General features: G+C 59.0%; 71 protein-coding genes and 1 tRNA gene (1 of these 72 cut by a window edge). 25 read left to right on the forward strand and 47 right to left on the reverse strand.

From position 1 onward, the window contains the following. Window positions 1-691: the 5' portion of a TolB family protein gene (locus tag BUA15_RS03135; RefSeq protein WP_072714478.1), read on the reverse strand. The gene continues 449 nt to the left of window position 1, outside the view; the window shows 691 of its 1140 coding nt (coding positions 1-691); the start codon lies at window positions 689-691; its stop codon lies off the left edge, out of view. A gap of 80 nt (window positions 692-771) precedes the next feature. On the opposite strand from BUA15_RS03135, the gene trxA reads away from it, so the two are divergent. Continuing rightward, entirely contained in the window at window positions 772-1605 is an 834-nt protein-coding gene (gene trxA / locus BUA15_RS03140) for a thioredoxin (RefSeq protein ID WP_072714479.1), read from the forward strand. A 6-nt stretch (window positions 1606-1611) separates the two neighbouring features. Here trxA and BUA15_RS03145 read toward each other — a convergent pair whose 3' ends face one another. The 3 genes from BUA15_RS03145 to BUA15_RS13910 all read right to left on the reverse strand — a co-directional run bounded on the left by BUA15_RS03145 (window position 1612) and on the right by BUA15_RS13910 (window position 4772). Further along, window positions 1612-3096 carry a M20 family peptidase gene (locus BUA15_RS03145; protein ID WP_072714480.1) on the reverse strand — a complete coding sequence of 495 codons (1485 nt, stop codon included), beginning with the start codon at window positions 3094-3096 and terminating at the stop codon, window positions 1612-1614. A 111-nt stretch (window positions 3097-3207) separates the two neighbouring features. Next, entirely contained in the window at window positions 3208-4383 is a 1176-nt protein-coding gene (locus BUA15_RS03150; RefSeq protein ID WP_072714481.1) for an LA_2272 family surface repeat-containing protein, read from the reverse strand. A 257-nt stretch (window positions 4384-4640) separates the two neighbouring features. After that, a complete protein-coding gene (locus BUA15_RS13910; RefSeq protein WP_262501649.1) occupies window positions 4641-4772 on the reverse strand; it encodes a hypothetical protein in 132 nt (43 codons plus the stop codon). A gap of 161 nt (window positions 4773-4933) precedes the next feature. Between BUA15_RS13910 and BUA15_RS03155 the strand changes: the two genes are divergently transcribed. Then, window positions 4934-5929, forward strand: a complete 996-nt coding sequence (locus BUA15_RS03155; RefSeq protein ID WP_072714482.1) for a hypothetical protein — start codon at window positions 4934-4936, stop codon at window positions 5927-5929. A gap of 1508 nt (window positions 5930-7437) precedes the next feature. On the opposite strand, the gene aroC is transcribed toward BUA15_RS03155, so the two are convergent. From aroC to BUA15_RS03185, 4 genes are read right to left on the reverse strand one after another with little or no spacing between them, the layout of a single operon-like run. Next, a complete protein-coding gene (gene aroC, locus BUA15_RS03170; RefSeq protein ID WP_072714485.1) occupies window positions 7438-8652 on the reverse strand; it encodes a chorismate synthase in 1215 nt (404 codons plus the stop codon). Between the two features lie 21 nt (window positions 8653-8673). Next, window positions 8674-10287, reverse strand: coding sequence for a Do family serine endopeptidase (locus BUA15_RS03175; RefSeq protein WP_072714486.1), 1614 nt, complete (start codon window positions 10285-10287; stop codon window positions 8674-8676). Between the two features lie 44 nt (window positions 10288-10331). Beyond that, entirely contained in the window at window positions 10332-11198 is an 867-nt protein-coding gene (locus BUA15_RS03180; protein WP_245771899.1) for a lysophospholipid acyltransferase family protein, read from the reverse strand. A 2-nt stretch (window positions 11199-11200) separates the two neighbouring features. Then, window positions 11201-14449: a sensor histidine kinase gene (locus BUA15_RS03185; protein WP_072714487.1), complete on the reverse strand. Its 3249-nt coding sequence runs from the start codon at window positions 14447-14449 to the stop codon at window positions 11201-11203. A 277-nt stretch (window positions 14450-14726) separates the two neighbouring features. On the opposite strand from BUA15_RS03185, the gene BUA15_RS03190 reads away from it, so the two are divergent. From BUA15_RS03190 to BUA15_RS03200, 3 genes are all read left to right on the forward strand, one after another. Then, entirely contained in the window at window positions 14727-14954 is a 228-nt protein-coding gene (locus tag BUA15_RS03190; RefSeq protein ID WP_072714488.1) for a hypothetical protein, read from the forward strand. 115 nt (window positions 14955-15069) lie between these two features. Further along, the gene (locus BUA15_RS03195) at window positions 15070-16227 is read left to right on the forward strand and encodes a glycosyltransferase (protein ID WP_072714489.1); all 1158 of its coding nucleotides are present in this window, start codon (window positions 15070-15072) and stop codon (window positions 16225-16227) included. Beyond that, on the forward strand, window positions 16197-16715 hold the full coding sequence (locus BUA15_RS03200) for a thioredoxin family protein (RefSeq protein ID WP_072714490.1): 519 nt from the start codon (window positions 16197-16199) through the stop codon (window positions 16713-16715). Before BUA15_RS03195 ends, BUA15_RS03200 begins: the two co-directional genes overlap by 31 nt. A 56-nt stretch (window positions 16716-16771) precedes the next feature. Here BUA15_RS03200 and BUA15_RS03205 read toward each other — a convergent pair whose 3' ends face one another. From BUA15_RS03205 to BUA15_RS03225, 5 genes are all read right to left on the reverse strand, one after another. Beyond that, window positions 16772-18508 (reverse strand): bifunctional sulfate adenylyltransferase/adenylylsulfate kinase, encoded by a 1737-nt coding sequence (locus BUA15_RS03205; protein WP_072714491.1) that lies wholly within the window; start codon window positions 18506-18508, stop codon window positions 16772-16774. Between the two features lie 39 nt (window positions 18509-18547). Continuing rightward, the gene (locus BUA15_RS03210) at window positions 18548-20323 is read right to left on the reverse strand and encodes an SLC13 family permease (RefSeq protein ID WP_072714492.1); all 1776 of its coding nucleotides are present in this window, start codon (window positions 20321-20323) and stop codon (window positions 18548-18550) included. A 25-nt stretch (window positions 20324-20348) separates the two neighbouring features. Then, window positions 20349-21314 carry a UDP-glucuronic acid decarboxylase family protein gene (locus tag BUA15_RS03215; protein WP_072714493.1) on the reverse strand — a complete coding sequence of 322 codons (966 nt, stop codon included), beginning with the start codon at window positions 21312-21314 and terminating at the stop codon, window positions 20349-20351. After that, window positions 21311-22705: a UDP-glucose dehydrogenase family protein gene (locus BUA15_RS03220; protein WP_072714494.1), complete on the reverse strand. Its 1395-nt coding sequence runs from the start codon at window positions 22703-22705 to the stop codon at window positions 21311-21313. The genes BUA15_RS03215 and BUA15_RS03220 overlap by 4 nt, the downstream gene beginning before the upstream one ends. A 223-nt stretch (window positions 22706-22928) precedes the next feature. Then, complete coding sequence (locus tag BUA15_RS03225) at window positions 22929-23384, reverse strand: tetratricopeptide repeat protein (protein WP_072714495.1); 456 nt, start codon at window positions 23382-23384, stop codon at window positions 22929-22931. A 163-nt stretch (window positions 23385-23547) separates the two neighbouring features. Here BUA15_RS03225 and BUA15_RS03230 point away from each other — a divergent pair, with 163 nt between their 5' ends. From BUA15_RS03230 to BUA15_RS03250, 5 genes are all read left to right on the forward strand, one after another. After that, a complete protein-coding gene (locus BUA15_RS03230; RefSeq protein WP_072714496.1) occupies window positions 23548-24624 on the forward strand; it encodes a mannose-1-phosphate guanylyltransferase in 1077 nt (358 codons plus the stop codon). A gap of 254 nt (window positions 24625-24878) precedes the next feature. Then, entirely contained in the window at window positions 24879-25547 is a 669-nt protein-coding gene (locus tag BUA15_RS03235) for a TetR/AcrR family transcriptional regulator (protein WP_072714497.1), read from the forward strand. Beyond that, the gene (locus BUA15_RS03240; RefSeq protein WP_072714498.1) at window positions 25544-27160 is read left to right on the forward strand and encodes a TolC family protein; all 1617 of its coding nucleotides are present in this window, start codon (window positions 25544-25546) and stop codon (window positions 27158-27160) included. Before BUA15_RS03235 ends, BUA15_RS03240 begins: the two co-directional genes overlap by 4 nt. Window positions 27161-27181: 21 nt before the next feature. Next, window positions 27182-28372: an efflux RND transporter periplasmic adaptor subunit gene (locus BUA15_RS03245; RefSeq protein ID WP_072714499.1), complete on the forward strand. Its 1191-nt coding sequence runs from the start codon at window positions 27182-27184 to the stop codon at window positions 28370-28372. A gap of 18 nt (window positions 28373-28390) precedes the next feature. Then, window positions 28391-32263, forward strand: a complete 3873-nt coding sequence (locus BUA15_RS03250) for an efflux RND transporter permease subunit (protein WP_072714500.1) — start codon at window positions 28391-28393, stop codon at window positions 32261-32263. Window positions 32264-32708: 445 nt separating this feature from the next. Here the strand turns inward: BUA15_RS03250 and BUA15_RS03255 are convergent, their stop codons facing one another. Together BUA15_RS03255 and dapF are read right to left on the reverse strand one after the other, a co-directional pair. Continuing rightward, window positions 32709-33956, reverse strand: coding sequence for a 6-bladed beta-propeller (locus BUA15_RS03255; protein ID WP_072714501.1), 1248 nt, complete (start codon window positions 33954-33956; stop codon window positions 32709-32711). Window positions 33957-34676: 720 nt separating this feature from the next. Further along, entirely contained in the window at window positions 34677-35549 is an 873-nt protein-coding gene (gene dapF / locus BUA15_RS03260; RefSeq protein WP_072714502.1) for a diaminopimelate epimerase, read from the reverse strand. A gap of 109 nt (window positions 35550-35658) precedes the next feature. Between dapF and BUA15_RS03265 the strand changes: the two genes are divergently transcribed. Further along, entirely contained in the window at window positions 35659-36654 is a 996-nt protein-coding gene (locus tag BUA15_RS03265) for a PhoH family protein (protein WP_072714503.1), read from the forward strand. Between the two features lie 172 nt (window positions 36655-36826). Here the strand turns inward: BUA15_RS03265 and BUA15_RS03270 are convergent, their stop codons facing one another. The 4 genes from BUA15_RS03270 to panC form a co-directional block, all read right to left on the reverse strand. Then, window positions 36827-37687 (reverse strand): 3-hydroxybutyryl-CoA dehydrogenase, encoded by an 861-nt coding sequence (locus BUA15_RS03270; RefSeq protein WP_072714504.1) that lies wholly within the window; start codon window positions 37685-37687, stop codon window positions 36827-36829. 69 nt (window positions 37688-37756) lie between these two features. Continuing rightward, complete coding sequence (locus BUA15_RS03275; RefSeq protein ID WP_245771900.1) at window positions 37757-38749, reverse strand: WG repeat-containing protein; 993 nt, start codon at window positions 38747-38749, stop codon at window positions 37757-37759. 32 nt (window positions 38750-38781) lie between these two features. Continuing rightward, window positions 38782-39189, reverse strand: coding sequence for an aspartate 1-decarboxylase (panD, locus tag BUA15_RS03280; RefSeq protein ID WP_072714506.1), 408 nt, complete (start codon window positions 39187-39189; stop codon window positions 38782-38784). Window positions 39190-39202: 13 nt separating this feature from the next. Continuing rightward, window positions 39203-40072 (reverse strand): pantoate--beta-alanine ligase, encoded by an 870-nt coding sequence (gene panC, locus BUA15_RS03285; RefSeq protein WP_072714507.1) that lies wholly within the window; start codon window positions 40070-40072, stop codon window positions 39203-39205. Between the two features lie 150 nt (window positions 40073-40222). On the opposite strand from panC, the gene BUA15_RS03290 reads away from it, so the two are divergent. Next, a complete protein-coding gene (locus tag BUA15_RS03290; protein ID WP_072714508.1) occupies window positions 40223-41626 on the forward strand; it encodes a class II fumarate hydratase in 1404 nt (467 codons plus the stop codon). A gap of 211 nt (window positions 41627-41837) precedes the next feature. Then, window positions 41838-43370 (forward strand): Do family serine endopeptidase, encoded by a 1533-nt coding sequence (locus tag BUA15_RS03295; protein ID WP_072714509.1) that lies wholly within the window; start codon window positions 41838-41840, stop codon window positions 43368-43370. Window positions 43371-43612: 242 nt separating this feature from the next. On the opposite strand, the gene BUA15_RS13915 is transcribed toward BUA15_RS03295, so the two are convergent. Continuing rightward, the gene (locus BUA15_RS13915) at window positions 43613-43744 is read right to left on the reverse strand and encodes a hypothetical protein (RefSeq protein ID WP_262501650.1); all 132 of its coding nucleotides are present in this window, start codon (window positions 43742-43744) and stop codon (window positions 43613-43615) included. 107 nt (window positions 43745-43851) lie between these two features. Here BUA15_RS13915 and BUA15_RS03300 point away from each other — a divergent pair, with 107 nt between their 5' ends. Next, the gene (locus tag BUA15_RS03300; protein WP_072714510.1) at window positions 43852-45018 is read left to right on the forward strand and encodes a DegT/DnrJ/EryC1/StrS family aminotransferase; all 1167 of its coding nucleotides are present in this window, start codon (window positions 43852-43854) and stop codon (window positions 45016-45018) included. 3 nt (window positions 45019-45021) lie between these two features. Here the strand turns inward: BUA15_RS03300 and BUA15_RS03305 are convergent, their stop codons facing one another. Both BUA15_RS03305 and BUA15_RS03310 read right to left on the reverse strand, forming a co-directional pair. Further along, a complete protein-coding gene (locus BUA15_RS03305) occupies window positions 45022-45981 on the reverse strand; it encodes an aspartate carbamoyltransferase catalytic subunit (protein WP_072714511.1) in 960 nt (319 codons plus the stop codon). A gap of 20 nt (window positions 45982-46001) precedes the next feature. Next, on the reverse strand, window positions 46002-48689 hold the full coding sequence (locus BUA15_RS03310; RefSeq protein ID WP_072714512.1) for a valine--tRNA ligase: 2688 nt from the start codon (window positions 48687-48689) through the stop codon (window positions 46002-46004). A gap of 281 nt (window positions 48690-48970) precedes the next feature. Here BUA15_RS03310 and BUA15_RS03315 point away from each other — a divergent pair, with 281 nt between their 5' ends. After that, on the forward strand, window positions 48971-51190 hold the full coding sequence (locus BUA15_RS03315) for a DUF5666 domain-containing protein (protein WP_072714513.1): 2220 nt from the start codon (window positions 48971-48973) through the stop codon (window positions 51188-51190). A gap of 554 nt (window positions 51191-51744) precedes the next feature. Here BUA15_RS03315 and BUA15_RS03320 read toward each other — a convergent pair. After that, window positions 51745-51820 (reverse strand) — tRNA-Glu (locus tag BUA15_RS03320). A 152-nt stretch (window positions 51821-51972) separates the two neighbouring features. Between BUA15_RS03320 and BUA15_RS03325 the strand changes: the two genes are divergently transcribed. Beyond that, window positions 51973-53022: a peptidylprolyl isomerase gene (locus BUA15_RS03325; RefSeq protein ID WP_072714514.1), complete on the forward strand. Its 1050-nt coding sequence runs from the start codon at window positions 51973-51975 to the stop codon at window positions 53020-53022. A 39-nt stretch (window positions 53023-53061) separates the two neighbouring features. Here the strand turns inward: BUA15_RS03325 and BUA15_RS03330 are convergent, their stop codons facing one another. Further along, window positions 53062-53535, reverse strand: coding sequence for a GNAT family N-acetyltransferase (locus BUA15_RS03330; RefSeq protein WP_072714515.1), 474 nt, complete (start codon window positions 53533-53535; stop codon window positions 53062-53064). Then, entirely contained in the window at window positions 53532-54605 is a 1074-nt protein-coding gene (locus BUA15_RS03335) for an alpha/beta hydrolase family protein (RefSeq protein WP_143149552.1), read from the reverse strand. Before BUA15_RS03335 ends, BUA15_RS03330 begins: the two co-directional genes overlap by 4 nt. 122 nt (window positions 54606-54727) lie before the next feature. On the opposite strand from BUA15_RS03335, the gene BUA15_RS03340 reads away from it, so the two are divergent. Then, window positions 54728-55891 (forward strand): cysteine desulfurase family protein, encoded by a 1164-nt coding sequence (locus tag BUA15_RS03340; protein ID WP_072714517.1) that lies wholly within the window; start codon window positions 54728-54730, stop codon window positions 55889-55891. Window positions 55892-55903: 12 nt separating this feature from the next. Then, a complete protein-coding gene (locus BUA15_RS03345) occupies window positions 55904-56476 on the forward strand; it encodes a DUF2480 family protein (protein ID WP_072714602.1) in 573 nt (190 codons plus the stop codon). Here BUA15_RS03345 and BUA15_RS03350 read toward each other — a convergent pair. The 17 genes from BUA15_RS03350 to BUA15_RS13815 form a co-directional block, all read right to left on the reverse strand. Further along, window positions 56469-57041 (reverse strand): hypothetical protein, encoded by a 573-nt coding sequence (locus BUA15_RS03350; protein WP_072714518.1) that lies wholly within the window; start codon window positions 57039-57041, stop codon window positions 56469-56471. The genes BUA15_RS03345 and BUA15_RS03350 overlap by 8 nt on opposite strands. Beyond that, window positions 57019-57759 carry a class I SAM-dependent methyltransferase gene (locus tag BUA15_RS03355; protein ID WP_072714519.1) on the reverse strand — a complete coding sequence of 247 codons (741 nt, stop codon included), beginning with the start codon at window positions 57757-57759 and terminating at the stop codon, window positions 57019-57021. The genes BUA15_RS03350 and BUA15_RS03355 overlap by 23 nt, the downstream gene beginning before the upstream one ends. A 6-nt stretch (window positions 57760-57765) precedes the next feature. Continuing rightward, the gene (locus BUA15_RS03360; protein ID WP_072714520.1) at window positions 57766-59001 is read right to left on the reverse strand and encodes a 4-hydroxy-3-methylbut-2-enyl diphosphate reductase; all 1236 of its coding nucleotides are present in this window, start codon (window positions 58999-59001) and stop codon (window positions 57766-57768) included. A 66-nt stretch (window positions 59002-59067) separates the two neighbouring features. Next, a complete protein-coding gene (gene tgt / locus BUA15_RS03365; protein WP_072714521.1) occupies window positions 59068-60198 on the reverse strand; it encodes a tRNA guanosine(34) transglycosylase Tgt in 1131 nt (376 codons plus the stop codon). A gap of 108 nt (window positions 60199-60306) precedes the next feature. Then, window positions 60307-60603 (reverse strand): RNase P modulator RnpM, encoded by a 297-nt coding sequence (gene rnpM, locus BUA15_RS03370; RefSeq protein WP_072714522.1) that lies wholly within the window; start codon window positions 60601-60603, stop codon window positions 60307-60309. Between the two features lie 5 nt (window positions 60604-60608). Next, window positions 60609-61877, reverse strand: coding sequence for an AI-2E family transporter (locus BUA15_RS03375; RefSeq protein WP_072714523.1), 1269 nt, complete (start codon window positions 61875-61877; stop codon window positions 60609-60611). 11 nt (window positions 61878-61888) lie between these two features. Continuing rightward, window positions 61889-62977 (reverse strand): MlaD family protein, encoded by a 1089-nt coding sequence (locus tag BUA15_RS03380; protein WP_072714524.1) that lies wholly within the window; start codon window positions 62975-62977, stop codon window positions 61889-61891. Window positions 62978-63037: 60 nt separating this feature from the next. After that, window positions 63038-63775: an ABC transporter ATP-binding protein gene (locus BUA15_RS03385; RefSeq protein ID WP_072714525.1), complete on the reverse strand. Its 738-nt coding sequence runs from the start codon at window positions 63773-63775 to the stop codon at window positions 63038-63040. A 172-nt stretch (window positions 63776-63947) separates the two neighbouring features. Beyond that, a complete protein-coding gene (locus tag BUA15_RS03390) occupies window positions 63948-64301 on the reverse strand; it encodes an ArsR/SmtB family transcription factor (RefSeq protein ID WP_072714526.1) in 354 nt (117 codons plus the stop codon). 77 nt (window positions 64302-64378) lie between these two features. Beyond that, complete coding sequence (locus tag BUA15_RS03395; RefSeq protein WP_072714527.1) at window positions 64379-66181, reverse strand: ABC transporter ATP-binding protein; 1803 nt, start codon at window positions 66179-66181, stop codon at window positions 64379-64381. Then, a complete protein-coding gene (locus BUA15_RS03400) occupies window positions 66171-67151 on the reverse strand; it encodes a ribonuclease Z (protein ID WP_072714528.1) in 981 nt (326 codons plus the stop codon). Before BUA15_RS03400 ends, BUA15_RS03395 begins: the two co-directional genes overlap by 11 nt. Before the next feature lie 9 nt (window positions 67152-67160). Then, window positions 67161-68963 carry an ABC transporter ATP-binding protein gene (locus BUA15_RS03405; RefSeq protein ID WP_072714529.1) on the reverse strand — a complete coding sequence of 601 codons (1803 nt, stop codon included), beginning with the start codon at window positions 68961-68963 and terminating at the stop codon, window positions 67161-67163. A gap of 66 nt (window positions 68964-69029) precedes the next feature. After that, window positions 69030-69242, reverse strand: a complete 213-nt coding sequence (locus BUA15_RS03410) for a hypothetical protein (RefSeq protein WP_072714530.1) — start codon at window positions 69240-69242, stop codon at window positions 69030-69032. After that, entirely contained in the window at window positions 69239-69970 is a 732-nt protein-coding gene (locus BUA15_RS03415; protein WP_072714531.1) for a NapC/NirT family cytochrome c, read from the reverse strand. Before BUA15_RS03415 ends, BUA15_RS03410 begins: the two co-directional genes overlap by 4 nt. 16 nt (window positions 69971-69986) lie before the next feature. After that, window positions 69987-72257: a molybdopterin oxidoreductase family protein gene (locus BUA15_RS03420; RefSeq protein ID WP_072714532.1), complete on the reverse strand. Its 2271-nt coding sequence runs from the start codon at window positions 72255-72257 to the stop codon at window positions 69987-69989. A 92-nt stretch (window positions 72258-72349) separates the two neighbouring features. Beyond that, complete coding sequence (locus BUA15_RS03425) at window positions 72350-72817, reverse strand: NUDIX hydrolase (protein ID WP_072714533.1); 468 nt, start codon at window positions 72815-72817, stop codon at window positions 72350-72352. Between the two features lie 455 nt (window positions 72818-73272). Then, window positions 73273-73581: a hypothetical protein gene (locus tag BUA15_RS13815; protein ID WP_072714534.1), complete on the reverse strand. Its 309-nt coding sequence runs from the start codon at window positions 73579-73581 to the stop codon at window positions 73273-73275. A 359-nt stretch (window positions 73582-73940) separates the two neighbouring features. On the opposite strand from BUA15_RS13815, the gene BUA15_RS03435 reads away from it, so the two are divergent. Then, window positions 73941-74150, forward strand: a complete 210-nt coding sequence (locus BUA15_RS03435; protein WP_072714535.1) for a hypothetical protein — start codon at window positions 73941-73943, stop codon at window positions 74148-74150. Here the strand turns inward: BUA15_RS03435 and BUA15_RS03440 are convergent. After that, window positions 74137-74532, reverse strand: a complete 396-nt coding sequence (locus BUA15_RS03440; protein ID WP_072714536.1) for a ComEA family DNA-binding protein — start codon at window positions 74530-74532, stop codon at window positions 74137-74139. The two genes, BUA15_RS03435 and BUA15_RS03440, sit on opposite strands and share 14 nt — an antisense overlap. Before the next feature lie 147 nt (window positions 74533-74679). On the opposite strand from BUA15_RS03440, the gene recO reads away from it, so the two are divergent. Continuing rightward, window positions 74680-75444: a DNA repair protein RecO gene (gene recO / locus BUA15_RS03445; protein WP_072714537.1), complete on the forward strand. Its 765-nt coding sequence runs from the start codon at window positions 74680-74682 to the stop codon at window positions 75442-75444. A 57-nt stretch (window positions 75445-75501) separates the two neighbouring features. After that, window positions 75502-76143, forward strand: a complete 642-nt coding sequence (locus tag BUA15_RS03450) for a class I SAM-dependent methyltransferase (RefSeq protein WP_072714538.1) — start codon at window positions 75502-75504, stop codon at window positions 76141-76143. Here BUA15_RS03450 and BUA15_RS03455 read toward each other — a convergent pair. Beyond that, entirely contained in the window at window positions 76140-77102 is a 963-nt protein-coding gene (locus tag BUA15_RS03455; RefSeq protein ID WP_072714539.1) for a tyrosine-type recombinase/integrase, read from the reverse strand. The genes BUA15_RS03450 and BUA15_RS03455 overlap by 4 nt on opposite strands. A 77-nt stretch (window positions 77103-77179) precedes the next feature. After that, window positions 77180-78256, reverse strand: coding sequence for a tRNA dihydrouridine synthase DusB (gene dusB / locus BUA15_RS03460; protein WP_072714540.1), 1077 nt, complete (start codon window positions 78254-78256; stop codon window positions 77180-77182). Between the two features lie 175 nt (window positions 78257-78431). Here dusB and BUA15_RS03465 point away from each other — a divergent pair, with 175 nt between their 5' ends. Next, window positions 78432-78689 (forward strand): PLD nuclease N-terminal domain-containing protein, encoded by a 258-nt coding sequence (locus BUA15_RS03465; protein WP_072714541.1) that lies wholly within the window; start codon window positions 78432-78434, stop codon window positions 78687-78689. A 412-nt stretch (window positions 78690-79101) separates the two neighbouring features. Continuing rightward, a complete protein-coding gene (locus tag BUA15_RS03470) occupies window positions 79102-79542 on the forward strand; it encodes a hypothetical protein (RefSeq protein WP_072714542.1) in 441 nt (146 codons plus the stop codon). 16 nt (window positions 79543-79558) lie between these two features. Here BUA15_RS03470 and BUA15_RS03475 read toward each other — a convergent pair whose 3' ends face one another. Then, window positions 79559-81850, reverse strand: a complete 2292-nt coding sequence (locus tag BUA15_RS03475; protein ID WP_072714543.1) for an ATP-dependent helicase — start codon at window positions 81848-81850, stop codon at window positions 79559-79561. Window positions 81851-81940: 90 nt separating this feature from the next. Next, window positions 81941-82774 carry an oxygenase MpaB family protein gene (locus tag BUA15_RS03480; protein WP_072714544.1) on the reverse strand — a complete coding sequence of 278 codons (834 nt, stop codon included), beginning with the start codon at window positions 82772-82774 and terminating at the stop codon, window positions 81941-81943. 521 nt (window positions 82775-83295) lie between these two features. Between BUA15_RS03480 and wrbA the strand changes: the two genes are divergently transcribed. Further along, window positions 83296-83928, forward strand: a complete 633-nt coding sequence (wrbA, locus tag BUA15_RS03485) for an NAD(P)H:quinone oxidoreductase (RefSeq protein ID WP_072714603.1) — start codon at window positions 83296-83298, stop codon at window positions 83926-83928. An 803-nt stretch (window positions 83929-84731) separates the two neighbouring features. After that, a partial coding sequence (locus tag BUA15_RS03490) for a hypothetical protein (protein WP_143149553.1) occupies window positions 84732-85180 on the forward strand: 449 nt, incomplete at its 3' end.

Genomic DNA, 85180 nt, shown 5'->3' on the forward strand with positions numbered 1-85180 from the left:
TCTTGCTGCCATCCGGCGAAAAGAACGCGCCGCCATCATAGCCCAGCTCATGCGTGAGCTGCAGCAGCTCACCTGTGTGTAAATCATAGCGCCACAGCTCCAGATCGCCTGATCGACTGGAGGTAAAGACCACGTAGCGGCCGTCCGGCGAGACGGTCGCTTCAGCATCATAACCAGGTCCGCCAATAAGCAGCTTGGGCTCAGCGCCTGTGGTGTCGGTGATGTAAATGTCGTAGGTGTCATAAACAGGCCAGACGTAGCGGCCTTCCGCGGTGCGCTGCACGGGCGGGCATTCGGGCCCGGCTGCATGCGTCGAGGCATAGATAACACGCCCGTCGGGCAGGAAGTAGGCGCAGGTGGTCCGTCCACGACCTGTTGAAAGCAGCCGGTAGCGCTGCCCGTCTGCCAGCGGTTGTCCGTCGGCCCGCATCAGAAAAATCTGATCACACCCCTGCGAATTGATCGCCGCCCAGTCGCTCTGGAAGACCAGGTAGCGATCGTCATAGCTCCAGTAAGCTTCCGCATTATTGCCGCCGAAGGTAAGGGGCCGAATGTTGCGCAGGTGCACTTCGCCCGGAAAGCGCAGCGAATCGGTTGCTGGATCGTAGGCGTCCGCTGGCTGGAATGAATTCGGTGTGCAGGCCGGAACGATCAGCAGACTGATCAGAAAAATGTCACGCACTGACAGCATGGCATACTTCAACCGATGGTCTGAATCTTGTCGGCATCTGACGCCGGTTGTTTTCAGCGCAAAACCAACCGGGAATTATTATGCAAGGTACGAACGCCGCCGTTTATGAAGTCGTGGATTTTCAGCGAGACGTCCTGGAGGCCAGCTACCGGATACCCGTGCTGGTGGACTTCTGGGCGCCCTGGTGCGGTCCGTGCCAGATTCTGGGGCCTGTGCTAGAACGTCTGGCCCAAAAATACGCCGGCAAATGGAAACTGGTGAAGGTCAATACCGACGAGCATCCCGAGCTGGCCATGCAGTACGGCGTGCGGGGCATTCCGGCGGTTAAGCTGTTTGTAAAGGGAGAAGTGGTTGGCGAGTTCGTCGGGGCCCTGCCCGAATATGCCATCGAGCAGTGGTTGGCGGAGGTGCTCCCGGATGAAAACCGTGCGCGCCTGGAACAAATCGAACAGTTGTTAGAAGAGGGCAAGCTGACCGAAGCTGAACCCCTCCTCCGAAAGCTGCTGACGGCTGATCCGGGCAACAACAAGGCGCGCGTACTGCTGGCTCGCATTCGCGTGTTTGACGATCCCGACGAGGCGGAACGGTTGCTGCAAAACCTGGATCTGGCCGAAGCGGCTTACCTGCAACAGATCGAAAGCATTCGCACGCTGATTCGACTGCTTCGCCGGAAGGATCAGGCGGAAACCCTCCCCGAAGGCCCCGGACGGGAACCGTACCGGCAGGCTATCGAGGCGCTGGCCCGCAAGGATTTTGATACCGCGGTGGAGCGGCTGATCGACGTGCTGCGCAAGGATCGCTACTATGACGATGACGGCGCCCGCAAGGCCGGCGTAGCCCTTTTTACCGTGCTGGGCGCGCGTCATCCTGTCACGCAGCGCTGGCGCCGAACGTTCGACATGTGGCTCTACTGACAGACGTCAGGGAGCGCTCAGCCTGCGCAGCAGCGCATAATAGGTGCGTACCGCCAGGACGTACTCTTGCACCGGAATGCGTTCGTCTACGCCATGCAGCGTGGCCAATAGTTCGGACGTGATCTGGGCTCCGATAAAGCGGTACACGTTCGGACTGAGCGTCGTAAAGTACCGAGCGTCTGTGGCTCCCGGCACCAGATAAGGGGCCACAATGGGTGGTGTCTCCGCCCGGGCCTTTCGAATGGCGGCTGCCAGGCGGCGGAATGCTTCCCCCTCAAAGTCGGAAACGGGCGACGGATCGGTCCCGGTGCCTTCAAGGCGATTCACCTGCACGGGCAATCCCTGAAGCAATGCCCGAACGCGTTGCTCTACGCTTGCTACTGTTTCGCCCGGAAAGATCCGGAAGTTTACCACCGCCCGGGCGTGCGTCGGCAGCACGTTTTCTTTAACCCCTGCCTCAAAAATTGTCGGTGCCATCGTGGTGCGCAGGCTTGCATTACCGGCCGGCGACCGAGCAAGCGCTTGCTTCATGAGCGGACCGAAAAGCCACAGGTTGGCTAGCACGATGCGCGGCCCAAACGAAGCATAGGGTGCCAGCCGCTCCAGCAGCCCCCGGGTGGGCCCTTCAAGCCGCGCTGGAAAAGGATTTTCCACAAGCGTGACAATGGCCTGGCTGAGCGTTCCGATGGCCGTCTGCCGGGGCGGTGTGGAAGAGTGTCCACCCGATGCCCTCGCCCGCAGCTCCAGGCTGACATACCCCTTCTCGGCTACGCCCACCAGGGCAACAGGCCGCGTTATTCCCGGAATGACGCCCGCTACCACAAATCCTCCCTCATCCACCACCGCAATCAACGACACCTTACGCGCTTTCAGAATTTCAGCTATCCTTCGCGCCCCATAGCGCCCCCCTACCTCTTCGTCATGCCCGAACGCCAGGTAAACCGTTCGCACCGGCTGGAACCCTTCCGCCAGGAGTTGCTCAACCGCTTCCAACACGCCCAGCACGCTAACTTTATCATCCAGCGCCCCACGGCCCCAGATAAACCCATCCGCTATGACACCGCCAAAAGGTGGGTGCGTCCAGGCCTCCGGCGTAGCAATCGGCACGACATCCTGATGGCCCATAAAAAGCACCGCCGGCAATGTTGTATCCTGGCCAGGCCAGGTGTAGAGCAGGCTTAATCCACTGATGACCTCTTGTCGCAGATGGGTATGCACGCGGGGAAATTGCGCTTTCAGATATGCATGGAGTGCCCGAAAGGCTCCACTGTCAATCTGAGCAGGATCCTGGTATGAAATTGTAGGGAACCGCAGCGCGCCGGCCAGCCGCTGCGCTAACGCTTCCGCCTCCAGCGTAACGGTCAGCGGTTCCACATTCTCCAGGACGCCGGCCTGCTGACCTGCCTGCCAGGCCCGCCCGAATACCACGAGCACCAGCGCAAGCAGCAGCACCAGGACACTGATCCATGTCAGACGAAATAGCTTTCGCATAACCTTCACCGACCAATTTTTTGCGAAAATAACTGTCCAGGAAAGTCGGTGCAACGCGCCTGCTTTCGAATTCCTGAAATAGCTGTCAGCCAGCGCAGCACTGTTCAGAGATTATCGATGGAAGTTCAGCAGCGGCAGCCAGCGAAGAGCAGGGGGCTGGTTGCCTGCGTAGTTCAGCAGACCGAGCTGCAGACCATGCAACCGATGGGCATAGTTGATCAGTCCGATGGTCAGGCCGCGCTGGGTCCCACGAATATGATTAAACGCACTGATTGCTATGCCTCGGAAGTGTCCGTCTGGAGCGATCTGAAAATACGCTCCCGCTACCGTCAGTCCAGTCATCTCCAGGGCCTCTGCCCAGAGTCCAGTCAGCAATATGCCGCGCACCATCGGAGCCTTAGCTCCTACCCCGCCAACCACAACGCCACCCAGAGCCTCACCGGCCCCGACCCCTAACCCGCCAATCAGCACACCGGTGGCCCTTTTCCCGGCTCCTACCCCGAGTCCGCCTATCAGCAATCCTGCTACATTTTTTCCAGCGCCAACCCCGAAGCCCCCTACCGCAATCCCTCTGACTGAGCCCCTGGCCGCACCCCCCAGGCCGCCGATCAGCAAACCGGTCACCGTTCCTCCAACACCCACCCCCAATCCACCGATCAGTACTCCGGTAGCGTTTTTGTCTATCCCAACCCCCAGACCGCCTACCGCAATCCCTCTAAGCCCCCCTCTGGCACCGACTCCGAGTCCCCCTACCATAATTCCCTGCAGGGAACCTCCAGCCCCCACGCCCATCCCGCCAATCAGTAATCCTTTTGCATCCCCACCGGCTCCGACCCCGACTCCGCCGACAAACACGCCGCGCATCTCCTTACCCGCTCCCATGCCAATACCGGCCACCCCGATGCCACTCAGCGTTTCACCGGCACCAAGGCCCATGCCTGCCAGGGCCACTCCGGTAAACCGCTCCTCAACACTGACGCCAAACAATCCAATACCTATCCCCAGAACACGCCGGGCTCCCGTAAGCGGCAGTCCAAGCGCCACCCCGTGCACAACTCCCTGCACCGGCCGATAGGGTTCCCAGATCGTTGCGTTCAGACCGTCCACATGCTCCAGCCGACGATCCCGAAAGTTCAGGCGTAGGCCGATCACACGCGGAGCATCTCCGATTCGGATCCCCACCCGACGCACGGTCAGGTCCAGCACCTGCGCCTGCAATTCAGCAGGGACTACCAGCATCAGCGCGGAGCAGAGCGACAGCAAAACCAGGCGTCTGTGTAGTACCATGATGATACCTCGCTGCCTACCTTCTGGAAAGACCGGCCCGGTTTACGAACAGGCGACCCGTCCAGGTTGCAGCCACGCTCCGTAAAAGCTCCCCGCTTCGTAGCGGCCACGCACCTTCTACTGAGGTCATTCCAACAGGGCCAGCGCAGAACCGGCGCCTCCAGGCACGTGCGTCGCATCCGACGTCAGGCAAGCCATGAGAAAAGGCAAACAGATGAGCCTGTTTGATTCGGAACAGCCGGCACGCGGACCACTGCTCAGGAGTCGCTACGCGGACAGTGCGTCGATGCGGACATAGCGGTCGTGATTTCCCAGAAACCCAGGGGCCCCAGCAGCGCGCGCTCCTGCCGCAACGCTTCCCGGATGGCACGCAACACCTTTTGCATCATACCTGGCCCAACAGGGCCTCCGCAGCCAGAAACGCTACGGGGTTTGCTCGCCTCGCACAAGGGCAAACAGGATTTTCTCAGCGCAAAAGCACCCCTGCGAGGCAAAGCCCCTTCCTCACCCGGAACCAGAACCGAAAGAAATTTCTGAAGCGATTAGTACCATGAAGCAGACCCGTTGCCTTTCAAGTCCCTGGTTTGCTGCTCTGGAACTGTTCGCACAGCCGGTGAGCCTGTCGGGGTGCGAAGGCTGGACGCCAGCCCCGAACGAAGAACCCTCCTCGGACCCTTCGCGTTTTCGCCGGGCGCTGGTCGAAGAGCAGGAACGCCTGACGCGCTTCGTGGCGCGTTATGTGCGGCGCCAGGAAGCGTTTCGGGCGGGCAAGCGGCTGGACCGTCAGGCGGTGAGTCGGTTGCTGGAGGAGGCGCTGGCAGCTTATGAGCGGACGCATGGGGTGACGGGTGTGCTGAGGGGGTATCGTCGGGCGCAGTTGGTGTTGGCGCAGGCTCGCTCGGGGGATCGTCAGACGGCCTGGTGGGACAGTCTGGGGTTGGACGCGGAGCAGCAGGTGTGGATGGGGCGGTTGTGGGAGGTGTTTCGGACGTCGCACACGGTGGCGGAGCTGGACGCGCGGCTGGGTCGGTATGAGGCGACGGTGGTGGCGGCGTTGGGGGCGGAGCGTTCGGGGGTGTTGTATAGTGTTGCGGTGTTCGTGTTTGGTCGGGAGGCGTGGGTGGAGGCGTTCTGGTCGGTGGTTCGGGAGTTGTTGAAGAAGTCAGGTAGTGGAGGTATGGCGAGGTGGGGTGTTCTAGGTGGTAGGGGATGGATTCGGCTGGCGGCACAAAGCCTTTGCGAGCCGGTCACGATGCCTCAATTTGGGGACTATTGGACGGGAGTGGAGTTGGGGGCGGTTATGGTGGGGGCCTGCATAGGGGGAGACCTTGTGGCCTTTATCAGGCGGCTTACCAATCCATGGGTGCTTTTGGGTACCTGTGTTGTAGGCGCCATTGTTGGCGGTTCTTTATATATGGCGGAGGCCTATACTGACTATCGTACGGATCTGGCCAAGTGGTGCAGAGAGAATTATATTAGTTGTAAAGATAATGAATTTTACAGGGATGTCTATGCAGATTTTATAAAGCCAGAAACAACGGAATAACAAGCTATGCAGCGTATATCAAAATATTCAGTTATGAGGTTATTTATAGGATGGCTGTTAATGGCTGTTATATTGGGAATATCTCGTAGCATTAGCTTAAATACGAACTTGTTAAATTTGGAGAATATTATGACAAGCATGTCTTTTTCAGCTTATGTTTTGGCAATGTTATCAATAATATTATTTATGGGATTATTATGCATAAGAAATTCAAAACCAATTTCATTATCATCTTTATATATATCTATATTTACTACTTTTGGTACTCAGTTACCTTTGGTACGTCGATATCTTTCTGCTGATGAAGATTTTGTAGTAACTAGTGATTACCTAAGATTTCTATTTTATATTTTTGCGAGCATATATATTGTCGCTTTATTGACTTTGTATATTTTAAAAAAGAAAAGGGCATCGTTGCCGAAGTGCGCATGAGTCACCAGGGAATGGTCGAGGGATCTTATTCTGGGCGTTTGGGGCGTGGCTGTGATCGTTGTTGCATAAGACAGATGGCGTTGGATAGCCTTTGGTCGGGCGCAGCAGAATGCGACGTGTGAGCTCAACCACATGCTGCAGATTGGAGATTATCGGACCGTGGAGGGGCGCTCACGGCGATACTTACAGGAGCATGGGAAGGCTGTGTGTGGATCAGGAGCAGGGTTTTTAAGCGGCCTGATAGGTTCTATCATAATCGGTGCGGAAGCCGGCTTACTGACCGGACTCTTTGTGGGGTCTTTTGCCTGGAAACAGAGATTGGAGGCCGCATCCATCGCCTGGTGTGAACGCAATCGTGATGTCTGTGAAGGGGTGGAAGCATATCACGCGTTCTGTGACGAAATAACCCAACCCCACTAATTGGCCATGCGTCCTATAACAATCTCGAACAAAAAGATCTGGAAGCAACCCGCAAGTATCATAGTCATTATTTTGATATGGTCAATGTACAATATTATTCAATATAATGTGGACACATTTATTATAATTAGATCTTTATCATTTGCCGGGATACTATCGGCCTTTCTTTTTATCCTTACCCTAATCATTGCTGCCTTTTTCAAAAGCATCGAAATTTCCATTCATTCGTTTAAAGAGGTCATCTTCTGGTCACTGATATTATCTTATTATGCATGGAGTTTTTCATTTCTGGCATATGACCATGCGCTGAAAGGATGGTTTGACATGAACGAATGGAATATGGCATGGATACTATTTGTCCTCTGGTTCTTTCCCTTTCTTGGAATGTTTTACCTGCTGCACCGGAAAATCAGAACGCAATGATTCCGCTACCTGCCGGTTGTGTAGGCGTTTGGAAACCCGGTTACGCCTCTCCTGAATGACGCACGCTCGTCAGATCGGCGCGCCCCTGTCTGCTTCCCGTTCCTTGTGGGAGCCGTATGCGTGTGCCCGAAAGGTCGCAGCGGCTCGATCCCTGCGTTCGTCGGATGGCGATGCCTTTGCCGCAGGTCTGACCAACCGGCCCGGTCCCAGCAGGCGGGCGCAAGCTTTCCCGCTTATGGTCCGCTTGCCTTCATGGGGGACAGAGCGCCCACCTCTGCCTCATAACGACGGCGGATTTCTTCCAGGCTGTCGCCCCCGAACTTTTCCAGAAAGGCGTTGGCAATGACAAAGGCCACTGTGGCCTCGGCCACAACAGAGGCAGCCGGCACGCTGGTCACGTCGCTGCGTTCGTAACGCGTAGGTTGCGCCTCGCCGGTGGCGATGTCGACGGTCTCCAGCGGTTTGATCAGCGTGGGAATCGGCTTCATATAGCCGCGCACGACAAGGGGCATGCCGGTCGTGACGCCGCCTTCCAGACCGCCGGCATGGTTCGAACGGCGCCGGAAGACACCGTTTTCTCTGATGATCGGATCGTGCACCTGCGAGCCCGGCAGCGAGGCAGCCGCAATCCCGTCGCCGATCTCGACGGCCTTCTGTCCCTGAATCGATAGAATAGCCTGCGCCAGCTGGCCGTCCAGTCGCCGATCCCAGTGCACATAGGAACCCAGTCCGGGCGGCACCCCCGTCACAATGACTTCATAGACACCCCCCAGCGAATCGCCCTGTTTTTTGGTTTCCTGAATATGCGCGATGGCTTGCTCGGTCAGCTCCGGGTCGAGCATCCGCACCGGGCTCTGATCGGCTGCCCGGGCCAGCGCGTCGGCGCCTTCGGCCATCAATGCCGCTGCCCGCTCTTGCCAGTCTTCGGGCCGCTTGTAGCCGACCCGACCGATCCGCAGCACATGGCTACCGATCTGAATACCGAACTGACGCAAAAGCTGCCGGGCGATGGTACAGCAGGCCACCCGCATGGCCGTCTCGCGCGCGCTGGCCCGGTCGATCACTGGCCGCAGGTCATCGAATCCGTACTTCTGCGCCCCTACCAGGTCAGCATGGCCCGGTCGGGGGAGCGTGATCTTTTCGATCCCCTCGCCCGTCCCTTCAATGGCCATCACCTCGGGCCAGTGCGCGCGATCCCGATGGTAAGCCGCATTGTCGAGGCGCAGCGCGATCGGGCTGCCGATCGTCTTTGAAAAGCGAACGCCTGAATAAATGTGCACCCGGTCCTGCTCGATCTTGGCGCGTCCCCCCCGACCATAGCCCTGCCACCGCCGGGCCAGTTGCTCATTGATCACCTCGGCCGTCAGCGGTACCCCGGCCGGCATGCCTTCGACAATCCCGATCAGAGCTTCTCCGTGCGACTCGCCAGCGGTCAGGTAGCGCAACATCGTCAGGATTTCTCAACCGTTTTATTGCTCCGATAGTACCGGAACAGGCACCTCGTAGAAGGCCACCGTACCATCCCGCTTTTTCACGCGAAAGAGCACTGTTTCCGCGCCGGCTAACTCCTCTAGCAACAGAAGCGCATCCTCAAGCGCCGTCACGTCGATCCCCTCGATCTGCACAATGACCACATCCCGCGGTAATCCGGCCCTGTCGGCCACGCTACCGCGCGCTACATAGGCCACGTAAACACCATGGTCTACATCGAAGGCGGTACGTTCTGAGGCCGTCAATTCCCGCAGCCCTACTCCCCAGTTCTCTAACTTGAACACCCCGTCTGGCGGCGTCTCTGGAGTCAGCTCCGGCATGCGAGGCGGCGCCTCTTCGGTCAGCTCGCTGAACCATTCCTGGTAAGCCGGCGCATCCCGCCCCATCAGTTCCACCTGCAGGTGCAACCGTTGCCCTTGGCGCCAGATCTCCAGTTCTAATCGATCACCCGGCCGGTAGCGGGCCACCACGCTCTGCAATTCGTTCGGAGCGTTTACGGCGCGACCGTTCACCGCCAGCACCACATCCCCTTCCCGCACCCCGGCCTGGTCAGCCGCACCGCCTCTCCGCACCTCGGCGATCAGTACGCCCTGCACACCTGGCAGCCCCAGCTCGCGGGCCTGCTGTGCATTAACCTCTTGAATCGACACGCCCAGATACCCCCGCTGCACTTCGCCATAAGCGATCAGGTCCTCCACCACCCGGGCCACCAGATTCACCGGAACTGCAAAACCATAGCCTTCATAGGCTCCACTCTCAGTTGCGATGGCTGTATTGATCCCTACTAGCTCACCCCGCAGATTCACCAGGGCTCCCCCTGAATTGCCGGGATTAATCGCAGCGTCTGTCTGAATAAAATCCTCCACTCGGAAAAAGTCGTCAATGATGTTCACCTGCCGCCCCAGCGCACTGACGATACCGGCCGTCACGGTCGATGTCAGCCGGAATGGATTCCCGACCGCCAGCACCCATTCACCCACAGTGAGCTCGTCCGAGTTCCCAAACGCAATGACGGGCAACGTTTCACCTTCTGGCGGATCGATTTTAATGACGGCCAGATCTGTTGAGCGGTCAAACCCAATCAGCCGCGCTTCGAACTGTCGTTTGTCAGCCAATGTAACCCGCATCTCGCGGGCATCCTCTACGACATGATAGTTGGTTACAATGTAGCCGTCCGGGCTGATAATCACCCCACTGCCCACGCTCTGGCGGGGCATGAACTCTCGGAAGAAGCGTTCCTGGTCGGGATCAAACCGGTGAAAGAAATCACCCGAGAAAGACCCTGAGCGCCCTACCGTTACCTCAATGTATACCACCGCAGGCGTCACTCGCCGGGCCACTTCGCGAAAGACCTGATTCAACACGACCGGGTCCAGTGCCAGCTTCTGGCCATCCTCTGCCGAAAGCGTAACCGTCCCTACCGTCTCACCGCCTCCGAGCTGAACCCGCTCTACAATGCGGACCGGCGGGGTTGCCAGTTGCGCCTTCTGAAAGCGCCATTCCATCAGCAGAATCCCGGCGAGTAATCCAATCAGCAGCAGCCCGATGCCGCCAGCCAGGAGGAGTACCCGCGAACGCCCCTTTTCCGCCATGTTCGCTTTACCGGAAATGCGTGTTGGATGCCTGGGGATTATTTTCAGAGACCGTGCCCGGCCCGCTTTGTTTCATGGACGTTAGTAGAAAAGATACGATCATCATCGGCCATTGCCATCCTCTCGGTCAACATTTTATGATACAGGGCACGCACCTGCTCAAAAGCCTGCTGTGCCAATTGCTTCCGATGCTGCCCGGTAGTTGGGATAGGCGTGCCCACCTGCACCTTCAGGTGCAGGTGCTTTGTTCCCAGCCAGCGCAGCAGGTGCCGCAAAAACGACAGGCCTTCTGTCCAGGCATACCAGCGCCGCACTTCAGGCGTAGCTAAGCGGCCATTCACGCGCTGCAAGCAAAGACTGACGGGCAGTACCCAACCTTCTTCCAAACCCGCCACCGCCTCAAAAGCCCCCGTCTTGAACGGTCGGACGGTCTCGCCCGTCCCCGTTGTCCCTTCTGGAAAGACCATTACAGGCACGCCCGCAGCAAGCCACGTGCGCATTTGCTGAATAATGGCAACCGAACGGGTTCGTCGCTCCCGCTCAACAAACAACACGCCGTAGGTTCGGCACAGCCAGCCAATCAACGGCCAGCGAGCCAGCTCCGCTTTCCCTACAAAAGCCACCGGCCAGCACGTAGCCAGCACAATCGGATCCAGGGCGCTGAAATGATTGGCCACCAGCAGTCCCGGCTGTCCGGCAGGCAGTGGAGGGCAGTCTGGCGCGTCCACGACAATTCCCATAAGCCGGCACAGGATCCGGCAGCCTTCTTGAAGCCGCTGCGCCCGATACATAGGACGCTGCACCGATGGTAGCCGGCGCACCTTCCACGCAGTCCAGGCCGTGTACCACAATGTAGTGCCCAACAACCGTGGCAACCGCTTTAACACGCGCCACCAGGACGGCCTCAACATCTCTACGTTTCCGATAGTTGCCAGTGTGGGTACATCCCTGAGGGGGTTCCATGCTCCGGCGCGCGTGGGAGCACCACGGTAAAGGTGCTTCCTTCCCCTTTCTTACTGGCGACTTCAATGGTGCCTCCCATAAGCTTTACCAGCCGCGCTGCTATAGCCAGGCCCAGCCCACTCCCCTCATAAGCCCGGTCGGTACCGGACGACTCCTGACGAAATTCTTCAAAGACATGCGGCAAAAACTCTTCAGAAATGCCTTCGCCCGTATCCCGCACAGCGATCCGCACATGTTGCTCGTCGGCTGTTACCGAAATCACTACCTCACCTCTGGGAGTAAACTTGATGGCATTGCCCACCAGATTGTTTAGCACCCGTTCTACAGCCCGTGGATCCCCAAACACGCGGACCGGCACCGTTGGCAATTCCATCCGGAAGTCCAGTCCTTTTTTGCGCGCCAACGGCTCCAGAAGCTGATAGACTTTCTGAACGGTTTCGGTGATTTCTACCGGCACGCGCCGCAGCACCATGGATCCGGAACGCAGCCGCGCCAGATCCAGGATGTCGTTGATCGTTGCCAGCAAGCGTTGGCCGCTCTCTTCAATAAGCTCCAGAAATTCCTGGTGCTGCGGATTATCTGTTTCTTCCTTAAGTACTGAGGCAAATCCCAGAATGGCTGAAAGCGGCGTGCGCAGCTCGTGCGTCGTGGTTGAAAGGATCGTTTCTTTGGCTGCATTCGCTTCGCGGAGCATCCGCGTCAGCAAATTAATACGCGCCGTCAGGGAATGGATACGATCCCCTAGCACCGTTGCAATGTACATCTGCTGCGCCCGCTGCTGCGCCACATAATGACGCCAGGTCAGCGCCACGGTGGTTACCAGAATCACCAGGTAGAGGGTGTAGGCCCACCAGGTGCGGTACCAGGGCGGCAGGATGCGTATGACCAGGGTCGTAACCGGTGTGGTCAACCCCCAGGCATTGCGCGCCCGCACCTGGAAGCGGTAAACGCCTTCCCACAGGTTCGGGTAAAACCGCTGCGTAACGGTCGTCCAGTCTGACCAATCTTCTTTACCCTCTAACCGATACTGGTAGCGATTATCCTCTGCACGAATAAAACTGGGCAGCGCAAATTCAAATTGCAGGTCATTAAAAGCATAGGGAAGCTCCAGCACCTCACCATCTTGCTGCTGTCCACGCAGAAACCCATCGGTGCCCACAAACGCCCCGCCGAACAGCACATGATCGCCTACCGCCACCTGCCGGATTAACACTGGAGGCGGTTCCACAGAAAACAATTCTTCCGGAAAGGGCAGCGTTGGATCGTAGCGGATAAGCCGATCCCGATTCCCCAGCCAGACAATCCCTTCCTCATCTACATACACCTGCACAGGAGAACCCCAGGCTGGATAGCGGAGCACCAGCGGCGTTTCAAACCGGTAGCCTCCGCCAGGCAACGGATGCGCAATATCTACGTGCGTCGGGTAGATGGTCCAGACTCTCCGAAAACGATCCACCACCAGGGCCAGCAGTTCATCATGTCCTTCATGCCCCCGCGCGATGAGCGAACTGTCTGGCTGAAAAACCGGCGTAGCTTCCGGCACAAAACGATATACACCTTCTCTGGCATAAAAGAACACTGTACTATCAATTTCAACCATCTGCGTTACACTTCCCGGCAATCCATCTGCCTCCCCATAAACTGTTACCTCCGGCGCTTCCATCCAGCCATTTAAGAATTGCATCTGCACAATCCGTCCATCCCGCAAACTGAGCCAGAGCGTATGTCCTGCTCGTACAATGCGCAGGACCTCTCCGGTTACTCCAGCAATAGGGTCAATAGCCCATTGCCTGCCATTCCATCTGAGTCGTACCAGTCCGCTTTTAGTGCCTGCCGCAATCAGACTATCGGTAAGTCGAGCCAGTGAAAAAACGGTTTGCTCAGGTAATAAAAGAGTCTGATCAGAAAGAACTTGCTCTCTCTTCTTTATATGAAGCCCTTCCGCCGTAGCTAGCCATAAATCTTCCCCATGGCGAAAGATCTGAAAGACCTGATCGGAGATCCGCACATCCCGCACAAAGACAGGCCGCGATCCCTGTGATAAAGACATGTGAAACAGTCCCGTGCTGGTAGCAGCGTAGAGATGATCGGCTTCTTGCCCCAACCAGTACATAAATCCGTCCAGTCCCAGCCGCTTGTCCCACACCGAAAGGTAGGGGACGGCATCGGCGCGGGCCAGTCCGCGGCTATTGAGTGCCATCCAGAGGCTGCCCTGCCGATCGACGTACACGTAATTCACCCAGCTATCCGGCAACCCGACCGACTCATCAATAACCTGAACGATCCGCCCCTCCCGATCAATAATGAACACCCCGCCTCCCAGCGTAGCCAGCGCATAGAACCCCCCCGGCATGGCCGTGCCATGATAGAGCGGATAGGCGCGGATGAACGGCTCAACTTCGCTGGGTAGATACCGAAACGTGCGACCATCGTAAAGCCAGAGACCTGCCTCCCGGGTAGCAATCAAGATCTGCTCCGCATCATAGGGCATCATAGCGTAAATGCGCAGGTGGGCGAAGCGCTCTCCGCCAGGCACCAGTCGCAACGAATCGCCCGCAACTGTCTGGAGCCCGATGCTGTCCTGCCGCACGTAGAGACGGCCATGCACTACAAAAGCCGTATGAAAATAAGTGTGTGGGCGCCACACCCGGATGGTATCGCCATCCCAGCGAAACAGCCGGGCATGCGTTTGAAAATAGACGCCATCGGGCGTCACGCGCGTGGCCCACACGTCCCAGAAATTCCGGTCTGTCGAGTCAGCAATCTCGGGTACCAGCGACGTGTAGCGCAGCACTCCCAGCGAATCAGGCCAGAAATAGCCAAAATCGCCCTGCGCTCCTACAAAAATCCGTCCTGCCGTATCTACATCCAGTGAGCGAACGATGGTGTTCGTCGCCGTTCGCAACAATCGCCAGTGCACCCCATCGAATTCCAACACCCCATCTACATTCCCCACATAGATCACGCCCCGCCTGTCCTGCACAATGGCCCAGTTCTGCGGAAACTGTCCATAGTCCTGAGGAGCGTAGTGCTGCAGGTAAAGCGGCGCGCCTACTTCGACCTGGTACGAAAGCTCCTGAGCTTGCAGAGGCCAGGAGCCCAATAGCAGCAGGATTCCTCCCGTCCATCGGCCTATAGCCCGAAGCAGCCGGCTCTGAATCGTCAGACAGACTGGATGTGGTCGATGCGCGCGCGCCATGCCAGCGGTGCATTGCCCTGGTACAGTATCGGGAAATCCAGCCACGAACTCAAGCGGTAGGCCGGGTCTTTTACCGGGTTCGGCCTCCGAACGATTCGTTTCCCTGCAAGGATTAATCCAATTTACCCTTTATCTCCTCCGCATTTTTTCCCTCTAAAATTGATTTTCTCAGCAAAAATATCCCCACTATCTGCGCCAGAGTGCTCACCTTGTTCAGGCATAGGCTCGGGTGGTTTAGGCGAGGCCTCATCCATTCACCCCAACCGTATAAAGTACCATGAAGCGATTGGCTAAACTGATGATGTTGCTGGCGATTCCGGCGTTGCTGGCCGGAGGCTCGCTGGCGCTGACGGGCTGCAGCTCGGATGCCCTGACGGGTCCGGTTGTTATGGAGAGCGGAGGGAACAATGGTGGTGGTTCAACCACCATTGGTGGGGACCATAACAACTATGGTGGTAACAATGGTGGTGGTTCGACCACGATTGGTGGTGATCACAACAACTGAGCACTAGGCCAGCGTTTTTCTTATTCCCGGCCTCTTTCGAGAGGCCGGGTTTTTTATTGCCTCAGGTAGGCATGGAAGGGTATTTTGCTGGAAAGGCCGTACGTACCCTGCAGAGATGGCGTGCAGTGACGTCTGTTTTGCGCTGGTGGGATCGGTGCCCCACAACAGCCGAGCACTTCGCCAGCTCCGAGCGCTGGCCCAGCTTGGCCTCTCCATTGAGGCGTTTGGCGTAGGACCGCCGGTTGCGCTGCCTGCCGACCTACAGTCCAGCGTACGGTATCATTCCCTGCCGCTTCCTGAAGGGCAAGGTCCTCGTTTTTTCTGGCAACTACACCGGCAATTCCTGCGCGTTCTTCGCTCCTGCCAGGCCCGCATTTACCATGCAGGTGATCTGTATGTGCTGCCTGCGCTGGCCCGTACAGCCCGTCGCTTTGGTGGACGGCTGGTCTTTGATGCCCGGGAACGGTACCCCTACGTTGCCAGCACGGCAGGTCGTCCGCTACGCCAGCGTTTCTGGAAGCTGGTAGAGCGTCATTATATACGCCAGGCTGATCTTGTGCTGACCGTCAGCGAAGGAATAGCCGTCCATCTGGTGCATGACTATGGCATTGCGTCCCCGTTGGTCCTGTACAATGCGCCTGAGGCGCCGGCCCCAACCGTTCAGACTACTTCCCTGCGGCAACACCTTCAGCTTCCCGACCACCTTGTACTTTTTCTCTATCAGGGCCATTTACGGCCTGGCAGAGGTTGTTTATTGCCGCTTGAAGCGTTGCCCGAGGTGCCAGAGGCTGCGCTGGTCTATCTGGGGGATGGACCGTTGGCCCCGGTTATCCGAGAGCGCGCAACCACCCTGGGCGTAGCCGACCGCGTGCACCTGTTACCACCGGTACTACCCGATAAGCTGCTGCCTGTTACTGCTTCGGCTGACGTAGGGCTTGTGCTGCTTGAAGATACTTGCCTGAACCACCGGCTGGCGCTCCCTAACAAGCTTTTTGAATACCTGGCAGCCGGTCTTCCCGTGCTGGCCAGCAACCTGCCTGAACTCCGCCGTGTGGTGGAAACCTACGGGGTAGGCTATGTCGTTGACACTCCCAATCTCGAAGCGCTTACGGCCGCCATGCGGCAGCTGTGCGGAGATCCCGCCCTGCGACGCAGGTTGGCGGCCCGTACCAGCGCTGCGTTTGCCGCCCATAGCTGGGCCCGCCTGGCTCCCCGTTTTCAAGAAGCCTACCAGAAACTGCTATGCGACGTTCAACCTACCTGTGCTGGCTGAGCCTGACCGTCCTGCTTCCTCTGACGGCGCAGGCCCAATCTTCACTGTTTGATCCGGCGATCATGGCCCCTATCGGCTGGCAACGAGTCGAAGAGGCCATGGCAGCAGCCGCGCAAAGTGGAAAAAAAGTGCTTATTGACATTTCGGCCCCCTGGTGCCCCTGGTGCCGTCGGATGCAAAAAGAAGTCTATGCCGACTCGGCCGTGGTCGCCTATCTGAAAGCCCACTTTGAATACGCTCGGCTCAACGGCGAAGACACCGCCCGCAAACTTACCTTTCGTGGCTATGAGCTGACCGAGGCAGAGCTTGCTCAGGCGCTCGGGCTGTCTGGATATCCTACTACCGTCTTTCTGGAGCCAGACGGCACGTACATCACACGGGTGCCTGGTTTTGTGCCGACCGAGACGTTCCTGCAGATCTTACGTTTTATTGGTTCCGAAGCGTACCGAACCCAGAGTTTCGAGGAATTTATGGAGCAACAACGCTAAAAAAATAGCGGTGCCCGGGCCTTTCCGCCCGGGCACCGCCTACGTCCTTTTCCTGCTTACGCGTTATTTTCCTCTTTTTTCAGGTAGCCTTCCTGATAGAGATAGGCCAGAATTTTCTCCACGCACTGCTCGACCGTCTCCTCCGTGGTGCGGCAAACAATTTCAGGGTTTGAGGGCGGCTCATACGGATCGTCGATGCCCGTAAAGCCTTTGATGATCCCAGCGCGGGCTTTTGCGTAGAGGCCTTTGACGTCGCGCTGCTCACACACTTCCAGGGGCGTATCGACAAAGACCTCGATGTAGCCGCCGAAGCTGCTGATGAGCTGCCGGTTGTACTGCCGGTCTGCTTCGTAGGGCGCAATGGGAGCGCAGATCGCAATGCCACGATGTTTGGTAATTTCACTGGCTACGTACCCGATGCGCCGCACGTTAATTGACCGATCTTCCCGGGAAAAGCCCAGCCCTTTGCTCAGGTGCGTGCGCACGACGTCGCCATCAAGCAGCGTCACGGGACGCCCGGTCAGCTCCAGGAGGCGGGTCATGAGCGCATTGGCAATGGTGGACTTACCGGAGCCCGACAGCCCCGTAAAGAATACCGTGAATCCCTGTTGATGACGCGGAGGATGCGTGCGGCGCAGCTCAGCCACCACCTCAGGATAGGAGAACCATTCGGGAATTTCTTCGCCTTCGGCCAGCCGGCGCCGCAGCTCCGTCCCTGAGATACTGAGCGTCCGCTCTCCTTCTTTGACTTCGTCGATGGGTTTGTACGTGTCCTGGTCTGGCAGGTAGACCATCAGTTTGAAGGGAACCACGCCAATGCCCAGCTCCTCCTGGTACTGCTGAACCAGCTCCTGGGCATCATAGGGCCCGTAGAATGGCTTGCCGCTGGAGTCTTTTCCGGGCCCTGCATGGTCACGGCCAATAATCAGGTGGGTGCAACCATAGTTCTTGCGAATGATTGCGTGCCAGACCGCTTCGCGGGGTCCGCCCATGCGCATAGCCAGCGGCAGCAGGCTCAGCATGGCCCGCCCTTCGGGATAGTACTTGAGCAGTTTCCGGTAGCAACGCACGCGCGTGTAGTAATCGATATCCCCGGGCTTCGTCATGCCCACGACCGGATGAATGAGCAAATGGCCCCCTACTTCTTCGGCTGCACGGTCGGTCAGTTCTTTGTGGGCCCGGTGCATGGGATTACGGGTCTGAAAGGCTACGATACGCTCCCATCCCCGTCGTTCAAATTCGGCGCGTAGCTGCGCAGGCGTATGCCGCAGTTCTTTAAAGTCGTAATGCACCGGAAGCTGCACGCCTTTGAGCGTACCGCCGACGTAATATTCGCCCGCTTCGTGCATCAGGTAGGCCACGGCTGGATGCTCTGTGCTGGTAGTACCAAAAACCAGTCGGGCCTCCCGCTCTTTATCTGGTTTCCAGACATCTTCGACCTGCATTACGGCCAGCAGCAGACCGGTCTGATCCCGCAACGCTACTTCATCGCCTGGATTCAGCGTGCGGGCTACGTCTGCCGAGACGTCCAGCGTGATCGGCATGGGCCATAGCACGCCGCTTTGCAGCCGCATCTCTTCAACGACCCGCTCGTAGTCGGCCCGGTTCAGAAAGCCTCGCAGCGGCGAAAAGCCTCCATTGAGCAGCAGCTCTATGTCACAGAGCTGCCGAGGCGTAAGGGTAAGCGATGGAAGCGTCAGGGCTTTTTCCTTGAGCGTCTCGCGTTCTGCCTCCGGAACAATCAGCTCACAGAGAGCGCCACCATGTGGCTCAATAAGTGTCGTCGTGGACATCGGTACGTTTACTCAGGTTTGGTTAAACAGAAGGTAGGTTTACAGCCAGATCCATGCGATCATCGTTAGCCCAACTGCAAAAACCAGAGCAGCAACCGGAGTGCCAGCTTTCAGATAATCGCGGAAGCGATAGCCTCCGGCCGACATCACCATCAGGTTCGTCTGGTAGCCGATCGGGGTCAGAAAGCTGGCCGAGGCCGCTACGGCGACGGTAATTGCAAAAGCTCGGGGTTCCAGCCCCAGCTCGCCTGCCACAGCGAGCGCAACGGGCAGCATGAGCGCAGCGGCCGCGTTGTTGGTAAACAGTTCGGTTAGCGCCATGGTAACCAGATAGAGCACGGCCAGCGCAGCCACTGGTCCCAGGTCGGCCGTCATCGCCACCAGACCATGGCCGAGCGCAGCAGCCAGTCCGGAGCGATCGACGGCCTGTCCGATTCCCAGCGCAGCCGCAATCACCACCAGCACCTGTAGATCAAGCGCCTGCCGGGCTTCACGGCCTGAAAGGCAACGCGTCAGCACCATCCCCAGGGCGGCTGCAAAGGCTGCCGTTACCAGCGGCACCCATCCCAGCGCGGCCAGCAACACCATGCCCGCAAAAATGGCCAGGGCTACGGGCGCGTGGCGGGGACGCGGCCGGGGCCGTTCCGGACTGCGTGGAGCGACCAGGTAAAACTCATCGCGCCGGGCGTTCCAGCGGCGGTCAAAACCATTTCGGGCTTCAATCAGCAGCAGGTCGCCCGCTTCAATAGGAATGCGCCCAAGCGATCCGACAATGCGCTGACCTTGCCGCTGAATGCCCAGTACTACGCCGCCATATTGCTCGCGGAACTGCACCTCCCGAAGCGTCTTGCCTACCAGTGTCGAGGAAGGCGCCACCACTGCTTCAAACAGCGGGAGCGTCTGCGTCGCGTTCTCTTCCACAGAAGGCAGCGCCCGTTCCAGTCCGTCGCGTTCCAACAACTGTTCGATCATTCGGGCAGAGCCGACAAATGTCAGGACATCCCCGCCTTGCAGCACCTGCTCTGGAGCCGCCGGGATCACCCGTCCACTGCGTCGGATGTGCACCAGGTAGGCTTCCCCCAGCGCACGCAGCCCTGCTTCCTCTACGGTTTTGCCCTCCAGAGTGCCGGCCGGAGTAACGCGCAGCTCAAACAGGCACTCTCGCAATCCCTCCTCAAAGTCTCCCTGCTCACGCCGACGATCGGGCAGCAGGCGATGACCGAGCAGGGTAAAAAACAGGATGACCGCCACGGCCACCGGCAGCCCGACCCAGGTCAGGTCGAACAGGCGCAGTCCGGGAAGGCCAGCCTGAATCATCAGGCCCGAGATGACCAGGTTGGTAGAGGTGCCGATCAACGTAATCATTCCCCCTACAATCGCTGCATAGGAGAGTGGAATGAGCAGCTTAGAGGGGGCTAGGTTATGCCGCGCGGCCCACTGCTGCACCCGCGGCATAAGCATGGCAACGATTGGCGTATTGTTCAAAAAGGCAGAAAGCGCTGAAACAGGTACCATAATCCGAAAAACGGCCCGCGCGGTAGACGGCCGCTGCGGGAAGAGGAGGCGGTCCACAAAGGCCAGGGCTTCGGTGCGTTGGAGTCCGGCCGCGACCACAAACAGGGCCGCAATGGTTAGCACGGCTGGATTCGAAAAGCCTGCGAACGCTTCCTGCGGGGTGAGCACGCCGGTGAGCAGCAGCAATCCCAGCGTTCCCAGAAAGATCAGGTCAGGACGCGCCACCTCCCGCACCAGCGCCACGACCATCGCGGCGATGGCTGCCAGCGTAATCCAGGCCTGCCATCCCAGCGCCTCCATACCCCGATCCTCCTACAACATCCCATCATGAGCTGTGGGCTGCTTCCAGTCCCAGCCGCTGTTTAAAGTATTCCAGCGTGCGACGCAGTCCTTCGCGTCGGCTCACCCTGGGTTCCCAGCCGAGTACCCGGCGCGCCAGGGATATGTCAGGCTGGCGCACTTTTGGGTCATCGGCTGGCAGCGGTTTAAAAACGATCTCACTTTTGCTACCGGTCAGCTCGATAATCTCCCGCGCAAACTCCAGAATGGAGATTTCCTCAGGATTGCCAATATTGACAGGTCCTACGTAATCACTCATAAGCAGGCGATAAATACCTTCGACCAGATCATCAATGTACTGGAAGGAGCGCGTCTGGCTACCGTCTCCGTAGACCGTAAGGGGCTCGCCCTTGAGTGCTTGCGTCATAAATGTGGGCAGCGCCCGCCCATCGTCGAGCCGCATGCGGGGGCCATAGGTGTTGAAAATCCGCACAATGCGCACGTCGACCCCGTGATAGCGATGGTAGGCCATGGTCATGGCCTCGGCAAAGCGCTTGGCCTCGTCATACACCCCGCGCAACCCGACGGGATTCACGTTGCCCCAGTAGTCTTCAGGCTGCGGATGCACCAGCGGATCGCCGTAGACTTCACTCGTGGAGGCCAGCAGAAAGCGCGCCCCCTTGGCCTTGGCCAGCCCAAGCGCTTTATGCGTGCCCAGCGCCCCTACTTTAAGGGTCTGAATGGGATACTTGAGATAATCGACCGGCGAAGCAGGGCTGGCAAAGTGCAGGACATAGTCGAGCGGTCCTTCCACATAAATGAAGTTGGTGACATCGTGCTGAATAAAGTGGAACCGCTCGTGCCCGATCAAATGCGCAATATTGTCCGGGGAGCCCGTAATGAAGTTATCCATGCAGATCACTTCGTGGCCTTCGGCCAGAAACCGCTCGCACAGGTGTGAGCCGATGAATCCGGCGCCCCCCGTGATCAGCGTACGCGGTGGACGACTCATGCGCTTGTCTTTCCGTCGGTTGTGCTGGCCAGGAGTGCAGGATCCGGGTTGGTATGCGGCGGGTAGTGCGGCCGGCCAATGGAGTAGTATTCAAAGCCCATGGCGGCCATGCGCTTGGGATGATACAGGTTGCGGCCATCAAAAATCAGAGGCCGCGCCATACGGTCGCGCATCCGCTGAAAATCAGGACGACGGAACTCGTTCCATTCCGTGCAGATGACGAGCGCCTCGGCCCCTTCGAGCGCTTCATACATGCTCCGGGCGTACCGGATCGCATCGCCAAAAACAGCCCGCGTATTTTCCATAGCCTCCGGATCGAAAACCACAATATCGGCGCCATGCTCCAACAGCTTCCGGATGATGACATGCGAAGGCGCTTCGCGCACGTCATCGGTGTTGGCCTTGAAGGCCAGTCCCCAGATGGCCAGCCGCCGCCCTTCAAGCTGCCCGTCAAACCGCTCGTAGACGCGCTCGGCCAACAGGCGACGCTGGCGCTCGTTGACGTCCAGCACCGCCTTTAGAATTTGAAATGCATAGCCGTGTTCTTCGGCCGTACGGGCCAACGCCTTGACATCTTTCGGGAAGCAGCTTCCCCCAAAACCGATACCGGCATAGAGAAATTGCTTCCCGATACGGCTGTCCAACCCGATGCCGCGGCGCACCTCATCGACGTTGGCGCCAACGCGCTCGCACACGTTGGCTATTTCATTCATAAAGGTAATTTTGGTCGCCAGAAACGCATTGGCCGCATACTTGGTCATTTCCGAGCTGCGCTCGTCCATCACCAGAATAGGGTTCCCCTGGCGCACGAACGGCTCGTAAAGCTGCGTCATGATCTCCGCGGCGCGCGGACTGCGCGTGCCGATAATCACGCGCTCCGGCTTCATGAAATCGTCAACCGCCACTCCTTCCCGGAGAAACTCGGGATTCGACACCACATCGAACTGCTCGCCCGGAGTCAGCCCGTACGACTCAAAGATTTCCCGCACGCGGTCTGCCGTTCCGACAGGCACCGTGCTCTTGTTCACAATAATCTTGTAGCCCGTCTCTGGGTGAGCCGCCATCCATTGCGCAATCTGATCGGCCACCCCCAGCACGTAGGAAAGATCTGCCGAGCCGTCCTCGCCAGGCGGCGTAGGCAGCGCCAGAAAAATAACCTCGCTTTCAGGAAGCGCCTCTTCGAGGGACGTGGTAAAGTGCAATCGTCCTTCCCGACGATTGCGCTCATAGTAAATCTCCAGCCCGGGCTCAAAGATGGGCAATTCGCCCCGGTTCAGCTTATCGATCTTCTGTGCATCAATGTCCACGCAGACTACCTCGTTGCCCATCTCGGCAAAGCAAGTGCCGGTCACCAGACCGACGTACCCCGTACCAACAATAGCCAGTTTCATGATTGTTTCCCCCCTTTAATGGACACAACAACACAAACCATTCCAGCGCTCTAAGAAAAGCCGCCTGCACTGCACCTGTATGCGCCTGTGGCGAATCAGCCCCTGCACTTTTTGCGTGCTTTTTCGTAGCAAATCGCCTGACTAACGCTGGAGTAAAGCGAGAAGATGCTGTGCGGTTAAAGCGCGGCTGGCTTTTTCATGAAATTCCCGCAGGGAAGCCGGCTTATCCCAGCCATCCGAGCAACCCACCTGCTCCCAGCATGACCAGTACCCACGCGCCCAAACAGCCTTTACGCCGCGGGGCCGCGGCTGCCGCACGCTGCGATCGCCCGGTCTGCCTGGAATCGGTTACCGATGCTCCGGGCTGCGCCCTTCCTTTTTGCGGTTTTTGCTCATGCAGCCGGCGCTGCAAGGCTTCCACGCGCCGCCCCAGTTGGACCAGCCGTTTGCTGGGCCCGCGCTTCTGCTCAATCTTACGGGCCTGCTCAAAGGCTTCCAGGGCCTGTTCCAGCTTACCCTGCTCCTCATAAAGCGCCCCGACGCGCTCGTAAGTAAAACTCAGATCGCAACCTTCTCGCACATTTGCCTCGTAAAGCGCCAGCGCCTCGGCCTTGCGGCCTGCCCGCTCCAGTGCTTCCGCCTGTTCATTACGGGCAAACCAGATCGCACGCTGTTTCATCGGACATGTCTGCTATGCGAAAATCTTCCTGACAGAACAGCCCCCTGCGCTGTATTTTTACGGGAGCGTCGCAACCTGCATCCGGAGCTGCTCGTTCGCGCAACGTTTGTCGGTGCATGCCTCATGTTGAACTTGTTCGTTTCACCAAACCTGAAAGCGATCTATGCTTTATGCGGTGATTATGGCAGGCGGCATTGGAAGCCGCTTCTGGCCCAAAAGTCGTATCGACCACCCCAAACAGTTTCTAAAGGTATTTGGTGAGGCCACGCTGCTGCAGAATACGGTAGCCCGCCTGCAGGGCCTGGTTCCGCTAGAGCGCTGCTATATCGTTACCCACCAGCGCTACGTGGAGAAAACACGCGAACAACTCCCTGCGCTTCCTCCGGAAAACATCCTGGCTGAACCCATTGGCCGCAATACAGCTCCCTGTATCACCTATGCTGCCATTAAGCTGCTGGCGCAGGACCCCGACGCCCTCATGGTGGTGCTGCCGGCCGACCATGTGATTCGCAATGTCAGAGCCTTCCACGAAACGTTACGGGTAGCGATTGAAAAGGCACGGGAGCCCGGCGCCCTGGTAACAATTGGCATTAAGCCTACCTATCCAGCCACCGGCTATGGGTATATCCAGTTTGAAGGATCGGCCGAACATCTGTTCGAGGAACCACGTCCCTACCGGGTACGCACCTTTGCAGAAAAGCCAGATCTTGCGACCGCCGAACGCTTCCTGGACTCAGGCGATTTCCTCTGGAACAGCGGCATGTTTATTTGGCGCGCCGACTCCATCCTGACTGAAGTGCAGCACCACCTGCCCGATCTGTACGAAGCGTTTGAACCGTTACGCCAGGCTGTCGGGACGCCCGACGAACCCCACCTGCTCAAGCAGGCCTACCAGACCTGCCCCAGCATTTCTATTGACTATGGCGTGATGGAACGATCCCAGCACGCCTGGGTCGTCCCGGGCAACTTTGAGTGGAGCGACGTAGGAGACTGGCGCGCTGTTTACGACCTGAGCCCCAAAGATCAACTGGGGAATGCCCTGAAAGGCCAGGTGATCGTGCGGGATGCCAGCCGCAACTATGTGGACACCGAAAAACGCCTCGTTGTGCTCATCGGTATCCATGATACGGCCGTCATCGACACCGAAGATGCCCTGCTTATCTGCAACCTCGACAGCACGCAGCAGGTGAAAAACGTTGTCGAATACCTCCAGGCTCATAATTTAGAACAGTATCTCTAAAACGGCCGATTAACCGGCCGCTTCTCCAGCGCTCCACTCCCCTGCAGCCGCACAGCGGCGGCGCCTCCTTTTTTACCCTGTGGTGCCCGGCACTTCTCGCTACCTCCCACGGCGTAGACATTGACCGCTACGCCGTTTTCTTTTCCGGCCACTCTTCACACATTCTTAAAATTTCTACCGCATCCTTTTGGCAGGCTCAACGTAGACTCTCTCGTCAATAAATGACCAGCCAGTCACTTTCTGACCAAACGTTCATGGAATCTCCCTCACTTTCCCGTAAAGAGCGCGAGCGCCTGATGCGTCGCCAGGCTATGCTGGAGGCAGCGCGCGCGGTCTTTGCCGAAAAAGGATACGTGGATGCCACGCTGGACGAAATTGCCCAGCGGGCAGAGTTTGGAAAAGGGACGTTGTACAACTACTTTCCCGGCGGCAAGGACGAACTGTTCTTTGCCGTCTTCGAAGAGGTTTTTGCGCAGTTTCGCCAGTTGATCGAGACCTCCTTTGCCGATGCGGCGTCGTTTCGGGAGGGATTCGAAGCTTTTCTGCGTGCCAGCTTTGAATTCTTTGAGCAGAACCGAGACATGCTGTTGCTCGTCACGCGCGAGTCGCAGCGCATGATGGTCAGCCCGGACCCGGAGCGCGCCGCCTTTTTCCAGCGCCATCACGACGCATTCCTTCAGCTATTAACCCGGCACATCCAGGCGGCTATTGAGCGCGGGGAGGTACGCCCACTTCCGGCAGAGGCGGTCGCGCACACAATCCTGGGCAACTTGCACGGGCTGGCCATGCATCGTCTGCTGAAGGAATGCGTGACGGGTAAGCCCCAGCATGCCTTACCGACTCCTGAAGAAGCTACCCGCTTCCTTTCGACGCTGTTGCTGGAGGGTCTGTTGGATCGGAGGAAATCGCAGGAGGAATCATGAGCATCCGTTGCTGGCTCCTTGTAGGGCTCGGATGGATTGTCGCCGCTGGAGACGTGCCGGCCCAATCGGTCCAGCGCTCCGCTTCTTCCCCCCAACCCATTATACTCACGCTGGAAGAAGCCATCCAGATTGCCCTCATTCAGAACCGCGCGCTGCAAAGCGCTCGCCTGGACGTGGCCAACGCCCGGGCGCAAGTCCGCGAAGCCTGGGGGCAGGTGCTGCCTCAGGTTAATCTGAGTGCCGATTATACGCGCAATCTGAAAACGCCTAACCCCTTTGCCGGCTCGGCCGCCGGCAATCTCTTCCAATCGCTGGGCTTTTTAGACTGGCTGGCGTACAACGAACGGGCCCGCACCGACGACAATCCAGAAACCGAGCCCATCTCTTTCGGCGAGTTTGTAGAGCGGCAGCAGCAGGCGCTTGCCGAGGCTGGCATTCGGCCGCGCGCGGGCGACAACCCCTTTGCCGTAGACAATCGGTTCACAGCAGGCCTCACCATTGAGCAGACGCTTTTCAGCAAAACAGCCTTTGCGGCCATCAAAGGGGCTAAAATCCTGCAAGAGATCAACCGTCGAGGCGCGACGCGCCAGGAGCAGTTGTTGATTGATCAGGTCCGGCGGGCGTTTTACGGAGCGCTGCTGGCGCAAGAACAGGTGCGTGTTATGGCTCAGAGCGTTGCGCGCACGCGCGAGACGCTGCAGGAGACCATTCGGCGCGTCGCTCAGGGCGTGGCGCCGCAGTTTCAGCGCTTGAGCGTTGAAGTGGAGCTGGCCAACCTGGAAACCCAGCTTATTCAGGCCCAGAACCAGGCGGCGCAGACGCTTGACCAGCTCAAACTTCTGCTGGGTATCCCCCTGGACCAGCCCATTCAGCTTCGTGGCGTCCTGGCCGTAACGGATCCGGGTCGTTATCAGCAGATTGCCCTGGACGAAGCTGTTGCGCTGGCACTGGAGCGCCGTCCAGATCTAGAACAACTTCGACTGCAGATCAAACTGCGCGAAGTAGATCGGGAGTTAGCGAAAGCAGCCCGCTATCCTCGTCTGAGCGCTTTTGCCAGCTTCAGCTACATTGGCAATGTGCCGGACTATCGGACTGTAATTCTTTCAGATCCGAACGATCCGTTTAAGTTCTCCCGACGCACCAATGATTTCTTTTCGAGCGCTTACTGGAATCCCTCGGTCAACATAGGCGTCCGGCTGACCTGGACGCTTTTTTCTGGCTTTCAGACCGCAGCGCGCGTGCAACAGCGGCAAATTGCGGTTAAGCAAGCCGAACTCCAGTACCTGCACCAACTGGACCAGGTGCGGCTGGAGGTGTTGCAAGCGCTGCGCGATTTAGAGGCAGCCCGGAAACGACTGGTCAGTCAGGCGCGCAATGTCGAGCGGGCTGAGCTGAACTATACGCATGCCCGCATTCGATTGCGCGAAGGCGTAGCCAGTCCCCTGGAAGAACGCGAGGCTTCGCAACAGCTCGACCAGAGTCGCCTGAACTACCTGCAGGCCGTCTATGATTACCTCACGGCGCAAAGTGCTTTTGAAACGGCGGTGGGGTTGATTGCGCCGCCCGGTCAGGAAGCCCGGGTCTCCCTGACACTTCGCCATGAATCCCGGTAGTTCCCTGCAACCAATTAGCCCATGAAAACCACCATGCATATATCCGGATGGACTCGCCTGACGCTTCTGGCCAGCCTTGTGCTGGTAGGACTCAACGGATGCGCTCCGCCTGACAACGTAGCGTCCACATCCGACAACACAGCCCTGGCTGCTGCCAAGCGGCGCGTGCGCGTCGAGCTGCTTGAGCTGCGTCCGGCCCGGTTTGTGGACTGGATCGAAGTAACGGGCACGGTGGAAGCCGAGCACGACGCCACCCTTTCGGCGCAGGCTTCTGGGACCGTCGAGTACCTTGCGCCACTGGGTAGCCAGGTCGCGGCAGGTGCCGTGCTGGCGCGCCTGGACCAGACCCTGGCACGGGCCGCTCTGAAACAGGCCGAGGCCCAATTGGCCAGCGCGCGCGCTGCCTACGAACTGGCGCTGGATAACTTCCGACGCCAGGAGCCCCTGTTTCGCGATTCTATTATCAGTGCACTGGAGTTTGAAAACGTCCGCACCCAGCGCGATCAGGCTGCCGCCCAGCTTCGACTGGCCGAAGCTGCCGTTGAACAGGCCCGTAAACAACTGGCGCATACGGTTATTCAGGCGCCTTTTGCCGGAACGGTTGAAGCCCACTTTGTGGATGTGGGCGAGCAGATTGCGATGGGCCAGCCGGTCCTTCGCCTGGTTAACCTGCATCGCGTCAAGGTGCGGGCCGGTGTCCCTGAGCGCTACGCCCGCGATATCCGCGTAGGCACCCCGGTAGCGTTGCACTTCCAGGCCTATGGGCTTCCTGCGCGCCAGGCGACCGTCTCTTTTGTTGGCAACACGATTGACCCGGCGAACCGAACGTTTCCGATCGAAGTGCATCTGGACAATCCAGACGGCCAGCTCAAGCCCGAAATGGTCGTGCGCGTCCGTCTGGCTCGCCAGGTGCTTGACCACGTAGCGGTGATTCCTTTGCCGGCGGTGCTTCGCGATGAGACCGGCACCAGTGTGTTTGTGGCCGACACGACCGCCGACGGCCTGGTAGCCCGTCAGCGGTACATCACCCTGGGCCCCTCTGCCGAGGGACTGGTTGTCGTCACGCAGGGCCTTCGCTTTGGCGAGCGGGTGGTGGTGCTCGGCCAGAATGACCTGAGCGATGGCGACCTGCTGGAAGTGCTTCAAACCTACACCACAGCCGCTCGAGCCGCCGACGCTACCACCAGTGCCCCGGGGATCCAGACGCCGTAACCCAATTGGTCCGGAGCCATGAAAGTTACCAATCTTGCCATACGCCAGCGCACCACGGTTCTTGTCCTCACGGCCCTGCTGGCTGTTGGAGGGCTGGTCAGCTACCTGACCATTCCGAAAGAGTCGTTCCCCTCCATTGAAATTCCCAATATCGTGATCACGACCATTTATCCCGGAGCCAGCCCGGAAGATATCGAGTCGTTGATCACCAAACCCATTGAAGAGGAGCTGCAGGGCATTACCGGCATCGACGAGATTCGCTCGACGTCTACCGAAGGCGTCTCAACGATCGTGGTAGAATTTCTGCCCGATCAAATTACGCTGGACGAAGCCTTTCAGAAAGTCCGCGACAAGGTAGATATCGCGAAAGCCAAGCTCCCGGAAGATGCCGAGGAGCCCATGGTCAACGAAATTGACCTCTCCGAACTGCCTATCATGACCATTAACCTGGCTGCGCCGTATGCCCTCTCCCGTCTGAAAGAGGTAGCCGAAGACCTCTCCGACGAGTTGGAGGCGCTGCCCGACGTACTGGAAGCCACGGTGGTAGGAGGCCTGGAGCGCGAGGTGCAGGTGAACGTCGATCGCGCTGCCCTGCAGGCGTATAACCTGACTTTTAACGATGTGGTCAACGCGATTCGGCGCGAAAACACCAACCTGCCCGGAGGCTCCATCGACGTAGACCGCCTCAACTACCTGGTGCGTGTCGATGGTGAGTTTGAGGTGCCGGAAGAAATTAACCATCTCGTCATCAAAGCGCCTGGCGGGAAGCCAATCTATGTGCGGGACGTGGCCGAGGTGGTTTTTGGGTACAAAGAGCGCGACAGCTATGCGTACCTGCGCGTGCTGCAGCGTGAAGAAGACGGCCGTCTGGTGCCAGTCCATGCCGAGACCGACGCCCCCCTGCAGGTCGTCAGCCTGAGCATCCGCAAACGCTCGGGCGCCAATATTCTGGAAACCGCCGCAGCCATTCGCGAAGTACTGGCACGTTTTCCTTTTCCAGCCGGCACCGAGGTAGTCATCACAGGCGACCAGAGCGAAGATGTTCAGGCGCTCGTACGTGACCTGGAGAACAACATTATCAGTGGACTGATTTTCGTAGTGGCGGTTCTACTGTTCTTTTTAGGGGTGCGCACCGCCACCCTGGTGGGCATAGCCATTCCCCTTTCGATGTTCACCGCCTTTCTGGTCTTCCAGGCGCTGGGCTACACGCTCAACTTCGTGATCCTTTTCTCGCTGATTATCGCGCTGGGCATGCTCGTCGATAATGCCATTGTCATTGTTGAAAATATTTACCGCTTTCGAGAGCAGGGGTACAGCCGCTTCGAAGCAGCCCGGCTGGCTACGGCCGAAGTAGGCGGCGCCGTTGTGGCCTCAACAGCTACGACGGTAGCAGCTTTTATGCCCATGCTTTTCTGGCCCGGCATTATTGGCGAGTTCATGAGCTTTCTGCCGCTGACGCTCATCATCACGCTTACGTCCTCACTGTTCGTGGCGCTGGTGATCAATCCAGTGCTCACCGCTTACTTTATGCGAGTAGAAGGGGAAAAAACGCCGCGCGCTCCCCGACGCGTACGCTTACTGCTGGCTGTTGTTGTGCTCGTGATGGGCCTGGTGCTGGGCTTGGCCAACTGGAAAACGCTGGTTGCGCTGGCCGTTGCCATCCCGACCATTTACTTGCTTCATCGTCACCTTTTCAGTCCTATCGGAAACTGGTTCATTCACAACGGATTGCCTGGTCTGATCCGGCGATACCGGGCCTTTCTGAGCTGGATGCTGGAGCGGGATTATTCGGTCCCGCATGCCCTGTTGCGCAATACCTTTGCGCTGGGGAGCTTTACGCTGGGTGTTGTGCTCCTGGTCCTGGGCGGAGCGCTGGGCTCACTACTGGGGCAGGCCGCCGGCATGGTCCTGATGATACCTGGCGCTCTCCTTGCGGTTATTGGTCTGTTAGGCATCCTGCTGCATACCCTTGAAACACTTTTTCTGGGGGGGTGGACGACCGTTCGGGGCGGACTGATCTTCGGGGCTGTAGTGCTGGTGGTAACCGGCCTCATGTACCTGAGCCCACGCGAGGTGGCGCTTGCGACGATCGTCGAGCTCCTCACGCTCCCCTTGCTCGTCATTGTGACGGGCCTGCTGGGTGCCTTGCTGAACCGGCGTAACCGTCGTTACCTGATTCTGACCGACAACCGCGCCCGGCTCCTCAACAGCGTACTCGGAGCGCTCTTTGCGATTTTCGGATTGTTTGCCCTTGCGCCCACCGGCGTCGAGTTTTTCCCTCAGACCGATCCCAATCAAATTCAAGTTACGCTGACGGCTCCGCTCGGCACCAATGTCGAGACGACCGACCAGATCGCCCGGGAAGCGCTGAATCGCATCGAACAGTTGCTGCACGAACACCCTGAAGATCAGGCTAACGTCAAAAATATTCAGGTAAACGTGGGCGTCGGCGGCGACCGAATGTTCGGTGGTGGCTCTTCTAAGCCAGAGGTGGCAACCATCACGCTCGATCTGGTCGACTACGAAGATCGCGCTGTCTCCAGCCGTAAGACCCTGGCCCGCCTGCGCCAACAACTGCAGGGCCTTCCGGGCGTAACGCTGGAAATCGACCAGGACCGCATGGGTCCGCCTACCGGTCCGCCCGTCAACATTGAAATTTCTGGCCCTGACTTTCAGGAGATTGTGCGCATCACGCGCGAGATCAAGCAACGCCTGATTGAGGCGGCTGAGACGGGCCGCATACCCGGCCTGGTGGACCTCACCGACAATCTCAACACAGGCCGCCCGGAATTGCGCGTGCGCATCGACCGAGAACGAGCAGGCCGCTTTGGCTTGAGCACCCAGCAAATTGCCTCGGTCGTCCGCGCCGCTATCAATGGCATTGAGGCCAGCCAGTATCGCACTGGCGAAGACGAGTACGACATTACCGTCCGCCTCAAAGAAGCCGACCGCCGTTCGCTGGAGAGCCTGCGCAACCTGACCATCCTGCACGAGGGACAGCAGATCCCGCTAACGGCCGTGGCCGACTTTGAGCTGGGCGGTGGCCTCGGCGCTATCACCCGGCTGGACCTGCAGCGCGTCGCTACTGTCAGTGGTGACGTGGCGCCCGGTTACAATTCCCAGGCCGTACTGCGCCAGGTCCAGCAATACCTGGCCGACTACGAGCGCTCGCTACCGCCGGGCTATCACCTGGCCTACACCGGCGAAAACGAAGAGCAACAGGAGTCGTTCAGCTTTCTGACCACGGCCTTGCTGATTGGCTCCGCGCTGATCTTTCTGATTATGATTGCCCAGTTCAACCGCGTCAGCGGTCCCTTCCTGATCATGATCGCGGTAGGCTTGAGCCTGATCGGCGTGCTGCTGGGGCTGATCCTGACGCGGACAGCGTTCGGGCTGATGACCTTTATCGGACTGATCTCTCTGGCTGGCATTGTCGTGAACAACAACATCGTGCTCATCGACTACACGATGCAGCTCCAGCGACGCGGACTCAGCAAGCACGATGCGATCATTGAAGCTGGCGCTACACGGCTGCGTCCCGTCATTCTCACTGCGCTGACCACCATCATTGGCCTGGTACCACTCACCTTCGGCATTAACATTGACTTTGTGGGCCTGCTGACCGATTGGGATCCCAACTTCCAGATTGGCTCCGAGAATACCCAGTTCTGGGGCCCGATGGGCACAGCCATTATCAGCGGGCTGACGTTTGGGACGTTCCTGACGCTCGTCATCATGCCCGTGCTTTACTCTGCATTCGATTCGGTCGCCACCCACCTGCAACGCTTTCTGGGACGTGAGCCGGTAGCTGCTGAAGTGGGCAATGGGGCCGCCGAAACGCCACCGGAAGCAGTGGCGCCGCCGGTCGGCACCACCCCGCCGCGCCCATAATACGGTCCCTGTCCAGCAATCAGCAGCGCCCTGGCTCAAACGGGGACAGGCCGATAGCGCCCGACACCGACCGTCGTCGGGAAATCACCCGTTTCCTCCAGAGAACTCGCTGGTGCATGGCGGTTGTCTCCGCGTCCCCGCCTCCACAATCCACGACAGCTCGGCTGGCCCGGCAGCCTACCGCCGCTTAGCTCCAGGCATGCTCCAGATACTTTGCCATCTAAGAGGAAGCGGACGTCCTGTTGAAAGAAAGGCGTTGCAGGTCGACGCGTTTCATCAGACAGACCGGGGCTACCAGCTGAAGGCAGATAGGCCAGGCTAGACAAAACGACGACTTACTGCACCCTGGATGCAACAGAGGCTCCCACCAGACGACGCCCAAGCTCCCTCCGGCTATGACAGCTTATCCAGGCTGCTCCAGACAATACGGGCTTGTAAATTCGGACTAATACGTGTAGTACGAAATGTGAGGGATGTCATCGTAATCTGAGGCAATCAATCTGTTTCCATGAAGCGCCATTATTCTGGGAACAGGCAATTTATTCAGAAATATCTTTCTATTATTTACAACATCAAACAAATATGCGAATGGTCTGGCTCGATCAAAATCTTTTGTTTGCCATATAGCGTACTGAATCAAGAACACTCCTTCCGCAACACGTAGCACGTTAATTAAAACCGCCTCTTTATCTCTACGCCTGGGAAAAGTTATTCCGCCGCTTTTCATCTCGATAAATCCTATAAGTTCCAGATCTCTGATAGCTATTGTCTTAAGTAATGTACCGTCCATACGATAAACCTGAACTATTGGAGCATTTCTGTAGGCAATTATTAGCATACGATGCTTCCAATCACACGCCATATAGTTTCGTGTAATATAAGACAAAACAAGAGGATTGTTCGTATCATAATTTATTCCTTTACCGAATTGATTTATGATGTTTCCCGATTTGCCAATATGATATATCAATGATTTGTTTCTGTTAGACAATCTGTCAGATATGATAATAGAGGTATCACTTACGCACAGCCCTCCAGAAGCAATTCGAGGCAGGATAATGGTTCGGACATATTGATAATGGTTATCTCGAGGAGCGAACACATGTATGCCATGCCTTCGGTCCGTTACATACAGCGTATCATGCGAATCAATGGCCAGGAACTCCGGATAGATGAATTCTCCAGGCCCTTCCCCTCTTCTTCCAACTTCAAACAGAAAGTCACCCTTTGCGCTGAACACCCGCACGGTTGCATATTCATTGTCCAACACGAACACGCGTCCGCGGCGGTCTATCGCTACATCTTGAACCCTCCCAAACATCTCCCATGCGTGCGGGCTCTGGAGCGCGCCCACACGCCATTGACGGCGCATTTTGCGCAATCGTTCAGATAGCGAATGCAGTGCCCCCGACTTTTTCCCTGTCCATCCCTCAGACCATATCTCGTCGAATTGCTCAGCGGGCTCCAGCCGCTTCCAGTCCGGATGCCGCTGGCCGGTAAACTGGGCAGCAGCCGGCGTGGCAAGGACCCCTAGCAGCAACAGCCCTGCTAACCTGCTGCGTCTCATCGGCCCAAGGGTCAAGTAAGTCATATAGATGCCTTCGTCTCTCCTTCCTGGCAGCTTCCTGATTAACAAAATGATATATCCGACGCAATAAATTAATGCCCCTTCTCCTGGCAACCCCAGCCACATGCCTTCTTGCCTGATATCCGGAAACAGCGAGGCTTAAATCTCCTACGTCCAACCCACCGGATAAGTCCTGTCATACACGTAGCGCATCCCTTTCGGCCCCGAATATCAATTTTTTCCTCGGCAATTCGCTACAAATAACGTGTCTCCTTCATCTGGGGCAATCCATTGTGGATCCATCCATTCGTCCAGCCCCTCGCTACGGCTGCCTATGCTGAACAGGTACGACCTGCTCGCACCTAATACGCGTAATGTTTTACCGTTTAGCCCCAGCGCCCCCGACTATCCCGCGCTACCTGCTCTCCCCCCACATCTCTTCCTTCCGGTCAACGTACTAATCTGCCAGCATAGCTGCATGGCCTGCAGCCGCGACCGTACGGTCGCTAACAGAATAGAACCTCAGCCAGGCTTTATCTTCTGGCCAGGAATTGTCCCCCATACTTGTTATACGGGCCCTCTGATCTGGAGCAATCTCCGCCCTGAGCTTTCAGGCCTCCCGCGTTTCTGTCCAGTCAGATTTAAGCATTTTTCTCTGGTTTAAGCTAACCTGCGATCTCAACCGGACGGGCTTCCTGCCCGGTTCGCAGCCCGTTTGCGACATGATGCGTCAGCCCTGGCTGGCGCCTGTTTTCCTATTGCGCCTGCGCCTGGAATTGCCTGTTGTCTCCAGGAGCGCCCGGGGCGGCCTGCCCCTTTTCTACGAACGCAACCGACTTTCAGGCCTCAGGAAACCAGCGGCACTGGTACCTCGACGGTTCCTCGAAACACAACAGTAGCTGGTCCTTCAAGATACAACGCCGTTTCACCGTCTTTTGCCGGTTGGAATCCCACGGTCAGCACGCCGCCCGGCATGTGCACCTCAATGGGGAGCTGGCGCACCCATCCCTGCCGCCAGGCCACAAGGGCGGCCGCCACGGCTCCGGTCCCACAGGCTAACGTTTCAGCTTCGACCCCTTTTTCGTAGGTGCGCACGCGCAACACGCTTCGGCCATGCTGCTCGCCTGCTACTTCGACAAAGTTCACGTTGGCGCCCCGAGGCTGCAACGCGGCATCGTGCCGCAGCAACGGTCCCCATCTGGCTATGGGCACTGTTTCCACGGACGAAACCCGGCAGACCAGGTGTTCTGTGCCTGTCCAGATAAACGCGGCCGTTTCCACTTCAGCATCCAGCGGCGTTGCCAGGGGCGGCTGCATCTTGCAGGGACCCACCGGCGGCAGATAAAGCCGCACAGGCGCCTGCGGATCGTCGGGCACCTCGGCCTGGTAGCGTCCGGCATCCGTCTCAAAACAGAGGGGATTTCCCTGGATACCGGCCATTTGAGCAAAACGGGCCAGGCAGCGGGCCCCGTTGCCGCACATAGTTCCCGGACTACCATCCGCGTTGAAATAGCGCATGCGGTAGTGCACCTCCGGTTGCTGAGCCGGTGCTAATGCCAGCAATCCATCGGCGCCAATTCCCACGCGTCGAGGGCAATAGCGACGGGCCAGGGCAGCCAGCTCCTCGTCCGAGAAGGCGTAAAACCGGTTGTCAACGACAATAAAGTCGTTTCCAGCGCCATTCATCTTCGTAAACTCAAGAATCAACGTCCTGGGCATGGTAACAGCGGGTTTGCCGAGCGGGCACCAAGCGCCTGACCTGCCGTTAAACGGCTTGCATCGAAGAAGGTTAATCCCCTGGTTTCACCAACCAACATCGTAACCTGCATTGGCTGAGAAGCGACTGACGATTGCTCACGCGAACCCGGTACTTCTTTTTGGAGCGGGTGATGTCCACCTGCGCAAGTTAGAAGCCGCTTTTCCGGAAGTCCAGATCATTGCCCGTGGCAATCAGTTGATCCTGCAGGGCGAGGCCTCTGCCTTAGATCGCATTGAGCGGGCGGTTCGTGAACTGATCGCGCTGCTCAACCGCCACGGTCAGCTTACCGAGCGGGACGTAGACACCGTGCTGGCGCTTTTCAGCACCGGAGATGGTGCCAGCGCGGCGCCTGCTCCAACCGATGACGTTATCCTCTACACGACGACGGGCGTGCCAGTGCGGGCCAAAACGCCCAATCAGCGGCGGCTGGTCGAAATGGCCCGCAAAAATGATATTGTCTTTGCCATTGGTCCGGCGGGTACAGGGAAAACATACACCGCCGTAGCATTGGCTGTAGCTGCTCTGAAAGCACGGCAGGTTAAACGCATCGTGCTTTCGCGCCCGGCTGTCGAAGCAGGTGAGCGGCTGGGCTTTTTGCCAGGTGATTTTCGGGAAAAGGTGGATCCCTACCTGCGGCCGCTTTATGATGCCCTGGAAGATATGCTTCCCCGGGAACGGCTGCGAACTCTGCTAGAGCAGCATGTGATCGAAATCGTCCCGCTGGCCTACATGCGCGGCCGCACGCTTAACGCCGCCTTCGTCATTCTGGACGAAGCGCAGAATGCCACCACGCAGCAGATGAAGATGTTTCTGACGCGGCTGGGCACAAACAGCCGGGCCATCATCACCGGCGACATTACCCAGACCGACCTGCCCAGCCCCGAGCACAGCGGCCTCGTTGAAGTGCGGCACGTTCTCGAAGGCGTGGAAGGCATTGCCTTCGTCTATTTCGACCGCGGCGACGTAGTCCGCCACCGCCTCGTGAAAGACATTATCGAAGCCTACGAACGCTTCGCCCAGCGCGAGCAAAACGGTGGCGATGCAGCCGCCGCTAAGACAGATTGAGAAAGTACAGCGTGAGCAAAAAGGCCAGGAAAACGATTACGGCCCAGGCCGCCACGCTAGGACGCCGGTAAAAAGGAACCGTACGCTTGCGGTACGAGATCGGCGCGTTTTCAACCGCTTCTGCTTGGGCGTCGGGTTGGTGGGGCGCTGCGATCATAAGCCTGCTCAGCGCTTAGTTCGACGGATACTCGTAAAAGCCACGGCCGGTTTTACGACCCAGCCGTCCGGCTGCGACCATTTTCCGAAGTAAGGGACAGGGACGATATTTGTCATCGCCCAGCTCCCGATGCAATACCTCCAGAATTCCCAGGCATACGTCCAGCCCGATCAGATCAGCCAGCGCCAGGGGCCCCATCGGATGATTCATGCCTAACTTCATTACCTGATCAACATCTTCGGGTGCGGCCACGCCTTCCATCACACAATAAATCGCTTCGTTGATCATTGGCATCAGCACCCGATTAGAGACAAATCCTGGCGCATCGTTAACCGTGACCGGGGTCTTGCCCAACGCTTCAGCCAGCCGACATGTCGCTTCGTAGGTATCCTGGCTGGTCTCTAGCCCCCGTACGACTTCTACGAGTTGCATGACCGGCACCGGATTAAAAAAGTGCATGCCAATCACCTGGGCCGGACGCCGCGTTCGGGCCGCCAGCCACGTGATCGAGATGGAGGACGTATTCGAAGCCAGAATAGCTGCAGGCGGCGCCGCGCGATCCAGTCGTTCAAACACCTGAGCTTTTAGATCGGGATTTTCGGGCACCGCCTCAATCACCAGTTGCGCATGCGCCACTGCCGCTTCCAGATCAGAGGTAAGCGCGATGCGCCCCAGCGCTTCCTCCTTTTGCGCCGCGGTAATGCGCTCCTTTTTGACCTGTCGTTCCAGGTTATGCGCAATGGTCTGCAGTGCCCGCTGCAGCACTTCCTCGGATACATCGACAAGCCAGACCTTTCGTCCATGAAGCGCCGCCACATGGGCGATGCCCTGCCCCATGGTGCCGGCTCCAACTACAGCAAGCGTTGTAATTTCCATAGCGATTGTGCTCAGCCTGCAGAAAACAATCCTACCGGAGAAGAAACGTACGAAACGAGCAGCTTAGACTCAAGGGCGAGGGCGCTGCCAGCGCACGCGTCCAACCCGGTCGATGTACTGCAGCCGTCCGTTTGCAGCCACCAGGGCTACCCCGTGTCGAAAAGCGTGAGCTTGCTCATAACGAGGCGGAATCATCAGGTTTCCCTCTCGGTCAATATATCCCCACCGCCCTTCCAGACGCACGGCTGCCAGCCCTTCCGAGAAATCCAGAGCCTGCTCAAACTGCAGAGGAATGACCAGTTGGCCGCTGCGGTCAATAAAGCCCCATCGCTTACCGTCCGAAACGCGAGCGCGTCCCTCCACAAAACTGTAGACCTGTCGATAGGGAACTTCGAATACCGGTTCTCCTGCCTGATTAATAAACAGCGTGCGCTTTCCAGCCCGCACCAGGGCCAGGCCTTCTGAGAAATTGCGCGCTGATGAGAACCGGGGAGGGATCACCCAGTGGCCCGTCGTGTCAATAAACCCCCATTTGCGTCCGGTCGTTACCATCAGCGTTTGCGTTCCTACTTCGACGGCAGCCAGCCCTTCGCTAAAAGACAGCGCTCGCGTAAACTGGGGCGGAATGATCATCTGGCCCCGAGCATTGACAAAGCCCCAGCGCGTGCGGCGCATGATACCAAACGCTTTCCGCACAACTGCTACCGGCGCCAGCCCGCAGGAAAAATCCTGGGCCGCTTCATACGTGGGCGGAATCGTCTCCTGGCCATTCAGATCGACAAATCCCCAGCGGCCATTTCGGCGCACGCGGGCATATCCGTGTTGATAAGGAAAAACCTGCTCGTATTGAGGCGGCACGATCCATTGGCCTTCCGCATCAATGAACCCCCACTGACCGTCGAGACGAGCTCCGGCGCGTCCTTCCGAGAAGACCAGCACGCGCTCAAAGCGTGGCGCAATTGCCAACTCCCCGTCGGGCGTTACAAAGCCGTAGCCCTTCGGGGTTGCTATTGGTAGCAGGGCTTCTGGTTGCGCCCGCAGCTTTTCTCCTGCGGCGAGCAAGATCAGACAGCCGGCAAGACAGGCCGCGCGCTTCATCCTGCGCCGGATTCGGAAGTCGCAGCCAGCGCTTCCTCTACCGAAAGCGCCAGCGTCTGTTTGGGCTCATTGTGTTCATCAAACAGCACCACACGTGCCCGATGCTTGCGCGCCTCTTCCGGCGTCATCTGGGCATAGGCAATCACAAGCACCTGATCCCCTCGCGCCGCCAGACGAGCGGCCGGTCCGTTCAGGCACACCACCCGACTACCCCGCTCACCGGGCAGCGTGTAGGTTTCTAATCGGGCCCCGTTATTTACATTAACCACCTGCACCTTCTCGTACGGGAGGATACCAGCCAGTTCGAGCAGCTCCTGATCGATGGTGATAGACCCTTCGTAGTAGAGATCCGCTTCGGTGACGCGAAGCCCATGCAGCTTCGCTCGAAACATCGTAATCGTCATACCCTCTCCAACTTCAGGCTCCGGGAGCTTCCACGAAGACGCTGTCGATCAGTCGAGTATTTCCGAAAAAGACGGCCACACCGGCCAGCACACGCTGACCCGGACGAATTTGCCGGACCGGCTGCAACGTCTCGGCATCCACCACCTCAACATACTGCACCCGCGCCAGCGGCGCCCGGGCCAGAATCTGACGCATCGCTTCAACAATAGCCTCTGGGCGCTGTTCCCCTGCTTCAATGGCACGTCGGGCTGCCTCCACAGCCCGGGATAATACCACAGCCTGCGCCCGCTCCTCAGGGTTCAAGTACACGTTACGCGAAGAGAGCGCCAGACCGTCAGGCTCTCGCACGGTTGGCACCCCGACCAGTTCGATGTCGTAAGACAGGTCTTGCACCATGCGCCGAATGATCTGAAACTGCTGCGCGTCTTTCAGGCCAAAGACCGCAACATGCGGCTTGCAAATGTTGAAGAGCTTGGCGACAACAGTAGCTACACCTCGAAAATGCCCCGGGCGATAGCGACCACATAAATGCGCATCCAGCTTTTCCACGTAAACCCACGTCAGGTGCGACGCTGCTCCTTCTGGATACATCTCTTCAACGGTCGGGGCAAACACAACGTCCACTCCCAACGCGTCAAGGGCCGCCACGTCCTGTTCTAACTGGCGGGGATAGCGCGCATAGTCTTCGTTAGGCCCGAACTGAGTGGGATTGACGAAAATAGAAACGGTTACATGATCGGCGCGCGCGCGCGCTTCCCGCACCAGCGCCAGGTGGCCCTCATGGAGCGCTCCCATTGTAGGCACCAGCGCCAATCGCTGCCCTTCCCGACGTCGCGCGTCGGCATGCGCCTGCATAGCCTTTACGGATCGAATCACTTCCATTGGTCTGATCCAGCGTTATGGTCTGCCATCTACAGAAAAACCACGAAAAAATGTCCTGAGCCGCTCGGGCGGCTTTTTTTATGAACGGAGCATCGTAAGTTAATAGCGGCAAAAAGTTTTCGCTTTCGCCAAAAAACAGGGGGTTCGGCCATGAATCAGGCTTATCGTATTGAACGCGATTCACTGGGGGAAGTACGCGTCCCGGCCGATGCACTTTACGGGGCCCAGACGCAACGCGCCGTGGAAAACTTCCCGGTCAGTGGTCTGCGTTTTCCACGTCGTTTTATCGAGGCGCTGGGCATCATAAAGCTGGCAGCCGCCCGCGCAAATCGAGAGCTCGGCCTGCTTCCCCCGGACAAAGCGGAGGCAATTGAGCAAGCGGCCAAGCGCGTCATCAGCGGGGAGCTGGACGACCAGTTCGTCGTCGATATCTTTCAGACCGGCAGTGGCACCTCCACGAACATGAACGCCAACGAGGTCATTGCGAACCTGGCCTCCGAAACGTTGGGCGGTGAGCGAGGGAGCAAGCTGGTGCATCCCAATGACGATGTGAACATGTCCCAGTCGTCGAACGACGTCATTCCTACCGCGATGCACATTGCCGCGCGCGTGGCCCTGGAAAATGAGCTGATTCCTGCCCTGCTGCGGTTGCGCACCAGCCTTCAGGAAAAAGCCGATGCGTTCGACGACATAATTAAAAGCGGCCGCACCCACTTAATGGATGCCACGCCCGTGCGACTGGGGCAAGAATTTGGCGGCTATGCTTCCCAGATCGATCATGCGATTCGACGGCTTCGCACCATCTCCCATGAACTGTCAGAACTGGCCCTGGGAGGCACGGCTACCGGTACTGGTATCAACCGCCACCCGGACTTCCCCGCTCGGGCTATCGAACATATCAGCGATCTAACCGGACTTCCCTTCCGGGAAGCCGAAAACCACTTTGAAGCGCAGGGAAGCAAAGACGCCTACGTCGCCGTCTCTGGTGCCCTGAACACGCTGGCCGTTGCGCTGATGAAGATTGCCAACGACATCCGCTGGCTGGCCAGCGGTCCAACCAGTGGCCTTGCCGAAATCCGACTACCGGCTGTGCAGCCCGGATCGTCCATTATGCCGGGCAAGGTAAATCCGGTGCATTGCGAAATGATGATGATGATCTGCGCCCGGGTCATGGGGAATCACCTGACGATTACAATCGGCGGCCAGCATGGCAACTTCGAGCTCAACACGATGATGCCTGTGATGGCCTATGCCATGCTCGAAAGCATTGAGATTCTGACCAACGGGTGCGAGGCGTTTCGCACTCGCTGCATCGAAGGAATTGAAGCCGACCGAGAGCGCTGCCGCCAGCTCTTAGAACTGAATCCGGCAATTGCCACGGCGCTCAACCCGATTATTGGCTACGACAAAGCAGCAGAAGTGGCTAAAAAAGCAGCGGCTACCCGCAAATCGGTGCGCGAGGTTGTTAAAGAGATGGGATTGCTCTCCGACGAAGAGCTTGACCGCGTCTTGAACGTTCGGGAAATGACGGAACCGGGCATTGCACACCATTAGGTTCATAGCCACGTCGCTACCCATAGCGCGGAGCTGCAACGCTTCGCGCTATTTTTTTGTGGAGAATACGAAACGTCCCGCCCTATGCGTTTTTCTTTCGGTCTGCGGCAGGAGACCTGCACGTTACGATAATGTATCGGTTTACCCCGATCCTTCTGTCTATCCTGCCGTTAGTACGATAAACTGCTGGGCATCAAACGGAAGAAAAGCCATGCGACGGACCCGGACGTTGTCGATTGTTGCCCTGGTTGCTATAGCCTTCCTGGCCGGAGTGTTTTTCACCACGGCCGGCGCCAACCTGCTGGGCCTGAGCAACCGGGCCACCCCCCCCACCTTAGCCCGTGAAGAAAGCGGCGGCACGCGAATTAGCACGACGGACGTTACGTCCCTGGAAGAAGCCTTCGTAGCGGTAGCCGAGCGCGTCAATCCCACGGTTGTTCAAATTCGCTCGGAGAAAGTTATCCGTCGTCGTCCTTTTAGCTGGAATCCGTTTGAAGGCACGCCCTTCGAGGAGTTCTTCAATTTCCGCATTCCCAACCTACCCGAGGAATTCCGCTCTCAGGGGCTCGGCTCGGGCGTTATCATTCGCGCCGATGGGTATATTGTGACGAACAACCACGTCGTGGAAGGTGCCGACGAATTGCTGGTGGTGCTGCACGACGGCACGACCTACGAAGCTGAAGTCGTAGGAACCGATCCCCAGAGCGACCTGGCGGTGCTGAAGATTGAAGCCGACAACTTGCCCTATATCTCTATGGGCGATGCAAGCACGCTGCGGGTTGGGCAGTGGGTGCTTGCCTTTGGCTCGCCTCTGTCTCCACAGCTCAGCAATACCGTCACAGCAGGCATCATCAGTGCCCTCAACCGCTTTTACAGTGAAGGCCCGGCTGTGCAAAACTTCATTCAGACCGACGCAGCCATTAACCCGGGCAATTCAGGGGGGCCGCTGGTCAACCTACGCGGTGAGTTGATCGGAATCAATACAGCAATCTACAGCCGGACAGGCGGCTACCAGGGCATTGGTTTTGCCATTCCGGTCGACATTGTGCAATACGTCGTGCCTCAGCTCATCGAAACAGGCTACGTAGAGCGCGCCCGGCTGGGCGTACAGTACACAGCGGCCGCTCCATCCGTCATCAAGGCGCTCAATTTGCCTCGAGGAGCTGCCCAGGTCGTCTCGGTTGAAGAAGGATCAGCCGCCGAGCAGGCAGGCATCGAACCAGGCGATATCATTGTCGCGGTCGATGGTCATGAGCTGGCCAACCACCTGGAGCTTTCCAAAATTATCAGTACCCATCGGCCAGGTGATGAGGTCACTATCACAATCAATCGGGATGGAGAGATGCGTACGGTGACGGTGCGGCTGGGAGCCGCGCCCTCGGAGCGCACGGCCGCGCGTCGGCGGGCGCAGAGCAGCCGTGGCGAAGAATCGAACCTGATGGAAGAGCTCGGCTTTTCCATTGCAGATATCACGCCCGAGTTAGCCCGCCGCTACAACCTCGAAGACGTGGAAGTCGAAGGCGTGCTTATCACCCGTATTGATCCCAATAGCGAAGCCTATCGAGAAGCTAATCTGCGACGCGGCCTGATCATTACCGAAGTGGATCGTAAACCTGTTCGTAACGTGAAAACGTTCAAGGAAGTTTACCAGGCGATCAAACCGGGCGCGACGTTTCTGCTTCGGCTGTATGACCCGCAATCTGGCGGCACGCTGATTACAGCCCTGCAAAAGCCGGCTTCTTGAGCGGGTTATCTGCTACCCGGCAACGGGGCGTCTCTTTGAGGAGACGCCCCATTTTTCTACCAGCGTTCCTAGCCCGAAGAAAACGTCATGCGCAGCAACCGCTTTGCCGGCCAGAGGCTACGAGCTTTCAACCGACGTTGCGACGGACCGTAAACCGGCGGCGCAGTTGTTCTCTGCCGAGGTTATAAAAAAACCCCTCCATCAGAGGGGTCCCGGCAGAAAAGGGAACGGCTTCCTCGCACCTAAGTGGCCCGGCGCCCCAGATAGATCAGTAGCCCCAGAAGCGCAGCAGGCACCAGCACGCTAGCGATCGGAAGCCACTCCAACCCGGTCGGCATAGAGACCGGTCCCTGCACCTGCAACAAGGTCATCATGGCACCAACTGATTGGTGAACGCGACGTTTTCCCTACGAAACTTCCACCGTTCGGGTTCTGTCCGTTTTGTATTTTGCGGTCAGCACCATCAATCCCGCTGAGAACTATGCCGGAAGCGCCTTCCCTTGCCTTGCAGATGGTAGACCTGGTCGGCCAGTACCGGGCCATTCGGCAAGAGATGCTTGCTGCAATTGAGGAGGTGTTGGAAAGCGGCCAGTTCATTCGAGGCCCTGTCGTGGCCCGCTTCGAGGAAGAACTGGCGGCCTATGTGGGCACCCGTTTCGCCCTGGGCGTAGGCAACGGCACCGATGCGTTACAACTGGCTTTCATGGCGCTGGGCCTCCGTCCGGGCGACGAGGTGATTGTACCGGCGTTTACTTTCGTGGCCACCGCCGAAGCAGCCGCTCTGCTGGGGATCCGGCCGGTTTTTGCCGACATTGATCCGCAGACGTTCAACCTGGATCCGGACAGCGTGGCTGCTTGCCTTTCCCCCCGCACCCGCGCAATTGTACCGGTGCACCTGTTTGGCCAGGCGGCTGAGCTGGCACCACTGCTGGAGCTGGCCGAGCACCACCATCTGTACGTCATCGAAGACAACGCCCAGGCTATTGGAGCAACCTACCGGGATCGAAAGACCGGTACCTTCGGCCACATTGGCTGTCTCTCATTCTTTCCTTCCAAGAACCTGGGCGCTTATGGCGATGGAGGGGCTGTGCTCACCAACGATCCGACCCTGCATGAGCGCCTGTCCATGCTGGCCAATCATGGGGCGCGACGCAAGTACTACCATGAATGCATCGGGGTCAACAGCCGGCTGGATGCATTGCAGGCAGCCGTGCTGCGCGTAAAGCTTCGCTACCTGGACGCCTATACCCGTGCCCGCCAGGAAGCAGCAGATCGGTACGATGAGCTACTGGCCGACTGCCCGGGCCTGACGCTTCCCTATCGAGCGCCGCACCGCACGCATGTCTTTCACCAGTATACTATTCGGATTCATTCCGAAGTGCCCGGCGGCCGCGATGGTCTGCGGCGTTACCTGCACCAACGTGGCATCCCCACGGCCATCTACTATCCGGTACCGCTTCACCAACTGCCAGCCTTTGCAGACTTTGGCCCGCACGCTCCCCTGCCTGAAGCAGAAAAAGCAGCCCGCGAAGTGCTCTCGCTCCCCATGCATACCGAACTGACGCGTGCGCAGCAGACCTACATTGCCGACGCCATTCGCACGTACATGGAGACGGCGCTGCGCACAGGCCGTCCACCCGTATCCTGACCCTTACGCAACGGTCTCGGGCACGCCGGCCAGCAGGTAGAGCACGGCCATACGCACAGCAACGCCGTTGGTAACCTGATCCAGAATAATGGCCCGCTCGTGATCAACCACTTCGCTGGCCAGCTCCACGCCACGATTAACGGGTCCTGGATGCATGACCAGCAGATCAGGATAGCGCTTCAAGTGCTCCAGCTTGATGCCGTAGCGCTCATGGTATTCTCGCAGGCTCGGGAAGAGGCCGGCGGTCTGCCGCTCAAGCTGCAGGCGAAGCGCCATTGCCACGTCGCATCCTTCCAGGGCTTCCTCCAGCCGATAGGTAACGCGCACGCCCAGCTCCTCAATGCCCACGGGCATAAGCGTCCGGGGTCCGCACAGCGTTACGTTGGCGCCCAGGGCCTTCAATCCATAAATATTGGAACGGGCTACGCGGCTGTGAGCGATATCGCCAATAATAGAAACGTTCAATCCCTCAAAGGACGGGAAATGATCTGAAATGGTCAGCAGGTCCAACAATGCCTGCGTCGGATGCTCGTGGGCTCCATCTCCAGCATTGATGACGACCGCCTCGATGCAGCGCGTCAGGAAATGGGCTGCTCCTGGCGATCGGTGTCGAATGACAACCATATCGATTTTCATGGCCTCCAGATTGCGGGCGGTGTCTTTGAGCGTCTCGCCCTTGACAACCGAAGAGCCCGCAGCGGAGAAGTTCACCACATCAGCCGACAGGCGCTTTTCAGCCAGTTCAAACGAAATGCGCGTGCGCGTGGACGGCTCGAAGAACAGGTTGACTACCGTCACGCCACGAAGGGTAGGTACGCGCCGAATGGGCCGTTCAAGGACCTCTCGGAACTGGCGGGCCGTCTGCAGGATGAGTTGAATCTCTTCCGCGGAATAGGTGGCCAGCCCCAGCAGGTGGCGATGCTGGAGCCGGCCTTGAAACGGCGTGTCGGTCTGGGTCCCCATAGGTTTTGCACCAGGCAGGTTCAGCTCAGGGCAGCCAGGTTAGCTTGCAGGCGTTCCAGTTCGGCCCGTGCATCCTGCTCTTTTTGACGCTCGCGGGCCACCACTTCGGCCGGTGCTTTTTCGAGAAATTGCGGATTTTGAAGTTTTTTGCGCACGCTCTCCAGAAAGCGTTCTTTCTGCGCAATCTCTTTTTCCAGACGCGCCCGCTCCTGCGCCAGATCAATCACGTCGGCCAGCGGCACGTACACTTCGTAGCGTCCTACCACTACCGCTGCGCTGGCCCGAGGCCGCTTCAATCCGACGCCAACGGTCAGCTCCTCTACCCGGGCCAGCCGCGCGAAGTAGTCGCGGTGGGCTTCCAGATGGCCTGCCTCGTCGCGCTCGGCCTCGGGTACATTGATGAGCACCCGAATGGCTCGGCCTGGTGGGACGCCGTACGTGCTCCGCACGTTGCGGATGCCTGAAATCATTTCCTGAATGCGTCCAAAACGCCCAAGCGCCGTCTGATCGATTTCTTCCGGTTGGGGTTGTGGCCAGCGTGAGACAATGCACGCTTCCCGCTCGCCTCGCGGCCGCAACCGCCACCAGAGTGCCTCGGTAATGAAGGGCATGAACGGATGCAGGAGCTGAATCATCTTCTCATAGAGTTCTACGGCCAGGGCAATCGTTTCATCGTCCATTGCCTGGCCTCGGGGTGGCTTGATCAGCTCCAGGTACCAGTCGCAATAATCGCCCCAGAAGAGGTCATAGATTGTTAGCAATGCTTCGTTGAGGCGGTAGCGGTCAATGGCCTCATTGACGGTGGTGATTGCCTGGTTCAGGCGCGAGACCATCCAGCGTTCCACGAGCGAGAGCTCCTCAAACCGGCGCTGTCGACGATAATCTCGCAGGGGCCGCCCTTCGTCGTCGGTCTCCATGAACTGTCCGAAGACGTTGAACGCGTTCCAGATCTTATTGGCAAAGTTACGCCCCATTTCGAACTTTGAGGGGTCCAGCTTGATATCCTGCCCCTGCGTGCAGAGCACGGTCAGCGAGTAGCGCACGGCATCGGCCCCGTACTGCTCGATCATCTCCAGGGGGTCGATCCCGTTGCCCAGGCTTTTCGACATCCACCGGCCATACTTATCCTTGACCATGCCGGTGATAAACACATCCCGGAAGGGAATCTTGCCGGTGAAGTGGATTCCCGCCATGATCATGCGGGCAATCCAGAAGAAGAGAATGTCATAGCCGGAAACGAGCACGCTGGTTGGATAGAAGTAGTCCAGCTCGGGCGTCCGGTCGGGCCAGCCCAGCGTCGCAAACGGCCAGAGCCAGGACGAAAACCACGTGTCAAGCACGTCTTCATCCTGCACCATTCCGGGCTCTGGTTGCTCAATCGACACGACAAAGCCCTTTGATTCATCGATCTGGCCGTTTGCATCGGTATAGTACCAGACCGGAATGCGGTGCCCCCACCAGATCTGACGACTGATGCACCAGTCACGGATGTTTTCCATCCAGCGAAAGTATTCATTGGCCCATCGCTCCGGATAGAAGCGAATTTCGCCGCGGCGCACCGCTTCGATAGCAGGTTCGGCCAGGGGCTTCATGCGCACGAACCACTGACGCGACAACAGCGGCTCGATAATCGCTTTGGAGCGACTGGAGACCGGTACGGTATGGCGATAAGGCTCCACCTTTTCGAGCAGCCCCTGAGCACGCAGATCTTCGACGATGCGCTTGCGCGCCTCAAAACGATCCAGTCCGGCGTACGGCCCCCCATTTTCGTTAATCGTGCCGTCAGGATTCATAATGTTTACCAGGGGCAGGCCGTGGCGCTGGCCGATCTCAAAGTCATTCTTATCATGGCCGGGCGTGATCTTTAGAGCGCCGGCGCCAAAATCACGTTTGACGTGTGGGTCAGCAATAATTGGAATTTCGCGGCCAATGAGCGGCAACTTTACCTTTTTACCGATCAGGTGCCGGTAGCGCTCGTCTTCCGGATGCACGGCCACGGCCGTATCGCCCAGCATGGTTTCGGGGCGTGTCGTCGCAATGGTGATGTAGCCGCTGCCGTCAACCAGGGGATAGCGAATGTACCAGAGGTGGCCCTCTTGCTCAACGTTGTCTACCTCCTCGTCGGACAGCGCCGTTTGATCGACCGGACACCAGTTGACCAGGTAATTCCCGCGATAGATCAGGCCTTCATTGTAGAGCCGAATGAAAGCCTCCTGCACGGCCCGCGTAAACCCTTCATCCATCGTAAAGCGCGTGCGCGACCAGTCACAGGAGTCGCCCAGCCGGCGTTTCTGCTGCAAGATGATGTCGCCATACTCCTCTTTCCACTGCCAGACGCGCTGCAGGAAAGCCTCGCGCCCCAGGTCGTGCCGCGTCTTCCCTTCTTTTTCACGCAGCTCGCGCTCGACCACATTTTGGGTCGCAATGCCCGCATGATCGATCCCTGGCAGCCAGAGCGCCTCGTAGCCCTGCATGCGTCGAATGCGGGTCAGCGCATCCTGGATCGTATCCTGCAGCGCATGCCCCATGTGCAGCCGCCCGGTTACGTTAGGCGGCGGCATCATGATAACAAAAGGCGTCCTGTCGGGCCGGATTTCTGCCCGGAAGAAGTGGTGGGCTTCCCAGTAGGCATACCAGCGGGGCTCAATCTCCTGCGGATCGTACGTTTTGCGCACCCGCGCCGTCTTCAGCAGCGGCTCTCCTGCCATGACATCGGCCGTTTCAGCTCCCTTCTACTCAGCGTTTTTCTCAACCTGAGGCCCTGTCGGGAGTTCCGACGGGTGTTCTGTTTAAAATAGCACAGAAAAGCCTGTGCAACCTTTAATCCTTCTTGAACCCCTATGTGCACACATTGCACACTTTCCTTTTGATTATTTCGCACATTGGTTTATTTCGGCGCCGTTTTGTGCAGGATCTGTACTGGCACCATTGTTGCGCTCCCTTCCAGCGTCGCGTGTCGTGTTTCACTAAAAACCAAGATGGAGGGATCATGCGGCGCATCGTTACGACAGGATTCCTGGCCTTCCTGCTCGGCCTGATGGTACCCATTGCCCGGGCCGATGATCATCCAGGATTTGAACTGGAAGGCACGATTGAGGCGCTGGATCAAGCTACGCTTACGTTACATGGCATTACGTTTAACCTGACTGCAACCACCCGCATTCGCAATGCAGCAGGCCACCCGATTCCCGCCAGCCAGTTGCAGGTGGGACAGCGTATCGAACTGGCTGGACATTTTGGGGCGGATGGACTCTACTATGCCCTGAAAATTAAGCTGGAGGAACCGGATGACTCGACAGACGAGGTAGAAGCCTGGGGCCCCCTGACAGCGCTCACTGACAGTACTCTGACCGTCCAGGGACTTACTTTCTATCTGAGCGCAACGACGCAAGTATCGGGACGCCTTGTCGTCGGGCAGCGCCTGGAGGTTGAGGGGATTGTCCAGGGAGGCCGTTTTGTGGCGCTGGAGATTTCCAGCGGCCGAGCTGGCGAAATAGAGGAGCGGCATCCTAAAATCGAGCTGGAAGGGCCTATTACAGCGATCAGCGACTCCACACTGGAAGTGCAAGGCCATACGGTGCGGGTTTTGTCAACCACCCGCATTGTGGGCGATAACGATCAACCCCTGACGCTGGCCGACCTTCAGGTAGGGGTCTTTGTCGAAATCAAAGCCCGGCTGCTCAATGGCCAGTTGGTGGCGCTGGTAATTGAGGTCGAAAAACCTGACCGCGCCGAAATGGACCGGCGCAAGGTCGAAATTGAGGGGATCATTCTGGAGCGGACGGACAGCACCTTTACCGTAGGGACCCTGACCTTCCACCTGACGCCTGTAACCAAGATCGAAGGCGAGGATGATCAACCGCTTACACCTGCGGCCCTGCAGGTGGGGGTGTTTGTGGAAGTAAAAGGCTATCTGGATCCCACTACCCACACGCTGTATGCCCTCAAGGTGCAGGTCGAACAGCCTGATGCGCGGGAGCTGGAGCTTGTAGGCCATATCGAAGCGCTGGGCAGCGACAGTCTGGTCGTAGCCGGCATCACGATCTTCGTCGATGCCAACACGCGCATCGAGGATCCCTGGGAGCAGCCGCTCACCCTGGCGGATCTGAAAGTAGGTCTGCTTGTCAAGGTAGAAGCTCGCCAGCGTGACGACGGCACCTATCTAGCCCTGGAGATCAAAATCCGCAAAGTCTTCCATCCAGTTGTAGAGATTGAAGGTCCCATTGAAGCACTGACCGATAGCACCATCACCGTTGCCGGCCAGGTCTTCCGGGTGCGCCCAGGCGTCCATGTGCTGGGGCCCAACGGTCAGGTGGTGTCGCTCACCGACTTGCAGGTAGGCCAGAAGGTTAAAGTGCGCGGCGTGGTGCATCCGGATGGTACCTACTGGGCCGTGCGGATCCGGGCCAAAGCGGATCAGCCAGACGATGCGATTGAGCTGGAGGGAACGATTGAATCGCTGGGTCCGGATAGCCTGGTGGTGGCCGGTGTAACCGTGTTTGTGAATGCCAACACGCAGATTCTGGCCTATGATGGAACGGCCATTACGCTGGCCGACCTGCAAACGGGATTGATCGTCGAGATCAAAGCGCTGCAGCAGCCGGGCGTCGGTCTGGTGGCCCAGCAGATCAAAGTGGAGGACTTTGTAGAAGCGACGGGGCAGGCCGACAGTGTGCGGGCTGATGCCGTGATCCTGCAACAGGTCACCTTCCTGATCAACGCCCAGACGGTCGTGGTCAACGCCCAGCAGCAACCGATCAACTGGAGCGACATCCAACCCGGACAGCAGGTGGTGGTGCAGGGGCGGCGCGTTGCCTCGGCCGGAAAAGCCGGCACCTACCTGGCGGGTACCACGTACGTTGCCGATTACGTGACAGTTCTCGGAAATGCCTCCACCACCAACACCGAAGCTCCGGCGCTCCCTGTTGCCTTTGAGCTGGCCCCCAGCTATCCGAATCCGTTCCGGCAGCAGACCACCATCCGGTTCACGCTGAACGGGACCGGACCGCAGCCTGTTACGCTGGAAATCTATAACGTGCTCGGGCAGCGGGTGCGCATGCTGATCCAGATGATGCTTCCGCCAGGCCTGCATGAGGTGACCTGGGATGCAACGGACGAAACAGGCCGTCCGGTCGCCAGTGGCCTGTACCTCTACCGCTTGCGCGTGGGGAATCAGGTGCAGACGCGCTCCATGGTGCTGATGCGGTAGTCGTTCCCCGGAACCACCACCCCACAGAAGCCCGGCCCGGATGGCCGGGCTTCCTTTTTTGGGGACCCACCGCTCACTTTGCAACACGTGGCCGGCAGGTGTGCCCCTGGTGCACCAGTCCGTGCCAATAGACGGCTAGCCTCCTCCCCTACCGGTCTGACTGGCGCGACTGGTTGCATATGGTCAAGGCCATCACCCATGGCATGGTGCAGCCCGCACACTTGCGCAGGTAAACGGTCGGCCGCGCAGATCACGCCCCCAACCCGCTTCCCTTCCAGGAGACGCTGGCGCAAAACGACTGGGTCACTCCGATGCGGATGGCTGCGTCAAAATAGCCCTGACGGATGCAGATTTACACAACCCGGCCTCTCGGCTTCCCGCAACATAGCCTCCCCATAACCGGAATGGCTGCTGACATGCCAGACTTTCGACGCGCTGCCTACCAGACCAGCAGAGAAACTACTCTTTTCGGGAAGGCTGCTTCGCCCTCCTGAGCTCAACGGGCCTGTCTGTTCAGATACAAAAAAATCCGCCGGTTCACACACCGGCGGGCCTGGTACCGCGTACGGGATTCGAACCCGTGTTACCAGCGTGAGAGGCTGGCGTCCTAGACCCCTAGACGAACGCGGCACGTCGTGAAAAATCGCTTGGGCAAACGCTCAAACGCATATTCTGGTTTCCCTTGAACGATTTTTTGCGGAAAGCTGCCGGTGCTGGATCTAATTGGCGCGCTTACCGTTGCACTGACGTTGTCTTTTACGTTACCCTAACAGGTTATCTTCATGTTTTCCAGACGGTTGTTACAGGTGGGCCGTTTGCTTCAACTTCCGGCCCTGTTGAGCTTAACGCTGCTGCTATCGCTGGGCTGCCGCGCCCAAGACACCGAGGCCAACGCGACCAGCAACAACGATCGTTCCTACCAGGTCGGAGCGCCCCTGTCCGACTCAACCGTGGCGGCTATTGTCACGTCGGAATACGGCGTCGATACGCTGACGGCCGAAGCCTTTCGGCAGCAGTTAGGGTTTCTCCTGCAGCGCTACCCGCAGCTCCAGATGAACCCGGCACTCTTGCCGGAAGTGCACAAGAGCATCATTGAGGACTTTATCGTCCGCCACGTCGTAGACGGCGAAATCGTCCGACAGGGCATTCAGGCGGATCCGGCTGCCGTCGAACAGGAACTGGAGCAGATTCGCTCCCGCTTTCCAAGCCCTGAAGCCTTTCAGGAAGCTCTGGCGCAAGATGGCCTGACCGAAGATTCGCTGCGCAGCATGATCGCCCAGATGGTCCGCCAGCGAACCTTCCGGGAGCAGATAGAAGCGCGTGCTACACCCCCTACTGATGCAGAAATCGAACAGTTTCGTCAACAACAGGCCGAAGAGGTGCGCGTTCAGCACATTCTCTTTCGCCTGGCTCCTGACGCGCCTGAAGCAGAAGTGGCGGCCGTGAAAGCACGTGCCCAGGCTGTGCTCGACAGCATTCGCGCGGGAGCCGACTTTGCGGAAATGGCTCGCCGGCACAGCGAAGACGGAAGCGCTCAGGAAGGCGGCGATCTGGGCTTCATTCGACGCGGCGAAACCCTGGAAGCCTTTGAACAGGCCGCGTTCGCACTGACCGAAGCAGGTGATGTAACCCCCGAACCTGTCCGCACCCGGTTCGGCTATCATCTGATTCGGTTGTTAGAGCGCCGCCAGGGAACGCTGATGGACGTGGCCGAAGCGCGTGAAAAACTCCTGCAGGAACGCAAGCAGGAAGCGGTCCAGAATCTGCTCAAGGAATTACTGGCCAAAGCAACGGTTCGAATCAACCCGGCGCTCGTGCAGGCGCAACTGTAAGCCCCTCCTGCATGGCAACCTTCCCGGCGCCGATTGGCCTTACGGCTGATCGGCGCTTTTTCTATCTCGTTGCCAGACCATCTGCACGTGAGGAATGCCTGCCTCCAGGAAGCGATGGCCGGTGCTCCGAAAGCCCAGCCGCTCGTAGAAGCGTTCCAGGTGCGCCTGGGCATGAAGCAACAGCGTGGAAAAGCCCGCCCGCTGCGCATCGGCCATCACATACTGCACCAGGGCCCGGCCGTAGCCTCGGCCTCGATACGCAGGCAATACGGCAAAGCGTTCCAATTTGGCCACCAGCCGCTCCTGGAGAGGCACTACCCGCCAGCGTGCCGTGGCAATGGGCGTCGCTTCTAGCCATCCCAGAAAATGCCGACTCACCTCGTCATACCCATCCCACTCTTCGTCAGGCGGACATCCCTGCTCCTCAATGAACACGCGCTCCCGAATTCGCCGGGCGTGTTCCCATTCTGCTTCGTTTCGCACCGGATGAATATGAAAAATTGCCTGGGTCATAATGCGCCCGCCTCTAATTCATCCAGCAGCATGCGAATACGTGCCAGCGCATTCGGCAGGTCCTGGAGTTCATAGCCGGCTTCTTCATAAAGAAAAACCTGAAACCAAGCAGGTCCTGCTGCCTTCAGGCGCTCCGCCTCCGAGGCCGGAATGAACGGATCGTTCTGGCTGTGATGCCACTGACCGACAGGCAGCAGATCAGCGAAATGAACGGGCGATCGCCGCAGCAAAGCCAGCCGTGCCTCGGCGATCGACAACTGTCCTTCTCGCAGCGGCACTAGAACGCGATCGGTAAACGCCTGCAATCCCGGAACAGGCCGCACCGTCCCCAGCAACGCCTCTTCAATCACCTGTTGCATGAAATCCCCGAAAAAGTCCGTTAGACCGGCCACGCCAATCGCTACGCGAATCCGTGCATCGCGAACGGCCATTAATAGCGCGGTGGTAGCGCCCCGGTCTATCCCAAGAACTGCTATCCGTCCGGTATCCGCAGCAGGCACCTGCTGAACGACCACGTTGAGCAGGGCCAGCGCATCCGCCACGTCTCCTTTCCATGGGTCAGGGGTACCCTCGGTTGGGAAGAGCAGTCCCTGATAGGCAAGCGTCTCTCCACGAAAGGCCGGTATAACCAGAACGAAGCGCGCCAGGTTCAGGCTATCGGCTAGCGGCCAGACATCGGTCTCCAGTCGCACCCCTTCCTCGCCACCATGCAGCCACACCAGCACAGGAACCTGCTCTATGAGCGTGTCGGGTACCACTACGGCTCCTACATGTCGCTGTCCATTGACCGTGTGATGCCAGATGGTCATAGTTACCGGTAAGTTACCAAGCCGGAAGGAGGCCTGTGCTACCGCCTGCATATCACGCGCGGCTACGTCCTGCCCGGCCCAGTCGTCCAGCACCTGCTGTCGCTCCTGCGGGGTAGGCGGCGCAAATAGCTGATTCAAATCTACACCTGCTACGATGCGTTCTTCCTCAATCGTTAAGCCGGTAGACGCCTCGCCGCATCCGATGAGTACGGTTCCCAGCACGAGCAACACGGCTACGCCATAACCGCCTGCGCGCTTCATGATCGTTCGGCCCGGGTGCAAGAGCATGATGCCTGGATTTTGTCCTGGGAATACCTCAGCGAAACTCCCCCTGCGCCCTTCCGTTTCAATCCTGCTTCCTTTCACGAATCACTATCCCTCCCATGCGGCGGCCGATTTATCTGGACTACAACGCCACAACGCCGGTCGATCCCCGGGTACTGGAGCGCATGCTCCCGTACTTTACGGAGCGCTTCGGCAATCCGGCCAGCAAAGGCCACACCTATGGTCTGGAAGCGGAAGCGGCCGTCGAAGTTGCCCGCGAGCAGGTAGCAGCCCTGCTGGGGACCTCGCCCGAGCGCCTGATTTTTACCAGCGGAGCCACCGAGGCTCTGAACCTGGCCATCAAAGGAGTGGCAGAAGCTTCCCAGCATCGCGGCCGGCATATTGTTACGGTCCAGACCGAACATGCCGCCGTCCTTGAAGCCTGCCGCGCACTGGCCCGTCGGGGATGGGACGTAACCTATCTGCCCGTTGACGCCCAGGGACGGCTGGACCCGGACGCCCTGGAAGAAGCATTAACGCCCCGGACTGTTCTGGTTGCCGTCATGTGGGCAAATAATGAGACGGGCGTGCTTCATCCGATCGCAGAAATTGCCCGGCGCACGCAGGCGCGGGATATTCCTTTGCTTGTCGATGCTACCCAGGCGGTTGGAAAAATTCCGGTAACCGTTGAGGGGATCGATCTGCTGGCCTGCTCGGCGCACAAGTTCTACGGCCCCAAAGGTATCGGGGTGCTGTATATGCGCCAGCGTCCCTCGCTTCGTCTGGTACCGCTATTGGACGGCGGAGGCCACGAGCAGGGATTGCGCAGCGGCACGCTGAACGTTCCAGCCATCGTGGGCATGGGCCTGGCCGCCGAACTGGCTGCTCAGACGTTGGAAGAAGAAAGCCATCGGCTGCAGTGCTTGCGAGATCGGCTGGAACGGGCATTGCAGGAGGCCCTGCCTGACCTGCGCATCAACGGGGCCCAGGCGCCGCGCCTGCCCCAGACCAGCAGCGTCACCATACCCGGTGTCCGCGCCGACCGACTGCTGGCCACGGTGCGCACGCTGGCCCTCTCTGCCGGTAGCGCCTGCGGTTCCGGTCGGGGCCGGCCCAGCCATGTACTTCGAGCTATGGGTCTCAGCGAAGCCGACGCCCGGTGCACAATTCGCATCAGCCTGGGTCGGTTCACCACAGAGACTGACATTGACTACGCCCTCGACCAGTTGACCACCGCGATTCGCCAGTTGCGTCAGAGCCTGGCTGTACCGTCTTCCACCTGACCGTTGCCGACCATGGAGCCAATTGTTAATCGTGTAGCTCAGAGCGACATCGTTGTTTACAACCTGGAAGCTCTCTGGGATGGGCATCCGATTGTGGAGCTGGACCTGGCTCCTTTTCTAGAGGAAGGCCTGATCTTACGTGAAAAACCGTTTCGTCAGCAGGTGCAAGCGCACGACTGGTCGCAGTATGCCGATCAGCATGTGGCGATCTACTGCTCGACGGAGGCGATCGTCCCCATCTGGGCCTACATGCTGGTTGCCACCAGATTGCACGGTATTGCCCGTTCGGTGGCTTTTGGACGGCGGGACGATCTGCTGCGCAATTATTTCGTCCGGGCCCTGGAACGCGAAGACTGGTCAGCGTATCGGGATCGCATTGTAGTGGTCAAGGGGTGTGCCAGTCGGGTTGTACCGGTCGATGCCTATGTGCAGGCGGTGCATCACCTCCAGCAGGTGGCCCGCAAGGTGATGTACGGCGAGCCCTGCTCGTCGGTCCCGCTCTGGCGACGGCCGGAAGCGCGTTCTCAGCCTACAGCCCGAGCCGTGCGCCCAGCCCTGCCCGACAGGGGGACATCGCTCAGTTAATGAAGGCCCGCTTCAGGTCGCTCCACGAAGGCACGTCGCCCTGCTGGCGATCGGTCCAGCGTTCCAGTGCCCAGAGTCCGCTAGGTTGCTGCGTAATTTCCCAGATCAGCCGCCCTTCGACAATAGTCGGAGCGTCTGGATGCGTGTGGGGTACCGTGAGCCGGTAGGATGCCTCCAGTACATAACGACGCTCGCTGTCGAAGCTGGCTCGCTCGTTGGAGAGCTGTAGCTGCGGCGTTGCCGAAGGAGACACGGCCGCTACCATGGCCGTGAAGTACTGCTCTTCCCGCGCCCGATTCCAGCCAGCCCATAGCGCCGGGTCGCGGCTCTGCGCCGTAGCGGTCGGGATAAACGTAAACGGCTCCGCCAGCGAGCGCACATAGTTGCCCGCATTCTGCTCCGCAATAGCGGCCTGCAGATTCTGCACCACGCGTTCTGGCGTATCGGGTTGCAGAAACGTACCGCTTTCTGCCACAGGTGCCTCAGGCTCACGCGGCGCAAACAGATCGCACCCGAGCAATCCTACCAGTACCAGCAGCCAGCTATGCCGCAGTCTTTCGCGCATACAGAATCAGCCGTGGACTGTCCGGCGTAAAGGGCCCTCCTGCATAGTCGCCTCGCGTCGCTTCCAGCGTCAAGCCAGCGGCTCGGTAAAGCTGTTGAAAATCTTCGAGGCGAAGCAGGCGGACCGACTCGTAAAAAATCTGCTCCTGTCCATCCCGGCGCAGGCGAATGCGCTTGTTGACCCGTCCGTTTTCGATCCAGCGTTCCTGAATGACTTCAATGCCGCTGCGTTGCTCCTGATCGCGAGGGACCAGATAGCGCTGCACATAGTCCGCGTTCAGGAAATCCTGGACCAGCCAGCCGCCAGGCCGCAGCGCCGTTGCCATAGCCCGAATAGCCCGAAAGTGATCCGCGTCTTCTTCGAAAAAGCCGAAGGCGGTAAACAGATTAACGACGCCGTCGAAGCAGGCCTGGCAGAACGGATTGCGCATATCGTGCCGGACGAAGCGGACGTTTGACAGGCCTTCGGCTGCGGCACGCGCCTGTGCAATCTGGAGCGCGCGCTCAGCGACATCGATGCCGGTCACCCGGTAGCCGCGTCGCGCCAGCACGCGGGCGTGGCGCCCACGCCCACACCCTACGTCCAGAATTTCACTTCCCGGTGCGGGTTGCGCCAACTGCTCGATCAGGTCCACCACCTGCTCGGCTTCGCGTTCGTCGCGTCGGTGATAGACCAGCTCGTATTCATCCTGGTTGAACCAGTCTTCGTACCAGCTCATGCAGGGTCAGACCAGAGCTTCCAGATAAGGAGCCAGCACTTCGTCTACCGGCCGCACCGGCTCAAACCACGTCAGCACACGCTGCAACACGGCTTCCAGCAGGGCATCCGGGCACGAGGCCCCGGCGGTCAGTACAATATCGACCGGCCGATGCACCGGCAGCCAGTTTTCGGATTCTCGAACGGTGCCCGCCTCCAGGTCGTAATGCCGGATGCGCTCGGGCGAAAGCAGCTCTTCCGGTCCTTTGACGAAGTAGGTGGGCATGCGCGCTGCGCACAGCTCCACCAGATGGCTTGTGTTCGAGGAGTTGTAGCCGCCTACAACCAGCGCCAGATCGCCGCCCGATTCGATGAGCGCCCGCGTGGCTTGCTGGTTTTCGTGCGTGGCATAGCAGAGCGTGTCGCTCGTGTCGGCAAAATGTTCGTGCAGATTTTCCAGGCCATACCGGTCGATCATTGCCTGACGCAGCAGGTCCGCAATGGCCTGCGTTTCCGTGGCCAGCATGGTGGTCTGGTTGACCACCCCAATGCGCTCCAGATCGCGTTCTGGATCAAACCCCTCCGAATAACGATCATGAAACCGTTCGTAAAAAAAGAAGCGATCCGCCTCACCTCGAATGACACGCGCCAGGTCGGTGGCCTCTTCCAGATCGCGCACCACCACTACCGGTGCCTCGCGCGCTGCGCGTGCAAACGTTGCGCGCGTCTCTTCATGATAGCGTTTGCCGTGGATCACAATTGTATAGCCACGCTGGCCAAGCTGGCTGCTGCGTTTCCAGACCTTTTCAACAAACGGGCAGGTTGTGTCGTAGCGGCGCACGTCCACGCCTCGGGCAGCCAGTTCGGCTTCGATTTCAGGGGTTGTGCCAAAGGCAGGAATGATCACGATATCGTCAGACCGGAGCACGTCGAACGGAATGAGCTGCTCGCCTCGGGTTGTTCGCAGAAAACGCACGCCGCGCTGCTCCAGATCGCGGTTGACGTGAGGATTATGAATCATCTCCGAGAGCAGGAAAATCCGTCGGCCCGGATTTTCCTCCAGCGCCCGGTAGGCAATCTCGACGGCCTGCTCCACCCCGTAGCAAAATCCGAAATGCCGTGCTAGCTTGAAACGGACCGGTCCAAAGTCCAGTACCGTCGGCGAAAAGTCTTTCTTGCGCGGATCCTGGCGGCGACGCGCCTCCTTGACGCGCGAGATGATCGGACTGCGATAAAAAACAGGGATGTCAAACTGCCGGGGCATAGCGCTTGCAGGATGCCAGCTCCACATGTTTTGGTCTAACGCCCCGTCTGCCAGGACGGTTCGGCCTCATAACCGGCGGCTGACGCGCGGCAGCATTTCGGCCATCCAGCTTCGATAGCGCCCTTCCAGAATGGCCCGGCGGGCCTCTCGCATGAGCCACAGATAAAAACTCAAATTCTGAAGCGTCGCAAGGTGCAGCCCCAGAATTTCACCTGCCTGAAAGAGATGCCGCACATACGCTTTTGTAAAAGTCTGCGAAACGTAGCTGTCCAGTCCGGGATCCAGCGGTGAAAAATCGGTCCGCCACTTTCGGTTGCGGATGTTCAGGATTCCTTCTGTTGTGAAGAGGGTGCCGTTGCGCCCGTTCCGAGTGGGCATCACGCAATCAAACAGATCCACGCCGCGCGCAATATTCTCCAGCAGATTAGCAGGCGTACCGACCCCCATCAGGTAACGCGGCCGCTCTACCGGAAGAATTTCGGTGACGACTTCGACCATTTCGTACATGCGCTCGGCAGGCTCCCCCACCGAAAGCCCGCCGATGGCATAGCCGGGAAAATTCATGTCCACCAGCGCACGAGCTGAAGCCCGCCGAAGCGCCGGGAAGACTCCTCCCTGCACAATCGCAAACAGGGCCTGTTCGTAGCCATAAAGCGGCCGGGTTGCTTCAAAGCGCCGTTTGCTACGCTCGGCCCAGCGGAGCGTCAGTTCGTGCGCCCGACGTGCTGCTTCCAGGGAAGCATCGCCTGGCGGACACTCGTCCAGCACCATCATAATGTCAGCCCCGATCACCCGCTGGTAATCCACAACCCCTTCGGGGGTAAACAGATGGCGGGAACCGTCCAGGTGGCTCTGAAACCAGACGCCTTCTTCCGTCAGCTTGCGAAGGGCCGCCAGCGAAAAGACCTGGAACCCTCCCGAATCGGTCAGGATGGGACCGTCCCAGCCCATGAAGCGGTGCAGACCGCCGGCCTGCCGCAGCACCTCCAGACCGGGTCGCAGGTAGAGATGGTACGTATTGCCCAGGATGATCTGCGCTCCTATGTCCTGGCGTAGCTCCCGGGGACCGACCGCCTTCACGCTACCGACCGTGCCCACCGGCATGAACATGGGCGTCTCAACCACGCCATGCGGCGTTTCGAGCCGTCCGGCCCGCGCCCGCGTTTCGGAATCGACGTATTCCAGGGTGAATCGCATGGGACTTCTGCACGTCTGCGGCGGCCTTCCACGCCGTCTGCCGTGTCAGGATCCACGTGAGCCTTCTCTCCCCCGACGCCTCGTCATCTCCTTCCAGACATGGGGCGGCTATGCGTCGCTGCGTTCCGCCACACGTTGCTGCACGCGATCGGCCCAGGCAGCCAGCGCGGCGCGGGCTTCGGCATCAAGCTCCGTGCGCAATGCCCGCTGCAACCGGGGAAAGGCTTTTTTCAGGTTCCAGCAGGCAGGACGCGGACACAGGTAGGCTCCTCGGCCGGGCTTCTTCTGCTCGGGGTCCAGCTCGACGCGACCGTCCGGCCGCCGCACAATGCGCACCAGCTCGTGTTTGGGGCGCCTCGTGCGGCAGACTACGCAGGAGCGGATGGGTACGTGCTTTTCGGCCATAACCCCTATTCAGCCACGCTGGTAGCTTCAGAAGGAGTCGAAACGGCCAGCTTCTCGCGGGCTTCTCGGTAGCTCTGGTAGAAGCCCACCATGATGGCGGTGGTGGGCACGGCGATAAGCAGGCCGAAGGCGCCCAGGAAGTATCCAAATACGAACAGGGAGAGCAGAATCAACACCGGATGCAGCCCCACCTGGTGGCTCAGGATGTGCGGAGAAAGGACGCTGGCCTCAAGCAACCCCTGTCCGAGCAGCACGGCCGTTACAATGACCGCATCCAGCCAGGGAGGATCCCCAAAGAGCAAGGCGATCAGCAGGGCAATGATGTTGGTCAGCACAGCGCCCAGGTTGGGAATCAGGTTCAGCACGCCGGCCAGCAGACCAATCAGCAGGGCGAAGGGCACATCGAAAATCACCAGCGCCACCGATACGTTGAAAGCGGCAATCAAGCTGATCAGAACCTGGCCGCGAAGATAATTGCCGACCACTGTGCCAGCGTACATCAGATAGTCGCGACGTCCGTTGTGCTTCGGGAATAGATTGATGAGCGCCTGGCTCAGCCGCGGATAGTCCTTCAGGGTATAGAAGATTAACATGGGCAGGATCGCCAGCACCGTCAGAACCCCCAGCAACGAACCAATAGACTGCGCCAGCGCAGCTAGCGTCCCGGGCAGTTTCTCCGTCAGCGTATTGAGCTGCGCCTGCAAAAACGCTGTCAGTTGCTGAATCAGCGCCTGGCGATCAAACGGCAGCACTTCTTCAAGCCGATCCAACAGCGGGCTTTCATGCAGCCATTGCCGCAGTTGCGCCATGCTGTCCAGCAACTGACGCAAGAGTTCGATTAACTGGCCGACAATGGCCGGTACCAGCCAGAGCAGCATCGCGCCAATTACCCCGACCACCAGGATCGTAACCGCCCAGGCCGAGACCCACCGGGGCACGCTCAGCCGGCGCTCCAGCAAATCGACCAGCGGATTGGTCAGGTACGCCAGCAGATAGGCCACGACAAATGGCAGCAAAACGCTCTGCAATTGGCTTAGCACCCAGAATAGCAACAGAAAGCCGCCCGAACGTAGCAGGGCCCGAACGGATCGATAGCGCCGCAGCGGCCAGAGCAGGATCAGCGCGGCCATGGCGATCAGCAACGGATTGAGAAACTCGCGCAGCTCATAGAGCAACGCCAGAAACAGTGCCAGGCCGCCTCCCAGCAGGAGCGTCTCAAACGGCCCCAGCCGCGGTTCGTCTGAATCACTCGGTGTGAACTTGGGAGGTGTCATATAGCTACCCTTTAACGTCCGTTCGTGCTGCGCAACGAGTCGGCCAGGGCCGACAGACGAGTTTCCAGGGCTTTCAATCGGGCTTCGCGTTGTTGCAATTGTCGCTCCCAGGCGTCCAGCTCCCGCATGCGCGCCTGCAACTGCCGATAGGCCTGCTCAATTGCGCGTTCCCGGACCTCGAAGGGCGCTCGTTCCATGTACCCGCGTTCCTCAAAATACCGGCGGAAAAGCCAGTTATGCTTGGCGGCTTCCATCAATTCGGCGAATCGGTAGGCGCCGAGCGCTCCCCAGTTGGCCGCATTCTCTGCCGCGCCGGTGATCGCTCGCAAATCAGAAGCCACCTGACGCAGCGTGTCGGCCGTGGCCAGCAGTCGTTCATACAACGCTGGATCGTTTAGCATGCGGGCCATGGTACCTTCTCCCTGGTCGATTTTGTTCAGGATCGACTGCACGCCCTGCGTCGCCTCTTCAGCCAGCGCCACCAGCGCTTCGGCATTGTTGGCCAGATTGTTCAGCACGCGCCGCGTTTCGTTCGTGGTAGCCACAAACTCGTTGTAGAGCGTCGGGTCATAGATCAGTTTACCCAGCGTCCCTTCCCCGGCCTGCACGTCGAGCATAATCTGCCGAAACGCATTGGCCGCATCCTCAAAGCGCTGCACCGAAGCCAGCGTTCGGTCTGTGATTTCAAACAGATCGAAGGGATCGACTCCCACAATCAGATCTCCCTCAGAGACCGGTTCTCCCTGAACGCCCGGTGGATTGACCAGCACTACAATCTGTTGACCAACCAGCCCTTCACTTTTAATCTGGGCCTGGGTTCGCGTATGGATGACCCGGCGGGCTTCCTCCTTGATCGCCATGGTCACTTCAATCTGCCCGCCCGGCTCTGGAGGTAACTGCACGGCCTCAACGCGGCCTACGTTCACCCCCTGAAACTGCACCGGTGCGCCGGGTACCAGTCCGGCCACCCGGTTAAAGCGCGCGCGCAGCAGGAACGTATCGCTCAAGAGAAACGAGCGATTTGCAATCGCAAACAACGCGGCAACAAACAACGCGATGCCCGCCAGCGCCAGCAGTCCGACCCGTGCTTCCCGCGACATGATGGTCCCTGGTTAGTGAATGATTGCCCAGAAAAAGCTGTGCCGCAAGGTTTGAATTCGTCAGGTTCCAAAGAAGTTGCGCAGCACCGGGTGATCAGACCGCCGCAGCTCGTCCAGGGTCCCACTCATCAGGATGCGCCCTTCGTGCAAGAAGTGAGCACGGTCGGCAATGATTTCCGCACAGAGCAGGTCGTGTGTGATGGCGATGGAGGTGATGCCCCGTTCATCGCGCAACCGCACGATCAGCTCCGAGACGGTCCGCACCGACACCGGATCCAGTCCGGTAGTTGGCTCATCATAAAGCAGCAGCTTTGGCTCCAGGATGATGGCCCGCGCCAGGGCAATCCGTTTGCGCTGTCCGCCCGAAAGTTCGGCTGGATACTGGGGCGCGGTATGGTACAATCCGACCCAATTGAGCGTCTCCAGAATGCGGTCCCGCCGTTCCGCTTGGCTAAGCGCTGTATGGCGTTCCAGCAAAAAATTCAGGTTTTCAAAGACGGTCATCGAGTCAAATAGCGCCCCACTCTGGAACAGATAGCCGATCGACAGGCGCAGGCGGTCGAGCGCTTCGCCCTCCAGCCGGTCCACCCGCTGCCCAAACACCCAGACGGCCCCGCGGTCGGGCACGAGCAGCCGTACAATGTGCTTGAGCAGCACGCTCTTGCCCGTACCCGAGCCGCCCATGACCACCACCGAGGTGCCTTCCTCGACCTCCAGCGACAGTCCCCGCAACACCTCGCGCGCGCCAAAACGCTTGTGCACGTTGTGCAACGCTACGACAATCCCAGGCGACGACATCGCTCCAGACGATTCAACGGCGGGTAAGGAGCTGCCTGAACGTTTCTTCAGCCAAACGTTGGAGGGCAATATAAAGGAAGCAGGGAAAAAATTCGCAGCTTTGCTTTCCAGGCCCGGGCAGCATCCGCAGCCAGCCCTCCATTACCTCCTCAAAAGAAACGATTGCTTCCCTTCAGGCCACCTGAGGGGGCAAACCCGATTCAGGCGAAAAAGCGGGGCGAAGCTGGATCATAAGGAAACGAAACGCCCGGTCCAGTTCCTGCAGCACTTCGGGACAAATGCGATAGTAGGAACGGGGTCCTTCTGCCTGGAAGGTAATCAGTCCTACTTCTCGCAGCGTGCGTAGATGCTGCGAAATCGTAGCCTGCGCCAGCGGCAGTTCCTCCACCAGCTCAAAGCAGGGCATGGTCCCGCGCTCAGCCAGCAATTTCAGGATAGCGATGCGCGCCGGATGGCCCAGCGCCCGCATTAGTGCTGCCATGCGCTCCTCGGGCGGCAGGAATCGTCTGGCTTCGTTTCGCGCCATGTTTTTTCGATAAATCGTTTTTCGCCGATAGGCAATGACACAAGGATACAAGCTCTGTTCCAGGAATACAAGATGGGTCAGGCGGCTGAGCGCGTCTGTTCCAGGAATTGCAGTTCGTAGAGCCGACGATAGAGTCCATCGCGGGCCATGAGTTCCTGATGGGTGCCCTGCTCCCGCACTTCGCCGCGATGCATCACCAGGATTTGATCGGCGTGCTGGATGGTGGAGAGTCGGTGGGCGATGATAATTGCTGTGCGACCGCGCAGCAGCGTTTCCATGGCGCGCTGAATGAGCTGTTCGGTCTCGGTATCGACGCTGGAGGTGGCCTCGTCGAGTACCAGTACTTCGGGATCATAGACCAGCGCCCGCACAAACGACAGGAGCTGGCGTTGACCATGCGAGAGTGTCAGTCCGCGTTCGCGCACGTCCTGATGGTACCCGTGGGGCAATCGTTCAATAAACCGGTCGGCACCGATCAGCCGAGCGGCTTCCTGCACTTTTTCAAAGGGAATAGACGGATCGCCCAGCGTGATGTTGTCCAGCACCGTACCGGAGAAAAGAAACACATCTTGCAACACCAGACCAATGTGTCGGCGTAGATCATGCAGCGCATAGGTGCGCACGTCATGGCCGTCCACCAGGATCTGGCCACGCTGCACGTCATAGAAACGCAATAGCAGGTTAATGATGGTGGTTTTGCCAGCGCCGGTTGCCCCTACGATGGCCACATGCTGACCGGGTTCGACCGTAAAGGATACGTTGCGTAGCACCCAGTTAGGTTCCTGTCCGTCGGCGGGCTGTTCGTCGTAGGTGAACCAGACGTTTCGGAATTCGATGCGGCCGCGCAGGCGTTGGATACGCACAGGTTGAGCAGGCTCAGGCAGCGCCGTATCCTGGTCGAGCAGGCCAAAGATGCGCTCTGCGCCCGCCATGGCGCTCTGCAGCATGTTGTACTGGTCCGACAGGTTGCGGATCGGTTCGAAGAACTGCCGCACGTACTGAATGAACGCAATGAGCACGCCGAGCGTCAGCGTACCATCAAGTGCCCGCATGCCTCCTACCCAGAGCACCAGTCCAAGTGCTGCATCAGCAACCAGTTGCACAACCGGCCAGAACAGGGCAAAGTAAAAGACCGTCTTGATCTGAGCCTGGCGGTGCGCATCATTAATGGCCTGGAAGCGACGCAGCTCCTCGGCCTCTCGATTGAAGAGCTGCACGATCTTCATGCCGCTGATGTGCTCCTGCAAGAAGGCGTTCAGGCGGGCGATCTGCCGGCGCGTTTCCCGGTACTGCGCCCGCACTTTGCGCCGAAACCAGGCGACTGCTACGACCATAAGCGGCATGACCGAGAGCGTTACGAGCGCCAGTCGCCACTCCAGCATAAACATGAAATACGCGATGAACACGATCCGGAACAGATCGCCCAGGATGCGCACCACGCCGGCCGACAGCATATCGCTGAGCGATTCCACGTCGTTCGTAACGCGCGTGATGAGCCGCCCCACCGGCGTGCGATCAAAAAAGCGCAGCGACTGGCGTTGGATGTGCCGGTAAACTTTTGTGCGGATGTCGTAGATCGCCTGCTGGCCAATCCACTGGGTCAGGTAGTCGTTCACGAACGACAGTGCAGCTTCCACGACGAGCACGCCGATCAGCAACAGGATAATCTGTTGCAGTCCGTTCCAGTCGCCGGCTACGATGTGCTGGTCGATGGCTACCTGGACCAGCTTGGGTCGGAGAGGTCCCAGAAACGCTTCAGCCATGACCGTGCAGAAGGCCAGGGCCACCCAGCCCTTATAGGGCCACAGGTAGCTGGCCAGTCGCCACAGGAGTCGGCGGTCTAACCCGGGCGCCTCGTCGCGTGCTGTTTTATCGTCCACGGCTATCGGTCACGTTGGCCGTTTCCTGCAGAGAAGCCTGTCGTGGATTGTGGAGCGGCACGGCGTAGCGCTTCAATTCTTCGGCTGCTTCCGTGTTTGGAAAGATGATGCGGGCTTCCGCTACCAGCGGCGACGGATCCTCATAACGAGCGCTGAAGTGTCCCAGCAGCAGCCGATGGGCGCCGGCTGCACGAGCCAATTCGGCTGCCTCGCGGGCCGTTGCGTGCCCTCGTTCGATCGCCAGCGCGCGGTGCTCATCCCCGAAGGTCGCTTCGTGGTACAGGAGGTCGACCCCTTCGGCGAGCAGACGGCCGTTTTCACAGGGACGGGTGTCGGTCAGGTACGCAAACGTACGGCCCGGGATAGGCGGCCCTACTACCTCTTCGGGACGTACCCAGCGGTTGCGTGCCCAGACCGGCTGTCCTTCCTTCAGAGCCCGGTACTGCGCAGGGTCGGTCACGCCAAGCGCCTGGGCCCGCGCCACGTCCAGATGCCCGGGACGCATGCGTTCCTCAAACCGATACCCTACGGTAAATACCCGATGCTCTACGGGCCGTGCCGTTACAACGTACTCGGGCGTCTCAAACACTACAGCGTGCGTAACATCTTCCGCCAGCTCTACATAACGGATCGGGAAGCCGCGCTCTTTTGCTGACAGACCGGGGACCGATTCGATCACCTTTCCGATTCCTTCGGGTCCTACCACGACCAGCGGATCCGTGCGGTTCACCATACTCAGCGTGGCCAACAGGCCAAACAGCCCGTAAAAGTGATCCCCATGAAAATGGGTGATAAAGATGGCCTCCAGACGTGAGGATTTGAGATGGGCTGCCAGTAACCGGTACTGCGTGCCCTCGCCACAGTCGAACAGCAGCAGGCGGCCGGCCCGCCACAGGGCTACCGACGACAGATGCCGCGTGCGGGTAGGAATGGCCGAGGCGGTTCCCAGCGGAATAATGAAAAGCTCCACGACGGTTACTTACAGTTGTTTCAACTCCTCTTCCAGCAACTGCTGCCGATACAGGCGGGCGTATAGACCGTTTTGCTTGAGCAGTTCCGTATGCGTGCCCCGTTCCACGATCCGTCCCTCATCCAGTACCAGGATCAGGTCGGCTTCCTGCACCGCCGAAATGCGATGGCTGACTATCACAACTGTGCGCTTGCCGTAGTGCCGCCGGAGCTGCCGGAGGATGCGCCGCTCTGTCTCTGTATCGACGGCCGAGAGTGCATCGTCCAGAATGAGAATGCGTGGGCGACGGATCAGCGCCCGCGCAATGGCCGTGCGTTGTTTTTGCCCGCCCGACAGCGTAATGCCTCGTTCTCCGACAAACGTTTCAAAGCCATGTGGGAAGCGCCGCACGTTCTCCAGCAAGTCTGCTTCGCAGGCGGCTTCTTCAATACGGCGAAGGTCGGTTTCCTGTTCGCCAAAGGCGATGTTGGCAGCTACTGTATCGCTAAAGAGAAACACATCCTGTGGGGCATAACCAATGGCGCGGCGCAGCAGAGCCAGCGGAATGCGCCGCACGTCGCGTCCGTCAATCTCTACGACCCCCTGCACCGGCTCAATCAGCCGCGGGATGAGCTCCACCAACGTGGTTTTGCCCGCGCCGGTTCGTCCGACAATGCCCAGCACGCCACCAGCCGGCAGATCAAAGTTGATGTCTTCCAGAACCCATGGCCCGTCCTCTTCATAACGGAAATACACATGCTTGAACGTGATACGTCCTTCGATATGGCAAATGGAAGTGTCCGTCCAGGCCGGATCGTCTCGAATTTCAGGCTCGGTGTCAAAGATCTCAGCCAGTCGGTTCATGGAAGCCGAGGCGCGCTGCACCATGGATAGAACAAATCCGACCGATGCTACGGGCCAGGTCATCAAGGCTACATAAATGATAAACTCGGCAATGTTACCGATGGTAATAGCCCCGGCCATTGCCAGTTGTCCCCCCTTCCATACGACCAGGATGGTGGCCATACCCGTTAGCAGAATAAAGATCGGCGACCAGAAGGCATCGACGCGCGCCAGGTCGAGCATGCGACGACGATAGGCTTCGCTTTCGGCATCAAAAGCGCGCGCCTCGGCCGTTTCGCGCGTGTAGGCCTTCAGCACACGAATGCCGTTGAGCGCCTCCTGCACGCGACTGGTCAGCCGTGCGTACTGCGCCTGCAACGCATCGCTGCGCCGATGCACCTGGTGTGCCACCCAGAAGACGCCTCCAGCCAGCAGCGGCATGGGGAGCAACGTGTAGAGCGTCAGCTCGGGCGAGATCAAGAGCATGGCCGTAATGGCGGCCACCATGAGCACCACCGCTCGCGCAGCGTACATAACCGCCGGTCCTACATAGCGCCGCACCTGTTCGATATCGCTGGTAGCACGCGTGAGCACGTCGCCGGTAGAAAATTTCCGATAGAAGCTTGGCGGCAATCGTTGCAGATGCTCATACAGCGCGTTGCGAAGGTCGTACTCAATGTGCCGTGAGGCCACCACGAGCGTCCGGCGCATCAGGAACGTGAACAGTCCGCTGAGCAGGCTCAATCCCAGAATGACGCCGCTGTAGAAAAGCAAGCCTGTTACCACATACGCGTAGAAGAAAGGCTGTGCAGACGTCCCTTCGACCGCCCGGTAGTAGGCAACAAAGCGCGGAATGCTGTCCACTGCCTGGCGGACAACCCCCGGCGCCAGCATCGCAAACAACGCCGAAGCAATAGCGCAGAGCAGTCCCGGGCCGAACAGCCGTCGGTACTTCCAGAAGTACGCATTGAGCCGGACGAGCGTCCCCATACGCCAACCAATCCACAGCAACAGCCCGTCTCGAACGCCCGATCCGGCCCACCTGATCCGGCCGCTTCAGAGCGCGCCGCGCTGCCTCAGGTCGCGAATCACTACAAGCACGTAGAGCACCAGCGCAGCCACAAGCAACGGCACGCCCAGAAACACACCGATACCGACGCTCCAGGCTGCAAAACCACTAAGCAGCAACACCAGCAGGCAGCTCAGGCCAATGATGGCCAGCACAACCGCCGTGCGCAGTAACCGATCGACCGAAGCCGTAGCATTCATGGCATCTTACCCGACGATGGCACAGGAGTAGCTGACGAAAGCAGACGCGCCCGCTCAGGCGGAGTCGGGTGAGGAGGACCGTGGCAACTCGTGCAGGCGACCCGGTCTGCCCGCAAATCGGTCAGAAGCGCTCCATGCGTGGGCACCCGCTGGAACGCATCTGTTTCGCCATGACAGTTCAGACAGTTGACGTTTGGATACGATCCGCTGTACTGAATGGGTTCTTCCCAACTGCGGGTTACGTAGAGCAGCCAGTGCCGGATACCATCGCGCTTGGCTTCCAGAGAGCCATGCAAACCATACGTCGTATGGCAGGCATAGCACTGGTTTTCTGGAATCCACTTGTTGCGGTAGTGACGGGCCGCCAGGGTAGCGCTGTGCGGATCCTGCAGATCCTGCACAAAGGGTTCCATCACATGGCACGAATTGCAGGACGCTACGGTCTTTGTTTCCTCAAACACAAACTCGAAAGCCCCCATCAATGCCAGAGCCGGCAACGCAAAGAGGCCCAGCAGCATAGCCCAGTGGTAGAAAGGACGCGGGAGCCGGTCGCGCAGCACCCAGTGACTCAGCACCAGCCATCCAATGCCCAGCAGGGCTGCAACAATGCCAACGATCCGAAACAGTTCGGCCGAGGTTATTCCAGGCATTTCGCCTTCTGCAGCCCAGGCCAGACGGGGCCACCCGATCAACAGCCCCAGCAGAAGTATGCGGTGCAAACGAATCATGACGCTCCCCAAGGTTTCAGGCCGCCGGAGAGACTGGCCGAATACGCACAGCACTCTCCTTAAAGGCCGGTTCTTTGGAAATAGGATCGACCGTAGGATTGACCACCCGGTTGACCAATGCTTCGGGCGAATGGAACGGCGCGAACACAACGCCCGGTGTAATATCCGTGCTTACGCGCGCTTGCAACACGGCCCGCCCGCGTCGACTTTCGACCAGTACCGGTTCCCCATCGCGAATGCCATAGCGATGTGCATCTCGGGGGTGCACTACCAGGAAGTCGGTGGTAATATCTTCCAGCTCTTTCAGCTTACCGGTTAGCGTCAGCGTATGCCAGTGTTCATAGACGCGTCCGGTAACCAGCGTCAGCGGATACGCATCCGTGCGCGGATCACTTGGCGGCTTCTGATGCTCCAGAAAAACGACGGCCCGTCCGTCAGGTCGTCCATAGAAGTCAAAACGGCCCGTACCCTTTGCCATTGGATCTTCGCCTGGCACGTAGCGGCGGCAGGTTCCTGGATGATCCTCAGTAGGCGCCGGCCAGAGAATCCCCCGTTCTTTTTTGAGCCGCTCGTACGTAATCCCGGCAAAATTGTACGGCGAATGGGCCGAAATCTGCCGCCACTCATCCCAGATGGCCTCTGGCGTGCGCGCCTTGATCAGCTCCCCATAGCCCAGCCGATCGGCCAGCTCGATCAGGATCTCCAGGTCTGAGCGCGCTTCGCCCGGCGGATCGACGAGCTTGGGTACCAGATGGTAGCGCCGCTCCGACTGGCTGTAGACCCCGCCTTTCTCCACCCACATAGCTGTTGGCAGAAAGACGTCCGCAAACTGCGTCGTTTCGGTAGGATAAACCGCATCCGCTACCACCAGAAATGTGCGTGCCATTGCCTCCCGATAGCGATCGGCATGCGGAAGCGACTGCGCCGGATTGGTGCCCATGATGAGCACGCACTTCAGATCCCCCCGCCGCATGGCCTCAAACATGGCCACCGCATGATAACCGGGCTTCGGGCTAATGCGCCCGCGCGGCACGCCCCACAGATCTTCCATCTCCGCTCGATGCTTCGGATTTGTCACCACACGCCCGTTGGGCAGTGCATGCGCCAGGGCACCCGTGTCACGCACGCCTCCCCCTGCATTGGGCTGCCCGGTCAGTGAAAACGGAGTAGCGCCCGGACGTCCGATATGCCCTGTAAGCAAGTGCATGGCGTTGATCAGCCGATTGGCTGCCGTCCCCTGCGCCTGCTGATTCAGCCCCATGGTCCAGATCGACATGGTGGCTTCGGAGGCCGCAAACAGGTAAGCCACTTCCTCGATCAGCCGGGCATCAATGCCACAGATTGACGCAACCCGCTCGGGCGCGTACTGAGCTACATGGCGCTTTAAATCTTCAAAAGTGCGCGGCGCATTGCCCTCCCGGAACGTCAGATAGTTTTCGACCATGTCCTGGTCGATAAAACCGTTCCGGATGAACTCATAAATCATGGCATTATATAGCGCCACATCGGTCCCCGGCCGAATGGGCAGGTGATAGTCGGCATGGCGGGCGGTGCGCGTGCGGCGCGGATCCACCACAATGATTACCGTCTCGGGCCGACTCCGCTTGCGGTCGAGCACGCGCTCCCAGACGATAGGATGACAGTCGGCCGTGTTAGAGCCGGTAATGAAAAAGCACGTGGCCGCGTCAATGTCTTCGTAGCAGCCCAGGGGCTCATCCTTTCCAAAAACCGAAATGTATCCGGCGGCTGCGGAAGCCATGCACAGCCGGGGATTGCCATCCACGTTGTTCGTGCCTATGCCGGCCTTGAAAAGCTTGTTCGCCGTATAGCTTTCTTCTGTGAAGAGCTGACCGCTGCCATAAAAAGCCACACTGTCGGGGCCGTAGCGGTCAATGGCCTCCCGAAAGCGCCGGGCCACCAGGTCCATGGCTTCGTCCCAGCTAGCCCGCTCCAACCGCCCATTGCGGCGGATCATAGGATAAAGCGCCCGGTCGCGAACGTAGAGAATCTCGCGGTTTAAAACGCCCTTGACACAAAGCCGCCCGCGGTTGTGGGCATACTCATCCCCTTTGATGTCCACGACCCGGCCATCGCGCACGCCGATCATAATCCCACAACCGGTTCCGCAAAACCGACAGACTCCTTTGTGCCAGCTATCAACCGGAACCGCGGGCTCACGCTGCCAGAAACCTGCACACCCAGAAATAGGACCGGTCAGGATCAATCCGCCAGCTAATGCACTGAGCCGCTGGAGCAGCTCACGACGGGTCAGTTTTTCACGCTCCATAGAAAAGGACAGGTTCAAATCCCAGACCTGTCCTTAAGATAGGTGTTCTTTTTGTAAATACGCAAAATTAAAACAAAATAGTATTTAATATTTCATTGAGCATTCTCGCATTCGAATACAAAAACTTCCGGCGGCAAGCCCTGACGCAGCAGCTGGGCCGTGAGCCGCAGCAAGCGTTGTTGTTCGGGCCATGGTAGCCGGGCGACGGCTTCCTCCTCGTCCAGCCAGGCAAAGGCATCGTGCTCGTCGTCAAGCACAGGATCACTGGCCAGCTCCGCGGCAAAAGCTGGAATCAGATTGACCCGGTCGTGCTGCCACTCATAGAAGGCATTCAGCGAAGGCACCACCCAGAGCCGGCGTGGCTGCTGTCCGGTTTCTTCCTCGATCTCACGCAGCGCGGTCTGCCAGGCCGCCTCTCCACGCCGAATTTTCCCTCCGATCATACGCCACTGGCCGGCATAGCTGACCCCGGATGCCCTGCGCAGCAGCAAAAAGCGCGGTTGGCCTCTCTCCAGCCGGTAGGCATACACGTCCACAACCCGTACAACCGTTTCGACCATGCGTCTCTCAGGTTTTCTTTCCGAAACTCATCTTCAGATCGAGACCTGCGCGCAGGCTATGGCTCCTTGCCCCTGCGCTTTCAGGTCGTCATAGACTACCTGAGACCACCCCTTGTGCTCCGGGTTTAGCCGTGCGCAGGTGCTGTTTCCCGAAGGCCCAGGCGGTCTTTCCGGTCTGTCCCTACGCAGGTGCGAGGAAGCCTGCACCGGCCTCGGCGGCCGCTCCAACCGAATTTACCGGGGGTGGCCGCTAAGCGGGGTAATGCCGACTCAACGACGGACAGCGCGTGGAGTTCTAAAAAAACCACGCGGATCTGTCCAGACAGGCCAGAAACGAACGAAACAGCCTGCCGACCGCACCGGACCAGAAGGCAGAGCTCTCGGACGATTATTTCTTGTGCGCGTCGATGGAAAAGTAGCTACGGAATGAGCCGCCTCTCTGCATGGGCCTGGTCCTATGCGTTATGTCCTCCTTCGCACTCTGTGTACTGCGCATTGGCACCAACTGCCTGCAACGCAGCCACCATCCGACGGGCGGCCTTTACCGACACTACGGGATCGTCGGCAGCCTGGATTTCCAGTTGGGCAGGCGGCAGCGTTCCAAACACAGCGCGCGCGGATGCTGCAAACCCAACAAATTCACAGATAAGTACAATTGTGGCAAAGCGTTCCGGCCAGGGGTAGGCGGCGTACCAGGTGCCGCGCTCACCCATCGACACTCCTGTCAGATATACGCGCTCTGCATCGACCGCATACGTAGCCATGCGTCATCCAGAGCAGCTATAGCTATTTCAGCCTGCTTTCCGAACCAGGCCGGTCCAGGCGCCCTCTGAGGGAAAACCACCAGGACGGAAAAGCGCGCGACGTGTCATTGAGGAGGTACAAATACTTGGTAGCGATACGTCTGGCCTTTGCCCACAGGGTGCGGACCAGAAAGCCGGTTTACTTTTCACAGGCTTCCTCCTGTGCGCTTACTGGACGTGCGGCCTCCATAGTCAAGAGCAACAAGCGCAGCGCGCTTCGCGTTGTCGAACTATTCCCATACATGGGCGTGGTGCGCGCTGAGGGATACTGTCGCCCATTTAATTCCAGGAACCCGTTAAGTCATCAAACGCAAAGGGCCATGGACTACTATACCCTGGTAATTCTCGGGGCGCTGATTGGCTTTCTGGTACTGGCTGCCCTGTTGCTGGTGCCTGTATACCGCTTTCTGCAGCGCGAGGACGAAGCAGCCCACCGTTTTACCGTTGAGTATTTACGACGTCAACAGACTGCCCATCCGAACGGTACCGATGATGAAGCGTCGTCTGAGCCGCCTGCTACTCAACCCTGATCAAGGGCCTGAGCTCCTGCAGCGTTTTAGGGCCAATGCCTGGCACAGCCTCCAGCTCATCAACATGCCGGAAGGGGCCATGTGTCTTGCGATATTCGACAATGCGGCGTGCCAGCACCGGACCGATACGGGGCAGACGCTCCAGCTCTTCGGCTGTCGCTGTATTCACATTTAATGGCTCTGGCTCAAGCACCTGCTGCATCCGAGCGGCTCCTTCCTGAAAACGTGCAGCCTCTTCGGCCGTAGGCGGAGGTGCGGGCTGCTGGCGGTGCCACCAGCGATAGACAAGGCCAGCCAGCAGCAGCGCCAGCAATCCCAGGAGCACGCCTGCTTCGGTGCGTGTGAGCGATAGGCGTGACAGCCAGCCAAACAGTCGCTTCATGTCCGGTTTGCGGTTGCGTTTTCACAGGAGCGATACGCTTCTTAAAGGTAATGATTACGCGGAGCCGTAAGCCGATATCGCGCTGCTTTTTTTGACACTTTCTACCCGAGCATGCGTTTCTGAAAAAGCACCACGCATTGCCTTCCCATGATTATCCGCACCGAAGCGATTGTCCTGCGCACGTTGCCCTACGGAGAGACGAGTCTGATTGCCTCGCTCTTCACACGGGCAAAGGGACGGCTGTCTGTGATGGCCAAAGGGGCCCGTTTGCCGGGTAGCCGGTTCGGTGGCACACTCCAGCCTCCTGCCTGCCTCCAGGTCGTTTTCTATTACCGCCCTACTCGGGAGCTTCAGACGCTCAGCGAGAGCAGCTTTGCCCAGTACCTGCCTGCGCTAGGCCGGGATCTGGAAAAATTAACGCTGAGCCTGCGCATGGTGGAGCTGGCCCAGGCGTTGCTACCGCCCGAAGAGCCTCTTCCGGAGTTCTTTGACACCTTCTGGCAGGTGCTGGCCCGGCTCGACGCGGCCGCCTCCCGCGCCTGGAACCTCTTACCCTGGTTTCAACTTCGGTTGGCGGCAGTGTTGGGTTTTGCGCCTCGTATTGAACGCGTGCTTGTCGAGCAGATTGGTCCGGAAGGCGGCGAGCTGGTTCTTGCCAGTGGTCAGGTGCGGCCGCGTTCGTCCGATCTGGAGCCGGCCCAGCCCGCTTCGCGGGCTGCGCTGCGCGCCTTTGCCTTTCTGGCCCGCACGGATCCCGACACGGCGCTGCGGCTCCATTTGCGTCCGGCGCACCGGCGTGAGTTATTGCAACTCACCGAGGCGTATCTGCATCATCATCTTCCCGAAGGGTTTCCATCGCGCAGCGGACGCGTGGCCGAGCGCCTGTTTGAGACGCTCCGTTCGGGATCCTGAGCATGCCCCTTGCCGTCGAAAAGCCGCCTTCCAACCAACCGGTTCAGCAAGCCGGCCATGACGCACCTCCCAAGCTGGCGCAAAAACCTGCAGCGGCACAGTGGCTTCTGGCGCGATGGGTACTGGTATGATCTGCATCTGGAGCGTCGGATGCCGCTGGCTCTGGAGATGATTGACGAGATGGTGCTGGCGCTGCCTCCCCTGCGCGAGGGCACGCGCGTATGCGATCTGGCCTGCGGCACGGGCAATGCGGCCGCAGCCGTAGTCTCAGCTTATCCCTTGATCCACCTGACGCTGATCGACCAAGACGCTGAACTGCTGGCTATCGCCTACGACAAAGTAGCCGACTACTGCCCGGACGCTACGACCATTCAGGCTACCCTCACCCCTGACGGCGAGCCATTGCCGGGAGCTCCTTACGACGTCGTGCTCGCCTCCCTGGCGCTGCATGTGCTGGTGCGGCACGATACCGACCGCACCGATCCAGCCGAGGCCGAAACCCGCTACGAGCTGCTCCTGCAGAGTATCCGGGATTCCCTCACGCCAGGTGGTCATCTGATTATCGGTGACCACGTGGGCGTACTGCCCCTTTATCGCCATCTCAAAGCACTTGAGCGAAGCGGCTTTGTCGATGTGGACTGCGCCTGGCGCGTAGATGACTTTTTCGTGATTGGAGGCCGCGTGCCCGGTGCGCCTTAACCCAACAACCGCTTGAGCTCTTCGGGATCGCGGTTAAGCAATCCCTGCTTGCGATAGTAGATCATTGTGGTCTCCAGCGTGCCGTGGCGCATGCGGCGACGGACTTCTTCGACCGACATGCCCTGGTTCAGCCAGATGAGCGCGGCCGTGTGCGTCAGGCTATGGGGGGTCACCCCCCGTCGCGTAATCCCGGCTGCTTCCAGATGCTGCCTGATACGGCTGCGCACCGAACGCGTATTGAGTCGCTGCCCTTCGGAGCGATGCCCATGCGACACAAAGAGGGGATCGTTCGAGCGCAGCGGCCTGCGCGTGTTCAGATAGGCCTGCAACGCTTCCACTACCGGCGGATCCAGCGGCACCTGCTGATCTTTGGCCGTGTGTCCTTTGCCCTGCACGCGCAGATACCAGCCCAGCAGCGTCTGATCCAGATCGCGCACGTCCGCCCGAACGAGCTCTACTTCGCTCAAACCTGCAAACAGCATCATATGGACCATAGCCCGATCGCGCAGTCCGATCTGAGACGTGTCCTGCTCCAGCACAGCCAGCAACTGATCAATTTCTACGCGCGTGAGCACCGAACGCGAATGGCTCGACGGACGCCGGTTACCTTTGACCGTTCGCGCCGGATTTTCTGCCAGCAGGCCAATATCCACCAGGTACTGGCAGAAACGACGCAGTGCCGTCAGATAGGTCGAAACCGATACCTGATGCAGCTTCTTTTCCCGCATCAGATATTGCTTATAGCGCTGCACGTCGGCTACTCGAAAGCGAAACTGCCCTCGCTGCCGGGCAAACCAGCGCTCGAATTCATGCAGGGCCCGCCGGTAGGTACCAACGGTCTCCGGACTTTTGTTTTTCAGATACTCCAGTTGGAAATCCTGAATGCGCCGCTGCAACTCACCCAGTGTTAGCTGCAACCCCTCCTCCGGGCGCCTGGCCGCCACCTCCCGTTTGGCCATAATTACGTCCTGCCTAGTCCGTACGTATTCGTACGTGTAATAATACAGCCGTCGGGAGCGAAGATCAATAACGGCTTTTATGCCTTATCGGCAGCCAGGGCTTTCTGGCGCGTTGGGCGAGGCAGACGGGCTGTTAACACGACAGGAACAGCCTGCAGCGTGCGCGGCACTGTCACCTGCACTTCGGGGTCATCTGGCCGGAAATTCAACAGGATCTCCAGCACTTCGGCCTTCGTCTCTTTGTGCATCAAGAGCTGACGTAACCGGCTGGCCCCGGGAAATCCTTTGAAGTATCCTCCGTACATCCGGCGCATTTCCAGCACCCCTTTGCGTTCGCCCAGCCACTGGCACTTTAGCTCCAGATGCTCCGCTACCACGCGCACCCGTTCTTCCCAGGAGGGTGGAGGCGGTAGTTCCCCAGTTTCCATATAGAGCTTGGCATCCCGGAAAATCCAGGGATTCCCGATGGCGCCCCGTCCGATCATCACCGCATCAACGCCGGTCTCCTCGAACATCTGCTTGACCTTTTCGGGCGTGGTGGCGTCCCCGTTGCCGATGATCGGAATAGAAAGCCCGAGTTCCTTCAGCCGACGGAGCCATTCCCAGCGCGCAGATCCCTTGTACATCTGCGCGCGCGTGCGCGCATGCACGGTCAGCGCCTGCACACCGCAATCTTCCAACATGCGGGCCACCTCCAGAATTCGGATCGACCGATCATCCCATCCCAGTCGGGTCTTAACGGTCACCGGTCGCGTGGCTACCTCAACTACCGCCTCTGTAAGCGCCCGCATTTTTTTCAAATCACGCAACACGCCAGCACCTGCGTCCTTACAGACCACCTTGCGCACCGGACATCCGAAATTGATGTCAATCACGTCCGGCCCAATCCGATCAACGATGCGGGCTGCCTCACGCACCTGCTCCAGCTCCCCGCCAAAGATCTGAATGCCTACGGGCCGCTCTTCGTCGTAGATGTCCAGTTTTTTGACGGCATCCTCGCTTTCGTGCAGCAATCCGCCAGACGAAATGAACTCGGTAAATACCATGTCGGCCCCGTAGCGCTTGCAGAGCAGCCGAAACGGCGGATCACTTACGTCTTCCATCGGAGCCAGAAACAGCGGACGCGCTCCCAGCTCAATCGTCCCGATGCGCATATGCTTTTTAAGCAGTTACGCTCATCGCCTCAGCATCGGAGCCTTCCTACCGATGCGTTTTTTTCCGGTTCCGCCTGTAACCTGGCTGTTAGCCTGTGCGTAAAGGACGGTCGATAGCTTGCTTTTCTCGGGCCTACACGATTTCTTTCAAGCATCACTGAACGCAGCATCGACCATGCGCCGTCTACCTTTATGGCTTCTGCTTCTGGCCACTACCGTGGTACTGGCCGGATGTGGCCCCAACCTGATTGACCTGCTGCAAAATATCTGGACGCTGGGGTTCTGTGGCACGGTAATCGTTGTGCTTGACATTTTAGCGCTCATTGAGCTAGCCAACAGTTCCCGTGGTTTTTCTAGCAAGGCGCTCTGGGCACTGCTGATCATCTTCTTTCCGGTTGGCGGCCTGATTCTGTACTACTTTTTCGGGCGATAAAGATGCCGCCCGATATCCCCGGCAAAGGAACAGATCGGCACGTTCCGCCTGAGCAATATGGCTCGCGCGCTGCGCTGCGCAGCAGGGATGTACGCTAGATAGAGGTGCGATCCCTGGAAAAGACGCTGTAAAGCAACGCCAGTTCTGAACTCACTCTTATCCGTTAGGAATCTTTTTTTTTGCCTGATGTTGCATTCGATATGCGTAAAATGATGCAATAATCTATTTAAAAATTATCGTTCGCCTGTCCAGGATCTCCTCCGAGGCTGCACAGAGCCTGAACCGTGCGCTCGACGAACCTGCGCGGCTGTTGCGTCTCTCCTCCTGTCCAGGACTTGCTTAGTTGCCGGTTTACTTTTGAAACATTTAATATTTAAGGGAATATCTCAAGACACACCGGTTCCTGTATTCCATGAATCGACTCCTGCGCATCGCCTTACCGACAGGCGTTGGTTTGCTGCTGATAGCCGGGTGTGCCCTGATCGAGCCGAGCACGCCGGTCGAAAAGCCGGCTTCGGAATGTGATGAACAGCCCCCCCGGATCAACTGGAATCGCTTTTTCACAGATACCTCGCTACTCCCGGGTACATGGCAGTGGGTGAAGACAACCGTCTATTTCACCACCCGTGGAGGCCCTTCGGTCCAGACGCCCTGCTCGGCAGGATACACCGAAACGCTCCGCATTCGGCCGGGGGGCATCGTCGAGGTGTACCGCAACGACACGCTGGTCTACCGCCTGTCCCTCCAGGACTTTCTGGACAGCTATCTGGTCTGGGGCGTCAATAAAGATTCGCTCATCCTCAGCTCGGTTCCTGTCGACGGACCGGAGTACATCTACGTGCGAACGCAATAGATCGGTGGTGCCTGCCTCAGTCGATGCGGCGCAGCCGGGCGAACTTGAGCACCAGTTTTTTCTGCCCTACCTCTGGAAAGAACACAATGGCCCGTGCCTGCTCGCCCTGCCCTTCAAGGGCCAGCACCTTGCCTTCGCCAAACATGGGATGTTCCACATAGGCCCCGGGTACAATCTCTCCGACGCCTTCGTCGTACACCACGCGTCGCGTTGCTTCCCGCTGCTGCGAATGGCTCCCCCGAAACCCTGGCGTTCCGGAACGACTTGTCCGAGAGGACCGATGCTCCACTTCGCCTCTGCGGAAGGGGAGACCTGCCTCGGTCACAATGACGTCGGTGTCCAGCTCTTCCAGAAAGCGGCTGCGCACGCTGGGCTGCTGTTCGCCGTACCGATAGCGACTGCGCGCGTAGCAGAGAAACAGGTGCCGCTGCGCCCGCGTCACGCCCACGTAAAATAGCCGTCGCTCCTCTTCCAGATCTTTGCGGTCCTGCGTGGCCTGCGCCAGAGGAAAAAGTCCCTCTTCCAACCCGGTGATGAACACCACCGGAAATTCCAGCCCTTTCGAGGCGTGGAGCGTCATGAGCGTTACCCGGTTGTCCTCGGGCATCTCGTCCAGATCGGTCAGCAGCGCCACCTCCTGCAGGAAGCCGCTCAGCGTGGCGCTTTCCCCGGCCATGGTCACATATTCCGCAATGGCGTTCAGCAGCTCCTGCACGTTTTCCCAGCGGGCAAGCGCTTCGGGCGTTCCCTCGCGTCGGAGTTCGTCAAACAGCCCGCTTTCCTGAAGCAGGGAGCGGGCCAGTTCGTCCACCGGCGTTGACGTCACGCGGGCGGCGTGCCGGGCGATCAGGAAGTGAAACGCCTGCACGGCCTTCTGCGCACGCGCGGGCAGGCCCACCTCCTCTACCCGTTCAATGGCTTGCCAGAGGCTCAGGCCATGCTGCCGGGCATAGGCCATCAGTGCTTCGAGCGTGCGCTGCCCGATGCCCCGTGCCGGATAGTTGATGACGCGCTGCAGGCTGGCCGCATCGTGTGGATTGACCAGCAGCCGTAGATAGGCCAGCACGTCTTTGATTTCCTTGCGCTGGTAGAACGACAGGCCCCCCACTATGCGGTAAGGAATGCCGCCGCGCCGCAGCGCCTCTTCAAGCGAGCGGCTCTGGGCGTTGGTGCGGTAGAGCACGGCAAAATCGCGAAAAGCGTAGCCGTAGCGCACGTGCAGGTCCCGGATGCGCTGCTCCACCTTCTGGGCTTCGTCGCGCTCCGAAAGCGCCTCAATGAGCACAATCGGCTCGCCTTCCGGGTTTTCAGTCCAGAGTTGCTTTTCGAGCTGATCCCGGTTGTTTCGGATGATAGCCTCGGCCAGTTTCAGGATGCGGCGCGTTGAACGGTAGTTCTGTTCCAACCGGATCACCGTGGCGTCCGGGTAGTCGCGTTGAAACGACAGGATGTTGCCGATATCGGCACCCCGGAAGGCATAGATCGACTGCGCGTCGTCGCCCACCACGCACAGGTTGCGGTGCCCTTCGGCCAGCTTGCGCGCCAGCACGTACTGCGCCCGATTCGTGTCCTGGTATTCGTCGATGTGCAGGTAGCGCCAGCGTTCCTGGTACTGACGGAGCACGTCAGGACATTGCTCGAACAATTCAATGGGCTTGAGCAGCAGGTCATCGAAATCAAGCGCATTGGCTTTCCGAAGCGCCTCCTGATAGGGGCCGTACAGCCGGGCGGCTTTTTCCTGCACAGGCGAAGCCACCAGGCGGGCATACGCTTCCGGCCCGATCATCTGGTTTTTGGCGCTGGAGATCAGGTGCCGGATCGTGCGCGGGCTGTACTGACGGGGATCGATCTGGTAGCGCGGCATCAGCTCCCGCAGCAGCCGCTCTGCATCGTCCGTGTCATAAATGCTGAAGTTCGGCGTATAGCCGATGCGGTGCCCTTCGCGGCGCAGAATCCGGGCAAAAATCGCATGGAAGGTGCCCATCCAGATGTGCCGGGCGGCCTCCGTCCCGACCAGGCGCTCGATGCGCTCCATCATCTCGCGCGCCGCCTTATTGGTGAACGTAAGCGCCAGAATCTGATAGGGCCGGGCGCGCCCGGTGGCTATCAGATAGGCAATGCGGTGCGTAAGCGTGCGCGTCTTGCCCGATCCCGGTCCGGCAATGATCAGGACCGGCCCTTCCGTGACCTCAACGGCCTGTCGCTGCACCGGATTGAGGCCTTCCAGAATGCGGGTTGCTGCTTCTGGCAGCGCCTCGGGGACGTTGTCGGCCACGCTGGGTTCGCGTTGTAATAGAAACGTACGCATCCCACTCAGCAGGCTACATGGTGCGCCTTAAGAAAGCACATTTCCAACAGGAATGCCAGCAGGATTCTGATGAATCCGGCGGCATAGCGGTCATCCCGCTATCTGCCAATCGACCGACCTGGCGTGCCGGGGCATGCGACGGGCTTCTGGCCACATGCGTATCCAGGCAGGGGCCCACGCGACGCCGCACCGAATGGCCGCCACAAGCTTTTGAAACGCCTTTTCCTCACGCGCCGTCCAGGTAAATCCGTACGCAGCGCGCAGGTCTGGCGGCAGCAGTCCAAGCGTCAGCAACCGCCAGGGTTTTACCAGAGGCTGGCTCCACCACTGGCGTGCAGGCGCAAGCACATGCGCCGCCATCTGCCGGGCCGGCGGGGTAACGCAGAGCACCCCACGGGCCTGCATGGTTTGCACATAAGCCTCCAGTTGCGCCCACGTCTCCGGAAACGTGCCGGAAGGAAGTCCCAGCCACTGCTCCAGTGCACGGGCTTCCTGGCAGTACCGATCCCGTGCTTCAGGCGTCAGGGGTTGCACGAAGGTCTCATAGGCGCAGAGGGTTGCCTCGACCGTGGTTACATGTACCCAGGTCATGAGGGCCGGATCGCTGGCTTGATACCGCGTACCGGCCGGAAAACTGCCCAGGGGCCTGGCCAACTGTCCCTGCACCCGGGCATGAATCTCCTGGATTCGCCGGACCACAGTCTGTGCTTCCCGCGACGTCCCAAAGGTCAGCCGGCGCATGGCCTGCACCGTATGCACAAAGCGACGCCAGGCCGCACGCAGCGAACGGGAAAAGTCCGAGTGCCTGGCGACGGCTTCTGCGACCAGCGGATGTGCCAGTTGCCACAGCAGCGCCCGTCCCCAGCCCAGCACTACGACGCGCTCACGGTTCACCTGCCACACTATCGATCCCCTTGCTCCCATAGCCCTCGCCTGACGCCAGGACTTGCTTCTGGACAGAAAAGCTCTGAGCAGCCGGCTGTTTCCAACCGCGGCAGATCTGCGCATCCCGAACCTTCAGCAGCCGAAAGCTCAGTCAGCGCCCAGCATCGTGATGCCAGCATGCCTCATCCCACTTTGCTACCTTCAGCGAAGCAGGCATTCCGTTCCATCAGTCAGCCGCGAAACCACTGCGTCTTCTGACTGGGCCATTCTCCCTTATTCCCTCAGACTTCTAGCCCACTCCTCTTCATGGACAAGCAGGTCTTTCCGGGCTCCTGAGCGGCATAACGGCCAGGCAGACTGTTCGACCACTTCTGAGCCCTCCTTCTTAGATACAGCGCATGTTGCAACACTCCTCTGACCAGAAGCTTCAGGGCATAGATGAAGATTCTCCGTCATTCTCTTCCTCCTTTCGCAACTTTCACGAAACCCAACCTCCGGCCCAACCATTTATTTGTTTAAACAAATGAACATCTGTTCACTTCAACCCGATACCATCCATGATGGAGAAAACGCGCGTGCTGGTGCTGTACTACAGCATGTACGGTCACATCGAGGCACTGGCTCAGGAAGTGGCGGCCGGCGCCGCCGAGGTGGAAGGTGTCGAAGTGGTCATCAAACGCGTGCCCGAGCTAATTCCGGAAGAACAGGCGCGCCAGATCGGGATCAAGCTGGATCAGAAAGCGCCGGTGGCAACGGTTGAGGAGCTGCCCGAATATGACGCGATCATTGTGGGTACGCCTACGCGCTTTGGCAACATGGCGGCCCAGATGCGCAATTTCTGGGACCAGACCGGACCGCTCTGGCTTCAGGGTGCGCTCATCGGTAAAGTAGGCAGCGCGTTTACTGCCACAGCTACGCAGCACGCAGGCCACGAAAGTACCATTCTGTCGATTCATACCACGCTGCTGCATCATGGAATGATCATCGTAGGCGTACCGACAAATTGTGTTGAGCTGACGCAGATCGATGAAGTAGCTGGAGGCTCGCCTTATGGCGCGGGCGTCATTACCGGAGGCGACGGAAGCCGCATGCCCTCAGAAATTGAACGTCGCATTGCGCGCGTTCAGGGCCGCCACGTCGCCCAAATTGCCCGCCAGCTCAAAGTCGGACGGCTGCAGGCGCAGGCTGCCTGAATCCAACAGGTTTGCTGACGCCCGGCCCGGTCGGTTCCTCCGACCGGGCTTTTTTGTACGCGTCTGTGAGAAGATGAACGGGTTGCACCGAGCCGGCCGATGCGGCTGCTGCGGTTACGGCAGGGCGCTGCCCGGTCCTCTCCGGGTCCTTCGGCCCGGCCACGTCGAACAGGCGTCGATCGGTGCTCCCCCGTTCCGCGTCCATGCGCTCGGCCAGCGTCAGATTAGGGTAGCTGGCAGGCAACCCCGACGGACAGACCCGACGCAGGACCTCCGGATGGCGCCACGTGTCTTACCGGAAGCGACCGGGCGGTTTCAGGAGCCAGCGTTGCGCGCAACGCTAAGCATGCCGTGGCGAATGGATTGAAAAAAGGGCCGTGCGTCGGCTTTCTTCGGCCATGCTGCCGGTCCCTCCTCCCTTTCTTTCTGCCGATCGGTGCGGTTCTCCTGACCTGAGATCGTAGAACGTATCGTGTGCAGGCGCTAAATCCTGCGCTACCAGCGGGTGCCGGGCGCTTTTCCCGGTGCTCGCCGATATTTCTTGACCATATATTAACAATCATACATTCACCTCCCACTTGCTTTTTTTTTGCAACCTATGTATTAGGTGCAAAGGAATCCCTTCGGCCTGTCGAAGGTTGTGCTTTTCAGAGGGCAGGTCGCGTATTTACGAGCGTCAACTTGCAAAAGCCATGTCCGAACGCATGAGCAGGTGCAGCGCCTGCAAGCTTTCTATCCGGCATGTCACAAAACGCCGTGCGGTCATCGGTGCAGCGTTCCTGTGGCTGGTGGCGTGCGGGTCCATGCAACAGGTGACAGGCCAGGCATTGGGCCAGGGGCTTTCGGCCGAGGTGCTGCAGCAGAATGCGGCCGTGCTGGCCCGCGGCACGCTCGACGGCCTCCGGGTGCAGGCAACCCCCGTGCGCATCGAGGGCCTGACCCTCACGCAGAAAAGCAGCCTGGCCATGGCCGCCCAGCGCGGCGCCCTGGTGGTCTTCGAACCGCTGGGACTGCAGCAGGGACGGCTGCGCTACTACGACCCCGAAGGCCGGCTGCGCTGGGAGCAGACGCTGCCAATGATGTTTCGGGAGGACGAGGCCTGGGGCACGTGGCTGGCGATCTCGGAGGATGGGCGGCGCGTGGTGTTGTACGAGTGGCGCGGGGAGAGCTGGTCGGCGCGGGCGGTGCTGGACGAGACGGGTCGGGTGCTGGGCGAGTGGATTGCAGAGCTGCACATGGCGCCCAGCGGACG

It is taken from the genome of Rhodothermus profundi, assembly GCF_900142415.1.
In the GTDB taxonomy this organism is placed as follows: Bacteria; Bacteroidota; Rhodothermia; order Rhodothermales; family Rhodothermaceae; genus Rhodothermus; species Rhodothermus profundi.

Bases quoted from the DNA above. Each gene is read 5' to 3' on its own strand.
- trxA (WP_072714479.1), top strand. From the start codon at position 772: ATGCAAGGTACGAACGCCGCCGTTTATGAAGTCGTGGATTTTCAGCGA.
- BUA15_RS03145 (WP_072714480.1), bottom strand. From the start codon at position 3,096: ATGCGAAAGCTATTTCGTCTGACATGGATCAGTGTCCTGGTGCTGCTG.
- BUA15_RS03150 (WP_072714481.1), bottom strand. From the start codon at position 4,383: ATGGTACTACACAGACGCCTGGTTTTGCTGTCGCTCTGCTCCGCGCTG.
- BUA15_RS13910 (WP_262501649.1), bottom strand. From the start codon at position 4,772: ATGATGCAAAAGGTGTTGCGTGCCATCCGGGAAGCGTTGCGGCAGGAG.
- BUA15_RS03155 (WP_072714482.1), top strand. From the start codon at position 4,934: ATGAAGCAGACCCGTTGCCTTTCAAGTCCCTGGTTTGCTGCTCTGGAA.
- aroC (WP_072714485.1), bottom strand. From the start codon at position 8,652: ATGTTGCGCTACCTGACCGCTGGCGAGTCGCACGGAGAAGCTCTGATC.
- BUA15_RS03175 (WP_072714486.1), bottom strand. From the start codon at position 10,287: ATGGCGGAAAAGGGGCGTTCGCGGGTACTCCTCCTGGCTGGCGGCATC.
- BUA15_RS03180 (WP_245771899.1), bottom strand. From the start codon at position 11,198: ATGTTGAGGCCGTCCTGGTGGCGCGTGTTAAAGCGGTTGCCACGGTTG.
- BUA15_RS03185 (WP_072714487.1), bottom strand. From the start codon at position 14,449: ATGGCGCGCGCGCATCGACCACATCCAGTCTGTCTGACGATTCAGAGC.
- BUA15_RS03190 (WP_072714488.1), top strand. From the start codon at position 14,727: ATGAAGCGATTGGCTAAACTGATGATGTTGCTGGCGATTCCGGCGTTG.
- BUA15_RS03195 (WP_072714489.1), top strand. From the start codon at position 15,070: ATGGCGTGCAGTGACGTCTGTTTTGCGCTGGTGGGATCGGTGCCCCAC.
- BUA15_RS03200 (WP_072714490.1), top strand. From the start codon at position 16,197: ATGCGACGTTCAACCTACCTGTGCTGGCTGAGCCTGACCGTCCTGCTT.
- BUA15_RS03205 (WP_072714491.1), bottom strand. From the start codon at position 18,508: ATGTCCACGACGACACTTATTGAGCCACATGGTGGCGCTCTCTGTGAG.
- BUA15_RS03210 (WP_072714492.1), bottom strand. From the start codon at position 20,323: ATGGAGGCGCTGGGATGGCAGGCCTGGATTACGCTGGCAGCCATCGCC.
- BUA15_RS03215 (WP_072714493.1), bottom strand. From the start codon at position 21,314: ATGAGTCGTCCACCGCGTACGCTGATCACGGGGGGCGCCGGATTCATC.
- BUA15_RS03220 (WP_072714494.1), bottom strand. From the start codon at position 22,705: ATGAAACTGGCTATTGTTGGTACGGGGTACGTCGGTCTGGTGACCGGC.
- BUA15_RS03225 (WP_072714495.1), bottom strand. From the start codon at position 23,384: ATGAAACAGCGTGCGATCTGGTTTGCCCGTAATGAACAGGCGGAAGCA.
- BUA15_RS03230 (WP_072714496.1), top strand. From the start codon at position 23,548: ATGCTTTATGCGGTGATTATGGCAGGCGGCATTGGAAGCCGCTTCTGG.
- BUA15_RS03235 (WP_072714497.1), top strand. From the start codon at position 24,879: ATGGAATCTCCCTCACTTTCCCGTAAAGAGCGCGAGCGCCTGATGCGT.
- BUA15_RS03240 (WP_072714498.1), top strand. From the start codon at position 25,544: ATGAGCATCCGTTGCTGGCTCCTTGTAGGGCTCGGATGGATTGTCGCC.
- BUA15_RS03245 (WP_072714499.1), top strand. From the start codon at position 27,182: ATGAAAACCACCATGCATATATCCGGATGGACTCGCCTGACGCTTCTG.
- BUA15_RS03250 (WP_072714500.1), top strand. From the start codon at position 28,391: ATGAAAGTTACCAATCTTGCCATACGCCAGCGCACCACGGTTCTTGTC.
- BUA15_RS03255 (WP_072714501.1), bottom strand. From the start codon at position 33,956: ATGTGGCTGGGGTTGCCAGGAGAAGGGGCATTAATTTATTGCGTCGGA.
- dapF (WP_072714502.1), bottom strand. From the start codon at position 35,549: ATGCCCAGGACGTTGATTCTTGAGTTTACGAAGATGAATGGCGCTGGA.
- BUA15_RS03270 (WP_072714504.1), bottom strand. From the start codon at position 37,687: ATGGAAATTACAACGCTTGCTGTAGTTGGAGCCGGCACCATGGGGCAG.
- panD (WP_072714506.1), bottom strand. From the start codon at position 39,189: ATGACGATTACGATGTTTCGAGCGAAGCTGCATGGGCTTCGCGTCACC.
- panC (WP_072714507.1), bottom strand. From the start codon at position 40,072: ATGGAAGTGATTCGATCCGTAAAGGCTATGCAGGCGCATGCCGACGCG.
- BUA15_RS03290 (WP_072714508.1), top strand. From the start codon at position 40,223: ATGAATCAGGCTTATCGTATTGAACGCGATTCACTGGGGGAAGTACGC.
- BUA15_RS03295 (WP_072714509.1), top strand. From the start codon at position 41,838: ATGCGACGGACCCGGACGTTGTCGATTGTTGCCCTGGTTGCTATAGCC.
- BUA15_RS13915 (WP_262501650.1), bottom strand. From the start codon at position 43,744: ATGATGACCTTGTTGCAGGTGCAGGGACCGGTCTCTATGCCGACCGGG.
- BUA15_RS03300 (WP_072714510.1), top strand. From the start codon at position 43,852: ATGCCGGAAGCGCCTTCCCTTGCCTTGCAGATGGTAGACCTGGTCGGC.
- BUA15_RS03305 (WP_072714511.1), bottom strand. From the start codon at position 45,981: ATGGGGACCCAGACCGACACGCCGTTTCAAGGCCGGCTCCAGCATCGC.
- BUA15_RS03310 (WP_072714512.1), bottom strand. From the start codon at position 48,689: ATGGCAGGAGAGCCGCTGCTGAAGACGGCGCGGGTGCGCAAAACGTAC.
- BUA15_RS03315 (WP_072714513.1), top strand. From the start codon at position 48,971: ATGCGGCGCATCGTTACGACAGGATTCCTGGCCTTCCTGCTCGGCCTG.
- BUA15_RS03325 (WP_072714514.1), top strand. From the start codon at position 51,973: ATGTTTTCCAGACGGTTGTTACAGGTGGGCCGTTTGCTTCAACTTCCG.
- BUA15_RS03330 (WP_072714515.1), bottom strand. From the start codon at position 53,535: ATGACCCAGGCAATTTTTCATATTCATCCGGTGCGAAACGAAGCAGAA.
- BUA15_RS03335 (WP_143149552.1), bottom strand. From the start codon at position 54,605: ATGAAGCGCGCAGGCGGTTATGGCGTAGCCGTGTTGCTCGTGCTGGGA.
- BUA15_RS03340 (WP_072714517.1), top strand. From the start codon at position 54,728: ATGCGGCGGCCGATTTATCTGGACTACAACGCCACAACGCCGGTCGAT.
- BUA15_RS03345 (WP_072714602.1), top strand. From the start codon at position 55,904: ATGGAGCCAATTGTTAATCGTGTAGCTCAGAGCGACATCGTTGTTTAC.
- BUA15_RS03350 (WP_072714518.1), bottom strand. From the start codon at position 57,041: ATGCGCGAAAGACTGCGGCATAGCTGGCTGCTGGTACTGGTAGGATTG.
- BUA15_RS03355 (WP_072714519.1), bottom strand. From the start codon at position 57,759: ATGAGCTGGTACGAAGACTGGTTCAACCAGGATGAATACGAGCTGGTC.
- BUA15_RS03360 (WP_072714520.1), bottom strand. From the start codon at position 59,001: ATGCCCCGGCAGTTTGACATCCCTGTTTTTTATCGCAGTCCGATCATC.
- tgt (WP_072714521.1), bottom strand. From the start codon at position 60,198: ATGCGATTCACCCTGGAATACGTCGATTCCGAAACGCGGGCGCGGGCC.
- rnpM (WP_072714522.1), bottom strand. From the start codon at position 60,603: ATGGCCGAAAAGCACGTACCCATCCGCTCCTGCGTAGTCTGCCGCACG.
- BUA15_RS03375 (WP_072714523.1), bottom strand. From the start codon at position 61,877: ATGACACCTCCCAAGTTCACACCGAGTGATTCAGACGAACCGCGGCTG.
- BUA15_RS03380 (WP_072714524.1), bottom strand. From the start codon at position 62,977: ATGTCGCGGGAAGCACGGGTCGGACTGCTGGCGCTGGCGGGCATCGCG.
- BUA15_RS03385 (WP_072714525.1), bottom strand. From the start codon at position 63,775: ATGTCGTCGCCTGGGATTGTCGTAGCGTTGCACAACGTGCACAAGCGT.
- BUA15_RS03390 (WP_072714526.1), bottom strand. From the start codon at position 64,301: ATGGCGCGAAACGAAGCCAGACGATTCCTGCCGCCCGAGGAGCGCATG.
- BUA15_RS03405 (WP_072714529.1), bottom strand. From the start codon at position 68,963: ATGGGGACGCTCGTCCGGCTCAATGCGTACTTCTGGAAGTACCGACGG.
- BUA15_RS03410 (WP_072714530.1), bottom strand. From the start codon at position 69,242: ATGAATGCTACGGCTTCGGTCGATCGGTTACTGCGCACGGCGGTTGTG.
- BUA15_RS03415 (WP_072714531.1), bottom strand. From the start codon at position 69,970: ATGATTCGTTTGCACCGCATACTTCTGCTGGGGCTGTTGATCGGGTGG.
- BUA15_RS03420 (WP_072714532.1), bottom strand. From the start codon at position 72,257: ATGGAGCGTGAAAAACTGACCCGTCGTGAGCTGCTCCAGCGGCTCAGT.
- BUA15_RS03425 (WP_072714533.1), bottom strand. From the start codon at position 72,817: ATGGTCGAAACGGTTGTACGGGTTGTGGACGTGTATGCCTACCGGCTG.
- BUA15_RS13815 (WP_072714534.1), bottom strand. From the start codon at position 73,581: ATGGCTACGTATGCGGTCGATGCAGAGCGCGTATATCTGACAGGAGTG.
- BUA15_RS03435 (WP_072714535.1), top strand. From the start codon at position 73,941: ATGGACTACTATACCCTGGTAATTCTCGGGGCGCTGATTGGCTTTCTG.
- BUA15_RS03440 (WP_072714536.1), bottom strand. From the start codon at position 74,532: ATGAAGCGACTGTTTGGCTGGCTGTCACGCCTATCGCTCACACGCACC.
- recO (WP_072714537.1), top strand. From the start codon at position 74,680: ATGATTATCCGCACCGAAGCGATTGTCCTGCGCACGTTGCCCTACGGA.
- BUA15_RS03450 (WP_072714538.1), top strand. From the start codon at position 75,502: ATGACGCACCTCCCAAGCTGGCGCAAAAACCTGCAGCGGCACAGTGGC.
- BUA15_RS03455 (WP_072714539.1), bottom strand. From the start codon at position 77,102: ATGGCCAAACGGGAGGTGGCGGCCAGGCGCCCGGAGGAGGGGTTGCAG.
- dusB (WP_072714540.1), bottom strand. From the start codon at position 78,256: ATGCGCATCGGGACGATTGAGCTGGGAGCGCGTCCGCTGTTTCTGGCT.
- BUA15_RS03465 (WP_072714541.1), top strand. From the start codon at position 78,432: ATGCGCCGTCTACCTTTATGGCTTCTGCTTCTGGCCACTACCGTGGTA.
- BUA15_RS03470 (WP_072714542.1), top strand. From the start codon at position 79,102: ATGAATCGACTCCTGCGCATCGCCTTACCGACAGGCGTTGGTTTGCTG.
- BUA15_RS03475 (WP_072714543.1), bottom strand. From the start codon at position 81,850: ATGCGTACGTTTCTATTACAACGCGAACCCAGCGTGGCCGACAACGTC.
- BUA15_RS03480 (WP_072714544.1), bottom strand. From the start codon at position 82,774: ATGGGAGCAAGGGGATCGATAGTGTGGCAGGTGAACCGTGAGCGCGTC.
- wrbA (WP_072714603.1), top strand. From the start codon at position 83,296: ATGGAGAAAACGCGCGTGCTGGTGCTGTACTACAGCATGTACGGTCAC.